The sequence below is a fragment of the Microtetraspora sp. NBRC 13810 genome (assembly GCF_030268685.1).
In the GTDB taxonomy this organism is placed as follows: domain Bacteria; phylum Actinomycetota; class Actinomycetes; order Streptosporangiales; family Streptosporangiaceae; genus BSRQ01.
The window spans coordinates 1-114,521 of sequence record NZ_BSRQ01000005.1; the positions used below are offsets into that span (position 1 = coordinate 1).

Sequence of the window (114,521 nt, forward strand, 5' to 3'; positions counted from 1 at the left end):
TTTGGCGGTGGCTCCGGCGGTCACGTACATCGTGTCGTGGACGGGGTGGTTCGTCTCGGCGCAGGGGTACGGGCGTAACTGGGCGCAGGCGACCTCGGCCGGTCCGGCCTTCTTCGTCTTCGACTCGCTGCGGTCGTGGGTGGGCTACCAGGTGTCCGTGCTGGGCTTCCACAGCGGCCTGTCCAGCCCGCACCGCTACCAGTCCGAGCCGTGGCAGTGGCCGCTGCTGCTGCGCCCGGTCGCGTTCCACTACGTGTCCCCGCCCGCCGGGTCCTGCGGGGCCGCCCAGTGCTCGGAGGCGATCCTCGGCGTCGGCACCCCGGTCATCTGGTTGGGCACGCTCGTCGCGTTCGTCGCGTTGATCGCCTGGTATGTCGCCACCCGGGACTGGCGGGCCGGCGCCGTGCTGCTGGCCTACGCCGCCGGCTGGGTGCCGTGGTTCTACTACGCCTTCGCCGACAACCGGACGATGTTCCTCTTCTACATGGCGCCGCTCGTGCCGTTCATGGTGCTGGCCATCGTGCTCGCCGCCGGGCTGCTCATCGGGCCGGCCGAGGAGGGCAGCACGCGCAGAACGCTGGGCGCGTCACTCGTCGGCGCCTTCACCCTGCTGGCACTGGTGAACTTCTGGTGGCTGCACCCGGTGATCAGCGCGGAGCCGGTGACGTACCTGCAATGGCGGGCTCGGATGCTCTTCGGGAGCTGGGTCTGAACCAGCGCGGCCGGCGCACGCCGTGCCGCAGGCTGATGCCCGCGGCCAGGCAGGCCAGCGGAACGGCGGGCAGCAGGTAGCGGTAGTCGAACTCGGCGGTCGCGGCCGGGGCCAGGATCAGCCCCACCGCGGCCAGCCACGGCAGCAGCACCGGCCCGCCCAGCTTCCGCCACCGGGCCACCACCCCCGCCAGGCCGATCAGCAGGATCACGCCGAGCGCGGTGCCCGGCAGGTGCACCACCCGCTGGTACGCCTGCATGAAACCGGCCCACGGCGCGACGATCTGGGTGGCCGCCGAGCCGTGCTCGTAGGTCTCCGCGTCGGTGTCGGCCCTGCCCTTGTACAGCGACCAGGTCGGCAGCGGCTTCTCCACACTGGGGAACTCATATTGCACGAACGTCTTCGGGTCCGGGAAGGTCGGGCGGTCCCAGCGGAAGGCGCGGAAGAAGTCGCGTGCCACCACGTACAGGTAGTCGCCCGGCTGGGACAGGATGGCCCGCTGGGCGAACTTGCTGGCGTTGGCGTTCATGTCCACGTTGAACTTGCTGCCGGGGCCGAAGACGTGGAACTTCTGCCCGGTGGAGTCCCACCACAGGAAACCCTGGCCGGAGGCGCCGCGCTGGTCCCTGGGCACGATGATGCACAGCAGCGCGAGCTCCAGCTCCTTGCGCTCGTCGATGCCCATCTTGTTGCAGTCGGCGAAAAGGGCGGTCCGCATGTACAGGATCGGGCCGTCACTGTTCGTCATCGCAAAATTACCGTAAGTACTTGCGAACCATCCCATGTACGCGAGCACCGGCACCGCGCAGGCCGCCACCAGCGCCGTGATCGGCCGCCAGCCGACCCGTTTGATCAGCATGAAGACCATGACCAGGGCGAGGATGGGCAGGCCGATGCTGCGGGTCAGCGCGGTCAGCGCCAGCAGCAGGCCGACCACCGCCGCCACCCGCCAGGACATCCTCCGATGCCACAGCACCATCGTCACGACGGCCACCACGAGCATCGTGAACATGGTGTCGGACATGATCAGGTGCTCAAGCTGGATCTGGTAGGCGTCGAAGAGCACCGGCACCGCGGCCAGCGTCGCGCCCCACCCCGGCAGCCCGAACCGCCGGTGCAGCAGGGCGTAGATCAGCACCGCCGTCGCGAGGCCCATGACGTGCTGGGTGAACACGACGAAGCCGAAACTGTGAAAGGGTTCCATCGCCAGCAGCCACCAGCCGTAGCCGTTGGGCCGGATCGGATGCGGGCGGAAGGGATGCAGTGCGACCGAGACGTACTCGTAGGAATCGTTGAACCACAGCGCGGACCGGTAACCGAGCATGGCGACGAGCCGCAGCACGCTGGCCAGCGCGAACGCCGCGGCGAACCAACGATGACGGCGAAGAAAGGCGATCAGACGCCTTTTCCTTCCCACCGCGGGTAGATCCAACCGCGGTCGCTCCGCAACGCTCACCATGAACTACAGGATGCCAGTCGTTTGGTCGTCTTGACCCTGGCACGACGCGCCGGAGGGCATGATGGTGAAATTGCACGTGCTGCGAGCGAGAGGTTGAGACGTGGAACTGACCGTGGTCATGCCCTGCCTGAACGAGGCGGAGACCGTGGAGACCTGCGTGCGCAAAGCGCTTGCCTGCATGCGGGAGCACGGGATCGAGGGCGAGGTGGTGATCGCCGACAACGGCAGCACCGACGGCTCCCAGCAACTCGCCCGTGACGCCGGGGCGCGGGTCGTGCACGTGGAGGCGAAGGGGTACGGCAACGCCCTCATGGGCGGCATCCGAGCCGCCCGCGGCCGCTACGTGATCATGGGCGACGCCGATGACTCGTACGACTTCACCGGGTTGCTGCCCTTCGTCGAGCAGATGCGCGACGGAGCGGACCTGGTGATGGGCAACCGTTTCAAGGGCGGCATCCAGCCGGGCGCCATGCCCCCGCTGCACCGTTACCTGGGCAACCCGGTGCTCTCCTTCATCGGCCGGCTGTTCTTCCCCTCCGCGATCGGCGACTTCCACTGCGGGCTGCGCGGCTTCCGGCGCGACTCGATCCTGCGGCTCGGCCTGCAGACCGGCGGCATGGAGTTCGCCAGCGAGATGGTGGTCAAGTCCACCCTCCAGGGCCTCGACGTGCGCGAGGTGCCCACCACGCTGGCTCCCGACGGCCGCTCCCGCCCGCCGCACCTGCGCTCCTGGCGGGACGGCTGGCGTCACCTGCGCTTCCTGTTGCTCTACAGCCCGCGCTGGCTGTTCTTCATCCCCGGCCTGGTCATGATGGCGCTCGGCCTGGTCGCCGGCACCGCGCTGACCTTCGGCCCGGTCGAGATCGGCGAGCTGGCCTTCGACGTCGACACCCTGGTCGGCGCGTCCGCCATGGTGGTGATCGGTTTCCAGGCGGTGCTCTTCGCGCTGTTCACCAAGGTCTACGCGGCGGAGGAGGGCTTCCTGCCGGAGGACCGGCGGATCAAGCGGCTCGTCGACGTGATCACCCTGGAACGCGGGCTCATCCTCGGCGGCGTGCTCGCCCTCGCCGGTCTCGCCGGCCTGGTCGCCTCGCTGGTCCACTGGCAGGTGCGCAGCTTCGGCGAGCTGAACCCGCGCGAGTCGCTGCGTCTCGTCGTGCCCGCCGCGACCGCGCTCATCATCAGCTTCCAGACCATCTTCGCCGCGCTGTTCATCAGCATCCTCGGCATCCGGCGCACCAAGGAGACCCCGACCGACATCGCCGCCTCGGCCGCGGAGGAGGCCGCGGAGGCGGTCACCAAGGCGCCCGACGCCAAGGTGCCCGACACCGTGCCCGACACCGTGCCCGACACCGTGCCCGACACCGTGCCCGACACGCTGCCGGACACCCTGCCGGACACCGTGACCGGCAGCGTCGCCGGCACTGTCGCGGCCGGCGACTGAGACGGGGTGTTCCGGTGATCCGGTACGAGACGGCGCGCGTGTCCCTTTAGGCTTGGAGACATGTCCCAGCACATCCTGACCGCCGTCGCCTGGCCGTACGCCAACGGGCCGCGCCACATCGGGCACGTCTCCGGGTTCGGCGTGCCCTCCGACATCTTCAGCCGGTACCAGCGGATGGCGGGCAACAAGGTGCTGATGGTCAGCGGCACCGACGAGCACGGCACGCCCATCCAGGTGCAGGCCGACAAGGAGGGCGTGACCGCCCGCGAGCTCGCCGACCGCTACAACCGGGTGATCGCCCAGGACCTCACCGCCCTCGGGCTGTCCTACGACCTGTTCACCCGGACCACCACCCGCAACCACTACGCCGTCGTCCAGGACATCTTCAAGGGTCTCTACGACAACGGCTACGTCTTCCCGAAGACCACGATGGGCGCCATCTCGCCGTCCACCGGGCGCACCCTGCCCGACCGGTACATCGAGGGCACCTGCCCCATCTGCGGGTACGACGGCGCGCGCGGCGACCAGTGTGACAACTGCGGCAACCAGCTCGACCCGATCGACCTGGTCAACCCCAAGTCGCGGATCAACGGCGAGACGCCGAAGTTCGTGGAGACCGAGCACTTCATGCTCGACCTGCCCGCCTTCTCCGAGGTGCTCGGCTCCTACCTGCAGAGCAAGCAGGGCGAGTGGCGGCCCAACGTGCTGAAGTTCTCGCTCAACCTGCTGGAGGACATCCAGCCCAGGGCGATCAGCCGCGACCTCGACTGGGGTGTGCCGATCCCGCTGGACGGCTGGCGGGACCGGCCGGACAAGAAGCTCTACGTCTGGTTCGACGCGGTCGTCGGCTACCTGTCGGCGTCGGTGGAGTGGGCCAGGCGGTCCGGCGACCCCGACGCCTGGCGCAACTGGTGGCAGAGTCCCGACGCCCGCGGTTACTACTTCATGGGCAAGGACAACATCGTCTTCCACGCGGAGATCTGGCCGGCCATGCTGCTCGGCTACAACGGCCGCGGCTCGCGTGACGGCGACCCCGGTCCCCTGGGCGCGCTCAACCTGCCCTCCGAGGTGGTCTCCAGCGAGTTCCTCACCATGGAGGGGCGCAAGTTCTCCTCCTCCCGCCAGGTGGTCATCTACGTCCGCGACTTCCTGTCCCGGTACGACGCCGACGCCCTGCGGTACTACATCGCGGTGGCCGGTCCGGAGTCCCAGGACACCGACTTCACCTGGTCGGAGTTCGTCAACCGGAACAACGGCGAGCTCGTCGCCGCCTGGGGCAACCTGGTCAACCGCTCGATCTCGATGGCGGCGAAGAACTTCGGGGAGATCCCGCATCCGGGAGACCTCACCGACGCCGACCGCGCCATGCTCGACCGCTCCAGGGCCGCGTTCGCGCCGGTCGGCGCCGAGCTGGCCCGCTCCCGCTTCAAGAACGCGGTGACCGAGGCGTTCGACGTCGTCCGCGAAGCCAACCGCTACCTCGCCGAGCAGGAGCCCTGGAAGCTCAAGGACGACCCCGAGCGGCAGAAGTCCATCCTGCACGTCGCCCTCCAGGTCGTCGACGACGCCAAGACCCTGCTCACGCCGTTCCTGCCGTCGTCGTCCAACAAGGTCTACTCCATGCTCGGCGGTGAGGGCGTCTGGTCCCCGATGCCGGAGATCCGCGAGGTCGACGAGGAGGGCGGCCCCTCCTACCCGATCATCACCGGCGACTACCGGGGCGTCGCCACCTGGGCCCACCGGCCCGTCCGGCCCGGCACGCCTCTCGCCCCGCCCACCCCGCTGTTCCGCAAGCTCGACCCCAAGGTCGTGGACGAGGAGCTCGCCCGCCTCGCCGACTGACCTCCGCCGCGCATCGAGGGCCCGCCTCTTCGGAGCCGGGCCCTCTGCCATGTGGTTCTCCGAAATCTCCCTATTATCCGTATATATGCGCTTTTGGGTGGCGGGAATTTGCGGGCGATCTCGAAGGTGTGAAAGGTGTTTCCAGGGCCGGATCCGGATGGTTCTGCAATCCGCCGTTGATTCGGGAATTATCGCGCGCTGCGACGATTAGGGGGCTTCGGGGGAAACGATCCGTCCGCCGGAAGGGAACAGCCATGTTCGACGTCTCCGAAACCATCAAGAAGTGGGAAGTCATCCACCGCAAGGGGCTCGACCTGAAGGTCGTGCGCTTCGGGAAGCCCGTCGCCAACTACGGAACCACGGGCGACCCCGGCGCGTGGCTGTTCCTGGAGGGCTTCACGGTCGTGCTGGGCGACCGGGACCACAGCGCGCACATCACGATCACGAAGAAGCCCCTGAAGGACACGGACGGCCTGAACTGGGAGTTCTGCCACTTCACTGTCGAGCGGGCGGGCAAGAACCACGTGTTCTACCAGGTGAAGGAGACCGGAGAGTTCCACCCGGTCGACATCCTGCTCGACAACCAGGGCAGGCAGCGCAAGGGCAAGGCGCACTACGACGGCGACCACATCAACGACGCCACGCTGGTCAACACGATCGAGCATGACATGAGGCAAATCTTCCTGTATTTCGCCTAGATAAGTGCGGGCACGCGGGTGACCGGAAGGTTTGCGGCGCCGGTCCCGGAATGGGGCGGAGGCCGTCCAGCGGGGGCTGCGTGCCGTACGACGGAACGGGCCGCCGCCGGGCAGGCGCCGGCGGCCCGCGTTCCGCCGGTGCCGGGAAAGGCCGCTCACCGCTGCTTGATCCACCGGCGGTCGTTCAACGCCTTCCAGGCCGTCTGCGCCGGAGCGCTCTCACCGCTTTTGATTTTGATGATCACATGGCGCAGATACCGGCGGGGGAACACCTTCCGGATGCCCGCCTTACGGCATCTCGAGATGTAGCTGTCGGCCACCGTTCGAAGGTTCTGGCTCATGGCGCACGACATGGGCACGTTCGGGTAGGGGGTGGCGGTCGGCGGGACGCCGGGTGACACGCCGGACGCCGCTGGCGGGGTGACGAAGGCGGTCTCGGAGACCCGGCCCTGCTGCCGGGAATGCTTCGGCCCTCGGCGGCAGGGGATCACCTCGTGGCGTCAACGGAAGTGCGGGGGAGGGGTGGGGCGGTAAGTTGGGTGGGTGAGCAAGATTGTTGTGGCGCCCGAGCCTCTGGGCGGCGAGGTGTTCGACAGCCACTGTCACCTGGACATCATGGTCGGCAACCGGCAGGCGTCCTCGGGGGACGCGGTGGCGCTGGCGGCGCAGGCGGTGTCGACGACCGTGGAGGGGATTCTCGCCGACGCCAGGGCGGTGGGGGTGACGAGGGTCGTGTCGATCGGCTACGACCTGCCGTCCTCGCGGTGGAACGCGGACGCCGCGGAGCAATATCGCGACGTCTACGCGGGGGTGGCGATCCATCCCAACGAGGCGCACGAGGCGACGCCCGAGGTGCTCGACGAGATCGAGGAGCTCGCCGGCGAGTCGCGGGTGCGGGCCGTGGGAGAGACCGGGCTCGACTACTACCGGGACTGGGCGACGAAGGAGGAGCAGCACGCCAGCTTCCGCGCGCACATCGAGATCGCGAAGCGGACCGGCAAGGCCCTGGTCATCCATGACCGGGACGCGCACGACGACGTGCTGCGGGTGCTGGCCGAGGCGGGTGCGCCGGAGGTCGTGGTCTTCCACAGCTTCTCCGGCGACTCGGAGATGGCCAAGAAGTGCGTCGACGCCGGATATTTCATGTCCTTCTCCGGCCCGGTCACCTACAAGAACGCCGGTTACCTCCGCGAGGCCGCCCAGGTGGCGCCGCCCGAGCTGATCCTGGTCGAGACCGACGCGCCCTACCTCCCGCCGGTGCCGTACCGGGGCAAGCCGAACGCCCCCTATCTCATCCCGCTCACCCTGCGCTGCCTCGCCGAGGTCAAGAACGTCTCGCCCGACGCGCTCGCCGCCCAGATCAACGCCAACGGGGAGACCGTCTTCGGCGCCTGGTGACGCCCCGGCGCGGATCAGCCGCCCAGTGACGCGCCGATGTCGGTGGGGAGGCCGGGGGAGGCGGGAGGCGGCATGGTGAAGGCCCCGCGCATGCGCCCCAGGAGAGCCAGCGCGCCGCCGCCGGGCGCGTCCGGGATGCCGGCCGCCAGACGGTTGCCGCTGAAGGCGACGGACCAGCCGAAATGGTCCCCGGGCCGGCTCTGGGGCGCGGTGAGCAGGGTGGCCTGGCCGGGGGCGTCCAGGGGGATCACCTGGACCGCGCCCCGGTCGTCGGGGCCGGCCAGCGGGATGCCGACGGCCAGCCGTACGCCGTCCTGGCCGGTGGCGGTGAGCGCCAGCGAGAAGCCGAACGCGTCACCGGGGCCGGACCCCCGGTGGAAGGTGGTGCCCTGCCGGAGGCCGGGACGGAGCAGGTGGACGAGGCCGGTGTCCCGCGTGCCGGCCGCGTCGGCGAGTGGCGCGCTCACCGCCAGCATGCCGTCCGCGTAGGCGAGGGCGTGGCCGAAGCGGTCGCCGGGAGCCTGGCGGGCTTCGGCGGGCCCGACCAGGTCCGGCATCCCCCAGCGCCTGCCGGTGTACCTTCCGCCGGCGTCCAGCGGGTCGTCCACGACGGTGAGCCCGCCGGTGTCCGCCATGCCCTGGCCCGCCTGCCGGCCGGCGCCGTCGTCGTTCTCGTACGGCGAGCCGACGGCCAGGTCCGCCGGCCCCCGCTCGCCGGAGAGCCGGCCCAGCGCCGCCGCCCAGCCGAACAGGTCGCCGGCCTCACTGCTGCCCGGCACGCCGTCGCTCTCCTGGGTGATCCGGACGAGGGCCGTCGTGCCGCCGCCGAACAGGTAGACCGCGCCCGCGTCGGGTACGTCGCCGTCGTCCTCGTAGGGGGCGCCGATCGCCACCGCCGTGCCGTTCTCCGAGTCCCGCGCCAGCGACCAGCCGAAGTGGGCGTCCTGCTGCGGTTCGGGCGCCACGAGCACGGTGCCGCGTTTCGTCCCGCCGTACAGGATGTGCACCGCGCCCGCGTCCCTGCGACCCGCCACGTCCGCGTACGGCACGCCGACGAGCAGGTCGGCGCAGGCGTCGGAGTCGACCCTGGCGAGCGCCACCGACCAGCCGAACCCGTCCCCGGCGGCCGGTTCGAGCGCGGCGAGCGCCGTGGCCCCCCGCCCGCTGACCACCTGGACGGCACCAGCCCCGGTCAGCCCGCGCACGTCCGCGAACGGGTCGCCGGCCACGACGTCGTCCACCCCGTCGCCGTCGAAGTCGGCCCGCGCCGTCGTCGTGGCGCAGTCGGCGGTCCGCGCCGGCTGGGCGGCGGCCGTGAGGGGGAGCAGGGCGGTGGCGAGGATCGCCAGGAGGGGTCGCATCAGGGGGTGCACCTCCGAGTTCGCGGCGCCGGCCGTGACGGTCCCTCCGCCCGGCGGCTCATGACAGGTTCACCTCGACGGCGGAGCCGTCCCCCGAGGTCCTGACCAGGAGCCTGGCCGGGACGCTCCCGGAGGGCAGGTCGAAGACGGAGACGCCGTCCACCCTGGCGCCCGGGGCGATCGTGGTGGGCACCGCTGTGGAGGCGGCGTGCGGCGGGGTGACGGTGCCGCCGGTGTCGACCAGGCTCAGCGCGTCCGGGCTGATCGCGGCCGCGGTGCCGGTGGGGTTGACCAGGGTCCACCTGACCGCGCAGAACTGCCCCTGGTCCGGCCGCCGTCCCCGGTACTCGGTGAGCCCGCATTCCGGCACCCGGGTGACGACCAACTGGGGGTCCGCCAGGTACGAGCCGAGGGCGACCCTGCGGTCCACGTCGCCGGCGCCCGGTGTCCCGGTGGGCGCGGGGGTCCCCGTGGTCGCCCCGTTGAGCGTGGTCAGCACCAGCCCGGCCACGACCAGCGCCAGCACGGCCGCCACCCCCGCCATCAGCCACCGCACCCCCTTGCCCGGCCCGCCCCCGCCCTCGCCCTCGCCGGATGCCGCGCTCCCGGCAGCGACGCCGCCCCGCCCGCGGCCCGCGCCCTGCCCGAGGCTGGGGGCCTGCCCGAGGGCGGGGGCCTGCCCGGGGCCCGCGCTGGACGGGGTGCCGAGGGTGGACACGGTGCCGAGGTCGGAGGGGGTGATCGGGGCGCCGGAGCCGGATCCCGGCATGGTGCCGGTCAGGCGTCCGCGGCCGGGGTCGGTCGGTGAGGTGCCGGGGGACTGGAACGGTGAGAACTGGGGTGGTGAGGACTGGGTCGGTGAGGACTGGGGGGATCGGGTCGGTGGGGGTGGGGTGCGGAGGGCGGAGGGGGCGAGGTTGGCGGGGGGCTGCCAGGACCGGGCCACGAGGTCGTCGGCGACGAGCGTGGGGGGATCGGCGGGCGGCGGGGTGAGGCCCGGTGGCGGGGTGGAGCCGGGGGGCGGGGTGGAGCCGGGGGGCGGGGTGGGGCGGTGGACGGCGCCGCCGACGAGGGCGAGCAGGAGGTCCTGGGCGGTGGGGCGCTGGTGGGGGTCCATCGCGGTGGCCTGTCGTACCAGGTCGTTGAGCGGGGCGGGGAGGGCGCCGAGGTCGGGGGTGCCGTTGAGCAGGCGGGTGGCGAGGGTGATCGCGTCGCCCCGGCCGTACGGGAGGCGGCCGGAACCGGCGTAGGCGACCAGGCAGCCCCACGCGAAGACGTCGGCGGCCGGGGTGATCGGCAGGCCGCGTACCTGCTCGGGCGCCCACCAGCCGGGACTGCCCAGCAGTTCGCCCGACATGGTGATCCCCTGGGTGCGGTCCAGGGCGCGGGCGATGCCGAAGTCGATCACCCGTGGCCCGGACAGCGACAGGATCACGTTGGCGGGCTTGAGGTCGCGGTGGACCAGCCCGGCCACGTGGATCGCGGCCAGCGCGGCGGCGACGCCGAGCGCGACGCCGTGCAGCGGGCCGGGCTCCAGCGCGCCGTGCTCGCCGATCTGCCGGGACAGCGGCGTGCCCGCGATGTACTCGGTGACCATGTACGGCCGGCCGTGCTCGTCGTCACCGTTGTCCAGCACCTGGGCCGTGCAGAAGGACGCCACCCGGCGGGCGTTGTCCACCTCGGCGTGGAACCGCGCGGCGAAGCCGTCCAGCAGAGAGAACTCCGGCCTGACCACCTTCACCGCGACCGGGCGGCCGGTCGGCGCCTGCGCGAGGTAGACCGTGCCCATGCCGCCCTCGCCGAGCCGGCCCGTCAGCCGGTAGGGGCCGATCGTCTCCGGGTCGGTGGGGCGAAGGCGGTCCGCGCCCGGCTGTTCGGTGCTCATGATCGCCCTCGCTCCCCGGGGGAGTGCCCGATTCGTACGTTCGCTCCCCGTAGGGCAACGTTAACCACAGCGGATCCTCTCGTGCAGGTCCCCGCGCCCGTGACCTTCGCCGGGTGCCCGATGCGGGACACTTGGCTGGATGACGTAGGGGGAACAATGGTGAGCCTGCTGGGGCCCGTCGAAATACGTAATTTGGCGGACAAGCTGGAACTTCGTCCGACGAAGAAGTTCGGCCAGAACTTCGTGATCGACGCCGGCACCGTGCGCCGCATCGTGCGGGTGGCCGACCTGACGCCGGACGACGTGGTCGTCGAGGTCGGCCCCGGCCTCGGTTCGCTCACCCTGGCCCTGCTGCCCGAGTCGGCCGGAGTGGTGGCCGTGGAGATCGATCCGGTGCTGGCGGCGCAGTTGCCGCACACCGTGACGGACCGGGCGCCGGAGCTGGCCGGGCGGCTCACCGTCGTGCACGCCGACGCGCTGCGGATCACCGCCGCCGACCTGCCCTCGGGGCCGCCGACCGCGCTGGTGGCCAACCTGCCCTACAACGTCGCCGTGCCCGTGGTGCTGCACCTGCTGGAGGTGCTGCCGTCGCTGCGCAAGGGCCTGGTGATGGTGCAGTCGGAGGTCGCCGACCGGCTGGCCGCCGCCCCCGGGTCGAAGATCTACGGCATCCCCTCGGTGAAGGCCGCGTGGTACGCCGACGTGCGCAGGGCCGGCCCGGTCGGCCGTACGGTGTTCTGGCCCGCGCCCAACGTGGACTCCGGCCTGGTCGCGCTGACCCGCAGGGAGCCGCCCCGGACGGCCGCCTCCAGGGAGCAGGTGTTCGCCGTGGTGGACGCGGCCTTCGCCCAGCGGCGCAAGACCCTCCGCGCGGCGCTGGCCTCCTGGGCGGGATCCCCGGCGCGGGCCGAGGAGGCGTTGCGCGGGGCGGGTGTGGACCCGGGGACGCGGGGTGAGCAGCTCACCGTGGAGGACTTCGCCCGCATCGCCGAACAGCGCGGTGTTGACAAGCCCGAAGTGTGAGTGATTCATTACTCCACATGCCGGGAACAACGACGGGACGGCTCTCGACCGCCGAGGAGCGCAGGAGCGCGGTGCTCGCCGCCGCCGTCCGCGCGTTCGCCGCCCGGGGCTACTACGGCACGACGACCGCCGACGTCGCCAAGGGCGCGGGCATCTCGCAGGCATACGTCTACCGCCTGTTCCCCGACAAGGAGGCGTTGTTCGTCGCCGTGGTCGAGCACTGCCTGCGGCTCATCCGCGAGCGGCTGGGCGAGGGCGTGGCGCGGGCGCGGAGCACCGAGCCGGGCGCGGTCCTCGCGGCCATGGCCGAGGGATACGCCCGGTTGGTCAACGATCGCGACGCGCTCATGGTCCTCATGCACGCGACCTGCGCGACGAGCGAGCCGCCGATCAGGGATGCCGTGCAGGGGCTGTACTCCCGGCTGGTGGAATACGTCCGCTCGGTGTCCGGCGCCTCGGAGGAGGACGTGCAGGCGTTCTTCGCCCGCGGGTTCCTGTGCAACGCGACGGTCGCGATCGGCGCCACCGAGGTGGACGCCCCGTGGGCGAGGACCCTCCTGGCCGGCATCCGGCACTACTGATCCCCCGGGCCGTGGCACCCGGCCTTCTCTTTCCGGCCCGAAGTGAGTGATTGACCACTTACGGGCGGCAGGCGCCGGGTCCGCGAACGGCGCGGACGTCGCGAGCGGTACGGACCTCGCGCACGGCGCGGACCTCGCGGGTGGTGCGGACCTCGCGGGTGGTGCGGACCTCGCGGGTGGTGCGGACCTCGCGGGTGGTGCGGAGTGATCGGCATCGAGGTCCCGGCACGGATCGCACCCATGCCGGGACTTTCGCGCCTGGCCGTCGTCAGGTCAGCGGGGGGTCAGCAGGCCCGCCCGGTCCTGGACGGCCTGGGTGGCGGCCTCCAGGGCCGGTCCGTCGGCGATCGTGGTGTTGCCCTCGTAGGTGACGCCCGCCGGCACGTCGTCGCTGCCCAGCGGGTCGGCGTCCCAGAAGTTGCCCCGGTAGACGACGTTCTCCAGCGGCGGGGTGACCCGCAGGACGGCGGTGTTGTCGGCGCGCATGACGACGTTCTCCTCGACCGTCACCCAGGCGGCGCCGTAGTCGGTGTAGAGGGCGAAGTTGTAGGGCGTGCGGGTGTCCTTGATGACGTTGCCGCGCACCAGTGCGCCGTCGCCGGGCCCCTCGCCCTGCGGGCCGGACAGATAGACGCCGCCGCCGTCGGCCAGCACCCCCATCGAGCCGGTGACGACGTTGTGCAGGATGCGGGTGCCGCGCCCGGGCCCGGCCACGATGCCGCAGTGGGGGACGTCGGTGACCTGGTTGCGGGCCACGGTGCAGTCCCGGGTGCTGCTGATCGCGATGCCGGGGGAGCCGGAGTAGTCCAGCCCGGCGTGCCGGACGCGGTTGTCCTCGACGAGTACGGCCCGGCCGCCGGTGACGGCGACGGCGGAGGCGGAGAGGGTGTCGAAGTCGCAGCCGCGCACGGTGAGGTCGGCGCCGCCGGTGAACCCGAGCCCGGTGGCGCCCAGCCGGGTGAAGCGGCAGTCCTCGAACCGCACGTCGACGCCGTCCTCGACCTGGACGCAGGCGGGGATCTCGACCGAGTCCCCGGGGACCGTCACCCACGCCTGCCCTTCGACCAGTGTGACCCGCTCGATCGGGCCGCCCGCGTAGAACCCGCTCCCGTGGTAGTGCAGGAACCCCTCCGCGCTGGGACGCAGCCAGGTGGCGTCGGCGAAGACCAGGCCCCTGAACGCGACCCCGGCGGCGCCGGCCACGCGCAGCAGCGTCTCCAGGACCGGCGCGACCACCTCGGTGCGCCCGGGGTCCTCGCCGGGCCGCGGCAGATAGCGCAGGACGTGCCGGCCGGGCCGCGAGCGGTCCAGCACGAAGGTGCCCGGCTCGGTGAGGAAGCTCACGTCGTTCTCCACCCGGGTGGGCAGGCCGGGGCCGCGCGTGGTGTGCCCCTCCCAGGCGTAGTGGTACAGGTCGCGGGCGCGGGCGAAGGCGGGCTGCGCCATGGTGACGGTCGTGACGCCGTCCTCCCCTTCGTGCGCGGCGGCCACCGGGCAGCGGGCCTCGGTCCAGGGGTAGACGCCCCGGTAGACGAACTCGACGTCGGCGGGACTGTGCCAGCCGAGCGTGACGTCCGTGACGTAACCCGTCTCGGTGCTGGTCATGCTGCCGGGCAGGGCGTCGACGGCGGCGCGCTCGGCCCTGCGGCCGTCCACGTAGAGCTGACGGGTGTCCAGGTCGCCGACGTCGGCCAGCCACACGCCGTCGCGCACCCGCCAGCCGGTGATCCGCCGCCCGCCGCTGACGACGACCTCCTCCCGCTCCGGGGTCCCGTGGCCGTGCGCCTGGTAGACGACGCCCCCGGTGACCACCTCCAGCGGTTCGGTCAGCATGTGCCGGCCCGCCCTGAGCCGGACGACCACCCCGCCGGTCGCCCCGCCGGTCGCCCCGCCGGTCGCCCCGCCGGTCGCCCCGCCGGTCGCCCCGCCGGTCGCCCCGCCGGTCGCCCCGCCGGTCGCCCCGCCGGTCGCCCCGCCGGTCGCATCGGCGGTCGCATCGGCGGCGGCCCGGGCGGCTCGGGCGAGGGTGGCGAACGGCTGCCGCTCGGTGCCCGGCCCGGCGTCGTCGCCCTCTGGATCGACGTAGAACGCTGTCATGGAGTGGCCCTCCTTCGTGTATATGGCGTACACAAGATATAACACCATAAACGAAAGGAGTGGAAATGGCCGGAGGGAGGGCGGACGATCCGGACCACGGAGTCGAGCTGCTGTGGCGGGCCCGTGAGGAGGAGCCGCGACAGGGCCTGAGCACGGGGCGGATCGTGCGCGCCGCCATCGAGCTGGCCGACGCCGAGGGCCTCGAAGGGCTGTCCATGCGCAAGATCGCCGAACGGCTCGGCTTCACCACGATGTCGCTCTACCGCCACGTCCCCGGCCGCGACCAACTCGTCGACCTCATGCTCGACGCCGTGTACGGCGAGCGCCCGCCACCCCCGGCATCGCCACCCCCAGCCGGGACGTGCGACGAGGGGGAGCCTCGCGGGCGCGACGGTGATCGCGGTGCCGGGGGTGTCGCCGGTGTGGGGGATGGCGGTGGTGGCGGGGGCTGGCGGGGGCGGCTGGAGGCTTGTGCGCGAGGCGGGTGGGAGATACGCAGGCGGCATCCGTGGGTGGCCGAGGTACGCGGCAGCAGGCACCTGCCCGGTCCGAACGGCGTCGCCGCCTACGCCTACATGCTGAGCACCCTCGACGGCACGGGCCTCACGCCCGCCCAGGTGATCGCCACGGTGAACCTCGTCGGCCGGTTCGTCGACGCGGAGGCGCTGACCCTGGTGGAGACCGCCCGGCTGGAGCGGCAGAGCGGTGTCAGCGAGCAGGAGTGGTGGGGCGCCCGCGACTCCCTCTACGAACGGCTCAGCGCCTACCCCACGATCACTGCCCTCTGGGAAGCCGGCGGCTTCGACCGGCCGGAGGACCCCTTCGAGTTCGGCCTGGCCCGCGTGCTCGACGGGATCGAAGCGCTCATCGAACAGCAGCGTGACGAAAGCCGTGACGAAAATGGTGCCGGAAAGGGCGATGACATGTGCCCGATGTGCGGCACCCCGGTGGAGCGACCCGCCTCGGGCCGCCCGCGCGTCTACTGCTCCCGAGCCTGCCGCCAACGCGCCTACCGCCAACGCTCCGACCCCTAACCACCCTCGACCTCTAACCGCCTTCGGCCCTTAACCGTCCTCGGCCCCTAACCGTCCTCGGACCTCTAATCGCCTTCGACCCTTGACCGCCCTCGGCCCTTGACCTCGGTGTTCGGCCGTCTCGGCACCCGGTCGTCTCGGTTCATGACCGGACCGGGGGCAGACGCGGAAATCGGGGTGCTTGGGGGTTATTTCGGGGGGTGGGGTGGTATGTCGGATTGCCTGTAAGTGGCTGGTTCATGGGGTATGACCTGGCGCATGTTGATCTCGATGCATATCCTGCCGACCATCCAGAGTCCTCCCCTGTCGTCCACGTCGGGAGATGGATGATGTCCGCGTTCGCGACCGGCGGCCTGGTCCTGAGCCTCGCGGTGGCGGGGGTGGCCGTCCAGGCGTACCAACCGGCCATGGCCGACGCGTGCTCCTGGGAAGGATGCGCAGCCGGGCCACGGCTCGGTGACCTCCGCCAGACGACGCGCCCCGGGGAGTACCGCCCCTTGCCCCTCTACCAGACCGTGCTGTGGCACACGCGGGAGGCGGCGCGCGAGGAGAGGGCGCGGGTGCGGCGGGCCGCCGTGGAGGGGCGGCGCAGGTTGCAGGGGCGGATCGCGCTCTGGGCCGCCTGGAACGCGATGGGCACGCCCTACTCCTGGGGCGGCGGCGACGCGGCGGGGCCGACCTTCGGCATCGAGCACGGCGCGGACACCTTCGGCTTCGACTGCTCGGGGCTCACCCTGTACGCCTGGGCGCAGGCCGGTATCAGGCTCGGCCATTACACCGGCACCCAGTTCCGTCAGGGCGACCGCGTCCCCGTGACCCGGCTGCGCCCCGGCGACCTGGTCTTCTTCGGCGAACCACGCGGCGTGCCGAACCACGTCGGGCTGAACGTGGGCCACGGCGTGATGATCCACGCGCCACAGACCGGCGACGTGGTCAGGGCCACCAGCTTCGCCGAGTCGCCCTACTACAGCAGCCGCTACCGAGGCGCCGTACGCCCCGCCGTACGTGCCGCCGCGCACGGCCGTCACGTCCGGCAGGCGGTGCGCCTCGCGACGCGTGCCCAGCACGCGATACGGATCGCCGTGCAGGGACAGCGCGCACCGCTCGCCTTCCACGGATGACCTGCGAACCTCCCCGGCGGAGCCGGCCGGGCGTCCGGGTCACGCCGACCGCGCCGGAACCGGCCCGGCGCGGTCGCCGTGTGCGGCACTCTCCGAGTCTGCCGCCCGAGGGGCTGCTGCGGCCAGAAACGAAAATCTCCAGCAGCGGATGTAGACATTCGTGGTCTCACGGGCTACTGTTTCTCACATCGCAAGGGACGGATCGACCGGGCAGCGCAGAAAGAATCCAGCATCACGACGAGCTGCCCGAGCATATGGACGAACCGAAGGTGAGGCAGAAGGTCGGACGTGACGGGGCCGGTGCAGTAGTAAGGGGTCCTGACCGTGGACGCGCTGCCGCAGTGAAGTGAGAGAAGTTCGAAGGTAAGAGAAGGGAGCGTTGAACGCCATCAGGATCGCCCGTCGCCGGCTGTCATTCGCCGCACGGGTACCGGAGTTCCACAGATAGGAAGGTGGTCTACGGTCACGCATTCGCGATCCCCGCATCATCGCCGCGCTGTACGGCGGATGCGGAACACGGTAGTCCGGCCAGATGGCCGGTAGATGGTGTTGAACCTCTTCGGGGCCCCGGCAACACAGTGCCGGGGCCCCCTGATGCGTGATGAAAGGCGTGCATGGATCCAACGCACACAAGCCCTGGTGCTGCCCAGCCCAGGCACGGCACGGCCGAGGACCGGTTCGACGATGACGACTACCCCGCCTACAGCATGGGCGCGGCCGCGGAGCTGCTTGGAGTCACCCCCGCGTTCCTGCGCGCGCTGGGCGCTGCCAAGCTGATCGAACCGCTACGCTCCGGCGGCGGACACCGCCGCTACTCCCGCTACCAGCTACGCCTGGCCGGGCGGGCCCGGGAACTCGTCGACCAGGGCACGCCGCTGGAAGCCGCCTGCCGCATCATCATCTTGGAAGACCAGCTCGCCGAGGCGCTGCGCATCAACAACTCACGCGGGCAACCGGCCGGCGATTAGCGCCGGCGCCCTCGTCACTTCGGCGCGCAGGCTCGATGCCCCCCGGATTCTCAGCGATCACCACCGGAACCCGGGAGACCGGGAAAACAATCAGGGCTCGCACCCGTGAAGGTGCGAGCCCCGATCAGTGGTGTCAGGCGTCAGGCGGCGACGATGTTCTCGGCCTGCGGGCCCTTCTGGCCCTGGGTGACGTCGAAGGCCACCTTCTGGCCCTCGTGCAGCTCACGGTAGCCGCCCTGAGACACGATGTTGGAGTAGTGAGCGAAGACGTCGGCGCCGCCGCCGTCCTGCTCGATGAAGCCGAAGCCCTTTTCCGCGTTGAACCACTTCACGGTGCCAGTAGCCATGTCAATCTCCTCTGGATAGGTGCAGAGCCGGAATTCGCACTTTACGAATACCGTGTCGCTGCGATAGGGCCCACCCGGGAAAGACCGGCAAACAAAAATGCACCTGAGGCTACGTTCCGTCAGGTGCACACAAGTTCTTATGGGTACCACAACTGCAACTACCTCTAACCTAGCACACGTGCAGACCTGGTACGCATGCCCCCGCCGCCCGCACGGGGATTCGGGTGATCGGCGGGGGCCCGGAGGGCGGGCGACGCTAGCATCGGACGCGGTGGCCGGGGTGGCACCGGTCGAGGTCCAGCGAGGGGATGTCGAGCGTTCCGATGAGCTCCGTAACCGTCCGCGTGCCGGCGAAGGTCAACCTGCATCTGGCCGTCGGCCCGCTCCGCGATGACGGCTTCCACGACTTGGTGAACGTCTTCCATGCCGTCTCCCTGTACGACGAGGTGACCGCGGTCGCGGCCGGCGGGATCTCGGTGCGGGTGGAGGGGGAGTCCGCCGACCTGGTCCCGCTGGACGGCGACAACCTCGCCGTCAGGGCCGCCCGCGCACTCGCCGCCCACGCGACAGCCGTACGGGCGCCGCACACCGAAGGACCGCACACCGAAGGACCGCACGCCGACGGGTCGCACGACGGTGGGGTGTCCGGGGTGGAGTTGACCATCCGGAAGGCGATCCCGGTGGCCGGGGGGATGGCGGGTGGGAGTGCCGACGCGGCGGCGGCGCTGGTGGCGTGCAACGAGTTGTGGGGGCTCGGGCTGTCCCGCGAGGAGCTGATGGAGATCGGCGCGGAGCTGGGCAGCGACGTGCCGTTCGCCGTGCTCGGCGGTACCGCGGTGGGCACCGGCCGGGGGGAGCGCCTGACGGAGGTCGAGGCGGCCGGGCGGTTCCACTGGGTGTTCGCGCTGGCCGACGGCGGGCTGTCCACGGCCACCGTCTACGGCGAGTGCGACCGGCTCCGCGCGGCGAGCGGGGAGCACACCGGCCCGCCGCAGGCCGGCGCGGCGCTGATGGACGCGCTGCGCAAGGGCGACGCCGCGGCGCTGGGCGCCGAACTGGCCAACGACCTGCAACCGGCCGCCCTCGCGCTCAAGCCGGCGCTCGCCGACACCCTCCGCCTGGGCCGCGAGCACGGCGCGCTGGGCGCCCTCGTCTCCGGCTCCGGGCCGACCTGCGCGTTCCTCACCGGGTCGGGGGCGGCGGCGGCCGAACTGGCCGGGGCGCTGCGCGCGGCCGGAGTGTGCCGGGAGGCCGTCACCGCGTACGGACCGGTGCCGGGCGCGACCGTCCTGGCGGGCGCGGGCAAAGGCGCGGCCCGATAGCCTTGGTCCTACGATGAACCTGGTCAATCTGGAGTCGGTGTCCCACGCCTACGGTCCCAAGCCGCTGCTGCACGAGGTCTCCCTCGGCATCGCGGCAGGTGACCGGATCGGCGTGGTCGGCCGCAACGGCGGCGGCAAGACCACGCTCATTTCGGTGATCGCCGGTGCCCTGAAACCCCACGGCGGGCGGGTGACGCACAACCGGGGGTTGCGCGTCGGCGTGCTCTCCCAGGGGGACGACCTCGATCCCGGGCGCTCGGTGGCGGAGGCGGTCCTCGGCGACCGCGCGGCCCACGAGTGGGCCGGTGACCAGGGCATCAGGGAGATCCTCGCCAGCCTGCTGGGCGACATCGACCTGTCGTCCAAGGCGGGCGCGCTGTCCGGTGGCGAGCGCCGCCGTACGGCGCTGGCCAGGCTGCTCATCGAGGAGCACGACCTGGTCATCCTGGACGAGCCGACCAACCACCTGGACATCGAGGCCATCGACTGGCTGGCCAGGCACCTGACGGCGCGCAGGTCGGCGCTGCTCGTGGTCACCCACGACCGGTGGTTCCTGGACGCGGTGTCCACCAGGACGTGGGAGGTCGTGGACGGCCGGGTCGAGCGCTACGAGGGCGGATACGCCGCCTACGTCCTGGCCAAGGCCGAGCGCGCCCGGATCGCCGCCGCGACCGAGGAGCGCAGGCAGAACCTCATGCGCAAGGAGATCGCCTGGCTGCGCAGGGGTCCGCCGGCCCGGACGAGCAAGCCGAAGTTCCGCGTCGAGGCCGCCCAGGCCCTGATCGCGGACGAGCCGCCGCCGCGGGACAACGTCGAGCTGGTCAAGTTCGCCTCGGCCCGGCTCGGCCGCACGGTGTACGACCTGGAGGACGTCACGCTGCACGCGGGCGGCCCCGGCCAGGGCCCGCAGGTGCTCGACCGGTGCACCTGGCAGTTCGGCCCCGGCGACCGGGTGGGCCTGATCGGGGTGAACGGCTCGGGCAAGTCCACGGTGCTGCGGCTGCTCGCGGGCACCGTCAGGCCCGACGCCGGCAAGATCGTCCAGGGCAAGACGGTACGGCTGGCCTACCTGTCCCAGGAGCTGGCCGAGCTGGACCCCGCCCGCCGGGTGCTGGAGACCGTCGAGGAGATCAGGAAGTTCATCAAGGTCGGCAAGCGCGAGTGGACCGCCTCCCAGCTGCTCGAACGGCTGGGCTTCCGGGGCGACGCGCAGTGGAAGGTGGTCGGCGAGCTGTCGGGCGGTGAGCGCCGGCGGCTGCAACTGCTCAGGCTGCTCATGGACGACCCCAACGTGCTGCTGCTCGACGAGCCGACCAACGACCTCGACATCGAGACGCTGAACGAGCTGGAGGACCTGCTCGACGGCTGGCCCGGCACCCTGATCGTGGTCAGCCACGACCGCTACTTCCTGGAGCGGGTCGCCGACCGCTCGGTCGCGCTGCTCGGCGACGGCCGGCTGTCCATGCTCCCCGGCGGCGTCGAGGAGTACCTCAGCCGCCGTGCCGCGGGCACCGCCCTGACCGCCAACGCCGCCTCCCGCCCGGCCGAGGCGGCCACGGCCCCCTCCCCGGCGACCGCGCCCGCCCCGGGCCTGTCCGCCAAGGAGGAGCGCGAGCTGCGCAAGGAGCTCACCCGGTACGAGCGCCGCCTCGACCGCCTGACCGGTCGCGAGGGCGAGCTGCACGCCGCGATGGCGGACGCGGCCAGCGACTACGAGAAGCTGGCCGCGCTGACCGCCGAGCTCAAGCAGGTCCAGGACGAGAAGGACACCGTCGAGTCCGAGTGGCTCACCCTCGCCGAACGCCTCGGAGACTGAGCCGCGGAGCGAGGACCGGCAACAGGCCCTCGCTCCGCTCGGAGGTCCCGGCGGCGACGACCGGACGACGAGACGATCAGCTGAAGGCGGCGGCGTGCTCGGCGGCCCACTGGGCGAAGGTGCGCGCCGGGCGGCCGGTGACGTCCTCGACGTTGGAGTTGACCTGGTTGGCCTCCTCGGGCACGTCGCCGAACACGGTCATCATGAAGTCGATCATCTCCTGCGGCTGTCCCTCGGCGGCCAGCTTCTCGCGGGCCTGCTGCTCGGTCAGCTCGACGAAGCCGATGTCCTTGCCGATCGCCTGGCCGATGACGCGCACTTTGTCGCGGATGGTGAGCCGCTCGGGACCGGTGAGGGGGTAGGTGCGGCCCTCGTGGCCGCCTCGGGCGAGGGCCGTGGCGGCCACGGCCGCGATGTCGGCTTCGTGCACGAGGGCGGTGGTGGCGTCGGCGAACGGCTCACGCACCACGCCCTCCGTCCTGACCACCTCGGCCCACTGCAACGCGTTGGCCATGAACTCCGTCGGCCGGACGAAGGTCCAGCCGAGCGTACTGGCCTGGACGGCCGGCTCCAGGGTGCTCTCGTCCCAGCCGCCGAGTACGGTGACCCTGCGCACGCCCGACGCGACGGCCAGGTCGACGATCTCCTTGCCGTTCGGCAGCAGGTCGTAGCCGTCACCGCCGAAATTTATGAGATGCGCCCCGGTGACGCCCTCCATGGCGGGCACCAGGCTCTCGGTCACGGTCAGGTCCCCGGCCATCACCTCCACCCCCTCGGGTAGCCCGGCTCTGGCCGGGTCCCGGGTCAGGGCGCGGACCCGCTCCCCGGCCCGCAGCAGCTCCGCGACCACATGGCGGCCTACCGTGCCGGTCGCACCGGTCACAAGAATCGTCATGAATGTCCTTCCTCGTCGGCGACTCCCGGCATGTTAGGTACGAAAGAGGTCAAGCACGGTCCTACATGGGCGCATGATCGCCTCGGGTGGTTCGTCTCCCGCGGCACCGGCGGTGCGATCAACGGCTGAGGCGTCGAGCGCCGCGGGACGTCGTCACCGTCGGCGGCTGATCCGGTCGGTCATGCGAACGGGCCCGGCGGCGGTCCAGAAGGTTTGGCGGTAGGCCTGGGGAGAGGTGCCCACATGGCGGGTGAAATGCCTTCTCAGCACTGCCCCGGATCCGAAGCCGACACGTTCGGCGATGACCTCGACGGGCAGGCCGGTCGTCTCCAGCAGTTCCTGAGCCCGCTCGACCCGGGCCCGCAGCAGCCACTGCAGGGGACTCGTCCCCACCTGCGCCTGGAACTGGCGGTTGAGGCTTCGCGTGCTGTAGCCGGCATGGTCGGCGATGTCCCGCAGGGTGAGCGGTGCGCCGAGGTTGCGTTGCAGCCATTCGAGGGTGGACTGCAGATCGCCACCCTGGTTCTCCGGGCCGGGGTGCTTGATGTACTGCGCCTGCCCACCGTGGCGCTGGGGCGGTGTGACGGTGTACCGGGCGATATCACGGGCGACGGCGGCTCCGTGGTCGGAGCGCACCAGGTGCAGGCACAGGTCGAGGCCGGCGGCGATACCCGCGGAGGTGAGCAGGTCACCGTTGTCGACATACAGCACGGAGGCGTCGACGGCGATCTCCGGATGCCTGCGCTGAAGCTCGCCGGCGTAGTTCCAGTGCGTGGTGGCTCTCAGCCCGTCCAGCAGTCCGGTCGCCGCCAGCACGAACGCCCCGGTGCAGATGGACGCGACGCGCGCGCCTCGCGCCGCCGCCTTCCGCAGCAGGCCCACCACCTCGGCGGGCGGAGGTTCGAGGCAGTTCGCATGGCCGGGGATGACGATCGTGGCGGCCTCGGCCAGCGACTCCAGGCCCCAGGGGGTGTCCAGACCGAAGCAGTCGGCCCCCCGCGCGGTGGTCCGCGCTCCCGGCACGGCGCACACGCGGACCTCGTACGGGCAGCGCCCGTCGGGTAGGCGCGCCCCCGCGAAGATCTGGCACGGCGCCGCCAGATCGAAGGCCACAACCTGATCCAGAGCCAGGACGGTCACCACGTGCATGGCTGGAATAGTACGCACCTTGTCATTCTCGCCACTGTCGGCGAACGCCGCGGATGACCAAGCTTAAGGGCGAAACGACTGGTCGGAGAGGGGTTGTTCCCGGTGCGCACGCAGATCGTGGTGTTCGACGGGGTCGAGGAACTGGACGCCCTCGCACCGCTTGAGGTGCTGGGCTGTGCCGCCGCGTCGGGCCACCAGGCCGAGACCGCCCTGGTGACGCTCCGCCCCGGCCGGGTCTTCGCCCGCTACGGGACCGACATGACCGTCGACCGGGTACTGACTCCGGCGGACGCCGACGTCGTGATCGTCCCCGGCGGGGGCTACGCCAACCATGCCCCGCAGGGCACCTGGGCGCAGGCACGGCAGGGCACCCTCCCGGCCGCGCTGCGGGACGCCGTACGCCCGGGTCTCACGCTCGCCTCGGTGTGCAGCGGGACGATGCTGCTCGCCGCCGCCGGACTCACCGACGGCCGTCCGTGCACCACCCATCACAGCGCGCGCGACGACCTCGTCGCCGCCGGCGGACAGTGGATCGACGCCAGAGTCGTCGACGACGGAGACCTGGTCACCTCCGGTGGCGTCACCTCCGGCCTCGACCTGGCGCTGTGGCTCCTCGAACGTCACCTCGGCCCCGAGGTCGCCTGCGACGTCGAGCGATTCCTGGAATACGAGCGCCGCGGCACCGTGTGGAGGCCGGGAGGGTGACAGCGGCGCCCAGCACCTGGCGGACGAGATCCGCCCGGCGTTGACGGTCGCCGGAACGGGTGATCGCGGCGGTGTCGGCTGCCACGGGGGCGCAAAGCCGAACATGCCTGTCCTGTTCCCTCGACCTTCGCATTTTCCCTGCGTAGCGCTCACGAGACGAAACAAGGTGATCGACGAATGATCAGAAAATCCCTGCGTACCTTCATCGGCAGAATCGTGATGGCGGCCGGCTTGCTCACGCCCCTCACAGTGCTCGGAACCCCGGCCGTCGCCAACGCCCAGCCGGTGACTCCGCCCAGCCAAGCCGTGTTGATCGCGAACAAGACGGCTCTCTGGGACAACTGCATCCTCGGGCGGACCCTCACGATCGACGCACCGGTCATCCAGTACCCCTGTAGGAGGTACGCCGACCAGCTCTGGACGTTCACCAGGCGTGGCACGGAACCGTCGAACGGCGAGGACTACTACCAGATTCAGAACGTCAACAACGGCCTGTGCCTGGCCGTGCGGACGGACAAGGACAACGCGGGCGCCCAGCAGGTGCGCTGCGGCAATTACTACGACCAGTCCTGGTTCGTCGACCTGGCCTGGGACGGCCTCAGCTACCAGCTGCGCAACCGCGGAAGCGACAAATGCCTTCTCGTGAGAGGCACGGCGCCTTACACCCAGTTGCAGCAGTACAAGTGCGGCACCTACACCGACCAGGTCTGGAGCTTCTTCACCTGGGCTTGACACGGTGGGCCAGGGCTCCGGCTTCCGCCCCGGGGCCCGGCCGATCGGGGACACTGGGGACACTGTTCGTCGACGGTGTGCGGGCGGCCCGTTCCGGTGCCGTGGGAAGAGGTGTGGTGAGGCGGTTCGTCGCCGGGGTGTGGCGGGGGATGCGGGGGTCGGTGCAGTGGCGGCTCCTGTGGTGGTGGAACGCGAAGTTCATGGTGGGCGTCTCCGGAGTGGTCCGGGACCCGGAGGGGCGGGTGCTGCTGCTCAGGCACCGGCTCTGGCCGGAGGGGCGCCAGTGGGGGCTGCCGACCGGGTACGCGAAGCGGTCGGAGACCTTCGAGGACACGGTGGCCCGGGAGGTGCGCGAGGAGACCGGCCTTGAGGTCAAGGTGGGGCGGCTGATCCGGCTGCAGAGCGGTTTCCGGCTGCGCATGGAGGTGGCCTACGAGGCCGAGTTCGTGCGGGGCGAGATCAGGATCGATCCGCTGGAGATCCTGGAGGCGCGCTGGGTGTCGCCGCACGACCTGCCCGACGGGGTCATGCCGGGACACCGGGTTCTGATCGAGGGCGGCTGAGGATCCCGTCGCCGGGTTGACCCCAACATTTGTTCAGGTTTCATGCTGTGTGCATGACGACCATGACCCCGGCACGCGCAGGGCGGCGGGAGTGGATCGGCCTCGCCGTGCTCGCGCTGCCCGCCCTGCTGGCCTCGCTGGAACTCACCGTGACGCACCTGGCGCTGCCGGCGATCAGCAGGGACCTCGGCGCCACCGGTGAGCAGACGCTGTGGATCGTGGACGTGTACGCGTTCCTGCTCGCCGGATCGCTGATCACGATGGGCGCGGTGGGGGACCGGATCGGGCGGCGCAGGCTGCTGCTGATCGGCGCCGCCGCGTACGGCGTGGGGTCGGCGGTGGCCGCGTACGCGCCCGACGCCGGGACGCTCATCGTGGTGCGGGCGCTGCTCGGCGTCGCGGGCTCGACGCTGATGCCGTCCGTGCTGTCGCTGACCGCCGCGATGTTCACCGATCCGCGGCAGCGGACGGTCGCCATCGGGGTGGTGATCTCCAGCGTGTCGGGCGGGACCGCGGTCGGGCCGCTGGTGGGCGGCTGGCTGTTAGAGCGGTTCTGGTGGGGGTCGGCGTTCCTGCTCGGTGTGCCGGTCATGCTGGTGCTGTTGGTGGCGGGGCCGCTGCTGCTGCCCGAGCGGCGGGAGGACCGGCCGGGCAGGCTGGACCCGGTCAGCGCGGTCCTGTCGCTGGCGGCGGTGCTCCCGATGGTCTACGGCCTCAAGCGGATCGCCTCCGACGGGCCCGGCTGGGCGGCGGCGCTGGCGGTGGCGGCCGGTCTGGCGCTCGCCGTGGTGTTCGCCCGCAGGCAACTCGGGCTGGCCGACCCGCTGATCGATCTGCGCGCCTTCGCCGTGCCCGCCTACAGCGTCGCGCTGGGCACGCTGGCCGTGGGGATCTTCGTGCTGTGGGGGGCGAACTACGCCATCGCCCAGTATCTCCAGCTCGTCCACGGCCTGTCGCCGTTCGCGGCGGGGTTGTGGACGGCGCCGTCGGCCGCCGGGGTCATCGCGGGTTCGACGCTGGCGCCCAGGATCGTCCGCCGGGTCCGTCCCGAGGCGGTCATCGGGACCGGGCTGGCGCTGTCGGCCGTGGGCTTCACGGTGTTGACCCAGGTGGGCGGTGCCGGGGGGCTCGGCTGGCTGGTGGCGGGGTCGGTGATCGTCTCCGCCGGGCTGGGGCCGATGATGGCGCTGGCCACCGACCTGGTCGTGGCGGCGGCCCCGCCGGGACGGGCGGGTTCGGCGGCCGCGCTCTCCTCGACGGCCCCCCAGCTCGGCGGCGCGCTGGGCATCGCGATCCTCGGCAGCGTCATCACCGCCGTCTACCGGGACCGGACGGCAGGCGTCGTACCCGTCGCCGAAGACGGCCTCGCCGGGGCGGTGGCGGCGGCCGGGCGGATCGGCGCCGAGGCGCTCGCCGTGGCCCGTGCGGCGTTCACCGCGGGCTTCCAGGTGACGGCGGCGGCGAGCGCGGTGCTGATGGTCGTGACCGCGGTCCTGGTCACGACGACCGCGAGGCGGTCCGGGCGCGGCAGGTGAGCCGGAGGCGGGCCCAGGAGTTGTTGCCGTAGCCCTTCGGGTTCCACAGCGGGCCGGGCGACTCCGGCTGGGCGGTGCCGGTGCAGTCCCAGGCGCGGGCGACCAGTTCCGCCTCTCCTTCGGGCAGTTCGACGGCGGCCCGCCACAGCCGCCACGTCCACGGCCCGTTCCCGGCGTCCAGTTCGGCCTGGATCCAGGTGGCCCCGCCATCCGTGGAGACGTCCACCCTGGCCACCGTGCGGTTGTCCCCGGCGAAGGCGTAGCCGCTGATCTCGGCGGGCCCCGGGGGCAACTGGTCGCCCGGGGCGGGGCGCAGGATGTCGCAGTTCAGGGACACCGGGCCGAGCGAGATGCCGTCGCCGGGGCCGGCCGCCGCCGGATCGGCCCCGGCGGGCAGGATGCGGTAGGCGGTGGCCTGGAAGTAGTTGCGGGACGGCTCGGCCTGCGCGGTGATCCGCTGGAGCCACTTGACGCTGCGCGCGCCGATCCAGCCGGGGACGACCACCCGCACCGGCCCTCCGTGCGCGGCGGGCAGCGGCTCCCCGTTCATCGCCCAGGCCAGCAGCACCTCCCCGGCGACGGCCTTGGCCACCGGGATGGATCCGCCGAAGGGCTGCGGCGGGACGGCGATCCTGGAGACGTCGGGCGCGGCGAAGGCGACGTGCGCGGCCTCGGGGCGCAGCGCGGCGGCGGCGAGCACGTCGGCCAGCCGCACGCCGGTCCACCGGGCGGTGGAGATCGCGCCGGGTCCCCACGGGTGCTCGCCCGGGATGCCGCGCACGTCGAGCAGTTCGGCGCGGCGGTTGCCGGCGCACTGCAACGTCGCCGCGATCTCCCGATGCGGGAAGCGCCCGCGCAGGTCGTCCAGCGTCAGCTCCGCCGGGCGGTCCACCAGACCGTCCACGGTCAGCCGCCAGCCGGACGTGTCCAGCTCCGGGATCGGCCCGTGGTTGCGGCCGTAGAAGGCGTCCAGCGGGGTGAGCGGCCGGTCCGCCAGGGCGCACCGCGGCGGTTCCGCGTTGTACGGCTCCGCCTCGTGCACCACCATGTCATCGCGTTTCCCCCAAAGCGTCATACATCGCGAGATACCCCACGGCTGACCTGGTGATACGCGGACCAGCCGGCGGCGGCGAGAAGGCTCGGCGGTATCCGATGCCGGAGCGGCCCGACGCCAGGTGATCGTCTGGCACCCCCTCGCGCGCGAGAACGCCCCCTGCCCCCGGCTCTTCACGTCCGCGACAGGATGAGCGGACGGCGTCAGAGGCCGAACATCGGGCGACACGCCGCCATGCCGTCAACCCTTACGGGGGCCGGTTCTGCAAGCACGGGCCGGATCATGACGACCGAGTCCACGCCGCGCAACTGAATTACCGCCGGGATCAGGATTGTCATCGGCATCTCAGTGCCTCGCCATCGGGGAGCCGACCGGGCCCGCAACGGGGTCCGCGCCGGAGGTCACTCCCGGTCGAACGGGGTGAGCAGGGTGCGCAGCAGCGCGGCGAGGGTGCCGCGGGACTCCTCGGACAGGGTGGACAGCAGGTCGTGCTCGCGGCGGAGCAGGTCGGCGAAGGCGGCGTCCACCCGGCCCCGGCCGGTGTCGGTGAGCGAGACGAGCACGCCGCGCCGGTCCTCCGGGTCGGGCCTGCGGCGGACCAGCCCGGCGGCGGCCAGCCGGTCGATCCGGTTGGTCATCGTGCCCGAGGTGACCAGGGTCGCCCGCAACAGCGCCCCCGGGCTCAGCTCGTACGGCTCGCCGGCCCGGCGCAGCGTGGTGAGCACGTCGAACTCCCACGGCTCCAGACCGTGCTCGGCGAACGCCGCCCGGCGGGCCCGGTCGAGATGACGGGCGAGACGGGACACCCGGCTGAGCACCTGGAGCGGCTCGACGTCGAGGTCGGGACGCTCCTGCCGCCACGACGCGACCAGCCGGTCGACCTCGTCGCCCCCGGCGGGCTCGCTCGCTCCGTTGTGGCGAGCCTCTGCTCCGCGTGCCGTCGTGTGGTCGGGCCGGCCGTCGTGCGCGTTCATGCGAGGAGTCTATCTCTCTTGACATCGAGATATTTGTGTCGGTATCACTTATCTTGATGTCAAGAGATATGTGGGACCCCGAGGTCTACGGCCGCTTCGCCGACGAGCGATCGAGGCCCTACTTCGACCTGGTCGCCCGGGTGCGCGCGGACCACCCCCAGTATGTCGTGGACGCCGGCTGCGGTGGCGGCGAGTTGACCGCCGCGCTGGCCCGCCGCTGGCCGGAGGCCGCCGTGCACGGGTTCGACTCCTCGCCCGCCATGATCGAGAAAGCCGCCGCGCTGGCCACGGACCGGCTGACCTTCGGGATCGGCGACGTGCGCGACCCGCTGCCCGCGCCCGGGGGCGGCATCGACGTGATCGTCTCCAACGCCGTGCTCCAGTGGGTCCCCGAGCACCGCGAACTGCTCCCCGGCTGGGTCTCCGCACTGGCGCCGGGCGGCTGGCTCGCCTTCCAGGTGCCCGGCAACTTCGACGCGCCCAGCCACGCCCTGATCCACGACCTGTGCCGGACGCCTCCCTGGCGTGACACCCTGGGCGACCTCGCCAGGGAGACCCCGGTCGACGACCCGGCCGGCTATCTGGACCTGCTCGCCGGGCTGGGCTGCCGGGTGGACGCCTGGGAGACGACTTATCTGCACCTCCTGCCGGGGGAGGACGCGGTGCTGCGGTGGGTCACCGGCACGGCCCTGCGCCCGATGCTCGATCGTCTCGGCGAAAAGGACGCCGCCGTTTTCCTCGCCGACTGCGCCAGAGCGCTGAGCAGGGCGTATCCCCGGAAGTCGTACGGAACGGCCTTCCCGTTCCGCCGGATCTTCGTGGTCGCGGAGAAACACGCACCCTGATTGTTCACCTTCCGGTGGCATCATGGCCATGAATACGCTACCGACTGGATGGGTGTTGATCGTCGTGGCGATTGAGATCGAGGACAAGTTCGACGTACCCGTTGACTACGAGATCCCTGACCTGACCGGAGTGCGCGGCGCCGCGGAGGTGGTGGGGCCCAGGAGCCACCAGCTCGTCGCGATCTATTTCGACACGGCAGACCTGCGCCTGGCCGCCCGCGGCATCACCCTGCGCCGCCGCCGCGGCGGCGCGGACGCGGGCTGGCACCTGAAACTGCCCAAGGCCAAGGGCGTGCGGCAGGAGATCACCCACCCCCTCACCAAGAGCGCCAAGATCGTCCCGCCCGACCTCGCGCAGCTCGTCCTGGCCTTCACCCGGGGCGCCGCGCTGGCGCCGATCGCCGAGCTGGACACCCGGCGCAGCGTGACCCTGCTCCGCGGCCCCGACGGCAGGACGCTGCTGGAGGTCGCCGACGACCGGGTCAAGGGCACGGTCTTCGGCGCTGAACCGCACGTGGAGCGCTGGCGTGAGGTGGAGGCCGAGCTGATCGCCGCGGACGACGACGCCCTGCTGCGCAAGGTCGGCAAGCGCCTGCGCAAGGCCGGCGCCGTACCCGCCGACTCGGCCAGCAAGCTGTCCCGGCTGCTCAACGGCGCCGCGCCCGCGCCGGTCCCCGCCCCCGCGCCCACCAGCCCGGGATCCGCCGGCGAGGTCGTCGTCGGCTACCTGCGCACGCAGGTCAACGCCCTGCTGGCGCAGGATCCCCGGGTACGGCGGGCCGAGGAGGACGCCGTGCACCAGATGCGGGTCGCCAGCCGCCGGCTGCGCAGCGCGCTGAAGGCGTTCAAGTCCGTCGTCCCGGACACCCGGCCGTTGCAGGACGAGCTGAAGTGGCTCGGCAACGAGCTGGGCGAGGTCCGCGACCTTGAGGTGATCAGGGCCAGGTTCGGCAAGCTGCTGGGCGGCCTGCCCGACGAGCTGGTCGTCGGCCCGGTGGCCCACCGGCTCGGCTCCGACCTGGAGGCCAAGGAGTCCCAGGCGTACGACCGGGTCAGGGTGTCGCTCGGCGGCGAGCGGTACTTCGGCCTGCTCAACAGCCTGGAGGCGCTCGTCGCGGCCCCGCCCCTCACCGAGCGGGCAGGCCGGCCGGCGGCCAAGACGCTGACCGCCGTCGCGGCGAAGCAGTGGCACCGGGTGACCGGCGCCTACGACACCGCCCAGGCGATCGAGGACCAGGACGAGCGCGACATCGCCATGCACGAGGTGCGCAAGGCGGCCAAACGCGCCCGGTACACCGCCGAGGCGCTGGGGATGACCGAGCTGGCCAGGCGGGCAGAGGACGTTCAGGAGACGCTCGGCGTCCACCAGGACGGCGTGATCGCGCAGGAGTTGCTGGAGCGCGAGGCGGAGACCGCCCGGCGGGCCGGGGAGGACGCGTTCACCTACGGCGTCCTGGTCGGCCTGGAACGCGCCGCGGCCGACCGCGCGTACGCCCGCTTCCCCAAGGTGTGGAAGAAGACGACGGCGGCCGTGCACGGCATCCTGGGCTGAGGTCAGATCGTGTAACGCTCCACGCTGTAGATCCGGCCGTCCGCGTGGTGCAGCACCGCGAGGGCGCCCTTCGGCAGTTGCGTGTCGCCCGCGGGACCGGCGTAACGCCGGCCGCACAGGTTGCCGATCAGCTCCGGCAGCACCTTGCCGTGGCTGCATATCGCGGCCGGCGCCCCGGCGTCGAGCACCCGGGTGACCAGGTCGAGCGACGCCTCGGGATCGTAGTCGGTCTCGGTGAGCAGGCGTTCCTCCCGGATCGCCGGCCCGGCCTGCTCCGCGTACGGCGCGAGCGTCCGCACGCAGCGCCTGCTGGGCGAGCTGATCAGCACGGCCGGGCGGTAGCCGATCAGCACCCGCGCCAGCTCGGCCGCCTGGAGCGCGCCCGTCGCGTCCAGCGGGCGCTCGTCGTCGTCGCCGGTCCACTCCTGGCGGCTGCCCGCCAGGCCGTGCCGTACGAAGATCAGCGGGGTGGTGGCGAGGGGCGCGGCGAGCAGGCCGCGCAGCAGGCCGGCGTCCCACTCGTAGGTGAGCCGGCGCCTGGCCTCGTCCACCGGCAGCCAGGTGACCTGGTCCACCTCGTCCGACACCTCGAACCCCGGCCCGGCCAGGGCGCGGGCGGCCCAGTAGTCGACCCGTTTGAGCCGGCCGCCCTTGAAGTAGTGGACCGGCGGGAGCGCCCGGCCGAGCAGCGCGGACATCCCGGTCTCCTCGACGACCTCGCGCAGCGCGCCGGCGATCACGTGCTCGCCGAGCTTCAGCTTGCCCTTGGGGAAGCTCCAGTCGTCGTAGCGCGGGCGATGGACCAGCGCCACCTCCGGATTCGTCTCGTCGCCGCGCCACAGCACGCAGCCCGCGGCGCGGATGAGATCGGTCGGCCGCACGTCCAGTTCAGTCATCGACGGTCCTCCACCGGCGGGTCCCGATCAGGTAGGTCTGCGGGTCGAGGAGGGGCTCGCCGTTCTCGTCCCGGTGGTGGCGGGTCCAGGTGCCGTCCGAGCCCAGCCACCACGTGCTGGTCGTCTCGGCCATCACCAGGTCGAGCAGGTCGCTCAGGTAGGCGCGGTGCTGCGGGCTGGTCACCCGGACCAGGGCCTCCACCCGGCGGTCCAGGTTGCGGCGCATCAGGTCGGCGCTGCCGATCCAGATCTCCGGCCGCCGCCCGCTGCCGAACTCGTAGAGCCGGGAGTGCTCCAGGAACCTGCCGAGGACGCTCCTGACCCTGATGTTCTCCGACAGGCCGGGGATGCCGGGCCGCAGCGCGCAGATGCCGCGCACCCACAGGTCCACCGGCACGCCGGCGCGCGAGGCGCGGTACAGCGCGTCGATGGTCGCCTCGTCCACCAGCGAGTTGGTCTTGATCCGGATCCGCGCGGTGCGCCCGGCCTGCTGGTGGGCGATCTCCCGTTCGATCCTGGCCACCAGGCCGCCGCGCATCGAGTGCGGTGCCACGAGGAGCCGCCGGTAGGCCGAGTGGTTGGAGTAGCCGGTCAGGTGGATGAACAGGTCGGTCACGTCCTCGCCGACGAGCGGGTCGGCGGTGAGCAGGCCGATGTCCTCGTACAGGCGGGCGGTCTTGGGGTTGTAGTTGCCGGTGCCGATGTGGCAGTAGCGGCGCAGCTCGCCGGACGCCTCCTGCCGGACGACCAGGGCCAGCTTGCAGTGGGTCTTCAGGCCGACGACGCCATAGACCACGTGGCAGCCGGCCCGCTCCAGCTTGCGCGCCCAGGAGATGTTGGCGTGCTCGTCGAACCGCGCCTTGATCTCCACCACGACGACGACCTGCTTGCCCGCCTCCGCCGCGTCGATCAGCGCGTCCACGATGGGCGACTCACCGCTGGTCCGGTACAGCGTCTGCTTGATCGCCAGCACGTTGGGGTCGGCGGCGGCGTCCTCGATGAAGCGCTGGACGCTGGTGGAGAAGGAGTCGTACGGGTGGTGCAGCAGCACGTCGCGCTCGCGCAGCACCGAGAACAGGTCGTCCTCGGCGTGCACGGCCTCGGCCGGCACGAACGGCCGGTAGCTGAGCTCCGACCTGTCCAGGTCGGCGATCGTGTGCAGGCCGGTGAGGTCCAGCGGCCCACGCAGCCGGGAGATCTCGTGCGGGGCCACGTCCAGCTCGGCGACGAGCAGGTCGAGCACCTCCGGGGTGATGCTCTCCTCGACCTCCAGCCGGACCGGGGGCCCGAACCGGCGCTTGAGCAGCTCCCGCTCCAGCGCCTGCATGAGGTTCTCCGTGACGTCCTCGTCGACGTCGAGGTCCTCGTTCCTGGTGACCCGGAAGACGTGGTGCTGGAGGATCTCCATGCCCTTGAAGAGCTGGCCGAGGTGCGCGGCGATGACGTCCTCCAGCGGGACGAACCGCGCCTTGGAGGCGGTCACGAACCGCGGTAGCTGGCTCGGCACCTTGACCCTGGCGAAGACGGTGTGACCGGTCGCCGGGTTTCGGACGATGACCGCGAGGTTCAGAGAGAGGCCCGAGATGTAGGGAAACGGGTGGGCCGGATCCACCGCGAGCGGCGTCAGCACCGGCCGGATCCGCTCCCGGAAGAGCTTGCGCATCTCGGTGCGCTCTTCTTTGCTGAGGTCGTCCCAGCGGACGATCTCGATGCCCTCGTCGGCGAGCCGGGGGCAGATCTCGTGGTGGAAGCAGGCGGTGTGCCGCTGGGCCAGCTCGTCGGCGAGCGTGCCGATCCTGACGAGTTCCTCGCCCGGCTTGAGCCCGCTCTTCGTGCGCAGCAGCAGGCCGGTGGCCATGCGCCGTTTGAGCCCGGCGACCCGCACCCGGAAGAACTCGTCCAGGTTGCTGGCGAAGATGGCCAGGAAGCGGACCCGCTCCAGGAGCGGGATGCTCGGATCCTCGGCCATCTCCAGGACCCGCTGGTTGAAGTGCAGCCAGCTCTCCTCGCGGTTGAGGAAGCGTTCCTGCGGAAGGGGGAGGTTGTCGTGTCCCTCTGGGGTCGGGTGCAGGGTTTCGGCGGACATATCTACTAGATTGCCCGATTGGATTGAACTGAACGTTAACTTGGTCGCAACGAGGACTTCTGGTTACTCGGGTTTGCCTATTTGCCCATGTTCGGCCAGCTTCGCCTGGGCCGCCGCCAGCCGCTCCTCGCGGGCCCGGAGCTTCTCCTCCTCCTTGCGGAGGCGCTCCTGCTCCTTCAGCTCGCGCTCGCGCGCCTTCTCCTGCTCCCGCTGGTTGCGCTGCCGGATCTTCTCCTGCTCCCGCTGGATCTTCTCCTGCTCCTTCAGCTCCCGTTCGAGGGCCTTCTCCTGCTCCTTCAGCTCGCGTTCACGCTCGCGCAGGTCCCGCTCGCTGGGCCGGGCCGGCGGCGCCGTACGGCTGCGCAGGGCGAGCCCGCGCGAGGCGGCGGTGAGCATCGGGTTGGGATCGAGCCTGGTCAGGCCGTGCCAGGCGAGGTTCACCAGGTGGGCGGCGACCTCCTCGCGCTTGGGGCGGCGCACGTCCAGCCACCACTGGCCGGTCAGGGCCACCATGCCCACCAGCATCTGCGCGTACATCGGGGCGAGCTTGGGGTCATAGCCCCGCTCGTTGAACTCGTCGGCCAGCACGTCCTCGACCTGACTGGCGATCTCGCTGATCAGGCTGGCGAAGGTGCCGGTGCCGGAGGCCGCGTGCGAGTCGCGGACCAGGATGCGGAAGCCCTCGCTGCTCTCCTCGATGTAGCGCAGCAGGGCCAGCGCGGCCCGCTCCAGCTTGATCAGGGCGTGCGAGGCGGACAGCGCCTCCGTGACCATCCCCAGGAGCTTCTGCATCTCCCGGTCCACGACCACCGCGTAGATGCCCTCCTTGCCGCCGAAGTGCTCATAGACCACCGGCTTGGAGACCAGGGCGCTCGCCGCGATCTCCTCGATCGACGTGCCGTCGAAGCCCTTCTCGGCGAAGAGCGCACGGCTGATCTCGATGAGCTGTTCTCGTCTCTCCTTGGCGGACATGCGTCTACGGGGCTGGGATTCGCTCACAGGTTTCATAATGCCCGCAGACGAAGGGGAAGCGGGAACACGGGCCGCCGCGAGGACGGCGGCCCGGCCGGGTGCGGACGCCTCGCCCGTCGCGGTCGCCGGGCGGGTGCCATCACCCGATACGTTTCGCCGCGAGGCGCTCGGGGGTGGGCCAGCGCACATCGGTCGCCCAGCCGAACCTCTCGAACCAGCGGATCGTCCCGGCGCTGAGATCGATCTGCCCCTTCAGCGCGCCGTGCCGGGCACAGGTCGGGTCGGAGTGGTGCAGGTTGTGCCAGGACTCCCCGAAGGACGGGATGGCCAGCCACCAGACGTTGCGCGACTTGTCCCGCGCCTCGAACGCCTCGTCGCCGAACACGTGGCAGATGGAGTTGATGGACCACGTCACGTGGTGCAGCAGGGCGAGCCGGACCATGCTGCCCCAGAAGAAGCCGGTCACCGCGCCCCACAGGGACCAGGACAGCAGGCCGCCGAGCACGGCGGGCAGGGCCAGCGAGGTGATCGCGAGCGCCGTGAAGGACCGGTGCAGCCTCAGTACGTCGGGATCCTTGACCAGGTCGGGGGCGTACTTCGCGCGGTTGGCCCTGGTGGGCTCGAACAGCCAGCCCATGTGGGCGTAGAGCAGACCCTTGGTCAGCGCGCGGAACCCGGTGCCGAACCGCCACGGCGAGTGCGGGTCGCCCTCCTTGTCGGAGAACTTGTGGTGCTTGCGATGGGTGGCGACCCAGTCCAGGACCGACATCTCCAGGGACAGGCTGCCCGCGATGCCGAGGGCGATCCGCAACGGCCGCTTGGCCTTGAAGGAGCCGTGGGTGAAATACCGGTGGAAGCCCACCGTCACGCCGAGCCCGGTCACCGTGTACATGACGACGGTGATCACGATGTCGGTCCAGCCCAGGCCCCAGCCCCAGGCGAACGGGACGGCGGCCAGCACGGCCAGCAGCGGGACCCCGACGAAGAATCCGAAGAGGATCATCTCGGCCCGGGACTTCGGCTGCGGCTCGAAGTCGGGTTTCGGCGGAGGAGGGGAGTCACGGTCGATGACTACGGTCATGGCTACCTCTCGCAGCACGATTGGGAAGGTATGTCCTCCCTACGTCACCGTAACCTACGCGGCCGTAGGTAAGGAAGCCCTAAGACGACGGTCCCGGAAACATGGCCTTTACGTGACCCGCTGTTGGTCGTGCCGGGCCGGAGAGCGACTTCGGCGGTGGTGGTTCAGAGGGGAGCGGAGGAGGTGGTCGGCTCGCTATCCTGGGAGCCGGACCGCCGGGGGCCGGGAATCCGGGAGCAACCCTCGTAGGTTCGGCCATCCCGGGTCGTCTAGGGGCAAGACTACAGATTTTGGTTCTGTCAACGGAGGTTCGAATCCTCCCCCGGGAGCCCTGACCAGGCCATACGCTCTTAGTGAGCCGTTGACCCATGGGGCTGGATCGCTCCCTGAGGCGTGCGGGTATCCTCACGGTGTCGGACGAGTTGCGGTGCGGTGCCCTCTGGGTAGCCGTATGTCGACCTGATCCGTCTTCGTGGAAGTCGCGACGCCGAGGGAGCCTCAGTCCGTGAGTGTGCCGCGCCCGGCCGCCGTCGTCGTCCTCGCCGCAGGCGAGGGCACGCGGATGAAGTCGAGAACACCCAAAGTCCTCCACGAGCTGTGCGGTCGCGCACTCGTCGACCACATGCTGGCCGCCGCCCGCGGCCTCGACCCCGAGCGGCTGATCGTCGTCATCGGGCACGACCGGGAGCGGGTGGGCGGGCATCTCACCGCCACCGGCTCCGACGTCCAGCCGGTGGTGCAGGCCGAGCAGCGGGGGACCGGGCACGCGGTCCGCACCGTGATCGAAGAGGTCGGCACCATCAAGGGCACCGTCCTCGTCACCTACGGCGACACACCGCTGCTGCGCACCGACACCCTGGCCAGACTCCTCGAAACGCACGCCGAGGAGGGCAACGCGGTCACCGTGCTCACCGCCGAGGTGCCCGACCCGACCGGGTACGGGCGCATCATCAGGGACGGCGGCGGAGCCGTGCTCGCGATCGTCGAACAGAAGGACGCCAGCCCGGAACAGCGGGCGATCAAGGAGATGAACTCCGGCGTCTACGCCTTCGACGGAGCCCTGCTCTCCGACGCCGTCACACGGATCTCCACGGCCAACGCCCAGGGCGAGGAATACCTCACCGACGTGCTCGCCATCCTGCGCGAGGACGGGCACCGGGTGGGCGCCCACGTGGCGGACGACCACGTCGAGGTGGAGGGGGTCAACGACCGCGTCCAGCTCGCCGCCGCCGGGCGGGTCCTCAACCGCAGGATCCTGGAGCGCCACATGCGCGACGGGGTCACCGTGATCGACCCGGAGACCACCTGGGTCGACGTGGACGTCATCCTGTCACCCGACGTCGTCATCCGTCCCGGCACCCAGCTGCACGGCCGTACCGTCGTGGCGGCCGGGGCGGAGATCGGCCCCGCGACCACGCTGACCGACACCGAGGTCGGCGAGGACGCGACGGTGAACAACACCGTCGCCGTCGGCGCGCTGATCGGCCCTCAGGCGGCCGTCGGCCCCTACACCTACCTGCGGCCCGGCACCGTGCTCGCCCGCAAGGCCAAGGCGGGGGCGCATGTCGAGATGAAGAACGCCCGGATCGGCGAGGGGGCCAAGGTGCCCCACCTGACCTACGTCGGGGACGCCACCATCGGGGCCGGCGCCAACATCGGCGCCTCCACGATCTTCGTCAACTACGACGGGGTCGAGAAGAATCACACCACGGTCGGTGACCACGCCTTCGTCGGCTGCGACACGATGCTCGTCGCGCCGGTGACGATCGGCGACGGCGCCTACACGGCCGCGGGTTCCACGATCACCAATGACGTGCCGCCGGGGGCCATCGGAGTGGCCAGGGAGCGGCAGCGCAACATTGAGGGGTGGGTCGCGCGCAAGCGCGCGGGCACCAGGTCTGCCGAGGCGGCGCGCAGAGCGCTCGCCGACGAGGCCGCAGAGCAACAGGAGAACGGCACGTGAGCGAGCGAGCGACACGCAGCGAAAAGATCGGTTACCTCCTCGGTGAGGTGGCAAAGTGAGTGGTATGAAGACCACAGGCGAGAAGAACCTGATGTTCTTCTCCGGACGGGCGTATCCCGAGCTCGCTGAAGAAGTGGCCGACGCCCTCGGCATCGAGCCCACCCCGACCAAGCTGCTGGATTTCGCCAACGGCGAGATCTACGCCAGGTATCTGGAGTCCGTTCGCGGCTGCGACGCTTTCGTGATCCAGAGCCACACCGCTCCGATCAACAAATGGATCATGGAGCACCTCATCATGGTGGACGCGCTGAAGCGGGCCTCCGCCAAGCGGATCACCGTGGTCATGCCGTTCTTCGGCTACGCGCGGCAGGACAAGAAGGGCCGCGGTCGCGAGCCGATCACCGCGCGCCTCATGGCCGACCTGTTCAGGACGGCGGGAGCCGACCGGCTGATGTCGGTGGACCTGCACACCTCGCAGATCCAGGGCTTCTTCGACGGCCCGGTGGACCACCTGTTCGCGATGCCGGTGCTCGCCGAGTACCTCGGCGACAAGCTCGACCCGGCCAGCACGACCATCGTCTCGCCGGACACCGGCCGGGTGCGCCTGGCCGAGCGCTGGGCCGACCACCTGGGCACCCCGGTCGCCTTCATCCACAAGCGGCGTGACCTCGACATGGCCAACCAGGTCAGGGTGCACGAGGTCGTCGGCCGGGTGCAGGGCCGTACCTGCGTGCTCATCGACGACATGATCGACACCGCGGGCACCATCTGCAAGGCGGCCGACGCGCTCTACGAGCAGGGCGCCACCAACGTCCTGGTGGCCGCCACCCACGCGGTCTTCTCCTCGCCGGCCGTGGACCGGATGAAGAACTCGAAGATCTCCGAGGTGGTCGTCACCAACTCGCTGCCGCTGAGCGAGGACAAGCGGTTCGACAAGCTGACCGTGCTGTCCATCGCCCCGCTGATCGCGCGGGCGATCAACGAGGTGTTCAGCGACGGTTCGGTGACCAGCCTCTTCGAGGGCGACAGCTGACGGTCCGCCGACCCTGTAAACTACGCAGGTTGCGTTCGTAACGCCTTCCGCTAGGGCGGGTGAGGGGGAGCGCACCATCCGGCGTCATCATCGATCACCCTAGGAGTTCAGCCGTGTCCGAAGTACGCCTCACCGCCGAAGTGCGCACCGAGTTCGGCAAGGGCGCCGCGCGGAAGATCCGCCGTGGCGACAAGGTCCCCGCGATCCTCTACGGCCACGGCACCGAGACCAAGCACCTCACGCTGCCCGGCCACGAGCTCATGATCGCCCTGCGTACGCCCAACGTGCTGATCCGCGTCGAGGGCGAGGGCGTCAACGAGCTCGCCCTGCCCAAGGGCGTGCAGCGTGACCCGATCAAGGGCTTCATCGAGCACATCGACCTGCTGCTGGTCAAGCGGGGCGAGAAGGTCACGGTCGAGATCCCGGTCACCACGGTGGGCGACGTCGTCCCCGACGGCCTGCTCGACCAGCAGCTGGTCTCCATCTCCGTGCTGACCGAGGCCACCCACATCCCCGAGGGCGTCGAGGTCGACGTCACGGGCCTGGAGATCGGCACCCAGGTCACCGCCGCCGACCTCAAGCTGCCCCGCGGCACCGAGCTCGCCGCCGACGCGGAGGTCCTGGTCCTGCACATCACGGCCAAGCCGACCGAGGCCGCGGCCGAGGGTGAGGCCGCCGAGGGCGAGGCCGCCGCGACGGCCGAGTCCGCGGAGACCGAGTCCGCCGAGTAGTCTCACCGGCACAAGCATCTCCGAGCGGGGCGGTCGGCGGCGCCGGCCGCCCCGGTCGTGTGACCGGGGCCGCCGGGCCCCGTCGTGAGCACCTGAACGGGAGGTCGTCCGTGGACCGATGGCTGGTGGCCGGGCTGGGCAATCCGGGGCCGGAATACGCCGGCAACCGGCACAACGTCGGTTTCATGGTGCTGGACGAGCTGGCCGCGCGGGCCGGCGGCCGGTTCAAGGCGCACAAGGCGCGGGCCGAGGTCCTCGAAGGCCGCCTCGCCGGCGCCCCCGCCGTCCTGGCCAAGCCGCTCACCTTCATGAACCTCTCGGGCGGGCCGTGCAAGGCGCTGGCCGACTTCTACAAGGTGGACCCGGCCCGGGTCATCGTCGTGCACGACGAGCTCGACATCCCGTACGGCGCGCTGCGCGCCAAGCTCGGCGGCGGCGACAACGGGCACAACGGGCTGCGCTCCATCTCCAAGTCCATCGGCACCCGCGACTACCTGCGGGTGCGCTTCGGCATCGGGCGCCCGCCGGGCCGGATGGACGCCGCGACCTTCGTGCTGCGCGACTTCGTCACCGCCGAGAAGAAGGACCTCCCCTTCCTGGTGGACCGGGCGGCCGACGTCGTCGAGTCACTGATCGGCCAGGGGCTCGAAACGACTCAGAACGCCTTCCACGCCGCCGACCTCAACGTCGCCCGCCCCCCTCGCTGACCCGGCCTCCTCCGCCGTACGGGCCTGTGCGGGCCCGTCGCCGTGCCAGGCCATCAGGTTCTGGAAGAGCTCGGCCTGCTCCTTGGCGTCGTCGAGGGCGTGGTGGGTGTGCGGGCGCTGCGCGGTGAGGTGCCGCGGCATCTGCCGCTTGGTCGACCACGCGATGGGCACCCCGGCTTTGGCGGCATAAAGCGTCTTTATATCAATGCACCGGGAATGCCCGAAAGGTGAGGCGCCGGTGAAGCGCATGAAATACCAGTAAATCCACATCCAGTCGAATGACAGCGGATAAGCGGCCAGCACCGGCTGCGTCTTACCGCACACCTTCTTTATCCACCGGGCCGCCTGCCCCATCGCCAGCGCCGCGTCCGTGCCCTCCCGCACCAGCAGATCCCGGTCCAGGCCGCTCACCGCCATCGCCTCGGGCACGAAGTCGTCGCTGATCGGCCGCAACTCCACGTAGAACGTGCTGCTGTCGGGATCGACCGGCTCGAAGGTCCGGCCCTGCATGCGCCCGGCCACCGTCATTCCCAGACTAACCATGGAAAAAGGCCCCGGAATCGGGCCATCCGCTTCAACGTCCACAGAGATATACGTTTCAGCCTTCAAAGCGCCGGGCTCCGTTCTCCTCGTTATCATTCCATGACTGTTGTTTGGCCAACGGCCACCTGGAGGGGCGCGTGTTCGGCCTTGAGACTTCGACGGGCCCGTGGAAGGCGACCTCGGCCGGCCCCGCGCCGGCACCCGTGGACAGATCACGCATGCCACGGTGGGTGCGACAGTACCGCGAGCGCGCCCTGCTCACCGACGGCGCCTGCGCGCTCCTCGCCGGGGCGCTCGCGGTGGCGGTCCGGTTCGGCGAGGTCACGCCCTACGTCACGCCCTACGTGGTGGCCAGCGCGCTGCTGCCGGTGGTCTGGGTCTGCGCCGTCGCCCTCAACCGGGCCTACGAGCCCCGGCTGCTGGGAACCGGTCCGGAGGAGCTGCGTCGGATCGTCCGCTGCGGCCTGCTGCTCACCGCCGGCCTCGCCGTCTGCGCGTACGCGACCAAGACCGATGTGGCCAGGGGCTACGTCGTCCTCGCGCTGCCGCTGATGACCGTGCTCACCCTCTTCTCCCGGCACCTGCTGCGCCGCGGGCTGTCCCGGCGCAGGCGCGGAGGCGAGTGCATGCGCAGGGTCGTCGCGGTCGGTCACGCCGAGGGCGTCGCCGAGCTGGTGCGCATGCTCAGGCGCGAGCGCCACCACGGCATGGAGATCGTGGCCGCCTGCCTGCCCGGCGAGGAGCCGGGCGACGTCGAGGGCGTCCCGGTGCTCGGCGGGTTCACCGACGCGGCGCTCGTCGTCAACCAGGTGGGCGCCGACACCGTCGCCGTGCTGGCCTGCCCGGAGATGGACGGCACCGCCCTCGGGCGGCTGGCCTGGCGGCTGGAGAAGACCCGCACCGAGCTGGTCGTGGCGCCCGCGCTGATGGAGGTCGCCGGGCCGCGGATCATGATCCGCCCGGCCGCCGGGCTGCCGCTGCTGCACGTCGAGCACCCCGAGCTGGCCGGCCTCCGCCCCCTGGTGAAGAACGTCTTCGACCGGGTGGTCGCCGCCACGCTGCTGATCGCGCTGGCGCCGCTGCTGACCGGGCTGGCGGTCGCCGTCCGGCTGACCAGCCCCGGGCCCGCGTTCTTCCGGCAGACCCGGGTGGGGCGCGACGGGCGCGAGTTCACCATCTACAAACTGCGCAGCATGCGGGCCGACGCCGAGCGGCGCAGGATCACCCTGGTCAGCGACGCGAGCGGCCTGCTGTTCAAGGTCCGCCAGGACCCGAGGGTGACCCCGCTCGGCGCCTGGCTGCGCCGGTACTCCGTCGACGAGCTGCCCCAGCTGTTCAACGTGCTGCTCGGCCACATGTCGCTGGTCGGGCCCAGACCGCCGCTGCCCGGGGAGGTCGCCTGCTACGGCGACGACGTCCGCCGCAGGCTGCTGGTCCGGCCGGGCCTCACCGGGCTGTGGCAGGTAAGCGGAAGGTCCGATCTTTCCTGGGAGGAATCGGTACGGTTGGACCTGCGTTACGTTGAGAACTGGTCGCTCATGTTGGATTTGCAGATTCTGTGGCGGACATGGTCGGCCGTCGCCCGTGGAGCTGGAGCATATTGATGACCATTAGGGACGACCACACGGTCGCGGCGGATCTGGCGACCCAGGCGGGTGAGCGGTTGCTGGAGCTCCGGGAGCGTGCGGGTTTCGCCGACGCCCGCGCGTTGCGTGACGGGGGCGACAAGGCCGCCCACCGGTTCCTCACCGAGTCCCTGAGCCGGCTGCGCCCCTCGGACAGCGTGCTCTCGGAGGAGGCGACCAGCCAGGAGCGGCTCGACCCGCGCCGCCTGACCGCCGACCGGGTCTGGATCATCGACCCCCTCGACGGCACCCGCGAGTTCGCCGAGGAGGGCCGCGCCGACTGGGCGGTGCACGTGGCGCTGTGGGAGCGCGGCGAGCTGACCGCCGGCGCGGTGGCGCTGCCCGCCCAGGGCCGCACGCTGTCCACCGGCGAGCCGCCCAAGCTGCCCGCGTCGCCCGAGGGACGGATCAGGATCGCGGTCAGCCGCACCCGCCCGCCCGAGTTCGTGCGCGAACTCGCCGAGCGGATCGGCGGCGAGCTGGTGCCGATCGGCTCGGCCGGCGCAAAGATCTCCGCGGTGCTGACCGGCGAGGTCGAGGCATACGTGCACGCGGGCGGGCAGTATGAGTGGGATTCGGCGGCTCCGGTGGCGGTGGCGCAGGCCGCGGGGGCGCACGCCGGCCGAATCGACGGCTCGCCGCTGGCCTACAACCAGGCTGACCCCTCACTGCCGGATATCCTTGTCTGCCTACCGGAACTGGCGCCGATGTTGCTCGCCGGAATCCGCGACCTGCATCGCTGAGAGTCACCCCGGAAGGAATTCGATGCTCCAGGCCGACTACACCACGTCGCAACTCGACGTCCTCGAAGCCGAGGCGATCCACATCATGCGTGAGGTCGCCGCCGAGTTCGAGCGTCCCTGCCTGCTCTTCTCCGGCGGCAAAGACTCGATCGTGATGTTGCGCATCGCGCAGAAGGCCTTCTGGCCGGCGCCGATCCCGTTCCCGCTCATGCACGTGGACACGGGGCACAACTTCTCCGAGGTGATCGACTTCCGCGACCGGCGGGTGGCGGAGCTGGGCGCCAGGCTGGTGGTGGCCAGCGTCCAGGACTCCATCGACGCCGGCCGCGTGGTGGAGGAGACCGGGCGGCGCGCCTCGCGCAACCGGCTCCAGACCACCACCCTGCTCGACGCGATCGAGGAGCACGAGTTCGACGCGGTCTTCGGCGGCGCCCGGCGCGACGAGGAGAAGGCGCGGGCCAAGGAGCGCGTGTTCTCCTTCCGCGACGACTTCGGCCAGTGGGACCCGAAGAACCAGCGCCCCGAGCTGTGGAACCTCTACAACGCCAAGATCCGCAAGGGTGAGCACATCCGGGTCTTCCCGCTGTCCAACTGGACCGAGCTGGACATCTGGGACTACATCCGCCGCGAGGAGATCGAGATCCCGTCGATCTACTACGCGCACAAGCGCGCGGTGTTCGAGCGCGACGGCATGCTGCTGGCCGACGAGGACGTGGTGAACCGCGGCGACGACGAGCCGGTCTTCGAGGCCGTCGTGCGCTATCGCACGGTCGGCGACATGACCTGCACCGGGGCCGTGCAGTCCGCGGCGGCCACCGTCGAGGAGATCATCGCCGAGATCGCCGCCACCCGGATCACCGAGCGTGGCGCCACCCGCGCCGACGACCGCACGTCCGAGGCCGCAATGGAAGACCGCAAGCGGGAAGGTTACTTCTAAGCACATGGACATCCTGCGTTTCGCCACGGCGGGATCGGTGGACGACGGAAAGTCCACCCTGATCGGGCGGCTGCTCTTCGACTCCAAAGCGATCTTCGAGGATCAGCTGGAGGCCGTGGAGCGTACCAGCCGGGACCGTGGCACGGAGTACACCGACCTGTCGCTGCTGACCGACGGCCTGCGGGCCGAGCGCGAGCAGGGCATCACGATCGACGTGGCCTACCGCTACTTCGCCACGCCCAAGCGCAAGTTCATCATCGCCGACACCCCGGGGCACATCCAGTACACCCGGAACATGGTGACCGGCGCCTCGACCGCCGACCTGGCGATCATCCTGATCGACGCGCGCAAGGGCGTGCTGGAGCAGTCGCGCCGGCACGCCTTCCTGACCACGCTGCTGCGGGTGCCGCACCTGGTGCTGGCGGTCAACAAGATGGACCTCGTCGACTACTCCGAGGAGCGGTTCAACGAGATCCACGAGGAGTTCACCGCGTTCGCCTCCAAGCTCAACGCGCCCGACCTCACCTTCATCCCGATCTCGGCGCTGAACGGCGACAACGTCGTCACCCGGTCCGAGAACATGTCGTGGTACGACGGCACCTCCCTGCTGCACCACCTGGAGAACGTGCACATCGCCTCCGACCGCAACCTGGTCGACGTGCGCTTCCCCGTGCAATATGTGATCCGCCCGCAGCGGGCCACCGACCACGCCTTCCACGACTACCGCGGCTACGCGGGCCAGGTCGCGGGCGGCGTGCTCAAGCCCGGTGACGAGGTCGTGCACCTGCCGAGCGGCCTCAGCACCAAGATCGCGTCGATCGACACCTTCGACGGCCCGGTCGCCGAGGCGTACCCGCCCATGTCGGTCACCCTCCGCCTGGAGGACGACATCGACATCTCGCGGGGCGACATGATCTGCCGCCCGAACAACCAGCCGGCCGCCGCGCAGGAGCTGGAGGCGATGATCTGCTGGATGGCCGACGGGGTGAAGCTCGCGCCGCGCTCGAAGCTGATGATCAAGCACACCACCCGTACGGCCCGCGCCCTCGTGCGCGACCTGCACTACCGGCTCGACGTGAACACGCTGCACCGCGACGAGTCCGCCCAGTCGCTCGGCCTGAACGAGATCGGCCGCGTCTCGCTGCGCATCACCCAGCCGCTCTTCGTCGACGACTACGCCCGGAACCGGCTGACCGGCGGCTTCATCCTCGTGGACGAGGCCACCAACGGCACCGTCGGCGCCGGCATGATCGTCGAGGCCCGCGGCTGAGTCCTCCTTTCTGAGCGATCCCTTGGTCGTCGCGTGAACGTACGATTACTCTATGTGTTAGAGTGGGCACGGTACGTATCCGCCCGTTAGGGGTTCGTTCGCGTGATGACGAGTGCACCCACCCAGGTGATCTACCTGGGTGGGATCGGGCGTAGTGGCAGCACCCTGCTGGAGCGCCTGCTTGGCGAAGTTCCGGGCGTCGTCCCGCTGGGCGAGGTCGTGCATCTCTGGTCGCGGGGCGCGGGCGACGGGGAGCCGTGCGGGTGCGGTGTCCGCTTCCCCGAGTGCCCCTTCTGGCGGGAGGTGGGCGACCGCGCGTTCGGCGGCTGGTCGCGCCAGCTCACCGACCGGGTCATCACGCTGCGCCACCGCGTCGACCGCACCCGCCGCATCCCACCCCGCCGCTCGGCCGACCTGCTGGAGTACGGCGCGGCCTACCAGCGGCTCTACGCCGCGGCGGGCGACGTGGCGCAGTGTCCCATCGTGATCGACTCCAGCAAGCACGCCTCCCTGGCGTTCTGCCTGGTCGCCGCCGGGATGGAGATCCTGGTGGTGCAGGTGGTGCGCGACCCCCGGGGAGTGGCGCACTCCTGGCGCAAGCACGTCGTCCGGCCGGAGACCGGCACCCCGATGACCCGCTGGGGGCCAGCCCGCACCTCCCTGCACTGGGCCGCGCAGAATCTCGCGCTGGAGTTCCTCGCCGCCCGGGGCGTCCGGGTGATCAGGGTCCGTTACGAAGACCTCCTCGACTCCCCGCGCCGGACCCTGGCCCGCCTGCTCATCAGGCTGCACCTCGCGCCCCGGCTGGAGTTCGTCACCGGTCACCAGGCCCGGCTCGGCGTGGCGCACACGTCGTCGGGTAACCCCATGCGCTTCATGGCCGGCACCGTCGACCTCACCCTCGACGAAAGCTGGCGGGCCGCGATGCCCCGCGGCGACCGCTGGCTGGTCACCGCCCTCACCTGGCCCCTCCTGCTCCGCTACGGCTACCGCCTCCGCTCCCGCCCCCCCACCTGCGGCACCCGCGAGGCGGTCGCATGACCACGACCCCTGGCACGTCTGGAGAGTTGTCCGGGGTGCCTGGCGTGCCCGGGGAGCTGTCCGCCGTGTCGCGTGTGCCTGGCGAGATGTCCGCGGCCCCCAGCCCGGGGATGATCAACGGGGCGGTGGGTGCGGGTGCCGGTGTGACCGTCGGGGTCGTCGTGCCCACCTGTGGCCGCCGTCCGACGCTGCTGCGCGCCGCCCTCGCCTCCGTCCTCGGGCAGGACTGGCCGGGTCCCCTCGACGTGGTCGTCGTCGTGGACGGCGGCACCCACCTGGCCGCGGCACATGCCGAGGCGGTGGGCGAGAGGCAGGTCGAGCCGCGGGGCGAAGCCGAGGCTTTGCGCCGGGGCGGGGCGCGGGGTGCGGCTGGCGTCTGGGGCCCTGTTGGGATGTGGGGCGAGACCGCGGGCGGGAGCCTGCGTGAGACCGCGGGTGGGAGCCGGGGTGAAGCTGCGGGTGGGAGTTTGGGTGAGGGGGTGGGGCGGGTTGCGGAGCAGGTGGCGGATGTGGTGGCGGGCGGGTGTCCGCCTGGGCGTGGTGCTGTGCGGGTGGTGGCCAACCGGTTCCGGCCCGGTCTGCCCGGGGCCCGCAATACCGGCATCGCCGCCCTGACCACCGACTTCGTCGCGTTCTGCGACGACGACGACGCCTGGCTGCCCGGCAAGCTCACCGCCCAGCTGGCCGCGCTCTCCGCACGGCCCGGCGCGGAGTTCGCGAGCTGCGCCATCACCGTCGAGTACCGGTCGCGCAGCGTCACCCGGCTGGCCGGCAAAGACGTGATCACGTCCACCGACCTGTCCCGGTCGCGCATGGTGATGGTGCACTCCTCCACCTTCCTGTTCCGGCGGGGCGCCCTGTGGGCCGACGAGACCGCCCCCAACGGCCAGAACGAGGACTGGGACCTCGCGCTCCGCGCCGCCAAGCGCCATCCGATCGCGCACGTCGATCGGCCCCTGGTGCGGGTGCGCTGGGGCGCCTCCGATTACGTCACCCGCTGGGGTGACCGGATAGCCGGGCTTGAGTGGATGCTTGCCCGGCACACAGAGCTGGCCGTAGATCCTCGCGGCGCGGCGAGGATCTACGGTCAGCTCGCGTTTCACCACGCGGCGCTCGGCCGTCGGCGCGAGGCGGTCCGGTGGGCCGCCCGCGCCTGCGCCGCGCGCCCGGCCGAACCGCGCGCCCCGCTGGCCCTCGCCGTGGCCGCCGGCCTCCTCTCCGCCCAGGGCGTCCTCAGCCTCCTGCACACCCGCGGCCACGGCATCTGATGCCCGCGACCAGGTCTCCGGCCCGGCGGGTCACACTGGGCGGGGTGCCGATCGACCCGGTCACCGAGGCCGAGGTGGTCGAACGGGTCGTCGAAGCGCTTCGCCGCGGCGACGGCGGGCACATCGTCACTCCCAATGTCGACATCTGCCGTCTTGCCGCCAGGGACGACGCGGTCCGCCGGATCGTCACCGGGGCCGAGATCGTCGTCGCCGACGGGATGCCGCTGGTGTGGGCGTCGAAGCTGAGCGGTACGCCGGTGCCCGGGCGGGTCACCGGAGCCGATCTGATCTGGTCGCTGTCGGCCGCGGCGGCACGGCACGGGCACCCGGTGTACCTGGTGGGCGGGCCGCCGGGCGTTCCGGAGCGGGCCGCCCGGGTGCTGGCGGACCGGTTCCCCGGGTTGCGCGTGCTGGGGGCGGTGGCGCCGCCGTACGGGTTCGAGGGGTGTGCGGGGGAGGTGGCGCGGATCCGGGCGGAGCTGGTGGCGGCGGGGCCGCGGGTGGTGTTCGTCGGGCTCGGGTTCCCCCGGCAGGACCGGTTGATCACCATGCTGCGGGCGGAGCTGCCGGACGCGTGGTTCCTCGGCTGCGGCGCGGCGCTCGGCTTCGCGGCCGGGGCGGTGCGCCGGGCACCGCGGTGGATGCGGCGGGCGGGTCTGGAGTGGCTGTTCCGCCTCTGCTGCGAGCCCGTCCGCCTCGCCCGCCGTTACCTCGTCGACGACCTGCCCTTCGCCGGCCTGCTGCTGGCCCGTTGCCTGCTGCGCCGGGTGGTACGCGGCCGAGGGTGAGCCGGCCCACCGTCCGACTACACGCGACATGTATACATCGTGTGTATAGTCTCTAAGCGTGTCAATCGGACAAACCTTCCTGGGTCTCCTTGAGGCCGGCCCCCGTCACGGATACGACCTGAAACGGGCTTACGACGACCGGTTCGGGCACAGCCGCCCCCTGCCCTACGGACAGGTCTACGCCACGCTGTCCCGGCTGCTGAAGGACGGCATGGTCGAGCTCGACGGCATCGAGCCGGGCGGCGGGCCGGAGCGCAAGCGGTACGCGGTCACCGCCGCCGGGGTCACCGACGTGGAGCGGTGGCTGGCGACGGCGGAGAAGCCCGAGCCGTACCTGCAGAACACGCTCTACACCAAGGTGGTCCTCGCGCTGCTGACCGGGCGGCCCGCGGCCGACCTGCTCGACGTGCAGCGCGCCGAGCACCTGCGTCTCGTTCGCGAGCTGACCCGGCGCAAGCTGACCGGCGACCTCGCCGAGCAGCTCATCTGCGACCACGCGCTGTTCCACCTCGAAGCCGACCTGCGCTGGCTGGAGCTGACCGCCGCCAGGCTCGACGAACTCGCCCGGCGGATGCGGTCGTGACGGGCCCGCCGTTGCTGGTCGGCGAGGACCTGCGCAAGTCCTTCGGGCCCACCCCGGCGCTGGACGGCGCCTCGCTGGACGTGGTGGGCGGCGAGGTCGTCGCGATCATGGGTCCCTCCGGGTCGGGGAAGTCGACCCTGTTGCACTGCCTCGCCGGGATCGTCCGGCCGGACTCCGGCCGGGTGCTCTACGAGGGGCACGACATGTCGGCCATGTCGGACAGTGCGCGCAGTGCTCTGCGGCGTACCAGGTTCGGATTCGTGTTCCAGTTCGGCCGGCTCGTGCCGGAGCTCACCTGCCTGGAGAACGTCGCCCTGCCGTTGCGCATGGAACGGGTCCGCCGCGGGGAGGCGGAGCGCCGGGCCGCCGAGTGGCTGGACCGGCTGGAGGTGGCCGGCCTGGCGGGCAAGCGGCCGGGGGAGATCTCCGGCGGACAGGGGCAGCGGGTGGCGGTGGCCCGTGCCCTGGTCACCGGTCCGCGGGTGGTCTTCGCCGACGAGCCGACCGGCGCCCTCGACTCGCTCAACGGCGAGCGGGTGATGCGGCTGCTGACCCTCACGGCGCGGGAGACCGGCGCCGCCGTGGTGCTGGTGACCCACGAGGCCAGGGTCGCGGGCTACTCCGACCGCGAAGTCGTGGTGCGCGACGGCCGCACCCGTGACCTCCAGCGGTCCCGATGAGGGGCCGCCTGAGCGATATGGCGCTGGGCGCCCGGCTGGCGTTCGCCGGCGGCCGGGACGGCTGGACCCGGACGCTCTTCACCGCCCTCGGCGTGGGCATCGGCGTGGCCATGCTGCTGCTCGCGGCCGCGGTGCCCGGCGCGCTCCAGGCCAGGGACGACCGGGGCGCGGCCCGCAGCGACCTCCGGTACGGCGACCCGGTCCCGCAAGGGGATGACACCGTGCTGGTGGCGGCCTTCTACACGTCCTTCCGCAGCACGCCCGTGTACGGGCGGATCGTCCGTCCGGAGGGTCCCCGGGCGCCGGTCCCGCCGGGTGTCGGGAAGCTGCCCGGGCCCGGCGAGGTGGTCGTCTCCCCGGCGCTGGAGGACCTGCTCGGCTCGCCCGACGGACGGCTGTTCGCCCCCCGGCTGGGCGGCGCGCGGGTCATCGGCACGATCGCGGACGAGGGGCTGAACGGTCCCGGCGAGCTCGCGTTCTACCTCGGCAGCGACACGCTGCCCGCCGACCGGGCGACCCGTCTCGCCGCGTTCGGCGTCGAGGACCTCAGCCGTGAGCCGCTCGGGCCGGTGCTCACCCTCTTCGTTGTGATCATCTTCGTCGTGCTCCTGCTGCCCGTCGCGGTCTTCCTCGGCGCGGCCGTACGCTTCGGCGGCGAGCGGCGGGACCGGCGGCTGGCCGCGCTGCGGCTGGTGGGCGCGGACCGGGGGATGATCCGGTGGATCGCGACCGGTGAGGCGATGGTCGGCGCGCTGCTCGGGCTCGCCGTCGGCGCCGTGCTGTTCCTCGCCGGGCGCGAGCTGGTGCCGCTGGTGGCCCTGTGGGACATCAGCGTCTACGCCTCGGACGTGCGTCCCGGCGTTCCGCTCGTCGTCGTGATCGCGCTGGCGGTGCCGGTGCTCTCCGCCGTGGTCAGCCTCGTCACGTTGCGCGGGGTCTCCGTCGAACCGCTCGGGGTGACCCGGCGGGCCACCCCGGTCCGCCGCCGGCTCTGGTGGCGTCTCGTGCTGCCCGTCCTCGGCCTGGCGGCGCTGTGGCCGGTGGTGGCCGGGCGCGACACGGGAGCGGGCTCGCTCGCCGGGTTGCAGGTCGCCGCGGGGGCCGTCCTGCTGCTCGTCGGCGCGGTCGCGCTGCTGCCGTGGGTGATCGATCTGTTCGTGCGCCGGCTGCGTGGCGGCCCGGTCGGCTGGCAGCTCGCCACCCGCAGGCTGCAACTGGACAGCGGTACCTCGGCCCGTCTCGTCAGCGGGATCGCGGTCGCCGTGGCCGGCGCCATCGGCCTGCAGATGATGTTCGCCGGGGTGGCGGCCGAGTCCACCACGCCCACCGGGCAGGATGTGACCAGGGCGCAGGCGATGGTGACCGTGCGCGGCGCGTCCGCCGACTCGAACGTGGCGGCCCGGCTGCGCGCCACGCCGGGCGTGACCGGCGTCAGCGGGACGTTCGAGGTCAGCGCCCTCGTGCCCGCTCCCTCTGCGGACCAGGCGCCGACGTACACGTTCCTGCGGATCGGCGAGTGCGCCTCGCTGGCCGAGTTCGCCCGCCTCGGCCGCTGCGCCGACGGTGACGTGTTCCTCGCGCACCTCGCCGACCGGGACCGGGACCGGGATCGGGCGGAGCGTGCCGCCTTCCGTCCCGGCGCCCGGCTGACCCTGGGCGAACACGGCCCGCGCTGGAAGCTGCCCGCCGCCGCCCGGACGGTCGAGGCACGCCCGGACGCCGCCGGCCAGCTCCTGGACGCCGTCCTGGTCACCCCCCGAGCCCTCGCCGGCGTCGAACTGCCCCGGCTGACCGCCCGCACGTTCGTCCGGCTCGACCACGGCCCGGACACGCTGGACCGGGTGCGCAACACGGTGGCGGCGATCGACCCGCAGGGCACGGTCGACATCCTGTCGGCCACCGTCGAGTCGAACAGGTTCACCGCCATCCGGCGCGGCCTGTACGCCGGGGTCGTGGTGACGTTGCTGCTGATCGGCGCCAGCATGCTGGTCGGCATCCTGGAGCAGCTCAGGGAACGCCGCGGCCTGCTGGCGGCACTGGCCGCGGTCGGCACCCGGCGCAGCTCGCTGACCTGGTCGGTCCTGTGGCAGGCGGCGATACCGGTGCTGATCGGCCTGGCCCTCGCCACGATCTTCGGGCTGTGCCTGGGGGGCGCGCTGCTGCGGATGGTCGCGCTGCCGATCTCCGTCGACTGGCAGGTGGTCGGCCTGTCGAACGGGCTCGGCGCGGCCGTGGTGCTGCTGATGACCCTGCTCAGCCTGCCGGCCCTGTGGCGGCTCACCCGGCCGGACGGGCTGCGCACCGAGTAGCCGTCAGCTCATGGACAGCGCGCGGACCCGGCGCGCGTCTTCCGGCGGCAGGTCGGGAGGGGTGAGGGCGACGCGGGAGTCCATGGGGCGGAAGGCGGTGTGGGACAGGCCGGTCCAGGCGAAGCCGCCCGGCGCGGCGGGCGGCGGGCCGCCGGTGCAGGCCAGGCCGATCCGCCGCTCGGCGCGGGCCGACCAGGGCAGACCGGCCCAGGTGTACAGATGCCGGAAGGCGGCCAGCGGGGCGGTGGCGAGATCCTCGTAGCGGACCACCAGGACGCCCGGATGGCGGTCCGCCAGCCGGGCGGTGATCGCGCTGGTCAGCCGCCACAACGCCGCCACCTTGGCCAGCCGGTCCTGCGAGCCGACCAGCGCCCTGGTCTCCGCCACCTCGGGATGGTCGCGCAGCAGCAGCGGTTGTTCCAGCAGCTCGTGGAAGTAGACCGTCCAGCCGAGCCGTTGCCAGCTCGCCGCCAGCGACACCGGGTCACGCACCAGGACGACCACCCGGCAGCCGAGCCGCTCCGCGAACCACCCGGCCGACAGCACCGCGAACGGGTCGTCGAGCAGCGCCCGCCGCCCCCGCAGCCGTCCGGCCGTGAACGCCGCGCCGTACCGGGCGAGCCGGGCCAGGTCGTACGGCGAGCGGTTGCGGCGCAGCTCGGCGAGGAAGCGGTAGCGCAGGGCGACGGTGTCGGCGAAGGCGGGCAGCCAGGCGGCTTCGTTGTCCCGGCAGATGTACTGGAAGCGGTGGGTGACGGTGGCGTTGAGCACGCCGGGGGAGCGGCCGGGCGGGTGCTGCGGGTTGAGCGGCTCGTTGACGTAGACCAGGTCGCCGCCGGCCGCGAGCATCTTGCCCGCCCAGCTCGTGCCGCTGCGCGGCAGGCCGGTGACGAGGACGGGACGGCGCGGGTTCACAGGGTTCTCCCGGGGGTGCGGAGGGCGGTGAGGGTGTGCCGGCCGAAGGGGCGCAGGCCGTACGCGCGGTGCAGCAGGAGGAGCGGGACGAGGTTCTTCACCAGCACGCCGGCCGACCAGCCGAGGGCCGCGCCGAGCGCGCCGTACCCGGGGATCAGCGCCAGGTCCAGTGTGACGGTGACCGCGACGGCGGCGGCGATGTGCGCCAGGCTCGCCGTGGTGTGCCCGGCGGCGGTCAGCACGACGTCCACCATGCCGCACGCCGAGGCGGCCAGCATCGTCGCGGACAGCACGACCGCCACCCCCGTCCCCCCGGCGTAGCCGTCCCCGAAGATCGGCAGCACCCACGGCGCGAACACCGCGTACCCCACCCAGATCGGCCAGGTCGCCAGCACCAGCCACACCGTGGTGACCTGGTACAGCTCGCGGGCGCGGCGCAGGTCGCCGGCCGCCAGCGCGCGGACCAGCCGGGGTTGCGCGGCCTGCGCCAGCCCCTGCCCGGCGAGCTGCCCGACCACCTTGAACCGGGTGGCGGCGGTGTAGAAGGCGGCCTCCACCGGCCCGGCGAGCACGGCGACCAGCACCACGTCCAGCCGCTGGAAGACCGCCTGGATCGCCCCCGCCACCGCCCGGGGCGCGGTGTGCCGCCACAGGTCAAGCGCGGTCCCCGGCATGTACGGCCGGCGCGGTGTCCGCCGCCGCAGGCACACCCATCCCAGCACCAGCACCGGCAGGTACGGCAGCGCCCAGCCGAGCGTGGGCGGGATCGCGACGGCGACGGCCCCGGCGACCAGGGCGAGCTGGGACAGCGGGAGGAACAGGCCGGTGAGGCAGACCGTCGGGCCTATCACCCCGAAGCCCCGGGTGGCCGCCACCAGCACCTCGGCGCACACGACGACGGGCAGGGCGGCGCCGAGCGGCCGGACCCATTCGGCGGGGACGCCGGTGGCGGCGGCGATCTCGTCGTGGTGCAGGTGCGCGATGACCGCCCCGGCCACGGACAGGACGAGCACGGGCAGCAGCGCTGCCCTGATATATCCGGACATGCCGTGGTGGTCGAACGGGCGGGACCTGGCGATGAAGTAGACCAGCCCGTTCCCGGCGTCCAGCCGCAGAATCCCGGCCGCCATCAGGCACAACGCCGTGGCCGTGAAGAACGCGCCCGCCTGGTGCGCAGGCAGCGACCGGGTGACGACCAGCACCAGCAGGAACTGCGCCAGCGCCCCGACCCCGGCGCCGAGCATCCCGGCCGCGCCCGCCCCGGCGAGCCCGCGCGAGCGGGCGCCGCGCGGGGACAGGCCGGTCACCGGCGCCACGACGGCTCCTCGCCCAGCCAGGGCCGCAACCGGGAGTCCCACGGCTCGAAGTGGTCGCGCAGGGCGCGGCGCAGCGAGACGGTCATCGGCGCCGGTCGCGGCCGGGCGTTGTGCCGCTCGAACACCGGATCGGCGACGTGCGGCAGCCCGAGGAACTCCAGCACCCGGTCATAGACCGCGTCGGGATCGGCGAAGAACCGGTGGCTGTCCAGCACGAGCAGCCGCTGCCGCCCCACCTGCGCCTCCAGCTTGCCGATCTGCTCGGCGTAACGGCCCCGGGCGAGGTAGGCGTGGTGCCGGTGGGCGTGGCTCTGCGAGTGGGGCTCGGCGCACAGCGCGTCGGCCTCCCCGGCGAGGCGGCGGCGTTCCAGTTGCAGCGCGTGCTCGAAGGAGCTCTCCTGCTCGAAGCCCCTGGCCAGCTCGTGCAGGTAAGCCGAGTAGGCCCGCTCGACCGGGTCGCGGACCAGTACGATCAGCTTGACCCCCGGCAGGTCCCAGGCGATCCTGGCCCCCGCCAGCGGGTGGAAGAGGTAGTAAGGCGAGGACTCGAAGGCCAGCGGCCGATGACCGAACCTGCGGTGCAGCCGGGCGGCGGTGGCCCGCAGCGGGAAGTGCGCCCGGTACCACGGCAGCCCCCGGCGGTAGGCCACGTCGAAGAAGTGCACGCCCTTGCGCAGCACCGGCTTGAGCACCAGCGGATGCTGGGCCAGCGCCCGGTAGAGCGAGGTCGTCCCGCACCGCTGCGCGCCCACGATCAGGAACGACGGCAGGATCCGGCTGCCCGAGGTGAGCCGGCCGGTGGTGAGCGAGACGGCGTGCGCCGAGCGCTTCAGGTGGGAGGTCACAGCACGCTCTCCTGGTGGTCGATGAGCGGGGTGAGCCAGCGGGCGGGCGGGCCCAGCGGCTCGTGCCCGTCGGCGGCGTGCCGGTCGGCCAGGGTGATCAGGTACCGGATGACGGTCAGCTTGGCCTGCGCCGCCGACAGGCCGTACGGGGCGAGGGTCTCGGTGGCCGAGGCCAGGCAGGAGCGGGCGGCGAGCGGTGGCCGCATCCGGCTCAGCGCCCGGGACAGGGACAGGTGCGCGGCGTCGAAGCCGAGCGGCACCCCGGACGCGAAGCGCTCCCAGTCCCACACCAGCAGCCGCCCGTCCGGCGCCCGCGCGATGTTCCACGGCGCGAAGTCCCCGTGCCAGGCGGACGGCGTGTCCGCGTCCAGGGCGGCGATCTCCGCCACGGCCGCATGGATCAGCTGTGCCGGGATCGGGCGGCGGCGGCGCGGCACCGGCAGCGGGGAGACGACGAGCACGTCCAGGCCGCGCCACTCGCCGTGGTGCAGCAGGACCGGCGGGCACACCGTCTTGAGCGGCGCGTCGGCGAGCAGGCGCAGCGCCGCGGCCTCGTTCCGCACCAGGGCGCGCGCCCGCGCCGAGTCGCCCACCTTGACGTACGCGGCGAGCCCGTCCGGCCCGTGCACCTCCAGCACCGGCTTGCGGTTGGCCCGCCGGGCGGGACGGATGTGCAGCACGACGCGCACCGGCATGCCGAGCACCTCGCCGAGATGGCCGATGATCGACTCCGCACCCGACGGCACGGGCACGGCCGGGCCGAACGGCCGGTGCCACCACGTGCGCGGCACCAGCCGCCGGGGCAACCGGGGATGCGGCAGCACCGAGTAGGCGGAAGGCTCCCCGGCGCCGGGGAAGAGCAGCCGGATCGTCCGCTCCAGGTAGCGCAGCCGGATCTGGGCGTCGTTCACGAAGACCCCCTCCACAACAGGGCGAACGAGATCAGGTACAGGCTGAGCGGGGTGACGAGGCCGTCGTAGACGAACATGTAGGACAGCACGAGGATCATGACGAGCACGCCCGCCATGCCGACCGGGGTGCGGTCGCGCCAGTAGCGGCGGATCGCGTTGAGGAAGAACGCCACGTAGAGCGCGGCGCCGACGAATCCCTGCGTGATCATCAGGTGCCAGAGCTGGCCGTCGCTGCCCAGGGGCGGGTGGCCGCACTCCCGGCACCAGTCGGTCTTCCCGGTGGTGATCGAGCGGTGGTTGCCCAGCGCGTTGCGGGTGTTGCCGTAACCGATCACCGGGGAGTGGGCGGCGGCCGACACGGTGGCGGTGATCGTGAAGGCGCGGATGTCGTTGCTGTGCGGGCTGTCCAGCCGTTTGGCGATGATCGTGTGCAGGGGGGTGGCCACGAAGACCAGGGCCAGCCCGGCGGCGGCCGTGCAGATGGCGAGCCTGGCCCGCGGGCCGAGGCGGACCAGCGCGTAGAGCGCGGCCAGGCCGAGACCGGCCCACAGGCCGCGGTTGAGCGAGTAGACCACCGGCACCATGGCCACCGCGATGATCACGACGGCGGCGACCCGGCGGCGGGCGTCGCCGTGCACCCACCAGCCGACCACGAACCACACCAGCAGCACCGACAGGTTGCTGCCCCACGCGTTCGCCCATTCGAAGGGGGCCTCCGGCCGGGGCAGGGCGTAACCGAGCACCTTCTGCGTCTGGGCCGCGGTGGGATGGATGAGGTTCTGCACGAAGGAGTTGCCGGCGATCCAGTCGGGCAGGACGAGCTCCACCGGCGAGGTGAACTCCAGCTTCGGGGCGAACACGCCGACCAGCCCGCCCACCACGGTGGTGACGAAGAGCACGCCGAGCATCCTGATCAGCGCGAGCTGGGGTAACTCGTGCTCACCGAGGTTCCCCAGGTAGAGGACGACGACGAGCAGCGCCACGTAGAGCGCGAGCCGCATCGCGAAGCCGAGCACCCTGCCCTGGCCGAACTCGCCGTACGTGCCGGGCGGCATCTCGGCCAGCATCAGCCCGCTGATCAGGAAACCGGCGAGCAGCAGCAGCCACAGCCCGAACCCCGGCGGCACCTTCAACGGCCGGCGCCGCCACAGGATCACCGTCATCGGAACCGCCACCACGATCACGGACAGCCCGCCGAAGCCGAGCGCCCACCAGACCGGGTACCCCACCAGCAGCGCGGCGATCGGCCACGCGACCGGCCGGACGCCTCTCACCCGTCCTGTGCCCGTCGGTCGGCGGCGCCACGCTCGACGTACACCACCCGGTCGGTGGGCGTGCGGTCGGCGACCCGGAGGTCCACGGTGGCGACATCCGGCCTGCCCACAGGCTCGGACCTGCCGGGTGGCGCCCCGCGCAGGTCGGCCCTGCCGGTACCGAGGTCGGCGGTGGTGAGGTCGGCGGCCCTGCGGTCCCGCCGGTCCGGGGTCCCGCGCTCGGGGGTCCCGCGCTCGGGTCGCCTCTGCTCCGGGTGCCAGGGCTCAGGATGTCCGGGCTCGGGATGCCGGGTTTCGGGATGCCGGGGCTCGGGCTGGTAGGCGGAGCGCAGCGGGGTCGTCTCGTCCCTGGGGCCGGCCACCGGCGCGGCGGACCTGGGCACGGCGGGCCAGCCGGGGCCGTCGGAGGAGGCGACCAGCCGGCCGAGCTCCGTGTCGACCGGCGCGCTCCCGCGTACGGCGGGCCGGGCGGGCGGCAGGAGGTCGGGCACCGGCTCCGTCCGTCGTGCCGAACGGCGGCGGCGGGTGACGACGGCGCCGACCACCCGGGTGCCGTGCCGGGACAGGCTGCGCGCGGCGGCCGTCACCTCACGCGCCGAACCGGGCGTGCCGACCACCAGCAGGGCGCTGTCGGCGCGGGCGAGATCGCGCAGGTCCTCCCCGGTGAGGAGGGTGACCGGGGCGAGGGCGGCGTCCAGCACGGCGGCGAGCTGCCGCAGGTCGCCGGTCGCCCCGACCGGGCGGAGCAGCAGGTGGTCGCCGGGCCGGGCGGCGAGGAGCGCGGCCGTCAGCTCGTGCAGCGCGCCGAGCGGGGTGCCGGACCGCGAGCCCTTCCGGCGGGCGGGGTCGTAGGGCGCGCCCAGCCGGTCGAAGGCCAGCTCGGCGTGCACCGGGATCCTGGTGAGCCGCTCGACGTCGGCGGCGGACCGCAGCCGGGTGTCGAGCCGGTCCCGGGCGAACGCGGCGCCGGCGCCGGCGACCAGTCCGGCCATCAGCCCGCTGCCGAGGTAGAGGGGGAAGCTGGGGGCGCTGGGCCGCTTCGGCGGCCTGGCCTCGCTGATCACCGAGCCCGGGTCGATGGCCACGGTGCGCAGCGAGTCGTAGCGGGCGGTCAGGTTGTACGCCTGGCGGCTCAGCACGGTCTGCCGCTGGTAGGCGATCGTGTGCTCGGCGGTGCCCCGCTCCAGGGCGGTCACCGTGGTGGCGACCTCGCCGAGGTCGGTGTTGACCTGCTTGAGCTTCGCGGCGAGCGTCTTGAGCTGGGCGTTGACCGCCTCGGTGGCGGCCTCGGCGCGGTGCCCGAGGTACGCCTGGGCGAAGGCGGCGGCCCTGGTGGCGGCCAGGCCGGGCGTGGGCGCGGCGGCGGAGATCGACAGGATCGACGAGTTGGGCGGCACGCTCACCTCCAGCGGGACCGGGTCGGCCGAGCCGAGGATGGTGGCGGCCTTGGTGGCCACGACGGCGGACTGGGCGATCTGTGCCTCGGTGTCGAGGTTGAGCGCTTCGCGCTGCCGGTTGCCGGTCGGCATGACCTGGTCCTGGAGCCCGGTCGGGGAGACCAGCACCTGGGTGGTGGCGGTGTAGGCCGGCGGGGTCAGCCGCAGCAGCCCGGCGCTGCCGGCGAACCCGGCGGCGACGCAGAAGAGGAAGATCAGCCACCGCCGCCTGAGCAACGAGGTGTAGGCGCTCAGCTCCCCGCCGGGATGGCCGGGGTCGGCCGGTGACAGGCTCATCGAAGGGTTTCCTCCCGGCCGGGGCGCGACGACCGTGGGCGTCCTCGGGCTCTGTGGGTGCTTTCAGGGCTCACTCACTATAGGGCGGAGGTCTATTCTCCAGGCAGAATTCGGAAGATTCTCGGCCGATCGCTTTACCTAACTGGGCGCCATGACTCGATTTATTGCGAAATATCCATTGACTTGCTCTGGCCTGCGGGAACACCCACCCGTGAAGTCGGTCACGAGATGCCCTCGACCGATGGCAGGCTTGGGGTAGGGGGAGTTGGAAAAGAGCGAGAGAACGATTTTCGAGGGGAGTTGGGGGACTTTTGCCTCGTCTAACCTATAGAGCGGTGGATATCCGGAGAATCGCCGGCCGGCGGCCGGTCGCCGTTCAGGACCGGGGCACGCGCCCGGGGGCCGGGGCCGTCCGGCGGTGGTCGTGGCCGGCGGTGTCGGCGTCGGTGGCGCTGCTCACCGGGGCGGCCGGCTGCGGAGCGGGCGAGGTGACGCCACCCGCCCCGCCGGCCCAGCAGCAGCGGTCCGCCGACCGGGTGAACGGCCTGCTCGGGCTGGCGCCGTCCCGGCAGTGCCAGGTCACCGCGAAACTGATCCCGTCCTGCGGGGCGTGGTGGGGGATCGCGCCCGAGGTGTTCACGGAGACGCCGCCGCACCTGGCCCTGAAGAGCGCCGAGCGGCGGATGGACCGCAGGGCCGACATCATGCACGTCTACCACCGGGGCAAGGAGCTGTTCCCCACCGCCGCGGAGCGCGCGCTCACCCGGGACATGCGCCGCCCGCGGATGCTGCTGGTCAACTGGAAGCCGTCCTTCGAGCACACCTGGGCGCAGATCGCCACGGGCGCGGTGGACCGGCGCATCGACCGGCTGGCCCGGCACGTCAAGAAGACCTATCCCGAGCGGTTCTTCCTCACCGTGCACCACGAGCCGGAGGACGACGTGCGCACCGGCGCCGACTCGGGGATGACCGCGGAGGACTACGCGGCGATGTACCGGCACGTCGTCATGCGCCTGCGGGAGAAGGGCGTGACCAACGTCGTCACGGTCATGACCTACATGGGCGCGCCCAACTGGGCGTCCAAGCCGTGGTTCGAGACGCTCTACCCCGGCGACGACGTGGTGGACTGGGTGGCCCTCGACCCGTACGCCGACCGCAGGGTCACCGACTTCGACAGCCTGATCAACAAGACCCGTCCCGACTTCCCCAACTGGCCGGGCTTCTACCGCTGGATGCAGTGGCGGTTCCCGGGCAAGCCGATCATGCTCGCCGAGTGGGGGGTGTTCGAGCGGCCGGACGACCGGGGGTACAAGGAGCGCTTCTACCGGTCGGCGCGGGCCAGGATCCCGCACTATCCGCAGATCAAGGCGGTGGTCTACTTCGACTCGCCGCACGCGCCCAGGGGGGACACGAGGTTCGACACCACGAGCGGCGCCGGGCGCGCCTTCACCGAGCTAGCCGGCGACCGCTACTTCCGCTCCACCCCGGTAGGCCGCCGGGTCGCGGGCCCGGACGAGCGCCAGAGCGAGCCGGGTGTCGCGGGAACCGAGCCTGGTGTGGCCGGTACCGGCGAGCCCGCCGCCCCCCGGGTCGGCCGGGGGCCGCGGTGAGCCCCGGTCCCGGCGCGGTCAGCGCACCCAGCCGCCGCCGGTGAGGAGGCCGAGGACCGTGCTCACCGCGCGCTCGACCGGCATGCCGGTGGTGTCGATCGTCAGGTCGGCGTCGTCGGGCTCCTCGTAGGGGTCGCTGATCCCGGTGAACTCCGGGATCAGGCCGGCCCGCGCCTTGGCGTACAGCCCCTTGCGGTCGCGCCGCTCGCACTCTTCGAGCGGCGTGGCCACGTGGACGAGCAGGAAGTCGGCGCCGACCGCCTCGGCCATCTCGCGGACCTCGGCCCGGGTGGCGGCGTACGGCGCGATGGGCGCGCACAGGGCCAGGCCGCCGTGCCGCGCGACCTCGGCCGCGACGAAGCCGATCCGCCGGATGTTCAGGTCGCGGTCGGCCTTGGAGAAGGTCAGCCCGGCCGACAGCAGCCGGCGCACCACGTCGCCGTCGAGATACGTCACGGTACGGCTGCCGCGCTCCAGCAGCGCGTCGTGCAGGCCCCTGGCGATGGTGGACTTGCCGGAGCCGGACAGGCCGGTGAAGAAGACCACCAGGCCGCGCCGGTGCGGCGGGCCGGGGATGGTGACCGGCTCGGGTCCCGCGAGGTGCTCGGCCGCGCCGTACGCCTCGGCGACGTGTTCGCGCAGCTCCAGGTCGATGGCCGGCTCGCGGGGCGCGAGCGGCACGGCGGCGACGAGCGTGCCCTCGGGCAGCCGGTCGCGGGCGGCGAGCGCCGCGCGGACCACGGCGGGACCGCCCTCGCCGAAGGCCAGGGGCAGCAGCAGGATCGACGCGTCCAGCTCGGCGGCGGTCGCGGTGATCTCGCCGAGGTCGTCGAGCGGGCCGCGCATGGTGACCGCGAGCACCTCCCTGTCGCCCAGCTCCTTGCGGATCTCGGCCGGAGTGCGGCGCAGCCGCGCGAAGGGGCCGTGCTCGGGCGCGCTGAGCGCCTCCACGGGGCCGGCCACCTGGCCGTGCGCGCGCTCGGTGACGGTGAGGACGGCGAGCGCCGCCCCCTCGGGGTCGCGCAGCGTCACCCGGTCCCCGGGCGCGGCGGGATGATCGTCCGGCAGGTCGAGCGTGACCGGCGCGGGCCACGGCGTGCCGTCGGCCATCCGGCCGTAGTCGGTCACGCTGTGCACGTCTGCGGCTGTCATGAAGCCGGTGAGCGGCTGGAACGCGCCGGACAACAGAAGCTCCAGATCGGCGAGCTCGCGGGCGTCGGGGGTCCACTCGGAATTGCTGGCCGTCATCGCTTCGCGTCCCTGGTACGTGGCTGCTGCTGTCGTGGCTCAGATTAGCCGGGCGAAGTGGTTCTGTGGTTTGCGGATCACCAGGGTCACCTCGTCGTGCGCGGCCGTACGGCGGCCGCCCGACAGCCGGTCGACCAGCGCGCATATCGACCGGGCCACCCCGCCCCACGGGCCGTAGAGCGCGGGACCGCTGTTGCCGCGCAGGTCGTCGGTGATCCGCAACCCGCGCACCAGGCAGAAGGAGTGCAGGCTCTCCCGCGAGGTGACCGGCTCGTAGACCGCGGGCAGCGGCCCCACGGTGCTCTGCGGCACGAACCTGCGCCACACCGCGCGGCGCAGCCAGCCGGGCAGCAGCCGGTCGCAGAACCCGTAGGCCGAGGTGCGGTCGCGCATCCGGATCAGCAGCAGCCCGCCCGGCCGCAAACCGGCCAGGATGCGGTCGAGCACCAGCTCGGCGTACTGGATGCGCTCCACCAGGAAGTCGATGTAGACGACGTCGAAGGAGCGCGGCGGCAGCGGCACAGAACGCAGGTCGCCGAGCGCCCACGTGTCGAGGTCGTCCCGCTCGGGGACGATCGCCCGCAGCTCCGGCAGGTCTTCGTCGATCCCGGTGATCCGCGCCTCCATCCGCTCCACCCGCAACGGGTCGGGCCTGCCGCACCCGGCGATCAGGATGTCGAGCCGCCTGCCGAGCTGCTCGGTCCATTGCTCCCTGATGCGCCTGATGAACAGGTCGTCGTGTGCCACGACCGATCTCACGTCAGACATGTGACTCACAGTAATCAATCGGGTGCGCTCAGCCAGGTATTTCCGGTCGTTCGGACGAACCGGGAACCCGCCGACGGGCCGCGCGCCGTACCGGGGTGCGGCCAAGTAACCTTGTGGGGTAACCCCCGCGACCACCACATCTCAGGCCGGGGGTGCTCGTGTTGCCGTCGTGGGGCTGTGGGCGAATCACAATGATGCTTTCCGGAGTGCTTGACCTTGTCGCGGGCGAGCGGGAGTTCGCCGACGTCCTTGCCGATGTCCGCGGGGGCGACGTCTCCGACGTCTCTCTCATCGCCCCGCCGGCGTTGCGTCCCTTCGCGGTGGCCGCGCTGTCGCGGGAGGGCGCGGCACAGGGGGCGCGCACCGTGCTCGCGGTGACCGCGACCGGCAGGGAGGCGGAGGACCTCGCGGCGGCTCTCACCAGCCTGCTGCCCGAGACCACCGTGGCGGTGTTCCCCGCCTGGGAGACGCTGCCGCACGAGCGGCTGTCGCCGCGCAGCGACACCGTGGGCCAGCGGCTCGCCGTGCTGAGGAGGCTCGCCCACCCGGTGGAGGGCGACTCCTCCGCCGGCCCGCTCCAGGTCGTGGTGGCCCCGGTCAGGGCGCTGCTCCAGCCGATCGTCGCGGGCCTCGGCCACCTGGTCCCGGTACGGCTGCGCGCCGGCGACGACGCCGAGCTCGAGTCGGTGGTGGAGCGGCTGGTGGAGAACGGCTACCACCGGGTCGACATGGTGGAGAAGCGCGGCGAGGTGGCCGTGCGCGGCGGGCTGCTCGACGTCTTCCCGCCCACCGAGGAGCACCCGCTGCGGCTGGAGTTCTGGGGCGACACGGTCGAGGAGGTCCGCTGGTTCAAGGTCGCCGACCAGCGCTCGCTGGAGGTGGCCGAGGGCGGCCTGTTCGCCGCGCCGTGCCGGGAGCTGCTGCTCACCGGGGAGGTGCGGGAGCGGGCCAGGGAGCTGGCCGAGCGGCACCCGGCGCTGGCCGAGATCCTCGACCAGCTCGCCGAGGGCGTGCCGGTGGAGGGCATGGAGGCGTTCGCGCCGGTGCTGGCCGGCGAGATGGACCTGCTGATCGACCATCTGCCGCTGCGTTCGGCCGTCTTCGTCTGCGACCCCGAGCGGATCAGGGGCCGCGCGGACGAGCTGGTCCGCACCAGCCAGGAGTTCCTGGAGGCGTCGTGGATCAACGCGGCCTCCGGCGGCGAGGCGCCGATCGACCTCGGCGCGGCGGCCTTCCGCGACCTGGCCGAGGTGCGCGACCACGCGCGCCGGCTGGGCATGCCGTGGTGGTCGCTGGCGCCGTTCGAGGACACCGCGGAGGGGGCCGGCGTCGCGCTGCCCGCCCGGGAGTCCGAGACCTACCGGGGTGACACGCAGCGGGCGCTCGGCGACATCAAGGGCTGGCTCGGCGAGGGCCGCGCGGTGGTGCTGCTCAGCGAGGGGCACGGCCCGGCCGAGCGGATGGTCGAGCTGCTCAAGGGGGTGGACGTGCCGGCCAGGCTGGAGCCGGGCCTGCCCGTCCCGCCGGAGCCGGGCGTCGTGCACGTGACCACGGCCCGGATCGAGCACGGCTTCGTCACCGCCTCCCTCGCCGTGCTCACCCACCTGGACCTCGTGGGCCAGAAGGCGTCCACCAAGGACATGCGGCGGCTGCCCTCGCGCCGGCGGAACATGGTGGACCCGCTCCAGCTCAAGCTCGGCGACCACGTGGTGCACGAGCAGCACGGCGTGGGCCGCTACGTGGAGATGGTGCAGCGCACCGTGCAGGGCGCCACCCGCGAATACCTGGTGATCGAGTACGCCAAGGGCGACCGGCTCTACGTGCCCACCGACCAGCTCGACGAGGTCACCCGATACGTCGGCGGCGAGGCGCCCACGCTCAACCGGATGGGCGGCGCCGACTGGTCCAAGGCGAAGTCCCGGGCCAAGAAGGCGGTCAAGGAGATCGCCGGGGAGCTGATCAGGCTCTACAGCGCCCGGATGGCCTCGCCCGGCCACGCCTTCGGGGTGGACACCCCCTGGCAGCGCGAGATGGAGGACGCCTTCCCCTACGCCGAGACGGGCGACCAGTTGGAGGCGATCGACGAGGTCAAGCGGGACATGGAGCGCCCGCTGCCGATGGACCGGCTGATCTGCGGCGACGTGGGCTACGGCAAGACCGAGATCGCGGTGCGCGCGGCGTTCAAGGCGGTGCAGGACGGCAAGCAGGTGGCGGTCCTGGTGCCGACCACGCTGCTGGTGCAGCAGCACCTGTCCACGTTCGCCGAGCGTTTCTCCAGCTTTCCCGTCGTGGTCAGGCCGATGTCGCGGTTCCAGACCGACGGCGAGGTGAAGGAGACGATGAAGGGCCTCACCGAGGGCGCGGTGGACGTCGTCATCGGCACCCACCGGCTGCTCAGCCCGGAGGTCAGGTTCAAGCAGCTCGGCCTGATCATCGTGGACGAGGAGCAGCGCTTCGGCGTCGAGCACAAAGAGGCGATGAAGCACCTGCGTACCCAGGTGGACGTGCTGGCGATGTCCGCCACGCCGATCCCGCGCACGCTGGAGATGGGTCTCACCGGCATCAGGGAGATGTCCACCATCCTCACCCCGCCCGAGGAGCGTCACCCCATCCTCACCTTCGTCGGCCCCTACGACGAGAAGCAGATCGCGGCGGCGGTGCGGCGCGAGCTGATGCGCGACGGCCAGGTGTTCTTCGTGCACAACCGGGTGGCCAGCATCAACAAGACCGCGCTGCGGCTGCGTGAGCTGGTGCCCGAGGCCAAGATCGCGGTGGCGCACGGCCAGATGAACGAGAACCAGCTCGAAAAGATCATGGTGGACTTCTGGGAGCGCAACTTCGACGTGCTCGTCTGCACCACGATCGTCGAGTCCGGCCTCGACGTGCCCAACGCCAACACGCTCATCGTGGACCGGGCGGACAACTACGGCCTGTCCCAGCTCCACCAGCTCCGCGGCCGGGTCGGCCGGGGCCGCGAGCGCGGCTACGCCTACTTCCTCTACCCGCCGGAGAAGCCGCTCACCGAGACCGCCCACGAGCGTCTCGCCACCATCGCCCAGCACACCGAGATGGGCGCGGGCATGTACGTGGCGATGAAGGACCTGGAGATCCGCGGCGCGGGCAACATCCTCGGGGCCGAGCAGTCGGGCCACATCGCCGGCGTCGGGTTCGACCTCTACGTGCGGATGATGGCGGAAGCCGTACAGGAGCAGAAGGCCAAGCTGTCCGGGGAGCCGGCGGAGGAGGCGGAGCGGTCCGACGTCAAGGTCGAGCTGCCGATCAACGCGCACATCCCGCACGACTACGTCACCTCCGAGCGGCTGCGGCTGGAGGCGTACAAGCGGATCGCCGCGGTCGGCTCCGACGACGACATCGCCGCCGTCCGCGACGAGCTCACCGACCGGTACGGCAGGCCGCCCGAGCAGGTGGAGAACCTGCTGGAGGTCGCCCGCTTCCGGGTCCGCGCCCGCCAGGCGGGGCTCACCGACGTGACCCTCCAGGGGCAGCACATCAAGTTCGCCCCGGCGCGGCTGAAGGACTCCCAGCAGGTCAGGCTCCAGCGGCTCTACCCCAAGGCGTTGCACAAGCAGGCGGTGGACACCCTGCTCGTGCCGGTGCCGAAGACGAAACCGCTGGGCGGCCGGCCACTGCGCGATCTCGATCTGCTGAAATGGTGCGGCGAACTGGTCCAGGCGATGTTCCTGGAAACGGCCACAGCGGGCAGCGCGGTAAAGTAAGCGCGGTTTGTCGGAAGGGATCCCCACGTTGAAGACACCAAAGCGTCTCGCCCTCGCCCTGATGGTCGCCGGCTTCGCGCTGACCGCCTGCTCCTCGGCGCAGCCCGGCACCGCGGCGATCGTCGGCAGTGACCGTATCACCGCGAGCAGGCTCGATGCGGATGTTCGCGAGGCCCAGGCGGCGCTGGCGAAGGACCCGTCCGCCCAGCAGCAGCAGAGTTCGCTCTCCCTGCCGCAGATGGCGTTGCTCCAGCTCGTCGAGGTGAGCCGCTACGACCAGCTCGCCCGCAAGGACGGCGTGGCGGTCACCAACGGCGAGGTCGACGGCTTCATCAGCGCCCAGGGCGGCCTGCCCCAGGTGCAGCGCACCCTGCTCGGCCAGGGTGTCGCGCCGTCGATGACCCGGGACTACATCCGGGCGTTCCTCACCGCGCAGAAGCTCCTCGCCAAGCACGGCGGCGGCACCGACGAGGCCGCCCTCCAGCGGGGTCAGGAGCAGCTGGTCAAGGACCTCCAGGCGATCCCGGTCAGCTACAGCCCGCGCTACGGCAAGTTCGACCCGCAGACGGGCGTCTTCATCGACAGCGACCGGTTCGGCAAGACCGCGGGCCCGGCCGGCGGCGCCGCCGGCGACCCGGCGGCCCCGCCGATCCAGTAACGCCTCCCCGGCCGCCCCGCACCGGGGCGGCCGTCAGGCCCGCTGTTCCCAGGACCGGACGAGGGCGGCGTAGGCGCGGGCGGCCGCCCGCAGCTCGGCCTCGGGGTCGAGGCCGTCGGCGCGGGCCTGCCGCACCAGCTCGAACAGCCGGCGGCCCAGCGCGGAGGCGGCGTCCTCGGGAAGGCCGGCCGGGGCGCCGATGCGGTCGGCGCGGCGCTGGAGGGCGGCGGCCAGGGTGAGCGCGGGCTGGCCGAGGGGAACCCCGTCCAGTGCCGACTCGCGGCCCTTCTCGGCCCGCTCGGCCGCCTTGATGGCCTCCCAGTTGGCGTTGACCTCGTCCGCGCCCTCCACGGTGACCTCGCCGAAGACGTGCGGATGCCGGCGGACGAGCTTGGCCACGATGCCCTCGGCCACGTCGTCGATGTCGAAGCCGTCCGCGCGCTCCTTCGCCACCCTGGCGTGGAAGGCCACCTGGAGCAGCACGTCGCCCAGCTCCTCGCGCAGCGCCGGATAGTCGCCGTCCTCGACAGTCTCCACCACCTCGTAAGCCTCTTCCAGGAGGTACGGCACCAGCGACTCGTGGGTCTGCTTGGCGTCCCACGGGCACTGGACGCGCAGCCGGTCCATCACGGCGACGAGATCCAGCACCCGGGCGCCGGGCAGGTCGTAGGACCCGGGCACCATCTCGATCAGCGGCGGCTCGTCGGCGGCCAGCGCGGCGCGGCCGACGGCCCGCATGAGGTCCTCGTCGCCCTCCTGCGCGGCCAGCCAGACGATCTCGGCGCCGGCCGCCTCCCGCACCAGGCGCGCGGGGTCGGGCGCGACCACCTCGACCTCGATCCCCGCCTCGGCGAGGTAGGGGAGCTGGGGGTGGTCCGGCGTCCCAGTGAGCACGCGGCCGGACCGCAGGACCTGCCACGCGCGGTGCCCGAGCAGGCCGGGCGCGACCCTGGGCGAGGTGGTGAGGAGGATCAGCGGCATGGCTAGAAGGCTACGGCCTGCCCGGGGGCGACCGCCTCACCGGCGCCTTGCCCCTGACGATGGATCGGGCGGGGCATCGGTAGGCTTCTGTCGCAAACCGACTTCCCGAATTTAGGAGCGCTCCGTGGCTTCCATCGAGGCCGTTACCGCACGTGAGATCCTCGACTCCCGGGGCAACCCCACCGTCGAGGTCGAGGTTCTGCTCGACGACTACAGCACCGGCCGCGCGGCGGTCCCCAGCGGTGCCTCCACCGGTCAGTTCGAGGCCGTGGAGCTGCGCGACGGCGACGGCCGTTACGGCGGCAAGGGCGTGGAGAAGGCCGTCCTGTGCGTCACCGACGAGATCGCGGAGGAGATCATCGGGTTCGACGCCGAGGAGCAGCGGCTGATCGACCAGACGATGATCGACCTGGACGGCACCCCGAACAAGGGCAAGCTCGGCGCCAACGCGATCCTCGGCGTCTCGCTGGCGGTCGCCAAGGCCGCGGCCGACAGCGCCGACCTGCCGCTGTACCGTTACGTCGGCGGGGCCAACGCGCACGTCCTGCCGGTCCCGATGATGAACATCCTGAACGGCGGCGCGCACGCCGACACCAACGTCGACATCCAGGAGTTCATGATCGCGCCGATCGGCGCCGAGACGTTCTCCGAGGCCGTGCGGATGGGCACGGAGACCTACCACGCGCTGAAGAGCGTGCTGAAGGGCAAGGGTTACGCCACCGGCCTGGGCGACGAGGGCGGTTTCGCGCCCAACCTGCCCTCCAACCGCGACGCGCTGGACCTCATCCTGGTCGCCATCGAGAAGGCCGGTTACACGCCGGGCGAGGACATCGCGCTCGCGCTCGACGTCGCCGCCACCGAGTTCCACAAGGACGGCGTCTACACGATCGACGGCAAGGGCCTCGGCACCGACGAGCTGATCGCCTTCTACGAGGACCTCGTCACCTCCTACCCGCTGGTCTCCATCGAGGACCCGCTGGACGAGGAGGACTGGGCGGGCTGGACCGCCATCACCTCCTCGCTCGGCTCCAGGGTCCAGCTCGTCGGCGACGACCTGTTCGTCACCAACCCCGAGCGGCTGGCCCGCGGCATCGCCGAGGGCGCGGCCAACGCGCTGCTGGTCAAGGTCAACCAGATCGGCACGCTGTCGGAGACCCTCGACGCCGTGGACCTCGCCCACCGCAGCGGCTACCGCTGCATGATGAGCCACCGCTCCGGTGAGACCGAGGACACCACGATCGCCGACCTGGCCGTGGCCACCAACTGCGGCCAGATCAAGACCGGCGCCCCGGCCCGCTCCGACCGGGTCGCCAAGTACAACCAGCTTCTCCGCATCGAGGAACTCCTCGACGATGCCGCCCGTTACGCGGGTCGCGCGGCTTTCCCGCGCTTCCAGCGCTAACTTGTTGTACGGCTTGCCCCGTTTCGCAGCCCCTTCCGGGCCGCGGAGCGGGGCGTGAGCCTTACCGGGTGGACGGGAGGGCCTGATGACCAGACGGCCGCAGCTGACCGGGCGGGCGGCGGTGCTCGCGCTGGTGGTGTGCGCGATCGCGATGAGCCTGGCCTATCCCGTGCGCGAGTTCGTCGCGCAGCGGCGGCAGATCGCCGAGCTGCGCCAGGAGCAGGAGCGCGAGCTCGCCGCGCTGTCCAGGCTGGAGGAGCGGCGCAAGCAGCTCCAGGATCCCGACTACACCCGGCAGCAGGCCAGGGAGCGGCTGTTCTACTGCGGGCCGGGTGAGAAGTGCTTCGTGGTGATGGACGGCTCTCCCGACCAGGCTCCGGCCAGGCCGGGAGAGCCCGCGGCCGAGCAGCAGACGCAGGCGCGCCCGCCGTGGTACCAGAGCCTGTGGGAGTCGGTCGAGGCCGCCGACGGCGCCGGTGGCGGGTAGCCTGACCGGAAGTGCCGTGTTCGAGGGTCTTCAAGGGGGCACCCGGTGGCGGATCGGGATGACGTGGGTCTGGACGACGGGGCGGCGGTGGAGCGGCAGCTCGGCCGGTTGCCCAGAGGCTCGTGGTCGGTCGCCCATCGGTGCCCGTGCGGCCTGCCCGACGTGGTGGAGACCGCGCCCAGGCTGCCCGACGGCTCGCCGTTCCCCACGCTCTACTATCTGACCTGCCCGAAGGCCGCGTCGGCGATCGGCACGCTGGAGTCGTCCGGGCTGATGCGCGAGATGCAGGCGCGGCTGGCCGGCGATCCGGACCTGGCGGCCCGTTACCGCGCCGCGCACGACGACTATCTCGCCCGGCGGGACAAGGCGGCCGCCGCGGCCGGGGTCGCGCCGCTGCCGCAGGGGATGCAGACCGCGGGCGGCATGCCGGAGCGGGTCAAGTGCCTGCACGCGCTGGTGGCGCACGAGCTGGCCGCGCCGGGGGTCAACCCGTTCGGGCGGGAGGCGATCGACGCGCTGCCCGAGTGGTGGGCCGACGGGCCGTGCGTGCGGGACGAGCCGGAGGGGGAGACCCGATGACCCGCGTCGCCGCGATCGACTGCGGGACCAACTCGGTCCGTCTCCTCATCGCCGACGTGCCCGCGGGCGGCGCGGCGGGCGGCGGCGCCCTGGCGGATGTCGAGCGGGTGATGGAGATCGTGCGGCTCGGCGAGGGCGTCGACCGTACGGGGCGGCTCGCCGCCGAGGCGCTGGAGCGCACGTTCGCCGCCATGCGCGGGTACGCGAAGCTCATCGCGCAGCACGGCGCCGAGCGCACCCGGGTCGTCGCCACCAGCGCCACCCGTGACGCCGCCAACCGGGACGTCTTCGTGGCCGGCGTCCGGGAGATCTTCGGCGTCGAGCCGGAGGTGATCACCGGCGCGGAGGAGGCGGAGCTGTCCTTCATCGGCGCCACCCGGGGGCTGACCGGCCATCCGGAGCCCTACCTGGTGGTGGACATCGGGGGCGGTTCGACGGAGTTCGTGGTCGGCTCGTCGGGTTCGCTCGCCGGGGCGCTCTCGGTGGACATCGGGTGCGTCCGGCTGAGCGAGCGGCATCTACGGCAGGCGGGCGACCCGCCGGCCGCGGCGGCGGTCGAGGCGGTGGCCGCGGACGTGGAGGCGGCGCTGTCCCGGGTCGAGGCGGCCGTCCCGGTGGCACGGGCGCGGACCCTGGTGGGGCTGGCGGGCTCGGTGACGACGGTCGCCGGCATCGCGCTCGGCCTGCCGTCCTACGACCCGGAGCGGATCCACCACGCGCGGATCGACGCGGCGCGGGTGCACGAGGTGTCGGCGCGGCTGCTGGCGATGACGCACGACGAGCGCGCGGCGCTGGGCGTGATGCACCCCGGCCGGGTGGACGTCATCGGAGCGGGGGCGCTCATTCTCGACCGCATCGTGCGGCGGTTCGCATTCACCGAGGTGATAGTCAGCGAACATGACATTCTCGATGGCATAGCTTGGTCTATCACAACAAATTAACCATATTGCGACCATCTTAATCTTCCGTCCGTATTGAGGGATCTATCCGTTCATGGTTAGGTAAAGGGGCTTTATCGAGACTTTGCCGTGGGGCCCGGCACAGCTCGTGTCGGGGCGGCAACCGTCTCCAAGCGCACCCTTTCGTTTACTGGAACGGAGCACGCCCTCAATGATGTCCAGGGGATCGATCCGTCGGCTGACCGCGCTCGGCGCGGGATTAGCCGTAGCGGCGACCACCATCACCGGACTGCTCGCCGCCCCCGCAGCGGCTGCGAGCACCAGCAAGGCAGCACCCAAGGTGTCGGCGACCACTCCGGCCGCCTCGACCAAGAACTACGAGGGGAAATGCCCGGCGACGGTCACCTTCTCCTCCAAGGTGAAGGTCAGCCTCAAGGGCGGTAAGGCGCAGGTCGCCTACCGGTGGCTGCACGGTGATGGTTCGAAGAGCAAGGTGAAGTCCTTCACCGTCAAGGGGAAGGGCACCAAGACCGTCACGGTGAAGGAGAGCGCCACCTTCAAGAGTGACGTCAAGGGCTGGCAGGCCCTGCAGATCCTCTCTCCGCGCAAGGTGACGACGAAGAAGGCCGCTTTCTCGGTGGACTGCCGTTCCACCGAGATCATCGTTCCGCCGCGGCCGGTTTACGTGCAGGCCAAGGCCCACGTGAGCCCGTCCGACTACGTCGGGGAGTGCACGCCGTCCACCAAGATCCGCGCGTTCGGGTCGATCAGCGTGAGCAAGCCGACCACGGTGCGCTACCGCTGGGTCCGCAACGGGGACGTGGTGGACTACGGCAAGACCAGGGTCTACAAGGACAAGCGCGTCTACTACTCCTTCACCGCGCGTGACACGCAGCGGGGCTGGGTGCAGTTGCAGGTCCTGAGCCCGCGGCACGACAGCTCCGACCGTGAGTACTACAAGGTCTGGTGCAAGAAGCCGGAGCCGGACGCCAAGGCGTTCGCCAAGGTGGACGGTCCGTCCGACTACGCCGGTTCCTGCCCCGTCGATCGCACCTTCACCGGTGTCATCGGTGTGACCCGCGGTGACACCACGGTCAAGTACCGCTGGGCCGGCCCGGGTTACCGCGGTTCGGTGCAGTCGGAGTACTTCTCCAAGCACGGCTCCCGGTACGAGACCGTCTCGCTGCCCGTGGGCTTCAAGGAGAGCGGCACCGAGCGGCGCTGGATCGAGATCCTCAGCCCGAACGGCACCACCTCCAACTCCGAGACCGCCAAGGTCGAGTGCAAGAAGCCCGAGCCGGTGAAGGTGGCGATCACCAACCTGGCCGCCGCGGCGGACAACAGCACCTGCAAGGACGGCAAGTCCCCGGCGATCAAGGGGTCCGCGGGCATCGTCGTGTCCGCGCCGACCAAGGTGGTCTACCAGTGGCGGGCCGGTGACAGCGTCGTCGACACCGATGTGATCACGCCGGACTCGGCGGGCACCACGACCATCAACGTCGATGTCGCCGCCGTGAGCGGGGAGACCAACGAGGGCACGCTGTCCCTCTGGATCCTCGGCCCCGGTGGCAACAAGGCCTCGGTCGGCTACGACTACACCTGCCCGAAGGCGTAGTCAGCACGAAAGCACACCGGCGCGGTACCCCTTCCAGGGGTGCCGCGCCTTTTCGGGTTCGGCGCCGGTTTTCGTGCCGGTTCTCCGTGCGGGCGCCGGGGCTGGGACGATCGGGGGATGAGCTTCGTACCTCCCGGCACCGGCTGGCCCGGCGATCCCGCCTCGGCGGAGACGCCCGTCGCGCGCGACCCCGCGGAGGTGCGCGAGCTGGCCGGGGCCTGTTCCGGCGTGGCCGAGCTGGTCGCGCGGGAGTCGGTGTGCCGGGCGTGCCCCCGGCTGGTGGCCTGGCGGGAGGAGGTCGCTCAGGTGCGGCGGCGCGCCTTCGCCGAGGAGACCTACTGGGGGCGGCCCGTCCCCGGCTGGGGCGAGGAGAAGCCGCGCGTGCTGATCCTCGGGCTCGCGCCCGCCGCGCACGGCGGCAACCGCACGGGCCGGATCTTCACCGGGGACCGCAGCGGCGACTGGCTGTTCGCCTCGCTGCACCGCACCGGGTTCGCGGCCCTGCCGACGAGCGTCCACGCCGGCGACGGCCAGCGGCTGATCGGCGCCCGGGTGGTCGCCGCGGTGCGGTGCGCCCCGCCGGCCAACAAGCCCACCCCGCAGGAGCGCGCGGCCTGCTTTCCGTGGCTGAGCCGGGAGATCGCGCTGGTGGCGGACTCCGTCCGGGTGATCGTCGCGCTCGGCGGCTTCGCCTGGCAGGCGGCCTGGCCGGCGTTGAGGGAGGCGGGTTACGAGCTGCCGCCCCGGCGCCCGCCGTTCGGCCACGGCGTGCAGGTCCCGCTTTCGTACGGCGGAGCCGGTGTGCACCTGCTCGGCTGCTACCACCCGAGCCAGCAGAACACCTTCACCGGCCGGGTCACCGAGGCGATGCTGGACGAGATCTTCACCCGGGCGGCTGTTTCGTCGCGATGATGTGACCAAGGTCGCATGACTTCGATTGGCGGATGTGCTATGCGCTCGCATAGGCTTGTGAATGCATTCACAAGCACCACCACGAGAGATGGGCACTGATGTGAACGCGAAGTCGAAGCACATCCTGATCGTCGGCGGCGGTTACGTCGGCCTGTACACCGCGCTCCGCCTCCAGCGCCGGCTGGCCCGGCAGCTCAAGGACGGCAGTGTACGGATCACGATCGTGGACCCCCAGTCCTACATGACCTACCAGCCCTTCCTGCCCGAGGCCGCGGCGGGCAACCTCTCCCCCCGGCACGTCGTGGCGCCGCTGCGCCGGGTGCTGCCCAAGGTGCGCGTGCTCAACGGAAAGATCAGCAAGGTCAACCACGAGGCCAGGACGGCTGTCTTCGAGCCGGGCGAGGGGTCGGCCCGCGAGCTGGACTACGACATCATCGTGATGGCCGCGGGGTCCATCTCGCGCACCCTGCCCATTCCGGGGCTCAGCGACATCGGCATCGGGTTCAAGACCATCGGCGAGGCCATCGGGATGCGCAACCGGGTGCTGCGCCAGCTCGACGTCGCGGAGTCCACCGACGACCCGCGGGTGCGCCGCAGGGCCCTCACGTTCGTCGTGGTGGGCGCGGGCTTCGCCGGTGTCGAGGCGCTGGCCGAGCTGGAGGACATGTCCCGCGACTCCACCCGTTACTACCGCAACATCACGCCCGCCGACCTGCGCTGGGTGCTGGTGGAGGCGACCGACCGGGTGCTGCCCGAGGTCGGCCCCGAGATGGGCAGGTGGACGCTGGAGCAGCTCAGGGAGCGCGGCATCGACGTCCGGCTGAACACGCGGCTGAACTCCTGCGAGGGCGGTCACGTGGTGCTCTCCGACGGCGAGGAGTTCGAGGCCGAGACCCTGGTGTGGACGGCGGGCGTCAAGCCGAGCCAGATCGTCAACTCCACCGACCTCCCCGTGGACGAGCGCGGCCGGGTCAAGACGACCACGCAGCTGACCGTCGCCGGCGTGCAGGACGCCTTCGCCGCGGGCGACATCGCGGGCGTCCCCGACGTCACCAACCCGGGTCAGTACTGCGCCCCCAACGCCCAGCACGCCGTACGGCAGGCCAAGGTGCTCGCCGACAACATCGTCCGGCGGCTGGCCGGCGAGCCGTTGGCGGACTACCGGCACAAGTACGCGGGCTCGGTCGCGGGCCTCGGCCTGCACCAGGGCGTGGCCAACGTGTACGGCGTCAAGCTGCGCGGCTTCCCCGCGTGGTTCATGCACCGCACCTACCACCTGTCCAGGGTGCCGACCCTGAACCGCAAGGTCCGGGTGACGGTGGACTGGACCCTCGCGCTGTTCTTCAAGCGGGAGACCGTCTCCCTCGGCGAGATCCACCGCCCGCGGGACGAGTTTCGGGCGGCGATGGCCACCACCCGGAAGAGCTGAGCCCCCCTCACATCAGGCCCGTGGGACACGTCCCGCGGGCCTCTCGCATACCCTTGTACGACGGACATCCTGCCTGTACGGCGTGCGGACCTGCACCGGCGAGCCCCATCGTCGTGCACACCGATGCCTGCCCGGGCCCGGGGCGCCCGCGATCCTGCGACCACTTCCGGACGGTGCGATATTCCTCGACTGACCCAGCCATTACCGGGCCGTCCACCCTCACGGCGCCGAGAATCGCCACTTCGTCATGAACTGTGACGCCTGATGCGAACTTGTGCTCCTCTTAAGAGTGGTCCATTACGTATGATTGCGGCGCCCCCGTAGCCCAATGGCAGAGGCAAACCCCTTAAAAGGGTTCGAGTGCGGGTTCGAGTCCCGCCGGGGGCACCTCTGTCGTGCACGCTAGAATGGCCCGCCACCTGTGCTTTTCCAGGAGCGGGCCGCGTGCTGTCCGTCGGCTTCCCGCGCAGGACCGGAACGGTCCAACCGATTAGGACGTTTACGACATAAAATGATGTCATCCGGTTATCCAATTGTTAGCTTTTTGCTTTCCCGACAGCATTCCGGTGCGCCCGGCGTGCCAACGCGTGACGGGGGCGCCTTCCCGGCGGGCGCCCCTGTCCGGCCGGGCGAAGCCCGCACGCCCTCCGGCGCCGGTCAGGCCGCACGGAGCCCTTTCCCGGGTTAATTGCGCGGGTCGAAACCCCTGGGCCGGGCAAGACTCGTGCCGAAGAAGTAAGGGGAAAGGGGAACTGTCGCGGGTGCTCGCTCGTTGAGAGGTTCGCCGCGAGTGGTTCGCGTCTTCACGACGCGGGCCGCGGATGTCACTCTGGCGGTGAGTGACGTGCGGAGTGGGCCTTACAGAGCCGGTTCTTCCGGCGATGTGAGGGGAACAAACCGCTGGTAGACCTACAGGCAGATAAATAACGGCACGATACGGACTTGTGACCGGGGATCCAATACCCTGGTCCGCAAAGGCCGCAGCGTGGAGGCAGCGATGGAGAGCAAGAACCCGGTTTTCCGGCAGTCCCGGCAGCATGCCTGGGGCGGCCCTACGCCGAGCCCCGGCCAACTTCATGACATGTACAACGCCCCATCGTATGCTCCGCCGGCCCACCGGCCGATGACGATCGACGACGTCGTCGTCCGCGGGTTCATGACGCTGGGCACGCTCGTCGTGTCGGGCGCGGCGGCGTGGGTGCTGGACGTCCCGATGATCGTGGCGGTGGTCAGCGCCCTCATAGGCGTCGTCCTCGCCCTGATCGCGTCCTTCCGGCAGAGCACCAACCCGGTGCTGATCCTCGGTTATGCGCTGTTCTACGGCGTCTTCGTGGGGGCGTTCAGCCACCTCATGGAGAGCGTGTACAACGGCATCGTGCTCCAGGCGGTGCTCGGCACGGCCCTCGCCTTCGGCGGTGTGCTGGCCGTCCACTCGCTGAAGATCATTCGGGTGACGCCGAAGCTCTACCGGTACGTCGGAGCCGCGGCCATCGCCGCGCTCGGCCTGATGCTGACCAACTTCATCGTCGGCTTCTTCGTCCCGGGCGGCATCGGGATCCGCGCCGACAACCCGATCGGCTGGATCTTCAGCATCGCGATGATCCTGCTCGGCTGCTTCTTCCTGCTCCTCGACTTCGACTCGATCGAGGAGGCCGCCCGCGCCGGCGTGCCGGAGAAGTTCGCCTGGCAGGCCGCCTTCGGGCTCACCCTGAGCCTGGTCTGGATCTACCTTGAGGTGCTGCGCTTCATCAGCTACTTCTCGGGCGACGACTGAGCCGGCGGCGACTGAGCCGGTAAAGGAAGGCCCCGCTTCGGCGGGGCCTTCCGCATGTCCGGCGGTTTTCGGGGTACAGCCTCGGGGCAACGGTCCGCGACCAATGATCTACCAGTTGTAACAGAAGACTGGCGGCATCTGGTCTTGCCATTTACGCGGGCGTGTTGCAGTGTCGAGCAAAGGAGCTCATCCGTGGAGGTGCCCATGTCGTTGAACCACTCACCGGAGACGCACAGCAAGCTCATCGCGAGAGTCCCGACCATAACGGGACGCGAACTCCCAGAGTGGTTCCAAGCCATCGACAACGGCCCGTCTTTCCTCCGTTGTACCGAGCGTGCCAACTGGCTCGCCGAGGAGCACGGGCTCACCCACGGCTATGCCACCGCGATCGTGCACGAGCACGAGCGGCGTCGCCGTCCCCGCCTGTAGTCGACACCGTGATCGCCCGCGCACCGGCCGGTCGCGCGGGCGGTCGCATGTCCCGGGCATGATGGACCCATGGAACTGGAAACGGCACGTGAGTTCGTCCGCGCCAACCACCGCGCCATCCTGCTGACCCGGCACGCCGACGGGCGGCCACAGATGTCGCCGATCACGATCGGCGTCGACACGGAGGGGTTCCTGGTCGTCAGCACCCGGGAGACGGCCGCCAAGACGCGCAACATCAGGCGCGATCCGAAGGTCTCGGTCTGCGTGTTCACCGACGGGTTCTTCGGCGACTGGATCCAGGTGGACGGCGTCGCCGAGGTGGTCTCCCTGCCGGACGCGATGGAGCCGCTGGTCGACTACTACCGGGCCATCTCCGGCGAGCACCCCGACTGGGACGACTACCGCGCCGCCATGGAGCGGGACCGCCGGGTCATCGTGCGGATCGCCCTCACCTCCGCCGGTCCCGACGTGCACGGCTGAGCCTCGGTCCCGTACGGCCGGTCGCCCCGGCCGTACGGGAGCGGGGACTAGCTGAGGCGCTCCAGCACCAGGGCCATGCCCTGGCCGCCGCCGACGCACATGGTCTCCAGGCCGATCGACTTGTCGTGGAACTGGAGGCTGTTGATCAGGGTGGAGGTGATCCGGGCGCCGGTCATGCCGAACGGGTGGCCGACCGCGATCGCGCCGCCGTTGACGTTGAGCCGGTCCAGGTCGATGCCGAGCTCCTGGTAGGACGGGATCACCTGGGCGGCGAACGCCTCGTTGATCTCCACCAGGTCCACGTCGTCGATCGACATGCCCGCCCGGCCGAGCGCCTGCCGTGACGCGCCCACCGGGCCGAGGCCCATGATCTCGGGGGACAGGCCGGTCACGCCGGTCGAGACGATCCGGGCCAGCGGGGTGAGGCCCAGCTCGGCCGCCTTGGTGTCACTCATGATCACGACCGCGGCGGCGCCGTCGTTCAGCGGGCAGCAGTTGCCGGCCGTCACGGTGCCGTCCGGGCGGAAGACCGGCTTCAGGCCGGACACCCCTTCGTAGGTGGTGCCGGGGCGCGGGCCGTCGTCCTTGCTGACCACGGTGCCGTCGGGCAGGGTCACCGGGGTGATGTCCCTCTCCCAGAACCCGTTGGCCAGCGACTTCTCCGCGAGGTTCTGCGAGCGCACGCCGAACTCGTCCTGCTCCTGACGGGAGACGCCCCTCAGCCGCGCGACGTTCTCAGCGGTCTGGCCCATCGCGATGTAGACGTCGGGCACCTCGCCGTCCTCGCGCGGGTCGTGCCACACCGGTCCGCCGCCCTCGGCCGCCTTGGTCCCGCGGGTCCGGGCCTCGGCGAAGAAGTCGTTGTGGGTGCCGGGCAGCGAGTCCGAGCTGCCCTTGGCGAACCGGGACACGCACTCGACGCCGGCCGACACGTAGACGTCACCCTCGCCGGCCTTGATCGCGTGGAAGGCCATCCGGGTCGTCTGCAGCGACGACGAGCAGTAACGGGTCACCGTCGTACCGGGGACCTGGTCAAGGCCGAGCAGGACGGTGACCACCCGGGCCATGTTGAATCCCTGCTCGCCGCCGGGAAGCCCGCAGCCGAGCATCAGGTCGTTGATCTCCTGCGGGTCCAGCTCGGGCACCTTGGCCAGGGCCGCCCTGACCATCTGGGCGGTCAGGTCGTCGGGACGGATGTCCTTGAGCGACCCCTTGAAGGCGCGGCCGATCGGCGAGCGTGCGGTGGCGACGATGACTGCCTCTGGCATGTGGCTCTCCTGGGTTCATAACAGCGCTCCTGAAGCGGAGGTTATCGCGCGGCAGTCGGCCGGCCATGAACCGGGGGGCACAAAAACAGAACTTTGTACTGTAATCGACAGACGGGTGAGATCTGCCCCGGTCGCGTCAGCCGTACATGCCGGGGACGGTGGTCGTGCCGTCCTTGACCGCGTGCAGGGCGCCCCGGTCGTCTCGCCACAGGCGCCAGCCGTCCTGGCCGCCGGTGTACCAGGTGGGGGGTGCGCCGGTGGTGCCGGCGACCCGCTTTCCGGTGGCGAGGTCGTACTCGCAGACCGCGGCGACCGAGTAGAAGCCGGTCGGCTGGCCCTTGATGCCCAGCGGCTTGGGGTCGGTGACGCAGAACGACCAGCCGCGCTGCTCCTTGGCCGGCACCGCCTTGCCGCTGGTCAGGTTGTAGACCGTGCCCGGCTGGTCGTGCTTGAGGAAGCCGATCCGGTCCATCCGCTGCGGGAAGGCGAGCCACCAGCCGGATCCGGGCACCTCGGCGGCGCCGATCTGGCCGAGCACCCGCCCGGTCTCCGCGTCGAGCCTGGCGAAGCCGCCGTACTGCCCCTGGCCGTCCACCGGGCGGACCACCGGCGCGTGGCCGGGGCTGCCGCTGGGATAGACGCGGACCACGGAGGGCCGCATCCAGTTGACCGTGCCGTCGGCGATCTTCATGGAGAAGACGCCGAAGGTGGAGGTCTTCTTGCTTCCGGGGCTGGTGTACGGCGCGACGTAGCCGACGAGGTTGTCGCCGACGGCGCCGAAGGACCAGCCGCCGGACAGGTCCACGCCCGGCCCGAGGGCCTGCGCGACCGGCTGCCGCCACAGCCGCTTGCCGGTCTTCGCCTCGTACGCCTCGACCACCGGGTGCTCGGCCAGGCGCATCAGCACCACCCGGGTGTCGTCGGCCCACTCCACCTCGGCGATGCCGGACAGCCGCCACAGCGTCCTGCCGGTGGCGGGATCCAGCACCACCATCCGGGCCGAGGACAGCGCCGTGTGCTCGGACAGGCACAGGTAAGGCCCGCAGCGCTGCGGGCCGAAGGTCGAGTGCACCGGTCTGGTCCAGGTCTGTCTGCCGGTACGGGCGTCGCGGGCGACCAGGGTGGCCCGCCACCTGCCCTTCTTGACCGGATCGGCCTTGACCGGATCGACGGAGGCCACGACGCCGCGCCCCGCGCCGGTGGGCACGGCGGCGGGCGGTGAGACGCCCATCCCGGGCAGCCGGCCGGCCAGGGTGGCGGGGGCGCCCCACAGCTTCTCGCCGGAGACGAGGTCCACGGCGACGGTCTCCAGGGAGCCGCCCGCCGTGAGGGAGGTCGTCGCGGCGACACCCGCCGCGACGGTGGTGCGGCTGACCGCGTTGACCCGGTCGTTGGTCCAGGTGGGGTGCACTTCCGTGGCGGCGTCGCTGCCTGAGCAACCGGGCACGCAGAGCACGCCGACCAGCGTCACAGCCGTCTTCCTGTTAGGCCGGATCACGGGCATTTCACTCCAATGTGGACTAAGAGTGACGACCGTGAAGCGGAGGGTGGCCGGGATCAGGCGTCGCGAGGCATCGTCCCCAGACGCCGGTGGAACAGCGAGGCCCATCGTCCGTAGGGCCCGACCGCCCGGCCGGCGACACGGGTCTCGGCGACCTCGGTGCCAGGCTCCTCCGCGGCCAGGGCCGCCGCGAGGTAAATCGATTGCGATCCTTCGCCATGCCGAGGCTCGGGCTCGGGCCAAAGTCCCAACGCGGCGCATACAGACGGTAGCACCGCGTAAGCAGCCTGTTGGTAACCTCGGGCAGATGGGTGATATCTGTCGGGTCGAAACATCTCGGTGGGGTTTGTCGCGAATACCGGACCCAGTAGGTCGGCGAAGGCCACGGTGCGCCCGCCGGCCTCGACCACCGCGATCGTCTGCGCGGCGGCCAGCTCCCGGGACCACCGCCGGGTGATCCACCGTAGCGGCTGCGCGATCGGCCGCACCGTGCCGAGATCCGGGCAGGTCCCCACCACCACCTGCGTCCCGGCCTCCCGCAGCCGCCGGACCGCGTTCTGCAGGTGCCGCACGGCGTCCGCCGGCCTGGCCCGGGTGGTGACGTCGTTCGCGCCGATGAAGATGACCGCGACATCCGGGGCGGGACCACCCAGCACCTGGTCCACCTGGGCGGCCAGCTCGGCCGACGCCGCGCCGGACCGGCCCGCCACGGTGAGCAGCACGGGCCGCTCGGCGATCGAGGCGAGCCCGCCGGCCAGCATCACGCCCGGCGTGTGCGCGGGGTCGTCCATGCCGAGCCCCACCGAGGTCGAGTCGCCGAGCATGACCAGCCTGAGCGGCTCGCCCGCGGGCTCCGAGGCCGAGTAGACCCCGTCGGAGGGCGGGCCCTCCGTGCCGTGCGGGTTGCCCACCATGCGGCGGGCGACCAGGGCTTCGGCCAGCAGCAGCCCGTAGGCCAGGCCGCCGATCGCGGTCAGCCCGCCGCCGCCGACCGCCGCCGCGGTCGCGATCTTCCGTGCCGCATGCGCCACACCGGGTGTCCAGATCACCTGCGCGTCCCCCTCGTCACCTCGCGGCGGTAGCGTTTGTCGTGAAAACCGGCCGAGCTTCCCTTAACCTTTCGGGACCGCGGCCCTATTGAAGCTGACAAAGCTTAAGTAAATAAGGTGGTATCGAATCGCCGTGCGCGTACACGACTCGTTGATCGAACTTATGGGGAACACCCCTCTGGTACGACTCCACCGGGTGACCGGCGGGGCGTCCGCCCAGCTCCTGGCCAAGGTGGAGTACTTCAACCCCGGCGGCTCGGTAAAGGACCGGATCGCCGTGAGAATGATCGAGGCCGCGGAGCGGTCGGGCGCGCTCAAGCCCGGCGGCACGATCGTCGAGCCCACCTCCGGAAACACCGGGGTGGGCCTGGCCATCGTGGCGCAGAAAAAAGGATATCGCTGCCTGTTCGTCGTCCCCGACAAGGTCGCGCAGGACAAGATCGCGGTGCTGCGCGCCTACGGTGCGGAGGTGGTCGTCTGCCCCACCGCCGTCTCCCCGGACCATCCCGACTCCTACTACTCCGTCTCTGATCGGCTTGCCCGTGAGACGCCCAACGCCTGGAAGCCCGACCAGTATTCCAATCCGGACAATCCGGCCAGTCACTACCATTCCACCGGTCCGGAGATCTGGGAACAGACCGAGGGGCGGATCACCCACTTCGTGGCCGGGATCGGCACCGGCGGGACGATCAGTGGCACCGGGCGCTACCTCAAGGAGGTCTCCGGCGGCCGCGTGAAGATCATCGGGGCCGACCCCGAGGGCTCGGTCTACTCCGGCGGCAGCGGCCGGCCGTACCTGGTGGAGGGCGTCGGCGAGGACATCTGGCCGGAGACCTACGACACCACGGTCTGCGACGAGATCATCGCCGTCTCCGACAAGGACTCCTTCGGCATGACCCGGCGGCTCGCCCGCGAGGAGGCCCTGCTGGTGGGCGGCTCCTGCGGCATGGCCGTGGTCGCGGCGGTCAAGGTCGCCGCGCAGGCCGGGCCGGACGACGTCGTCGTGGTGCTGCTGCCGGACGGGGGCCGGGGCTACCTGTCGAAGATCTTCAACGACGACTGGATGGCCGACTACGGCTTCCTCACCTCGCCGGGCGACGAGAGCCTGGTCCGCGAGGTGCTCAACCGCAAGTCCACCGGGATGCCGCAGTTCGTGCACACCCACCCGCACGAGTCGGTCGCCACGGCGATCTCGATCATGCGGGAGTACGGCGTCTCGCAGCTCCCGGTGATGAAGGAGGAGCCTCCGGTCATGGCCGCCGAGGTGATCGGCTCGATCGTGGAGCGCGACCTGCTCGACGCGCTCTACCGCGGGCGGGTCGGTCTGGAGGACCCGCTGGCCGCGCACATGTCCCACCCGCTGCCCATGATCGGCGCGGGCGAGCCGGTGTCCGGCGCGGTCGAGGCGCTGGAGAAGGCCGACGCCGCCGTCGTCCTCGACGACGGCAAGCCCGTCGGCCTCATCACCCGCCAGGACCTCCTCGCCTTCCTCGCCAACCACTGATCCGACACCCTCCCCGCCGCGGACCCGGCGGGGAGCCCTCCCACCCCGCCGCGGCCCTGGGGGGGAGCCCTCCCACCCCGCCGCGGCCCTGGCCGAGGCGCGTCTCCGTCTCCGTCCCCGGTGGCGGCTTCCGCCGCGCGGGGCGGGGTCAGCTCGGGAAGTCGGCGAGGACCTGCCAGCAGCCGTCCGGGGTGGGGCCCGCGACGAGCTGGCCGCCGAGGGCCTCCACCCGTTCGGCCATGCCCACCAGCCCGAACCCGCCGCCCAGGCGGGCGAGGCGGGCGTCGGAGGCGGAGCCGTGGTTGCGGATCCTCAGCACCACCCTGTCCCGCACCACCCGCAGGTCCACCTGCACCCAGCCGGCGTCCGGCGCGTGCCGGCGGACGTTGGTCAGCGACTCCTGGAGCACGCGGTGCAGGGTGGTCACCACCTCCGGCGGCAGGGTGTCCTCGCCGATGCCCTGCCCGATCTCGAACGTCACCCGGGGAGTGCCCGAGGCGCCGAACCGCTCGGCGAGGACCCGGAGATCGACGAGCCGGGTGCCGGGCGCGCGGGTCGCGTCCTCCTGCGCGCGCAGGACGCTGACCAGGCGGCGCATCGAGGTCAGCGCGTCGGCGCCGGCGGTGGCGATCGCGTCGAGGGCGGGCACCACCGCCGCGGGTTTCTGTTCGGCGACCGTGCGCGCCGCCTGCGCCTGCACGACGATGCCGGTGATGTGGTGGGCGACGAGGTCGTGCAGCTCCCTGGCCAGCTCCAGGCGCTCCGCCCGCCGTACGGCGTGCACGGCCTCGCGGCGGCGTTCGAGCTGGAAGCGCAGGTAGGCGCCGACGCCCGCCGCCACCGCCCAGGCGACCAGCACCAGGAACCCCAGCATGAGGCCCGGCGTGGGACCGGGACCCGAGCGCCCGGTGGACCCCGCCACCAGCACGATCATCGACGCGCCGGCCAGCAGCGCGGCCTTGCTGACCGGCTCGACCCAGCGCAGCACGCTGATCGTGAGCACCAGGATGCAGCCGGTCTCGGCGAATCCCGGCGGGGTCTGCACGTGGGTGACCGCGATCGTGATCGACACCGCCAGCGACAGCCCGAGCAGCACCAGGAACCCCGGCACCCGGTAGGACCGCCGCGTCATCAGCGCCACCATCCCGGCCGCGCCGAGCAGCGGGACCGTGGCGTTCAGGGCCGGCGTCTCCGACTGCAGGGCGGAGCCGAACGCCAGCAGGACGTCCAGCAGGAGCAGCAGCGACAGCCAGCCGATCAACGCGATCTCGCTGAGCCGGCGCACCCAGCTCACGACCCTGTGCATGTCCGCCACATCCCGAGCCTAGGCCGCCGGGCCCGCCCGCCGGATCCACCGAAAGGCCGACTCCGCCGCCAGGATGCCCCGCTCACGTCGCCACGATGCCCCGCTCACGTCGCCACGATGCCCCGCTCACGTCGCCACGATGCCCCGCTCACGTCGCCACGATGCCCCGCTCACGTCGCCACGATGCTGCGGGAGCACCGCCACGATGCCGCGAGACCGCCGTCCGGGCGCCGGGGGCGGCGGTGACCGGGAGCGTTCGTGCGGGCAGGGGAGGGTACGGTGACTGGATATGAGCAATGGTTTCGAGACTCTCGCCATTCACGCAGGTCAGCAGCCTGACCCCGTGACCGGCGCGGTCGTTCCGCCGATCTACGCCACTTCCACCTACAAGCAGGACGGGGTGGGCGGCCTCCGGTCGGGATATGAGTACAGCCGGTCGGGCAACCCGACCAGGACGGCGTTGGAGGAATGCCTGGCCGCGATCGAGGGCGGCACGAGGGGTCTCGCGTTCGCCTCGGGGCTCGCGGCCGAGGACGCGCTGCTCCGCGCCGTGTGCGCGCCCGGTGACCACGTGCTGATCCCCGGAGACGCGTACGGCGGGACCTACCGGTTGTTCGCCCGGGTGTTCTCCCGCTGGGGCCTGGCCTATGACCCGGTGCCGCTGAACGACATCGACGCGGTGCGGGCGGCCATCCGGCCGGAGACCAAGGTCATCTGGGTGGAGACGCCGACCAACCCGCTCCTCGGCATCGCCGACATCGCGGCTCTGGCCTCCGTCGCGCACGAGGCGGGCGCGCTGCTGGTGGTGGACAACACCTTCGCCTCGCCGTACCTTCAGCAGCCGCTGGGACTCGGGGCGGACATCGTGGTGCACTCCACCACGAAGTACGTCGGTGGGCACTCGGACGTGGTCGGCGGCGCGCTGATCGTCAGGGACAGCGGGCTCGGCGAGGACCTCGCCTACCACCAGAACGCGATGGGCGCGGTCGCCGGGCCGTTCGACGCCTGGCTGACGCTGCGCGGCGTCAAGACGCTCGGCGTGCGGATGGACCGGCACTGCGACAACGCCGAGCGGGTGGTCGAGCTGCTGACCGCGCACCCGAAGGTCACCAAGGTGCTCTACCCCGGTCTGCCCGACCACCCCGGGCACGAGGTGGCCGCCAAGCAGATGAAGCGGTTCGGCGGCATGGTGTCCTTCCAGGTGGCCGGGGGCGAGGAGGAGGCCGTCGCCATCTGCGACCGGACCGAGATCTTCACCCTGGGCGAGTCGCTCGGCGGAGTCGAGTCGCTCATCGAGCACCCCGGCCGGATGACCCACGCCTCGGTGGCCGGCTCGGCCCTGGAGGTCCCCGGCGACCTGGTCCGGCTGTCGGTCGGCATCGAATCGGTGGACGACCTGCTCGCCGACCTCACCCGGGCCCTCGGCTGAGCCGTACTCCGCCGCCGCGCGGGCCGGTGGGCCGCCGCCCCGGCTGAGGTCAGTTGAACCAGACCATCAGCACCAGGATCACCAGCCAGATCAGGGCCACCACCCCGGCCAGCGCGGCGATCCGCCCGGTCTGCACCTTCGCGTCGTCGTCCGCGGTCTCCGTGGAGAGCACCCGGACGGCGGTGCGCAGGTCGCGTTCGATGAGCACGAGCAGCACGATCGCGACGACGAAGAGCGTCATCGACACGGTCAGGTACGGCTTGCCCAGATCGGACCCGCCGAGCCCGAGACCGACGATGAGCACGCCCAGCGCGCCGAGCCCGTAGATCCGCGTGCTTCTCTGCAGGAACCGCAGGAGGCCGACCTCCTTGGCCCGGATCGCCCGCGGCGCGGCCATGGTGACCGCCGTGAGCGGGCCCAGCGTGAAGATCGCGAAACCGATGTGCAGCACGAGCAGCAGGGTCGTCATGCGGGAGAGGCTATCCGGTCACCTCTCCCCTGGGTGATCTCCCGCCACCCCCTGTTTCCGGAACGTCACGGTTCCGTGGGCGGTTAATGACACGATGTCCGAGACATCCGGGTCAGGTGGCCGGTATGGCGTCTGGGGCGAGCCGCTGGTGTGGGGTGTCTGGGGGGTGGGGGGCGTCGGGGGTGCGGCGCTGGGATGTCGGTGTCGGACCGCTGGCGTGGTGTCGGCCATCTCGGACACCCCCCACCGGTCCACCCAGACACCACACCGGCCATCCGCCCCTCGGCGTCGGATCCACCCCGCTGGCGGTCCAGCTCGGTGTCTCAAACACCACTTCCGTTCATCCGCCCCTCGGCAACGGCTCCACCACGCTGGCATCCGCCTCTGCGACTCAGGCACCGCTTACGGCCATCCGATCCCCGGCATCGGATCCAGCACGCTGGCAGTCCGCCTCGGCGACTCGGACACAACTCCGCCAGTCCGTCCCTGACGGCGTCTCAGGAGACACACCAGCGGCCCGATCCATGCGCCCCAGACACCAACCCCGGCGACCCGAACGACTGCACCTGGCAGCCCGACCCCCACGCCCCAGTTGGCTGCCGGGGTGGTCTCTGAGGTGTCCGGGTCAGGCCGGCGGCAGGGGTTCCAGGGGGTGGGCGTTGTGCAGGGGATCGGTTGGGGTGATCTTGGCGGTGGGTGTGCGGGGCTTTCTGGTACGGGAGAGCGAGCCCAGGCACATTTCGTAGGACAGGCACGTGATCGAGATCGCCGCGAGGATGACGATCAAGGCGATCATCCGGTTCCCTCCTTTCGCGGCGTGTGACCGGCCGGAGAATGTTCCCCCTGTTGAGATGCGTCACCATCGGGATTTGTTCGCGGTCGGCGGTCGTGGATCCGCGGATTCGCGCCGGAGCACAGGTCGCCGGTGAGTAGGATCACTCACGGGTTCGCTCACCGGTATTGAGCGTTTGGAAACACGATCATGGGCGGGTTTTGCCCGCCGTGGCACTAGCACTAGGGGGTGCCGATCCCTTGACGGTCAAGCACGTCGAGCCGTTCACCGACGAGTGGCGGCAGCAGCCGGGCTCCTACCTCAGGCAGGTGGTCGAGGCCCTGGGCGGCGAGGTCGACGACTGGTGGGAAGGGCCGTGCGACCCCCGCCGAGCCACCGTCCGCCTGACCGACGGCACCTTCCTCATCTGGGACGAGGAGAGCGGCTGGCGCCACGGCACCGCCACCGACGAAGCCCACACGAGCTCTGACACGCACACGACCGCTCCCATGCACGCGGCTGCTTCCGCGCACACGGCCGCTTCTGCGCAGATGGGCTCTCCCGTGCACGCGGCTGCTTCCGCGCAGGCGGCTGCTTCCGCGCGGCCGATCGCTTCCGCGCAGACGGTCGCCCCCGCGCTGACCGGCGTACGCTACCTCGGCGGAGGCGTCCTGCCCCGCCCCGACCGGGTCCCCGCCGCCCTGGCCGACGCCCGCGCCGGAGTCGGCAACAGCACCGCCTGGCGCCCCTGCTACCGCTCCCACCGCCGCTGCCACGACGGCTTCGACCTCGCCTTGGCCGCCTACACCCCACACACCTACGCCACCTCCTGATCCCCTCACCCCCACCCGCCCCGGTGACCACGCCACCTCACCCCGCTGCCCAAAGGTGATCCCTCCTGGGCACCGCTCGAAGACGCCGGGTCCCGCCGTCCCACCTCTCGCCGTCGCGGCGCCAAGGAGGGATCAGGGATCGTCTTTGGGCGGCGGGTCGGAGGTTGTACGGGTGGTCGGGTAGCCGGGGCCCGAACAACTTGGTGTGGTGCCGCTCAATGGCGTCGGGTGTTGCCGTTTACCTCTCGTCGTTGATTCGGTTGCTTGATTGCACGTGCGGCATCCAACCTGCTGCCTGCAGGTGATCCTTAGCCCTCCTGGGCGCCGCAACGGTGAGACGTGGGGCGGTGGGACCCGGCGCCCCTGAACGGTGCCGCGCCGAGAGGTCAGGGAGGGGGCTTCCGCTGGGGTGGCCGGGGGAGGCGGTTTGTGGGGGTGGCGTGGGGGGGGACGGCCCTGTGGTGGAGGGCCGTCCCGGGGGAGGGGTCAGCGGGCTCGGCGGGCGCGTAGGAAGTCGCTGACGACGTACTCGCCGAGGCGGTCGGCGCTTGGTGAGAAGACCCGGCCGCCGTTGCGGCGTGCCACCTCGTCCACGAAGTCCTTGAGGCGCTCGTCGGCCGCCAGCATGAAGATGTTGAGAGTGGCCCGGCGCCGGGTCATCTTGTCCACCTCGGCCAGCGTGAGCTCCAGTGTCTCCGCGGAGGGCGGCCACTCGAAGGCCGACCTGCCGTTGCGCAGCAGGTGCGCGGTCGGCTCACCGTCGGTGACCACCAGGACGACCGGCTCGAAGTCCGGATGGCGGTCGAGGTGGCGGCCGGCGATGAGGAGCGCGTGGTGCAGGTTGGTGCCCTGCACCATGTCCCAGTCGAGCCCGGCCAGCTCGTCGGGCGCGAGCACGCGGGCGTAGTTGGAGAAGCCCACGATCTGCACGGCGTCCTGCGGGAACTTCGAGGCCACCAGCGCCTGGAGGGCCAGCGCCGTCTGCTTGGCCGCCGCCCAGGTGCCGCGCAGGGCCATCGAGTAGGACAGGTCGACAAGCAGGCAGACGGCCGCCGCCGTACGCCGCTCGGTCTCGGCCACCTCGAAGTCGTCCACCGACAGCCGGACGCCGCCGCCGTCGCGACCGGTGCCCCGGCGCACGCCGTTGACCACGGTGCGCACCACGTCGAGAGGCTGCTCGTCACCGAACCGCCACGGACGGGACGAACCGGTCAGCTCGCCCGCCGCGCCCGCGTCACGCTGGTCGTGGTCGCCGCGACGGCCGGAGTCGAGGCTGGCGAAGACCCTGCGCAGCGCCGTCTCGCCCAGCCGGCGGACCGCCTTGGGGGTGAGCTCCAGCTTGCCGCGCTGGCGCCGCAGGTAACCCTGCTGCTCCAGCTCGCGCTCGATCTGCTTCAGCGCCTCCATGTCGTCGACCGCTGACCGGCCGAGGGCCCGCCGGATCGCCGCCTCGTCCACGTCGTCGAGCCGCGCGCCCGGGTAGTCCTGGCGGAGGGCGGCTTCGAGCTGGGTCAGGTCGGAGAGCTCCTCCAGGGCGGTGACGGCGTCGCCCATCCCCATCGGGTTCTCTCCGGAGAGCCGCTCCGGGGTGTTCCACGCCAGATCGGGACGGCGGGCGTAGAGCGACTCGCCGAGCCGGCGCATCTGCTCGGACAGGCCGGCCTGCTCCAGCGTCTGGTCGATCAGCCCGGCCAGCTCGGCGCGCTGCTCCGGGGTCAGCGAGGCGAGCATCCGCTGGGTGGCGGCGGCCCGGCGGGCGAGGATGTCGACCAGCTCTTCCAGGTTGCGCGGCTGCTCGGGGAACATGTCCCCGTACTCGCCCATGAACCTGTCGAAATCCTCCTGGGTGTGCTCGCCCCGGGCGTCACGGTCGAGCATGTCGTTGAGCGCGGTCATCATCTCCCGCACCCGCTCCATCGCCGCCGGGTCGGGGTTGGCGAGAGCCTCGCGCATCCCCCGGAACTGGCTGTCCAGCACCTCCCGGCGGAGCAGGTCGCGCAGCTCCTCGTAGGTCTGCCGCGCGGCCTGCGAGCGCCACTGGTAGTCGCTCAGCGACCGGATCGCGCTCGCCGTGTCGTCCGGCAGCGTGTCCAGCTCGGCCTCGCGCATCCGCGCCTCGTCGGAGGGGTCGGGGAACAGCTCCGCCCGCTCCTGGCCGATCGCCTTGTCCAGCAGCGCGCGGGCCCGCTCAAGCGTGCCGTCGAGCCGGCCCCGCTCGCGCAGCTCGCGCCGCCGCCGCCGGATCTCCTTCAGCAGGTCGTCGAGCCCGCGCCGGTCCGGCGCCCCGGGCAGGCCGCGCCTGAGCAGGTCGCGCAGGGCGCTCATGGGCGTCGATCCGGACAGGATCGCGTCGCCCATCTCGTCCAGCGCGGCCCGCACGTCGTACGGCGGCGCCAGCGGATCCGGGCCGTCGTGATACTCGCCGTAGCGGTAACCGCTCATGAAGCCTCCTGCCCCATGCCCAACCTGCCGGACACCGTGACGATGACCGTGGCGTCGCCCTTGGTATCGACCGTGGCATCGACCCTGGCGACGGCAGCCACGGTGTCACGGAAGCCGAAGGTGTGTCGCGTCACGTCCGGTAGACCGAGTTGCCCTCGACGTCGTCCTTGGACAGGCGGCGCATGAGATAAAGCCCTTCCAGCGCGAACTCCAGCGCCGCCGCCGCGTGACCGGGGGACTCCTCGCCCGCTCCCATGCCCAGGTTGGACATGATCTTGGACAGCCCGGTGACCGGGCCGATCCGGTGCAGCAGCTCGGCGGCCGGGATCATCTCGCCCGACTCCACCTGCACGCCCTCGTCGAACTTGTCGAGCAGCACGGAGAGATCCATCCCGCCGAGGGTGTGCCGGAACGTCTCGGCGACGGCCCTGCGCAGCAGGTGGGACAGGATCTCGATCTCCCTGCCCTCCTCGCTGACCTCGAACTCGACCTTGCCGCGCAGCGTGTGCACGGACGAGGGCAGGTCGCACACCCGGGTGACGGCCCGCTCCTCGCCGGTCAGCGCCGCCCGCCGTACGGCGGAGGCGGCGGCGGTCTCGGCGGCGGCGATGGAGAACCGGGCCGAGACGCCCGAGCGGGAGTCGACTGCGGTGGACTCGCGGACCAGCCGGGTGAACCGGGAGATCACCTCGACGAGGTGGTCGGGCAGGTCGGCCCCCAGCTCGGACCAGCCGAGCTCGGCCTCCTGCCTGATCAGCCGGAGCTCGGTGTCGAGGTCACGCGGGTAGTGCGTGCGGACCTCGGCGCCGAAGCGGTCCTTGAGCGGGGTGATGATGCGCCCGCGGTTGGTGTAGTCCTCGGGGTTGGCGCTGGCGATGAGCAGGATGTCCAGGGGGAGACGCAGGTTGTAGCCGCGGACCTGGATGTCGCGCTCCTCCAGCACGTTGAGCAGCGAGACCTGGATGCGCTCGGCGAGGTCGGGCAGCTCGTTGACGGAGAAGACGCCGCGGTTGCTACGCGGGACCAGGCCGTAGTGGACGGTCTCCGGGTCGCCCAGCGTGCGGCCTTCGGCGATCTTGATGGGGTCGACGTCGCCGATGAGGTCGCCGACCGAGGTGTCGGGGGTGGCGAGCTTCTCGCCGTAACGCTCGTCCCGGTGCTTCCAGGCGATCGGCAGCTCGTCGCCCGTGCTCTCGGCGAGCCGGCGGCAGCGGACGCAGGCCGGCGCATAGGGATGGTCATTGATCTCGCAGCCGGCGACGACCGGGGTCCACTCGTCGAGCAGGCCGGTCACGGTACGGATCAACCGGGTTTTACCTTGTCCGCGCTCGCCCAGCAGGACCAGGTCGTGACCGGCCAGCAGGGCGCGCTCCAGATGCGGCAGCACGGTGTCGTCGAAGCCGACGATCCCGGGGAACCTCGTCTCGCCGGCACGCAGCCGGGCCAGCAGGTTCTCACGGATCTCAGCCTTCACCGTGCGGTGGATATGACCGCTCTGGCGCAACTCACGCAGAGTGTGGAGCTCTGGGATTTGATGCACGGGTTCGAGACTACGTCCCCAGGCGGTAATCCGGCAGCCCGATTGGCCCACAGTCCGTCTCGTCCGCAAACGACGGATCCTGACGATTGCGTGACGATTGGCGTGCGTGTATGCCCGCACAGTGGGGAGAATCGGGCCAAGGGGACAGCCCATATCGGTGGGTAGGGGTACCCAGGTTAGGGTGGGACGGCTCAATGGGAGGCGAGACGCGTGGCACTCTTGACTAGTCGCTTCGCCGACGGCCTCGCCGTGGGATCGGATCTGTCCGCCGCCGCCGAGACCGCGGTCGGACAGGCGCTCGCCGGGTTGAGCGGCCCGGCCGACCTGGTGTGTTTCTTCATCTGCGGCGAGGACCCCGACGACGTGGTCAGGGCCGGCCAGCGCGCCATGACCCTGGCCCCCGGAGCCCATGTGATCGGCTGCAGTGCCACCGGCGTGATCGGCGACGCCCGCGGGGTGGAGCTCAGCTCCTCCGTCAGCGCCTGGGCCGCCACGCTGGGCAGCGCCCGGGTGACGCCCTTCGCGCTGGAGACGCTGCGCGCGGAGGACAAGTTTGTCGTCGTGGGGCTGCCGGAGCGGAGCCATGACGACCAGGTGGCGATCCTGCTGGCGGATCCCTACTCGTTTCCCACCGACGCCTTCGTCGAGCGGTCCGGCGAGGTGCTCGGCGACCTGCCGCTGATCGGCGGCCTGGCCAACGGCCTGCAGGGACGCGGGTCGGTGCGACTCTTCGCCGACGGCGAGGTCTACACCGAGGGCGCGATCGGCGTCATCCTCAGCGGCCCGATCGAGGTGAGCACCGTGGTCAGCCAGGGCTGCCGGCCCATCGGCCCCACCATGGTGGTCACCCGCGCCGAGGAGAACCTGCTGCTCGAACTCGCCGGACAGCCCGCGCTGGCCCGGCTGGAGGACATCGTCAGCGACCTGGAGGAGGACGACCGCGAGCTCGTCGCCTCCGGCCTGCAGATCGGGCTGGCGATGGACGAATACGCGGAGCGGCACGAGCGGGGCGACTTCCTGATCAGGGGGGTGCTCGGCATCGACCCGGACCGGGAGGCCGTGGCGGTCGGCGACGTGATCGACATCGGGCGGACCGTGCGGTTCCAGGTGCGGGACGCGGAGACCGCCGACGAGGACCTCTACGAGCTGCTCGACGCCCACCGCGAGGAGTTCGGCAGGGTGGACGGGGCGCTGCTCTTCGCCTGCAACGGGCGCGGATCGGCGATGTTCGGCACGGCCGACCACGACGCGCTCGCGCTGCGCGACACCCTCGGCCCGATCGGGGTCGCCGGGTTCTTCGCGGCCGGTGAGGTGGGCCCGGTCGGCGGGCAGAACCACGTGCACGGCTTCACCGCCTCCATCCTCGTCTTCTCCACCCGCGGGACCGGCTCCTACGATCGGTGACCGTGAACGATCAGAAGCCGGTGCTCGCGATCGACATCGGCGGCACCAAGTTCGCCGCCGGACTCGTGGATCGTACGGGCGGGCTGACCGCCGCCGTGCGGGTGCCGACCCCGCCTGGAGGTAACGCGGAAGCCCTGTGGAAAACCCTGTCCGACCTGCTCGACGAGGTGGCCGGCGACAACGGTCCGGCCGGGGTGGGGGTCGGCTGCGGCGGTCCGATGGCCTGGCCGGAGGGCGTGGTCTCGCCGCTCAACATGCCAGGCTGGCACGGCTTCCCGCTGCGCGAGCGGCTCGCCGAGCGGTATCCGGGGGTGCCGGTGCGCATTCACAACGACGCCGTCTGCGTGGCCGTCGCCGAGCACTGGCAGGGCGCCGGGCGGAGCGGCGGCGACACCCGCGACGACAGCATCCGCGGTGGCAACACCGGCGGCGGCAACACCGGCGGCGGCAACACGGGCGGCGACAGCCGCGGCGCCGACAACATGATCGGGATGGTCGTGTCGACCGGTGTGGGCGGCGGGCTCATCCTCAACGGCAGGCTGATCGACGGCGGCACCGGCAACGCCGGGCACATCGGGCACATCATCGTCGAACCGGACGGCCCGGAGTGCGGCTGCGGCGGGCGCGGCTGCCTGGAGGCGGTCGCCCGCGGCCCGGCCCTCGCAGCCTGGGCCGTCTCCCAGGGCTGGCAGCCGAGCGCGACGCCGTACGCGGGGACCACGGGGACCGTGGGGACGGCCGGGATGGAAGGGGCCGCGGGGGCGGCGGGGTATGAGGAGGCCGGGCAGGCGACCGGGCGGCGGCTGGCGGCGGACGCGGCGGCGGGGGACGCGGTCGCGCTGGCGGCGATGCGCCGGGCGGGCCGGGCGCTGGGCCTGGCGATCGCCTCCGCCACCCACCTGTGCGACATCGACCTGGTCACCATCGGCGGCGGCCTCTCCCAGGCGGGCCGGCTGCTCTTCGACCCGCTGGAGGAGACCCTGCGCGCGCACGCCCGGATGGGCTTCGCCCGCCGGGTCCGGGTGGTTCCCGCCGCGCTCGGCCAGGACGCCGGGCTCATCGGCGCCGCCGCCCTCCTGCTGGTCGGCCACCGCTACTGGTCCCCAACGACCAATTAAATGCCGAAAAAAGAGATTTATCACCGTTTGGGTGTGTGTGTCGTCGCAGGGGGCAAGGGTGAGATCGCTCGGCGATGACCGCCGGGGGCCATCGTCGTACGGGCACGGAGTTGGGGGACGACGATGTCGCATGCCAGACGACCGACCAGGGTGAGCAGGGGCTTCGCGGAACAGGACGACGGCAGTTACACGACGGCCGCGCGGGGTCTCGGGATCCTCCACGAGCCGCTGCTGAACAAGGGGACCGCGTTCTCCAAGGAGGAGCGGGCCGACCTCGACCTCGACGGGCTCATCCCGCCCGCCGTCGAGACGATCGAGGAGCAGGTGCGCCGGGTCTACGCGCAGTACCGGGCGCAGCCGTCCGACCTGCTGAGGAACGTCTACCTGGAAGGGCTCCGCGACCGCAACGAGGTCCTGTACTACCGGCTGCTCAGCGATCACCTCCGGGAGATGCTGCCGATCGTCTACGACCCGGTCGTCGCCCAGGCGATCAAGGCGTACAGCCAGGAGTACCGGCGCCCGCGCGGCGTCTACCTGTCCATCGACGACCCCGGCGGGATCGAGAAGGCGTTCGAGGACCTCGGGATGGGTCCTGAGGACGTCGATCTGCTGGTGGCCTCCGACGCCGAGGAGATCCTGGGCATCGGCGACTGGGGCGTCGGCGGGGGAGCCGGCATCGCGGCGGGCAAGCTGGCCGTCTACACGGCGGCGGCCGGCATCGACCCGGCCCGGGTCATCCCGGTCGCGCTGGACGTCGGCACGGACAACGAGGCGCTGCGCAACGACCCCGCCTACGTGGGCAACCCGCACGAACGCATCCGCGGCCGGCGCTACGACGAGTTCATCGACGCCTACGTCCGGGCGGCCACCCGGATGTTCCCGATGGCCATGCTGCACTGGGAGGACTTCGGCCCGTCCAACGCCCGCCGCATCCTGGAGCGGTACACCGACGAGATCCCCACCTTCAACGACGACATGCAGGGCACCGGCGCGATCGTGCTGGCCGCCATGCTGAGCGCGGTCAAGGTGTCCGGGCGGGCGATGCGCGACCAGCGGATCGTGATCTTCGGCGCGGGCACGGCGGGCTGCGGCATCGCCGACCAGCTCCGCGACGCCATGGCCAGGGACGGCCTGGACCGCGACACCGCGACCCGGCGGGTCTGGGCGGTCGACAAGCAGGGCCTGCTGACCGATGACATGTCCGATCTGCGGGACTTCCAGATGCCCTACGCCCGCCCCGCCGCCGAGGTGACCGGCTGGCACAGGGACGAGCGCGGCCGCATCCGGTTGGAGGAGGTCGTCCGGCAGGTCAAACCGACCATGCTGCTGGGCACCTCCACCGTGCACGGCGCCTTCACCGAGGACGTCGTCCGGCAGATGGCCTACGACGGGAGCCGGCCCATCATCTTCCCGATCTCCAACCCGACCGAGCGGATCGAGGCCGTGCCGGGCGACCTGCTGCGCTGGACCGACGGCCGCGCCCTGATCGCCACCGGCATCCCGATCGAGCCGATCACCTACAAGGGCGTCACCTACACCATCGGCCAGGCCAACAACGCCCTGCTGTATCCGGGGCTGGGCCTCGGCGTGGTGGTCTCCAGGGCGCGGCGGGTGAGCGCGGGGATGCTCCAGGCCGCCGCGGAGGCGGTCGCCGGGCTGGTGAACGCCTCGCTGCCGGGCGCGTCGCTGCTGCCGCAGGTGGACAACCTGCGCGAGGTCTCGGCGGCCGTCGCGGTCGCCGTCGCCGAACGGGCCGCCGTCGAGGGCCTGGCCCGCACCGAGATGCGCGACACCGTACGGCAGGTGCACGAGGCCATGTGGCAACCGGACTACCACCTGATCAGGGCCGTGGAGGAGTGATGGCGGGCAACGCGCGGGGACCGCAGGTCAGGGACATCCCCATCGGGCTGGACGCGCACGGCACCAGGACGGAGAGCGACTCGCTCGGCGAGATCGAGGTGCCCGCGGACCACTACTGGGGCGCGCAGACCCAGCGGTCGCTGATCCACTTCGACATCGGCGACGACCGCATGCCCAAGGCCGTCTACCACGCTTACGGGTACGTCAAGAAGGCCGCGGCGGCCGTCAACGCCGAGGCCGGCCGACTGCCGCGGTGGAAGGCGGACCTGATCTGCCGGGTCGCCGACGAGGTGATCGCCGGTGAGCTGGACGCGGAGTTCCCGCTCTACGTCTGGCAGACCGGGTCGGGCACCCAGTCGAACATGAACGTCAACGAGGTGATCTCCAACCGGGCGATCCAGCTCGTCGGCGGACGGCTCGGCGGCAAGGACCCGATCCACCCCAACGACCACGTCAACATGGGGCAGTCGTCCAACGACACCTTCGTCACGGCCATGCACCTGGCCGCGGTGCACGCGATCGACAAGATGCTGATGCCCGCGGCGGCGCACCTGTGCGACTCGGCCAACCGCAACAGCCGCCGGTGGGCGCACGTCGTCAAGATCGGCCGCACCCACCTGGAGGACGCCACCCCGCTCACGGTCGGCCAGGAGTGGTCGGGGTACGTGGCCCAGCTCCAGGACGCCATCGAGTACCTGACGATCACCCGGGCCGGCCTGTACAAGCTGGCCGTCGGGGGCACGGCGGTCGGCACCGGCCTGAACGCGCCGCCCGGTTTCGCGGACGAGGTCGCCGAGCGGCTGGCCCAGCTCACCGGTCACCCGTTCATCAGCGCGTCGAACAAGTTCGCCGCCCAGGCGTCGTGCGACGCGCTGGTCCGGGTGTCCGCGGCGCTGCGGGCGCTCGCGGTGTCGTTGTTCAAGTTCGCCAACGACATGCGCTGGCTGGGGTCGGGGCCGCGGACCGGCATCCACGAGCTGCTGCTGCCGTCCAACGAGCCGGGCTCGTCGATCATGCCGGGCAAGGTGAACCCGACCCAGGCGGAGGCGATGCTGATGGTCGCCATCCAGGTGGTCGGGAACGACACCGCCGTCTCGATGGCGGGCGCCGAGGGCAACTTCGAGCTGAACGCCTTCCGGCCGGTCATCATCAGCAACGTGCTGCACTCGATCCACATCTTGTCCGACATGATGGATCATTTCCGCACTTACCTGGTGGAAGGCGTACGGCTCGACAAGGCCACCCTGAAGGAGAACATCGACCGCTCGATCATGATGGTGACCGCGCTGAGCCCGGTGATCGGCTACGACCGGGCGGCGGCGATCGCGCACCGCGCGCTGGACGAGGGGCTGACCCTCAGGGAGGCCGCGCTCAAGTCCGGGGTGAGCGAGTCGCTGTTCGACCAGGTGGTCGATCCCGAGCGTCTCACCAGGCCGGGCGCGGCCGACTCGCGCTGAGGAGCGGCCGACCGCGTCCCGTCCGGACGGGAGTGGGAGACTTGGCGCATGTCTCAGCCTCAGGTGACGTACGAGGACGTCGTGGCCGCCCGCGAGGTCCTGTCCGGCGTCACGGTGCAGACCCCGGTGCTGCACTCCCGGCTGCTGTCCGAGCTCATCGGCGGCCAGGTCTTCCTCAAGTGTGAGAACCTCCAGCGCGCCGGATCGTTCAAGGTCCGCGGCGCCTACGTGCGGATCGCGGGGCTGACCGAGGAGGAGCGGGCCAGGGGCGTCGTGGCGGCCAGCGCGGGCAACCACGCGCAGGGGGTCGCGCTCGGGGCCGGGCTCGTCGGGGCCAAGTCCACGGTCTACATGCCGGAGGGCGCACCCCTGCCCAAGGTGGCCGCGACCAGGGCGTACGGCGCGGACGTGATCTTCGCCGGGCAGACCGTGGACGTCGCGCTCACCGCGGCCAGGGAGCACGCCGAGCAGACCGGCGCGGTCTTCATCCACCCCTTCGACCACCCGCACGTGATCGCCGGGCAGGGCACGATAGGGCTGGAGATCCTGGAACAGCTCCCCGACGTCGGCACGATCGTGATGGCCATCGGCGGCGGCGGGCTGGCCGCCGGGATCGCGCTCGCGGTGAAGTCGTCGCGGCCGGGGGTGCGGATCGTGGGCGTGCAGGCCGAGCGGGCCGCCGCCTACCCCGCCTCGCTCGCGGCCGGGCACCCGGTCATGGTCGAGCCCGCCTCCACGATGGCCGACGGGATCGCGGTCGGCAGGCCGGGCGAGCTGCCGTTCGACCTGATCCACTACCTGGTGGACAGCGTGGTGACGGTCACCGAGGAGGAGATCTCCCAGGCGCTCGTGATGATCCTGGAACGGTCGAAGCTCGTGGTGGAGCCGGCCGGGGTGGCCGGGGTCGCCGCGCTGCTCGCCCATCCGCACGCCTTCGAGCCGCCGGTGGTCGCGGTGCTGTCCGGCGGCAACATCGACCCGCTGCTGCTGTCCAAGGTGCTCAGGCACGGCCTCGCCGCCGCGGGGCGCTACCTCGCCTTCCGGGTACGGCTGGCGGACCGGCCCGGCGCCCTGGCGACCCTGCTCGGCAGGCTGGCCGAGCTGGGCGCCAACGTGCTGGAAGTGGTGCACGAGCGGGTCGGCTCCCGGCTGCACTTCGACGAGGCCGAGGTGCTCTTCCAGGTGGAGACCAAGGGACCGGCGCACTGTGACGAGGTGCTGGGCGCGCTGCGCCGCGACGGTTACAAACTCATCTTCGGCTGAACACCGTTCGGTTGCGTGCGCGGCGGCGGCCGGGCGCCTGCTGCTACAGTTCGATCTTCCCTGAGTACCGTGCGGGAAGCCGTGCAGCGCCCGCCGTACTACCGGGTCCCCTGAGATAGTCACAGCACCGGAGTCCGCCATGCGCCCACGCGTACCCACGACGATCGCGGCCATGGCCGCCACCGCCGCCCTGCTCGCCCCCACCGCCGCCACCGCCGCCACGACCGGTTCCGGCGCGGCGTTCGCGCCGGGGTCCTCCGGGCTCGGGGACCCCTACTTCCCGCTGGCCGGCAACGGCGGATACGACGCCGTGCACTATGACCTCGACCTGGACTACACCCCCTCCTCGCGCAAGGTGGTCGCCACCTCGACCATGCGGGCCACGGCCACCCGTGGCCTGTCCAGGTTCAACCTGGACTTCCAGGGGCCGAAGGTCACCAAGGTGCTGGTCGACGGGCGCAAGGCGAAGTTCCGGCGGGACGGGCAGGAGCTGGTGATCACCCCGGCCCGGCCGATCCCGGACGGCCAGGACTTCAGGGTCGCCGTCTCCTACGCGGGCCCGCTCGCCCCGATCAAGGACGCCGCCCTCGGCGTCTACGGCTGGGTGCCGACCGCCGACGGTGCCGTCGTGCTCTCCCAGCCGGACGGGGCCCGCTCGTTCTTCCCGGTCAACGACCACCCCAGTGACAAGGCGTCCTACCGGGTCAGGCTCACCGTGCCGGCCGGCCTCACCGGCCTGGCCAGCGGCGAGCCGGTCGGCGAGGTCAGCACCGCCAAGGGCCGCAGCACCTCGGTGTGGGAGTCCAGGGAGCCGATGGCGAGTTACCTGCTCACCGTCGCGATCGGGAAGTTCCGGGTGAAGAGCGGCTACAACACCGGCGTCCTCAACATCACCGCGGTGGATCCCAAGCTGAGCAGGAGCGAAGGTCTCCTGTACGACACCACGGAGAAGGTCACGAACTGGGCGAGCGACAAGTTCGGCACGTACCCGTTCTCCTCCACCGGCGGCATCCTGGATGACGCCAAAGTGGAGTACGCGCTGGAGACCCAGACCAGGCCGGTGTACGACAGCAAGTATCCCGAGGACGGGCTCGTCGTGCACGAGCTGGCCCACCAGTGGTTCGGCAACAGCGTCTCGCCGGCCTCCTGGAAGGAGATCTGGCTCAACGAGGGCTTCGCCACCTACGCCGAGTGGATGTGGGCGGAGGAGCACGGCGGCGACACCGCGCAGCAGGCGTTCGACCGGTACTATGCCCGGCCGGCCGGCCACGCGATGTGGAAGAAGCCGCTGCCCGGCGACCCGGGCCGGGCCGGCATGTTCGCCGGCTCGGTGTACACCCGGGGCGCGATGACCCTGCACGCGCTGCGGCTGACCATCGGCGACGAGGCGTTCTCCGAGCTGCTCGCCGCCTGGGCCACGAAGTACCGGCACCGCGACGCGACCACGGCCGACCTGGTCGCCCTGGCCGAGGAGATCTCCGGCAGGCAGCTGGACGACCTCTTCACCGCCTGGCTCTACACGGCGGGCAAGCCCGACCGGCCGTGACGCTCACCACGACTCCGGACGCCTGGGCTGGTACAGCCAGGCGTCGAAGAGCCCGTCGAGCTGCTTGCCGGAGATCTTCTCGGCGAGCGTGACGAACTCGTCCGTCGTGACGTTGCCGTACTTGTGCTGGTCGGCCCACGTGCGCAGGAGCCGGAAGAAGGCTTCGTCGCCGATCCGCTGGCGCAGGGCCTGCAACGTCATGGCGCCACGGGTGTAGACGGAGTTGTTGAACAGGTCGTCGGCCCGCGCCTTGCCCGGGGGGTATTTCCACATCGGGTCGCTCTTGGCGGCATAGTGCCGCTTGAAGATGCTGTCGACGGTGCCCCTGCCGGTGTGCTCGCTCCACAGCCACTCGGCGTAGGTCGCGAAGCCCTCGTTGAGCCACAGGTCCTTCCACCGGGAGATGCTCAGGCTGTCGCCGAACCACTGGTGGGCCAGCTCGTGGGCGATGATGTCCTGGTCGGGGTCGAAGCCGCCGTAGATGGGCTTCGTCTGGTTCTCCAGCGCGTAGCCCGCGGCGTAGTCGTCGACGACGCCGCCGGTGGAGGAGAACGGGTAGGGGCCGAAGACCGTGCTCCAGTAGTCGGTGATCTCACCGGAGAGCCGGTAGACCCGGTCCAGCGAGGCGCGATATTTCGGGTCCACCGCCGCGAAGTTGGGGATGCCGGACGCGGTCTTGCCCTCGCGCAGGTCGAACTTGCCCAGCGTCATCGTGGCGAGGTAGGTCACCATCGGGTGTTTCTCGCGCCAGGTCCAGGTGGTCTTGCCGTCGGCGGTCTGCGGCTTGGCGGTCATCTCGCCGTTGGCCAGCGCGGTCACGCCCTGCGGGACGGTGATGGAGAAGTCGAAGCTCGCCTTGTCGGCGGGGTGGTCGTTGGCCGGGAACCACGTCTTCGCGCCGTTGGGCTCACAGGTCACGAAGGCGCCGTCGGCGGTCGGGATGAACCCGTACAGCCCGAGGTTGCCGGAGTCGCGCATCGGCTTGGGCTCCCCGCCGTAGCGCACCTCGACCTGGAACGGCGCCTTGTCCTTGATCAGCGTCTCCGGCGAGACGGTCAGCTCGGTGCCGCTGCGCGAGAACCGGGCCGGCGTGCCGTCGACCTTCACCGTGTCGACCTTCAGGCCGGACAGGTCGAGGTTGAACCGGGACAGCCCCTGGGAGGCGGTCGCGTCGATGAGGGCCACGCCGTTGAGATGCTTGGCGGCCGGGTCGTAGGCGAGTTTCAGCCCGTAGTGGCGCACGTCGTAGCCGCCGTTGCCGTCGTGCGGGAAGTCGGGGTCGCCGATGCCGGCCGCGCCGGCCGTGCTCGTGTTCGGCGCGTGGGAGGCGACGGTCCCGCCCGGGGCGCCGCCCGCGGGCGGGACCACCCCGCCTCCCGTGGTCGCCGCACAGGCGAGCGTGCTGGCGAGTGTGACGGACACCGCGAGTGTGAGCCGGCCGATACCCATGAGCCGTGAGTCCCCCTTCTTGGGCCCGGGGCATGGGTGTGCCGAGCCGCAGACGAGCCGTTGACTCGCAAGACTACGCGAGGTGTCCGACCTGGTCAGGCAACTTCGAAAAGCGTTTTCATGCCCTTTCCGGGTGCCTGGGAGGGTTCGTCAGAGGTTGCCGCGCCGCTCCTGTTCGCGCTCGATCGCCTCGAAGAGCGCCTTGAAATTGCCCTTTCCGAAGCCGAGCGAGCCGTGCCGTTCGATCAGCTCGAAGAAGACGGTCGGCCGGTCCTGAACGGGTTTGGTAAAGATTTGCAGCAGGTAACCGTCGTCGTCCCGGTCGACCAGGACGCCCCGCCGCCGCAGCTCCCCGACCGGGACCCGCACTTTGCCGATGCGGGCGCGCAGATCGGGGTCGTCGTAGTAACTGGCGGGCGTGTCCAGGAACCGCACGCCCGCGGCCCGCATGTGGTCCACCGCCGTCAGAATGTCGCCGGTGGCCAGCGCGATGTGCTGCACGCCCGGCCCGCCGTAGTAGTCGAGGTACTCGTCGATCTGTGACTTCCTCCTGCCGGGGGCGGGCTCGTTGAGCGGGAATTTGATCTTCCTGGTGCCGTCGGCGACCACCTTCGACATGAGCGCCGAGTAGTCGGTGGCGATGTCGTCGCCGACGAACTCCGCCATGTTGGTGAAGCCCATCGCCCGCCGGTAGAACTCCACCCATTCGTCCATCCGGCCCAGTTCGACGTTGCCGACGCAGTGGTCCACGGCCTGGAAGAGCCGCTTCCCCGGGGCCACGAGAGGATCGGCGGCCACGAATCCGGGCAGGTAAGGACCGTGGTAGCCGTCCCGGCAGACCAGCGTGTGCCTGGTCTCGCCGTACGCCGCGATGGCCGCGAGCACGACCCTGCCGTGCTCGTCCTCCAGTTTGTACGGCTCCGCCAGCCCGCGGGCCCCGCCGGCCAGCGCGAACCCGTAGGCCGCCGCGACGTCGGGCACCTCGATGGCGAGGTCGATCACCCCGTCGCCGTGCGCGGCCACGTGCCGGGCCAGGCCGGTGCCCGCCCGGACCGGGCCGCGCAGCTCGAACCGGGCCGAGCCGGAGGTGAGTACGTAGGAGACTTCGTCGGGACTGCCGTTCTCCGGTCCCCGGTAGGCGACGAGTCGCATGCCGAGCGCCGTCGAATAGAAGTGCGCGGCCTGCCGGGCGTTGCCGACGGCGAAAACCACGGCGTCCATTCCACGCACGGGGAAAAGATCAGCCATACCCTCTACCCTCGAGTCGGTTCTCCGTTTTGTGCAACAGTGTCCGGGAAGTCTGGACAATTCGGACAGTGGGCTTTCGGAAAATTGGTGATATCTGTACAACTCGGCGATCGGCCGGCTCACAGAGGTCGCGCGAATCCGATCATCTTCGCGGTTCGCGGTCTCGCCGATGATCGAATTCGACACGCCGCCGTCATATCGGGTGCCGCCGCTCGTCGCGGATGCCGCACGACACGCGGGGAGATGGACGTACCATCCAAGTGGAGGTCCCGAGCACCGTTATCGATCGTTTACCCTTAACGTCCGCCTAGTCGTTCGGGGATCGGCTGCGGAAAATGCGATCGGGGGGTTGCACGTGGGAAACGGCGCGGATAAAGGTGTGCCGGGGCGGCAGGCCCTGCGAATACTGCCCAGACGGCGATTCCTCCGCCGTCTGCTGATCGCCGTCGGAATCGCGATCATTTCCTTGATCGCCGTTTTCGGCGTCGCCTGGGCGATGACCCCCATCCCCGACGCCTCCCAGACGGCTGTCGCCCAGGGCTCCGTGATCTTCTACCGCGACGGCAAGACCGTGCTGGCCCGCCAGGGCGAGAACCGGAAGAACGTCAAGCTCGCGGAGGTCCCCAAGTACGTCAGGGACGCCGTGATCGCCGCCGAGAACCGCACCTTCTACCAGGACGAGGGCGTCTCGCTGCGCGGCACCGCGCGCGCGGTCTGGTCCACCGTGAGCGGCCAGCAGCTGCAGGGCGGCTCCACCATCACCCAGCAGATGGTGCGCAACTACTACAGCGGCCTCAGCCAGGAGCGGTCGATCACCCGCAAGATCAAAGAGATCATCGTCGCCCTCAAGGTCGACCGGTCCCGCTCCAAGGACTGGGTGCTGGAGCAATACCTCAACACGATCTACTTCGGGCGCGGCGCGTCCGGCATCCAGGCCGCCAGCCAGGCCTACTTCGGGGTGGACGTGGGGAAGCTCACCGTGGCGCAGGGGGCCTACCTCGCGGCCGTGATCCAGCAGCCCTCCCGGTTCGCCGAGCCCTCCGGGGCCAACCTCAAGGCCGCCACCGAGCGGTGGAAGAGCGTGATCAACGCCATGCGCCAGACCGGCGCCCTCACCGCCGCGCAGGCCGCCGAGCAGCGCTTCCCCAAGCTCAACAAGGCAGTGAGCACCCTCATCCCCAAGGGCCAGGAGCACTACATCGTCGACCAGGTGGAGGCCGAGCTCAACCGGCGCGGCTACAGCGACGAGGACATCAACCAGGACGGCCTGAAGGTCACCACCACCTTCGACAAGAAGCTGATGACCGCCGCCGAGAAGGCCGTCAACTCGGTGCTGCCCGACGACACGCCCAAGGAGGTGCGCACCGGCCTGGCCGCCGTCGACCCGGCGACCGGCGAGGTGATCGCCTTCTACGGGGGCCGGTTCAAGTCCTCGCAGTACGACAACGCGTTCTCCGCCAAGGTGCAGGCCGGTTCGACGTTCAAGCCCTACACGCTGGCCGCCGCGCTCCAGGCCGGCCTGCCGCTGTCCACCCGGGTCAACGGCAACTCCCCGATGACCGTCGCGTCCGCCTCCACCCCCATCCCGAACGAGGGCGGCACCTCCTACGGCATGATCAACCTGGTCACCGCGACCCAGAACTCCGTGAACACCGCGTTCGTGGACCTCGGCCAGAAGGTCGGCCTGGACAACGTCGCCAAGCTGGCCGAGGCGGCCGGCATCCCCAAGGCGCAGATCGACCCGCACCGGAGCGCGGCCACCTTCCCGCTCGGCGTCGCCTCGGTGAGCGCGGTGCAGCAGGCGTCCGGCTTCGGCACCTTCGCGGCCAACGGCGTCCACCACGAGGCGCACGTCATCCGCTCGGTCACCGACGCCTCGGGCCGGACCACCGAGATCAGGGCCAGGACCGACCAGGCGTTCAGCGAGCAGACCGCCGCCGACGCCACCTACGCGATGACCCAGGTGGTCAAGGCCGGGACGGGCACGTCGGCGCGGCTCTACGACCGCCCGGTGGCCGGCAAGACCGGCACCAGCGACGAGTCCGCCGCCGTCTGGTTCGCCGGCTTCACGCCGCAGCTCGCCACCGCGGTCAACATGTTCCGCGACGACAACAAGACCGTCTCCGTCCCCGGCTACGGCGACCTGTACGGCGGCACCCTCCCGGCCCGGATCTGGCAGGCGTTCATGACCGAGGCCATGCGCGGCAAGCCGGTCAAGGAGTTCCCCGAGCCGTCCGAGTACGGCTACGGCCCCTACTGGAACCCGTACGACTCCTGGCGGGACGAGCGCGACGAGGAGCCGGTCGCCCCCGACGAGCGCCCGACCGAGAGCGGCGAGCCGGCCGAGCCGGACCCGCAGCCGACCGGCACGGAGGAGCAGCCCCCCGAGGAGGAGTCCCAGCCGCCCTTCGACGACCCGGGCTTCGAACAGCAGGAGCAGGCCCCCGACGACGGCGGCGGCCCCGTCGAGCAGGCGCCCGACCAGCCGCCGGCCGAGGACCAGCCGCCGACCGACCTGCGCCCGCCGGCGGGCTGACCCCGGGAGTCCTTCCGGGGCTCCCCGCGAGCCGCGGCCGAGGTTATGGTGGCGGATCTCGGAGGGGTGGATCGTCGACGGCGAGGGAGGGGCCGGGGATGCGGGTTCAGGTCAACGGGATCGGGCTGGAGGCGCAGGTCAGCGGTGAGGGGCCGGCGGTGGTGCTGGTGCACGGGTTCCCGGACACGCACGCGCTGTGGCGGGCGCAGGTCGCGGCGCTGAACGCGGCGGGATACCGGACCGTCACCTTCGATCTGCGCGGGTTCGGCGCCTCGGACCGGCCGGCGGCCGTCGAGGACTACGGGATGGCCCAGCACATCGGAGATCTCGCGGGCGTACTCGACCACTTCGGGGTGACCCGCGCGCACGTCGTGGGACACGACTGGGGGGCCGCGATCGCGGTGGCCTTCGCCGCCTTCCTGCCGGACCGGGTGCACAGCCTCACGCTGCTGTCCGTCGGTCATCCGGCCGCCTTCGCGCACGGCGGCATGGCGCAGCGGGAGAAGTCGTGGTACATGCTGGCCTTCCAGTTCCCCGGGCTCGCCGAGCGCTGGCTGGCGCAGGACGACTTCCGGGCGGTGCGGGAGTGGGCGGCCCACCCGGAGGAGGACGAGGTCATCGCCAGGCTGAGAGACCCGGAGGCGCTGACCTCGGCCCTCGCGGTCTACCGGGCCGTCCTGCCGCCCGAGGCGCTGCTGCTGCCCTCTCCCGCCATGCCCCGGCTCCAGGTGCCCACGATGGGCGTGTGGAGCAGCGGCGACCGCTTCCTCACCGAGGCGCAGATGACCGCCACCGGGGAGTACGTGGACGCGCCGTGGCGTTACGAGCGCGTCGAGAAGGCCGGGCACTGGATGCAGTTGGAGGCCCCCGAGGAGGTCAACGCCCTGCTGCTGGACTTCCTCGGGGACGACGCCGCCTGACCGGGACCCCGGGGCCTCGGAGGCCGGGCGAGGTCAGGCGCCGAGCTGGGACCTCAGCCCGGCGACCGTGGTGACCGGGGCCCGGCAGGTGAAGTGGTGGCAGACGTACGCGGCGGGGGCGCCGTCCACCAGCGCCCGGTGTTCGAGGAGCGGCACGGCGGGCGCGTCCGAGGGGATGCCGCGGGCGATGACCAGGCCGGGGTTGGCGGACATCAGCGCGGCCCGGTGCAGGGCGTCCGCCGCCTCGTCGCCCTCCGGACCGACGACGGCCACCTCGACCGGCCCGGCGATCGCCGCCTCGGCCACGGCGAGCCCCCACCCGGCGAACCGCGCATGCTGCCCGGCCAGCACCGACACCGTGCCGAGCGCGGCCAGGGCGGCGTCCCGGTGCCGGGCGGAGCCGGTGAGCGCGCCGTAGGAGAGCAGGGCCCCGGCGGCGGCGAACTGCCCGGACGGGGTGGCGTTGTCCGTGGGGTCCTGGGGACGCTGGAAGAGCCGCTCGGCGTCGTCGGCCGTGTCGTAGAAGCCGCCGGAGCCGTCGCCGAAGCGGGTGAGGACGACGTCGAGCAGCGCGCCGGCGCGCCGGAACCAGCGCTCCTCGCCGGTCACCGCGTACAGCGCGAGCAGGCCCTCGGCCACGTCGGCGTAGTCCTCCAGCACGCCCGCGTTGGGCCCGGCGCGGCCGTCGCGCGAGGTGCGCAGCAGCCGGTCGCCGCTGACGTGCACCTCCTCCAGCAATCCGGCCGCCGCGCGGGCCGCCTCGACGAGGTCGGGCCGGCCGAACAGCGCGCCCGTCTCGGCGAGGGCGGCGACGGCCAGGCCGTTCCAGGCGGCGACGATCTTGTCGTCCCGGCCCGGCCGTACCCGCTGCTCGCGGGCGGCGGCCAGTGCGGACCGCACGCGTTCGAAGCCCTCGGGCGGGTCGGCGGGCAGCACGAGCACCGACGAGCCGTGCTCGAAGGTGCCCGCGTCGGTCACCCCGTAGACCGACGCGGCCAGCGCGCCGTCCTCCTCGCCGAGCACGGCGCGCAGCTGGCCGGGCGTCCACGCGTAGAACTTGCCCTCCACGCCCTCGCTGTCCGCGTCCAGCGCGGAGGCGAAACCGCCCTCGGGGGTGCGCATCTCGCGCAGCAGCCAGTCGGCGGTCTCCAGCGCGACACGCCGGGCGAGCACCGAGCCGGTGGCCCGCCACCAGTGCGTGTAGACCCGCAGCAGCAGCGCGTTGTCGTAGAGCATCTTCTCGAAGTGCGGCACCACCCAGCCGGCGTCCACGCTGTAGCGGGCGAAGCCGCCGCCGAGCTGGTCGTAGATGCCGCCGCGGGCCATCGCCTCCAGGGTGCTCTCGGCCATCTCCAGGGCGTCGGCCCCGGCCGGCGCGCCGGACGCCGCGTGCCTCAGCAGGAACTCCAGCACCATCGACGGCGGGAACTTCGGCGCGCCGCCGAAACCGCCGCGCGCGGCGTCGAAGCTCCCGGCCAGGCCGCGTACGGCCTGCGCGGTCGTGGCCGCCTCCGGCACCGGCCCGCCGGGCAGCGCCGACCGCTCGGTCAGCGCGTCCACCACCTTGGCCCCCTGCGCGGCCAGCGCGTCCCGGTCCTCGCTCCACGCCTTGGCCACAGCCGTCAGCAGCCGCTGGAACTGCGCCCGCGGGAAGTAGGTGCCCGCGTAGAAAGGGTCGCCGTCCGGCGTGGTGAAGACGGTCATCGGCCAGCCGCCCTGGCCGGTCATCGCCTGGGTCGCCCCCATGTAGACCGCGTCCACGTCGGGACGCTCCTCACGGTCCACCTTGACGTTGACGAAGTGCGCGTTCATCAACCCGGCGGTGGCGTCGTCCTCGAAGGACTCGTGGGCCATCACGTGACACCAGTGGCAGGCCGAGTAGCCCACGGAGACGAGGAGGGGCACGTCACGGCGTCTGGCCTCGGCGAAGGCCGCTTCGCCCCATTCGTACCAGTGGACGGGGTTGCCGGCGTGCTGGAGCAGATACGGCGAGGTCGCACTCGCGAGGCGGTTGGCCATGAGTCCATCCTCCCGCACCGGCTCCCGGGGGCGTAGGCTCAGGTCGCGTGGATCTGGACTTCGTCTGCACCTATGCCGGCCGGCCCGCCAAGGCGCTGACCCGCAGGGACGTCGCGCGGGCGCTGCTCGCGGTGCCCTCGGGGGTCGCCCTGGTCGCGCTTCCCGAGCTGCGCCGGGCGTTCCTGGCCGCGGGCAACCCCCTGTCGGCGACCTTCTGGGACTCCGCGAAGCAGAAGCTCGGCGCCATCGAGTCGGGCGCCGCCACCGTGGGCGAGGTGCAACGCTGGCTGGAGGCCACCGGCACCGAGCCGATCCTGCTGACCCGCACCTACTTCGTGTGGCCCGACGAGGACGAGCGCGGCCCGGTGGCCGAGGAGATGTACGACCTGCTGGTGGCGTACCTGGAGGGCCGGGTGGCGGCCGGGGAGATCAGCCCGGACGCGCTGGCGGCCGAGGACGAGCAGGCCCGCCGGGCGTACGAGGAGCTTCAGGAGCGCTGGCTCAACGAGCCGCTGCCGGACGGCAGGGTGCCGATGTTCGCGGTCACCGACGAGCAGGACGAGAAGCTCTTCGCCGCCTGGGACGAGGAGGAGGCGTTCGCGCTGAGCGAGCTGCGCCGGGTGATGGGCGAGCTGCCCGAGCCGCCGCGGCCGGAGGCCGAGCTGCGCGCCGCCGCCGTACGGCTGCGCGGGCTGCTGGCCTCGTCCGGTTATCCGGGCAACATCCTGCGGGCCTGCGCGGGCCTGGACGACGAGGAGCCGCCCGCCGACGACGCCGAGCTGTGGCTGGCGGTCGTCGCCGGGGTGGCCGGGCCGATCTCGGACCTGCCGGAGGACGACGACACGGTCGAGGAGTTCACCGACCTGGAGGGCGACCTCAGCCCGGAGGACACGATCCTCGCCGCGCTGTGCGCCATCCACCACGCCGACTGGCTGGCCGCCGTGGCGGCGCTGGCCAGGCGCGGGCCGGGCGTGCTGGCCTCGGCGGAGCGGATCGCCCGGCTGATCGCGGAGTCCGAGGACATCGCCGGCGAGCCGGGCGATCCGGACGACGTGGAGGCGACCGAGACGCTTTTCATGCCGGTCGTCCCGCTGTGGCGGGAGCTGGGCGTCGTGGACAAGGCCGAGGTGCTGACGCCGCTGGGCTGGTGGGGGTTGCCGAAGGCGCTGGAGCGCGCCTGGACCCCGTCGGAGTGAGACCCGGTGCGGGCGGGCACGGCGGTGCCCGCCACGCGCCGCGGCGGCGGCTCGCTCAGCCGGTCTTCTCGACGGCCTCGCGGTAGTCCTCGGCCACCAGGTCCTGATATTCCGGGTGGCGTTGGATGTATCTCACGAAGAAGGGGCAGATCGGCCCGACGGCGAGGCCCGCGGCACGGGCGCCGTCGAGGGCTCCGGAGGCCAGCCGGCCGCCCAGGCCACGGCCTTCGAAGCTTGAGTCGATCTCGGTGTGGGTGAAGATGATCTTTCCGGGTCGTAGCCGGTACGCCGCGAACCCGGCGGGCTTCCCGTCCACGGTGATCTCGTAGCGGGACGCCTCCGGGTTGTCGGCGACCACGATCTCCTCACTCATGCTGATCCCTTCAGTGAGCGCCGTTGGGCTTGGGTGTGCCGTTCACCTTGCCGTTGGACTCCTGCTCGTTCTCGTGCGGGAGATCGATCTTGGAGATCTGCTTGTTCATCGACTTGACGAGCAGGTACAGAGCGATGCCGAGCCCGGCGACGACGACAAAGCCCAGCAGGCCCGGGCTCACATCGCCGGCGGCGGCGAGAATAGTCACCCGTCCAGTCTGCCATCCGCGCCCCCCGCCCCGCCGGGCGGGAGGCGCGGGCGCGCCTCCCCGCCGGGCGGCCGGGTCAGTTGCGGACCGGGGCGACGTCCTCGGCGTGGATGCCGGTGAACAGGTCGTCCTCGGGCAGCTCGGTGTCCACCAGGGAGCGGGCCAGGTGGTAGTCCTCCGTCGGCCAGACCTCCGCCTGGAGCTCGGTCGGGCAGACGAACCAGAAGCCGTCGGGGTCGATCTGGGTGGCGTGCGCGAGCAGCGCGCGGTCCCGGACGTCGAAGTAGTCGCTGCACGGCACCTTGGTGGTGACCGGCCACTTCTGCGGCCGGTCCTCCCAGCGGGAGATCCAGTCGGCGTACGGCGAGCCGAGGCCGCGGCTGGTCATCGCCTCGTGCAGCGCCTCGAAGCGCTCCTTGCCGAAGCCCATCTGGTAGTAGAGCTTGAGCGGCTGCCAGGGCTCGCCGGTGCCGGGGTAGCGGTCCGGGTCGCCGGCCGCCTCGAACGCCTCGACCGACACCCGGTTGGTCATGATGTGGTCCGGGTGCGGGTAGCCGCCGTCGTCGTCGTAGGTGAGGATCACGTGCGGCCGGAACTCGCGCACCGCGGCGACGAGCGGCGCGGAGGCGACATCCAGGGGCTGCACCGCGAAGCAGCCCTCGGGCAGCGGCTCCTCCTCGTTCTCCGGCAGGCCGGAGTCGACGAAGCCCATGAAGCGCTGGGACACGCCGAGGATCTCGCGGGCGCTCTCCATCTCCTGGCGGCGCACCTCGGTCAGGTTGGCGAGGACCTCGGGCCGGTCCATCTTGGGGTTGAGGACGGAGCCGCGCTCACCGCCGGTGAGCGTGCAGACCAGCACCTCGACGCCTTCGGCGACGTAACGCGCCATCGTCGCCGCGCCCTTGCTGGACTCGTCGTCAGGATGCGCGTGGACGGCCATCAGCCGCAGCGGTGCACTCACGGTGCCGATGTCTCCTCGGGGATCGGTCAGATCGCTAGACGGAACACTGGTCAAGACAGGTTAGTTTCTCCTGGGGCGGACGCGACGGGCGACACCCCTACGGGGGACAATTGTCTCGGATAACGCTCAGGGAGTGCAGGGAGATTCCGCATGGCCACCAGTGAGGCCGGGAAGGGCCAGTCGTTCACGCCCGTCCTGGGCACCCCCGACGACCTCCCGGAGGTGCCCGACCGCCCCCAGCGGCAGGGCCGGCTCGTCGTCCACATCGTGATCGGGGTGCTGGTGGCGATCGCCGCGGGCGGGTGGGGCTACGTGATGTACGCCGCGACCGGCGACAGCGGCGGGGTGAGCAGTCAGGTGATCAGTTTCGACGCGAGCAGGGCAGACTCGGCGGAGATAACCTACGAGATACATAAACCTTCCGATCAGGGAGCACTTTGCCGTCTGCGCGCGCTGGATACGGATCACGCCGAGGTCGGCAGCCGCGAGGTCACTATTCCCGCAGGTGAGGCATATGTGGTGCGCACCGAGCGAGTAAGCACCACCGCCAAGGCCACTGCGGTTCACGTCCAGTACTGCTATCTCGTATAGTGAGACATTTGGGGAAGCGTTCGAGCCGTTAACTTGTTAGCCTTTCGAAATTCGAACGTGCCCGATGCATCACTGAGAGCAAACCCCTTACGAGGAAGCAAGGAGAACCCGTGGCCGACTCCCACACCGAGAGCGTCACCTGGCTCACCCAGGAGGCGTACGACCGCCTGAAGGCGGAGCTGGAGTACCTTTCGGGCCCGGGGCGTACCGACATCGCGAAGAAGATCGAGGCCGCCCGCGAAGAAGGTGACCTGCGCGAGAACGGTGGCTACCACGCGGCGAAAGAGGAGCAGGGCAAGATGGAGGGGCGCATCCTCCAGCTTCGCCAGCTGCTGGACAACGCCCGGGTGGGTGAGGCGCCGCGCACCGAAGGCGTGGTCGGCCCCGGCATGACGGTCACCATCCGCTTCCAGGGAGACGACGAGGAGGTCACCTTCCTGCTCGCCTCCCGCGAGGAGAGCGGTGCCCCGATCGACGTCTACTCGCCCAAGTCCCCGCTCGGCGCCGCGATCAACGGCAAGAAGATCGGCGACAAGGCGACGTACACCATGCCCAACGGCCGGTCCAACACGGTGGAGATCCTCGAGGCCGTGCCGTACATCGGCAACTGACAGCATCCGCATCCGCCGGGGCCGGGTCCGGGCTCCGGCGGTTCTTCATGCCCGCGCCGGTTGGCCGAATCCGGTGCGTACGGATCACCCCGTTTTACCAGTAAGACGTGCGCCGGAGCGGGAAGTGCGGCATCCTCTTTAGGCACGCATCGGGGAGTTAAGGGCAGGAAGGGGTGGGATCGTGCTCGATGAGCGAGCGCGGGCCCAGGATCCCCGGCAACAGCCCTACTACGCCTACTACGCGCAGCTCCAGCCGCCGCCCGTGGACGGGCACCGCACCCGCCGCAGGCAGCGCAGGATCCGGCTGCTGCGCCGCGCGGTCCCGGTGATCGCGGGGGTGCTCGTGGCGGTCGTCACCGCCGACCTGATGGTGCTGAACGAGCTGTCGAGGCGGGGGAGCGCCGCGGCCGGGCCGCCGGCCGAGGTGGCGCCGCAGCGGATGAGCGGCGGTTACGTCGCGGCGACCGAGCCGGTGCCGAGCGCGTCGCCGCAGGTCGCCGAGCTGGGCAAGCTGCGCGCGCCGCACCTTTTCGCGGTCGCCCGCCAGCCGCTGACCAACGAGACGCTGGTCAAGGTCGGCAAGGTGGCCGGGATCAAGGCGGTGGAGATCGCCGACGCCGCCGAGGTGACGATCGACGGCAAGCAGGTGCAGACGCTCGGCGTGGATCCCTCGACCTTCCGCGCCTACACCCCGAAGCCCACCGCGCGTTCCGACGGGCTGTGGCGGAACGTCGCGTCCGGCGACATGGTGGTGTCCTTCGTGCTGGGCAACGACGGCGGGCTGGCGCTCGGCCGTACGGTCCCGGCCGGCGGGGGCACGCTCCGGGTGGGCGGCTACGCGACGATGGGCATGGGCTCGATCGACGCGGTGGTGTCCCGGCAGACCGGCCGGTCGCTCGGCATGCCGCAGAACAACGCGCTGGTGATCAGCGCCCCCGGCACCGATTCGGCCAAGGTGAGGGCCGCGCTGCTGAAGGCGTTGCCGAAGGGCTCCCAGGTGGCGACGATCAACCCGGTGCTCGTGGCGCCGAGGGGCGGGACCGGCCAGAACCAGAGCCAGAGCCAGAGCCAGGGCCAGAGCACGCAGGGGCGGCAGAACCAGGCCCCGCCGCCGCAGCAGCAACAGCAGAACTGGCCCACCGGGTCGCTGATGTCGGTGCCGCAGGTGGAGGCGATGCTGAGGGCCGCCGCCTCCAAGATCGGCCGGCCTTACGTGTGGGGGGCCGAGGGGCCGGACAGCTTCGACTGCTCGGGGCTGGTGCAGTGGGCGTTCGCCCA

The 114,521-nt window shown here is 71.4% G+C and carries 100 protein-coding genes and 2 tRNA genes (1 of these 102 running past the window's edge); 62 read left to right on the forward strand and 40 right to left on the reverse strand.

Features of this window, described 5'->3' with window-relative positions:
• Window positions 1-712 (forward strand): dolichyl-phosphate-mannose--protein mannosyltransferase (locus tag QSK26_RS11785; protein WP_502888696.1); only part of this gene is annotated, 712 nt, incomplete at its 5' end.
• Here the strand turns inward: QSK26_RS11785 and QSK26_RS11790 are convergent.
• Complete coding sequence (locus tag QSK26_RS11790) at window positions 648-2,129, reverse strand: hypothetical protein (protein WP_285775103.1); 1,482 nt, start codon at window positions 2,127-2,129, stop codon at window positions 648-650. The genes QSK26_RS11785 and QSK26_RS11790 overlap by 65 nt on opposite strands.
• 142 nt (window positions 2,130-2,271) lie before the next feature.
• Here QSK26_RS11790 and QSK26_RS11795 point away from each other — a divergent pair, with 142 nt between their 5' ends.
• The 3 genes from QSK26_RS11795 (at window position 2,272) to QSK26_RS11805 (ending at window position 6,155) form a co-directional block, all read left to right on the forward strand.
• Complete coding sequence (locus QSK26_RS11795) at window positions 2,272-3,615, forward strand: glycosyltransferase family 2 protein (protein ID WP_285775104.1); 1,344 nt, start codon at window positions 2,272-2,274, stop codon at window positions 3,613-3,615.
• Between the two features lie 60 nt (window positions 3,616-3,675).
• Window positions 3,676-5,457 (forward strand): methionine--tRNA ligase, encoded by a 1,782-nt coding sequence (metG, locus tag QSK26_RS11800; protein WP_285775105.1) that lies wholly within the window; start codon window positions 3,676-3,678, stop codon window positions 5,455-5,457.
• A 254-nt stretch (window positions 5,458-5,711) separates the two neighbouring features.
• Window positions 5,712-6,155, forward strand: a complete 444-nt coding sequence (locus QSK26_RS11805; protein WP_285775106.1) for a hypothetical protein — start codon at window positions 5,712-5,714, stop codon at window positions 6,153-6,155.
• 155 nt (window positions 6,156-6,310) lie between these two features.
• On the opposite strand, the gene QSK26_RS11810 is transcribed toward QSK26_RS11805, so the two are convergent.
• Window positions 6,311-6,475 carry a hypothetical protein gene (locus QSK26_RS11810; RefSeq protein ID WP_285775107.1) on the reverse strand — a complete coding sequence of 55 codons (165 nt, stop codon included), beginning with the start codon at window positions 6,473-6,475 and terminating at the stop codon, window positions 6,311-6,313.
• Between the two features lie 223 nt (window positions 6,476-6,698).
• On the opposite strand from QSK26_RS11810, the gene QSK26_RS11815 reads away from it, so the two are divergent.
• Window positions 6,699-7,553, forward strand: a complete 855-nt coding sequence (locus QSK26_RS11815; protein WP_285775108.1) for a TatD family hydrolase — start codon at window positions 6,699-6,701, stop codon at window positions 7,551-7,553.
• Between the two features lie 14 nt (window positions 7,554-7,567).
• On the opposite strand, the gene QSK26_RS11820 is transcribed toward QSK26_RS11815, so the two are convergent.
• Together QSK26_RS11820 and QSK26_RS11825 are read right to left on the reverse strand one after the other, a co-directional pair.
• Complete coding sequence (locus tag QSK26_RS11820; protein ID WP_285775109.1) at window positions 7,568-8,914, reverse strand: hypothetical protein; 1,347 nt, start codon at window positions 8,912-8,914, stop codon at window positions 7,568-7,570.
• A 58-nt stretch (window positions 8,915-8,972) separates the two neighbouring features.
• Window positions 8,973-10,799, reverse strand: a complete 1,827-nt coding sequence (locus tag QSK26_RS11825) for a serine/threonine-protein kinase (RefSeq protein ID WP_285775110.1) — start codon at window positions 10,797-10,799, stop codon at window positions 8,973-8,975.
• Window positions 10,800-10,955: 156 nt separating this feature from the next.
• Between QSK26_RS11825 and rsmA the strand changes: the two genes are divergently transcribed.
• Both rsmA and QSK26_RS11835 read left to right on the forward strand, forming a co-directional pair.
• Window positions 10,956-11,822 carry a 16S rRNA (adenine(1518)-N(6)/adenine(1519)-N(6))-dimethyltransferase RsmA gene (rsmA, locus tag QSK26_RS11830; RefSeq protein ID WP_285775111.1) on the forward strand — a complete coding sequence of 289 codons (867 nt, stop codon included), beginning with the start codon at window positions 10,956-10,958 and terminating at the stop codon, window positions 11,820-11,822.
• A 17-nt stretch (window positions 11,823-11,839) separates the two neighbouring features.
• Complete coding sequence (locus QSK26_RS11835) at window positions 11,840-12,403, forward strand: TetR/AcrR family transcriptional regulator (RefSeq protein WP_285775112.1); 564 nt, start codon at window positions 11,840-11,842, stop codon at window positions 12,401-12,403.
• Between the two features lie 58 nt (window positions 12,404-12,461).
• Here QSK26_RS11835 and QSK26_RS11840 read toward each other — a convergent pair whose 3' ends face one another.
• Complete coding sequence (locus QSK26_RS11840) at window positions 12,462-12,632, reverse strand: hypothetical protein (protein WP_285775113.1); 171 nt, start codon at window positions 12,630-12,632, stop codon at window positions 12,462-12,464.
• Window positions 12,633-12,676: 44 nt separating this feature from the next.
• Window positions 12,677-14,500: a right-handed parallel beta-helix repeat-containing protein gene (locus QSK26_RS11845; RefSeq protein WP_285775114.1), complete on the reverse strand. Its 1,824-nt coding sequence runs from the start codon at window positions 14,498-14,500 to the stop codon at window positions 12,677-12,679.
• Between the two features lie 65 nt (window positions 14,501-14,565).
• Here QSK26_RS11845 and QSK26_RS11850 point away from each other — a divergent pair, with 65 nt between their 5' ends.
• The 3 genes from QSK26_RS11850 to QSK26_RS11860 all read left to right on the forward strand — a co-directional run bounded on the left by QSK26_RS11850 (window position 14,566) and on the right by QSK26_RS11860 (window position 17,623).
• The gene (locus QSK26_RS11850) at window positions 14,566-15,534 is read left to right on the forward strand and encodes a TetR/AcrR family transcriptional regulator (protein ID WP_285775115.1); all 969 of its coding nucleotides are present in this window, start codon (window positions 14,566-14,568) and stop codon (window positions 15,532-15,534) included.
• Window positions 15,535-15,860: 326 nt separating this feature from the next.
• Window positions 15,861-16,655: an NlpC/P60 family protein gene (locus QSK26_RS11855; RefSeq protein ID WP_285775116.1), complete on the forward strand. Its 795-nt coding sequence runs from the start codon at window positions 15,861-15,863 to the stop codon at window positions 16,653-16,655.
• Window positions 16,656-17,269: 614 nt separating this feature from the next.
• Entirely contained in the window at window positions 17,270-17,623 is a 354-nt protein-coding gene (locus tag QSK26_RS11860; protein ID WP_285775117.1) for a helix-turn-helix domain-containing protein, read from the forward strand.
• A 140-nt stretch (window positions 17,624-17,763) separates the two neighbouring features.
• Here the strand turns inward: QSK26_RS11860 and QSK26_RS11865 are convergent, their stop codons facing one another.
• Entirely contained in the window at window positions 17,764-17,970 is a 207-nt protein-coding gene (locus QSK26_RS11865; protein WP_285775118.1) for a cold-shock protein, read from the reverse strand.
• A gap of 323 nt (window positions 17,971-18,293) precedes the next feature.
• Between QSK26_RS11865 and QSK26_RS11870 the strand changes: the two genes are divergently transcribed.
• Together QSK26_RS11870 and QSK26_RS11875 are read left to right on the forward strand one after the other, a co-directional pair.
• Window positions 18,294-19,292, forward strand: coding sequence for a 4-(cytidine 5'-diphospho)-2-C-methyl-D-erythritol kinase (locus QSK26_RS11870; RefSeq protein ID WP_285775119.1), 999 nt, complete (start codon window positions 18,294-18,296; stop codon window positions 19,290-19,292).
• Between the two features lie 13 nt (window positions 19,293-19,305).
• Window positions 19,306-21,108, forward strand: a complete 1,803-nt coding sequence (locus tag QSK26_RS11875; RefSeq protein WP_285775120.1) for an ABC-F family ATP-binding cassette domain-containing protein — start codon at window positions 19,306-19,308, stop codon at window positions 21,106-21,108.
• Window positions 21,109-21,184: 76 nt separating this feature from the next.
• Here QSK26_RS11875 and QSK26_RS11880 read toward each other — a convergent pair whose 3' ends face one another.
• The gene (locus tag QSK26_RS11880; protein ID WP_285775121.1) at window positions 21,185-22,003 is read right to left on the reverse strand and encodes an NmrA family NAD(P)-binding protein; all 819 of its coding nucleotides are present in this window, start codon (window positions 22,001-22,003) and stop codon (window positions 21,185-21,187) included.
• Between the two features lie 153 nt (window positions 22,004-22,156).
• A complete protein-coding gene (locus QSK26_RS11885) occupies window positions 22,157-23,152 on the reverse strand; it encodes a GlxA family transcriptional regulator (protein ID WP_285775122.1) in 996 nt (331 codons plus the stop codon).
• A gap of 102 nt (window positions 23,153-23,254) precedes the next feature.
• On the opposite strand from QSK26_RS11885, the gene QSK26_RS11890 reads away from it, so the two are divergent.
• The 4 genes from QSK26_RS11890 (at window position 23,255) to QSK26_RS11905 (ending at window position 26,687) form a co-directional block, all read left to right on the forward strand.
• Window positions 23,255-23,857 carry a DJ-1/PfpI family protein gene (locus tag QSK26_RS11890; RefSeq protein ID WP_285775123.1) on the forward strand — a complete coding sequence of 201 codons (603 nt, stop codon included), beginning with the start codon at window positions 23,255-23,257 and terminating at the stop codon, window positions 23,855-23,857.
• A gap of 177 nt (window positions 23,858-24,034) precedes the next feature.
• Window positions 24,035-24,589: an RICIN domain-containing protein gene (locus QSK26_RS11895; RefSeq protein ID WP_285775124.1), complete on the forward strand. Its 555-nt coding sequence runs from the start codon at window positions 24,035-24,037 to the stop codon at window positions 24,587-24,589.
• A gap of 116 nt (window positions 24,590-24,705) precedes the next feature.
• Window positions 24,706-25,152, forward strand: a complete 447-nt coding sequence (locus tag QSK26_RS11900) for an NUDIX domain-containing protein (protein ID WP_285775125.1) — start codon at window positions 24,706-24,708, stop codon at window positions 25,150-25,152.
• 53 nt (window positions 25,153-25,205) lie between these two features.
• On the forward strand, window positions 25,206-26,687 hold the full coding sequence (locus tag QSK26_RS11905; protein WP_285775126.1) for an MFS transporter: 1,482 nt from the start codon (window positions 25,206-25,208) through the stop codon (window positions 26,685-26,687).
• Here QSK26_RS11905 and QSK26_RS11910 read toward each other — a convergent pair.
• Window positions 26,650-27,762, reverse strand: coding sequence for a sulfite oxidase (locus tag QSK26_RS11910; RefSeq protein ID WP_285775127.1), 1,113 nt, complete (start codon window positions 27,760-27,762; stop codon window positions 26,650-26,652). The two genes, QSK26_RS11905 and QSK26_RS11910, sit on opposite strands and share 38 nt — an antisense overlap.
• Window positions 27,763-28,142: 380 nt before the next feature.
• Window positions 28,143-28,715, reverse strand: coding sequence for a MarR family winged helix-turn-helix transcriptional regulator (locus QSK26_RS11915; protein ID WP_285775128.1), 573 nt, complete (start codon window positions 28,713-28,715; stop codon window positions 28,143-28,145).
• Between the two features lie 56 nt (window positions 28,716-28,771).
• On the opposite strand from QSK26_RS11915, the gene QSK26_RS11920 reads away from it, so the two are divergent.
• Together QSK26_RS11920 and QSK26_RS11925 are read left to right on the forward strand one after the other, a co-directional pair.
• The gene (locus tag QSK26_RS11920) at window positions 28,772-29,560 is read left to right on the forward strand and encodes a trans-aconitate 2-methyltransferase (RefSeq protein ID WP_285775129.1); all 789 of its coding nucleotides are present in this window, start codon (window positions 28,772-28,774) and stop codon (window positions 29,558-29,560) included.
• A 64-nt stretch (window positions 29,561-29,624) separates the two neighbouring features.
• Window positions 29,625-31,112 (forward strand): CYTH and CHAD domain-containing protein, encoded by a 1,488-nt coding sequence (locus QSK26_RS11925; RefSeq protein ID WP_285775130.1) that lies wholly within the window; start codon window positions 29,625-29,627, stop codon window positions 31,110-31,112.
• 2 nt (window positions 31,113-31,114) lie between these two features.
• On the opposite strand, the gene QSK26_RS11930 is transcribed toward QSK26_RS11925, so the two are convergent.
• From QSK26_RS11930 to QSK26_RS11945, 4 genes are all read right to left on the reverse strand, one after another.
• Window positions 31,115-32,008 (reverse strand): NUDIX hydrolase, encoded by an 894-nt coding sequence (locus QSK26_RS11930; protein WP_285775131.1) that lies wholly within the window; start codon window positions 32,006-32,008, stop codon window positions 31,115-31,117.
• Window positions 32,001-34,094 (reverse strand): RNA degradosome polyphosphate kinase, encoded by a 2,094-nt coding sequence (locus QSK26_RS11935; protein WP_285775132.1) that lies wholly within the window; start codon window positions 34,092-34,094, stop codon window positions 32,001-32,003. The genes QSK26_RS11930 and QSK26_RS11935 overlap by 8 nt, the downstream gene beginning before the upstream one ends.
• 63 nt (window positions 34,095-34,157) lie before the next feature.
• Window positions 34,158-35,066 carry a TetR/AcrR family transcriptional regulator gene (locus QSK26_RS11940; RefSeq protein WP_285775133.1) on the reverse strand — a complete coding sequence of 303 codons (909 nt, stop codon included), beginning with the start codon at window positions 35,064-35,066 and terminating at the stop codon, window positions 34,158-34,160.
• Between the two features lie 139 nt (window positions 35,067-35,205).
• Window positions 35,206-36,147 carry an acyl-CoA desaturase gene (locus tag QSK26_RS11945; RefSeq protein WP_285775134.1) on the reverse strand — a complete coding sequence of 314 codons (942 nt, stop codon included), beginning with the start codon at window positions 36,145-36,147 and terminating at the stop codon, window positions 35,206-35,208.
• A gap of 258 nt (window positions 36,148-36,405) precedes the next feature.
• On the opposite strand from QSK26_RS11945, the gene QSK26_RS11950 reads away from it, so the two are divergent.
• From QSK26_RS11950 to pth, 5 genes are all read left to right on the forward strand, one after another.
• A tRNA-Gln gene (locus QSK26_RS11950) sits at window positions 36,406-36,476 on the forward strand.
• Between the two features lie 176 nt (window positions 36,477-36,652).
• Window positions 36,653-38,110: a bifunctional UDP-N-acetylglucosamine diphosphorylase/glucosamine-1-phosphate N-acetyltransferase GlmU gene (gene glmU, locus QSK26_RS11955; protein WP_285775135.1), complete on the forward strand. Its 1,458-nt coding sequence runs from the start codon at window positions 36,653-36,655 to the stop codon at window positions 38,108-38,110.
• A gap of 55 nt (window positions 38,111-38,165) precedes the next feature.
• The gene (locus QSK26_RS11960) at window positions 38,166-39,143 is read left to right on the forward strand and encodes a ribose-phosphate diphosphokinase (protein ID WP_285775136.1); all 978 of its coding nucleotides are present in this window, start codon (window positions 38,166-38,168) and stop codon (window positions 39,141-39,143) included.
• Window positions 39,144-39,256: 113 nt separating this feature from the next.
• The gene (locus tag QSK26_RS11965; protein WP_285775137.1) at window positions 39,257-39,874 is read left to right on the forward strand and encodes a 50S ribosomal protein L25/general stress protein Ctc; all 618 of its coding nucleotides are present in this window, start codon (window positions 39,257-39,259) and stop codon (window positions 39,872-39,874) included.
• 110 nt (window positions 39,875-39,984) lie between these two features.
• Window positions 39,985-40,581: an aminoacyl-tRNA hydrolase gene (pth, locus tag QSK26_RS11970; RefSeq protein ID WP_285775138.1), complete on the forward strand. Its 597-nt coding sequence runs from the start codon at window positions 39,985-39,987 to the stop codon at window positions 40,579-40,581.
• Here the strand turns inward: pth and QSK26_RS11975 are convergent.
• Window positions 40,501-41,190 (reverse strand): 3'-5' exonuclease family protein, encoded by a 690-nt coding sequence (locus tag QSK26_RS11975; RefSeq protein WP_285775139.1) that lies wholly within the window; start codon window positions 41,188-41,190, stop codon window positions 40,501-40,503. The two genes, pth and QSK26_RS11975, sit on opposite strands and share 81 nt — an antisense overlap.
• Window positions 41,191-41,342: 152 nt before the next feature.
• On the opposite strand from QSK26_RS11975, the gene QSK26_RS11980 reads away from it, so the two are divergent.
• The 10 genes from QSK26_RS11980 to QSK26_RS12025 all read left to right on the forward strand — a co-directional run bounded on the left by QSK26_RS11980 (window position 41,343) and on the right by QSK26_RS12025 (window position 52,368).
• A complete protein-coding gene (locus QSK26_RS11980; RefSeq protein ID WP_285775140.1) occupies window positions 41,343-42,728 on the forward strand; it encodes a sugar transferase in 1,386 nt (461 codons plus the stop codon).
• Window positions 42,728-43,492: a 3'(2'),5'-bisphosphate nucleotidase CysQ gene (locus QSK26_RS11985; protein ID WP_285775141.1), complete on the forward strand. Its 765-nt coding sequence runs from the start codon at window positions 42,728-42,730 to the stop codon at window positions 43,490-43,492. The genes QSK26_RS11980 and QSK26_RS11985 overlap by 1 nt, the downstream gene beginning before the upstream one ends.
• A 22-nt stretch (window positions 43,493-43,514) precedes the next feature.
• Complete coding sequence (gene cysD, locus QSK26_RS11990; protein ID WP_285775142.1) at window positions 43,515-44,429, forward strand: sulfate adenylyltransferase subunit CysD; 915 nt, start codon at window positions 43,515-43,517, stop codon at window positions 44,427-44,429.
• Window positions 44,430-44,433: 4 nt separating this feature from the next.
• Window positions 44,434-45,699: a sulfate adenylyltransferase subunit CysN gene (gene cysN / locus QSK26_RS11995; RefSeq protein WP_285775143.1), complete on the forward strand. Its 1,266-nt coding sequence runs from the start codon at window positions 44,434-44,436 to the stop codon at window positions 45,697-45,699.
• A 105-nt stretch (window positions 45,700-45,804) separates the two neighbouring features.
• Window positions 45,805-46,740: a sulfotransferase family protein gene (locus QSK26_RS12000; RefSeq protein ID WP_285775144.1), complete on the forward strand. Its 936-nt coding sequence runs from the start codon at window positions 45,805-45,807 to the stop codon at window positions 46,738-46,740.
• Window positions 46,737-48,008, forward strand: coding sequence for a glycosyltransferase family 2 protein (locus QSK26_RS12005; RefSeq protein WP_285775145.1), 1,272 nt, complete (start codon window positions 46,737-46,739; stop codon window positions 48,006-48,008). The genes QSK26_RS12000 and QSK26_RS12005 overlap by 4 nt, the downstream gene beginning before the upstream one ends.
• 44 nt (window positions 48,009-48,052) lie before the next feature.
• Window positions 48,053-48,796: a WecB/TagA/CpsF family glycosyltransferase gene (locus tag QSK26_RS12010; RefSeq protein ID WP_285775146.1), complete on the forward strand. Its 744-nt coding sequence runs from the start codon at window positions 48,053-48,055 to the stop codon at window positions 48,794-48,796.
• 58 nt (window positions 48,797-48,854) lie between these two features.
• The gene (locus QSK26_RS12015; protein WP_285775147.1) at window positions 48,855-49,379 is read left to right on the forward strand and encodes a PadR family transcriptional regulator; all 525 of its coding nucleotides are present in this window, start codon (window positions 48,855-48,857) and stop codon (window positions 49,377-49,379) included.
• On the forward strand, window positions 49,376-50,059 hold the full coding sequence (locus tag QSK26_RS12020; protein ID WP_285775148.1) for an ABC transporter ATP-binding protein: 684 nt from the start codon (window positions 49,376-49,378) through the stop codon (window positions 50,057-50,059). The genes QSK26_RS12015 and QSK26_RS12020 overlap by 4 nt, the downstream gene beginning before the upstream one ends.
• A complete protein-coding gene (locus tag QSK26_RS12025; RefSeq protein ID WP_285775149.1) occupies window positions 50,056-52,368 on the forward strand; it encodes an FtsX-like permease family protein in 2,313 nt (770 codons plus the stop codon). The genes QSK26_RS12020 and QSK26_RS12025 overlap by 4 nt, the downstream gene beginning before the upstream one ends.
• Window positions 52,369-52,371: 3 nt before the next feature.
• Here QSK26_RS12025 and QSK26_RS12030 read toward each other — a convergent pair whose 3' ends face one another.
• From QSK26_RS12030 to QSK26_RS12055, 6 genes are read right to left on the reverse strand one after another with little or no spacing between them, the layout of a single operon-like run.
• Window positions 52,372-53,283: a sulfotransferase gene (locus QSK26_RS12030; protein ID WP_285775150.1), complete on the reverse strand. Its 912-nt coding sequence runs from the start codon at window positions 53,281-53,283 to the stop codon at window positions 52,372-52,374.
• On the reverse strand, window positions 53,280-54,599 hold the full coding sequence (locus tag QSK26_RS12035; RefSeq protein WP_285775151.1) for a lipopolysaccharide biosynthesis protein: 1,320 nt from the start codon (window positions 54,597-54,599) through the stop codon (window positions 53,280-53,282). Before QSK26_RS12035 ends, QSK26_RS12030 begins: the two co-directional genes overlap by 4 nt.
• Window positions 54,587-55,444, reverse strand: a complete 858-nt coding sequence (locus tag QSK26_RS12040; protein ID WP_285775152.1) for a sulfotransferase family protein — start codon at window positions 55,442-55,444, stop codon at window positions 54,587-54,589. Before QSK26_RS12040 ends, QSK26_RS12035 begins: the two co-directional genes overlap by 13 nt.
• Entirely contained in the window at window positions 55,441-56,355 is a 915-nt protein-coding gene (locus QSK26_RS12045; protein WP_285775153.1) for a hypothetical protein, read from the reverse strand. Before QSK26_RS12045 ends, QSK26_RS12040 begins: the two co-directional genes overlap by 4 nt.
• Entirely contained in the window at window positions 56,352-57,629 is a 1,278-nt protein-coding gene (locus QSK26_RS12050) for a hypothetical protein (protein ID WP_285775154.1), read from the reverse strand. The genes QSK26_RS12045 and QSK26_RS12050 overlap by 4 nt, the downstream gene beginning before the upstream one ends.
• Window positions 57,626-59,362: a Wzz/FepE/Etk N-terminal domain-containing protein gene (locus QSK26_RS12055; RefSeq protein WP_285775155.1), complete on the reverse strand. Its 1,737-nt coding sequence runs from the start codon at window positions 59,360-59,362 to the stop codon at window positions 57,626-57,628. Before QSK26_RS12055 ends, QSK26_RS12050 begins: the two co-directional genes overlap by 4 nt.
• Window positions 59,363-59,697: 335 nt before the next feature.
• Between QSK26_RS12055 and QSK26_RS12060 the strand changes: the two genes are divergently transcribed.
• Complete coding sequence (locus QSK26_RS12060) at window positions 59,698-60,972, forward strand: glycoside hydrolase family 26 protein (protein WP_285775156.1); 1,275 nt, start codon at window positions 59,698-59,700, stop codon at window positions 60,970-60,972.
• An 18-nt stretch (window positions 60,973-60,990) separates the two neighbouring features.
• Here the strand turns inward: QSK26_RS12060 and cysC are convergent, their stop codons facing one another.
• Complete coding sequence (cysC, locus tag QSK26_RS12065) at window positions 60,991-62,220, reverse strand: adenylyl-sulfate kinase (RefSeq protein ID WP_285775157.1); 1,230 nt, start codon at window positions 62,218-62,220, stop codon at window positions 60,991-60,993.
• Between the two features lie 39 nt (window positions 62,221-62,259).
• Window positions 62,260-62,988, reverse strand: coding sequence for a class I SAM-dependent methyltransferase (locus tag QSK26_RS12070; RefSeq protein WP_285775158.1), 729 nt, complete (start codon window positions 62,986-62,988; stop codon window positions 62,260-62,262).
• A gap of 191 nt (window positions 62,989-63,179) precedes the next feature.
• On the opposite strand from QSK26_RS12070, the gene mfd reads away from it, so the two are divergent.
• Together mfd and QSK26_RS12080 are read left to right on the forward strand one after the other, a co-directional pair.
• The gene (mfd, locus tag QSK26_RS12075; RefSeq protein WP_285775159.1) at window positions 63,180-66,725 is read left to right on the forward strand and encodes a transcription-repair coupling factor; all 3,546 of its coding nucleotides are present in this window, start codon (window positions 63,180-63,182) and stop codon (window positions 66,723-66,725) included.
• Window positions 66,726-66,753: 28 nt separating this feature from the next.
• Complete coding sequence (locus QSK26_RS12080; protein ID WP_285775160.1) at window positions 66,754-67,383, forward strand: SurA N-terminal domain-containing protein; 630 nt, start codon at window positions 66,754-66,756, stop codon at window positions 67,381-67,383.
• Window positions 67,384-67,416: 33 nt separating this feature from the next.
• Here the strand turns inward: QSK26_RS12080 and QSK26_RS12085 are convergent, their stop codons facing one another.
• Window positions 67,417-68,364 (reverse strand): nucleoside triphosphate pyrophosphohydrolase, encoded by a 948-nt coding sequence (locus tag QSK26_RS12085; protein ID WP_285775161.1) that lies wholly within the window; start codon window positions 68,362-68,364, stop codon window positions 67,417-67,419.
• 124 nt (window positions 68,365-68,488) lie between these two features.
• Between QSK26_RS12085 and eno the strand changes: the two genes are divergently transcribed.
• From eno to QSK26_RS12140, 11 genes are all read left to right on the forward strand, one after another.
• The gene (eno, locus tag QSK26_RS12090) at window positions 68,489-69,766 is read left to right on the forward strand and encodes a phosphopyruvate hydratase (protein WP_285775162.1); all 1,278 of its coding nucleotides are present in this window, start codon (window positions 68,489-68,491) and stop codon (window positions 69,764-69,766) included.
• Between the two features lie 85 nt (window positions 69,767-69,851).
• A complete protein-coding gene (locus QSK26_RS12095; RefSeq protein ID WP_285775163.1) occupies window positions 69,852-70,253 on the forward strand; it encodes an FtsB family cell division protein in 402 nt (133 codons plus the stop codon).
• Between the two features lie 45 nt (window positions 70,254-70,298).
• On the forward strand, window positions 70,299-70,832 hold the full coding sequence (locus QSK26_RS12100; RefSeq protein ID WP_285775164.1) for a DUF501 domain-containing protein: 534 nt from the start codon (window positions 70,299-70,301) through the stop codon (window positions 70,830-70,832).
• Complete coding sequence (locus QSK26_RS12105) at window positions 70,829-71,773, forward strand: Ppx/GppA phosphatase family protein (protein ID WP_285775165.1); 945 nt, start codon at window positions 70,829-70,831, stop codon at window positions 71,771-71,773. Before QSK26_RS12100 ends, QSK26_RS12105 begins: the two co-directional genes overlap by 4 nt.
• Window positions 71,774-71,942: 169 nt before the next feature.
• Window positions 71,943-73,346, forward strand: a complete 1,404-nt coding sequence (locus QSK26_RS12110; protein WP_285775166.1) for a hypothetical protein — start codon at window positions 71,943-71,945, stop codon at window positions 73,344-73,346.
• Window positions 73,347-73,463: 117 nt separating this feature from the next.
• Window positions 73,464-74,258 carry a uracil-DNA glycosylase gene (locus QSK26_RS12115; protein WP_285775167.1) on the forward strand — a complete coding sequence of 265 codons (795 nt, stop codon included), beginning with the start codon at window positions 73,464-73,466 and terminating at the stop codon, window positions 74,256-74,258.
• Between the two features lie 88 nt (window positions 74,259-74,346).
• Window positions 74,347-75,687 carry an NAD(P)/FAD-dependent oxidoreductase gene (locus QSK26_RS12120; protein ID WP_285775168.1) on the forward strand — a complete coding sequence of 447 codons (1,341 nt, stop codon included), beginning with the start codon at window positions 74,347-74,349 and terminating at the stop codon, window positions 75,685-75,687.
• A gap of 314 nt (window positions 75,688-76,001) precedes the next feature.
• A tRNA-Leu gene (locus QSK26_RS12125) sits at window positions 76,002-76,074 on the forward strand.
• A gap of 610 nt (window positions 76,075-76,684) precedes the next feature.
• Window positions 76,685-77,461, forward strand: coding sequence for a Bax inhibitor-1/YccA family protein (locus QSK26_RS12130; protein WP_285775169.1), 777 nt, complete (start codon window positions 76,685-76,687; stop codon window positions 77,459-77,461).
• A 204-nt stretch (window positions 77,462-77,665) separates the two neighbouring features.
• The gene (locus tag QSK26_RS12135) at window positions 77,666-77,890 is read left to right on the forward strand and encodes a DUF4287 domain-containing protein (protein WP_285775170.1); all 225 of its coding nucleotides are present in this window, start codon (window positions 77,666-77,668) and stop codon (window positions 77,888-77,890) included.
• A 69-nt stretch (window positions 77,891-77,959) separates the two neighbouring features.
• A complete protein-coding gene (locus tag QSK26_RS12140) occupies window positions 77,960-78,370 on the forward strand; it encodes a PPOX class F420-dependent oxidoreductase (protein ID WP_285775171.1) in 411 nt (136 codons plus the stop codon).
• Window positions 78,371-78,417: 47 nt separating this feature from the next.
• Here the strand turns inward: QSK26_RS12140 and QSK26_RS12145 are convergent, their stop codons facing one another.
• The 3 genes from QSK26_RS12145 to QSK26_RS12155 all read right to left on the reverse strand — a co-directional run bounded on the left by QSK26_RS12145 (window position 78,418) and on the right by QSK26_RS12155 (window position 82,188).
• Window positions 78,418-79,638: an acetyl-CoA C-acetyltransferase gene (locus QSK26_RS12145; RefSeq protein ID WP_285775172.1), complete on the reverse strand. Its 1,221-nt coding sequence runs from the start codon at window positions 79,636-79,638 to the stop codon at window positions 78,418-78,420.
• A 136-nt stretch (window positions 79,639-79,774) separates the two neighbouring features.
• A complete protein-coding gene (locus QSK26_RS12150) occupies window positions 79,775-81,109 on the reverse strand; it encodes an outer membrane protein assembly factor BamB family protein (RefSeq protein ID WP_285775173.1) in 1,335 nt (444 codons plus the stop codon).
• An 86-nt stretch (window positions 81,110-81,195) separates the two neighbouring features.
• A complete protein-coding gene (locus QSK26_RS12155; protein ID WP_285775174.1) occupies window positions 81,196-82,188 on the reverse strand; it encodes an SGNH/GDSL hydrolase family protein in 993 nt (330 codons plus the stop codon).
• 133 nt (window positions 82,189-82,321) lie between these two features.
• On the opposite strand from QSK26_RS12155, the gene QSK26_RS12160 reads away from it, so the two are divergent.
• On the forward strand, window positions 82,322-83,692 hold the full coding sequence (locus tag QSK26_RS12160) for a cystathionine beta-synthase (RefSeq protein ID WP_285775175.1): 1,371 nt from the start codon (window positions 82,322-82,324) through the stop codon (window positions 83,690-83,692).
• A gap of 148 nt (window positions 83,693-83,840) precedes the next feature.
• On the opposite strand, the gene QSK26_RS12165 is transcribed toward QSK26_RS12160, so the two are convergent.
• Window positions 83,841-84,998 carry a sensor histidine kinase gene (locus tag QSK26_RS12165; RefSeq protein ID WP_285775484.1) on the reverse strand — a complete coding sequence of 386 codons (1,158 nt, stop codon included), beginning with the start codon at window positions 84,996-84,998 and terminating at the stop codon, window positions 83,841-83,843.
• Window positions 84,999-85,287: 289 nt separating this feature from the next.
• Between QSK26_RS12165 and QSK26_RS12170 the strand changes: the two genes are divergently transcribed.
• Window positions 85,288-86,427, forward strand: coding sequence for a cystathionine gamma-synthase (locus QSK26_RS12170; protein WP_285775176.1), 1,140 nt, complete (start codon window positions 85,288-85,290; stop codon window positions 86,425-86,427).
• Between the two features lie 49 nt (window positions 86,428-86,476).
• Here QSK26_RS12170 and QSK26_RS12175 read toward each other — a convergent pair whose 3' ends face one another.
• Together QSK26_RS12175 and QSK26_RS12180 are read right to left on the reverse strand one after the other, a co-directional pair.
• Entirely contained in the window at window positions 86,477-86,896 is a 420-nt protein-coding gene (locus QSK26_RS12175; protein ID WP_285775177.1) for a hypothetical protein, read from the reverse strand.
• Window positions 86,897-87,521: 625 nt separating this feature from the next.
• Window positions 87,522-87,692 (reverse strand): hypothetical protein, encoded by a 171-nt coding sequence (locus QSK26_RS12180; RefSeq protein WP_285775178.1) that lies wholly within the window; start codon window positions 87,690-87,692, stop codon window positions 87,522-87,524.
• Window positions 87,693-87,928: 236 nt separating this feature from the next.
• Here QSK26_RS12180 and QSK26_RS12185 point away from each other — a divergent pair, with 236 nt between their 5' ends.
• Window positions 87,929-88,501, forward strand: coding sequence for a DUF6292 family protein (locus QSK26_RS12185; RefSeq protein WP_285775179.1), 573 nt, complete (start codon window positions 87,929-87,931; stop codon window positions 88,499-88,501).
• A gap of 486 nt (window positions 88,502-88,987) precedes the next feature.
• Here QSK26_RS12185 and QSK26_RS12190 read toward each other — a convergent pair whose 3' ends face one another.
• The 3 genes from QSK26_RS12190 to QSK26_RS12200 are packed head-to-tail and all read right to left on the reverse strand — an operon-like array spanning window position 88,988 to window position 92,483.
• Window positions 88,988-90,943 (reverse strand): vWA domain-containing protein, encoded by a 1,956-nt coding sequence (locus QSK26_RS12190; protein ID WP_285775180.1) that lies wholly within the window; start codon window positions 90,941-90,943, stop codon window positions 88,988-88,990.
• On the reverse strand, window positions 90,940-91,077 hold the full coding sequence (locus QSK26_RS12195; RefSeq protein ID WP_285775181.1) for a hypothetical protein: 138 nt from the start codon (window positions 91,075-91,077) through the stop codon (window positions 90,940-90,942). Before QSK26_RS12195 ends, QSK26_RS12190 begins: the two co-directional genes overlap by 4 nt.
• Window positions 91,074-92,483: a sigma 54-interacting transcriptional regulator gene (locus QSK26_RS12200; protein ID WP_285775182.1), complete on the reverse strand. Its 1,410-nt coding sequence runs from the start codon at window positions 92,481-92,483 to the stop codon at window positions 91,074-91,076. The genes QSK26_RS12195 and QSK26_RS12200 overlap by 4 nt, the downstream gene beginning before the upstream one ends.
• Before the next feature lie 210 nt (window positions 92,484-92,693).
• On the opposite strand from QSK26_RS12200, the gene QSK26_RS12205 reads away from it, so the two are divergent.
• The 6 genes from QSK26_RS12205 (at window position 92,694) to QSK26_RS12230 (ending at window position 101,131) form a co-directional block, all read left to right on the forward strand.
• Window positions 92,694-93,887, forward strand: coding sequence for an FIST signal transduction protein (locus QSK26_RS12205; protein ID WP_285775183.1), 1,194 nt, complete (start codon window positions 92,694-92,696; stop codon window positions 93,885-93,887).
• 2 nt (window positions 93,888-93,889) lie between these two features.
• Window positions 93,890-95,005 (forward strand): ROK family protein, encoded by a 1,116-nt coding sequence (locus QSK26_RS12210; RefSeq protein WP_285775184.1) that lies wholly within the window; start codon window positions 93,890-93,892, stop codon window positions 95,003-95,005.
• 150 nt (window positions 95,006-95,155) lie between these two features.
• A complete protein-coding gene (locus QSK26_RS12215; protein ID WP_285775185.1) occupies window positions 95,156-96,865 on the forward strand; it encodes an NAD-dependent malic enzyme in 1,710 nt (569 codons plus the stop codon).
• Window positions 96,865-98,322 carry a class II fumarate hydratase gene (gene fumC, locus QSK26_RS12220; RefSeq protein WP_285775186.1) on the forward strand — a complete coding sequence of 486 codons (1,458 nt, stop codon included), beginning with the start codon at window positions 96,865-96,867 and terminating at the stop codon, window positions 98,320-98,322. The genes QSK26_RS12215 and fumC overlap by 1 nt, the downstream gene beginning before the upstream one ends.
• A gap of 48 nt (window positions 98,323-98,370) precedes the next feature.
• On the forward strand, window positions 98,371-99,585 hold the full coding sequence (gene ilvA, locus QSK26_RS12225) for a threonine ammonia-lyase (RefSeq protein WP_285775187.1): 1,215 nt from the start codon (window positions 98,371-98,373) through the stop codon (window positions 99,583-99,585).
• A gap of 139 nt (window positions 99,586-99,724) precedes the next feature.
• Window positions 99,725-101,131, forward strand: a complete 1,407-nt coding sequence (locus QSK26_RS12230; RefSeq protein ID WP_285775188.1) for a M1 family metallopeptidase — start codon at window positions 99,725-99,727, stop codon at window positions 101,129-101,131.
• Window positions 101,132-101,134: 3 nt separating this feature from the next.
• Here QSK26_RS12230 and QSK26_RS12235 read toward each other — a convergent pair whose 3' ends face one another.
• The gene (locus QSK26_RS12235; RefSeq protein WP_285775189.1) at window positions 101,135-102,553 is read right to left on the reverse strand and encodes a M1 family metallopeptidase; all 1,419 of its coding nucleotides are present in this window, start codon (window positions 102,551-102,553) and stop codon (window positions 101,135-101,137) included.
• 177 nt (window positions 102,554-102,730) lie between these two features.
• Entirely contained in the window at window positions 102,731-103,801 is a 1,071-nt protein-coding gene (gene hppD, locus QSK26_RS12240) for a 4-hydroxyphenylpyruvate dioxygenase (protein ID WP_285775190.1), read from the reverse strand.
• Between the two features lie 493 nt (window positions 103,802-104,294).
• Between hppD and QSK26_RS12245 the strand changes: the two genes are divergently transcribed.
• Together QSK26_RS12245 and QSK26_RS12250 are read left to right on the forward strand one after the other, a co-directional pair.
• Complete coding sequence (locus tag QSK26_RS12245; protein WP_285775191.1) at window positions 104,295-106,364, forward strand: transglycosylase domain-containing protein; 2,070 nt, start codon at window positions 104,295-104,297, stop codon at window positions 106,362-106,364.
• Between the two features lie 98 nt (window positions 106,365-106,462).
• Window positions 106,463-107,284, forward strand: coding sequence for an alpha/beta fold hydrolase (locus QSK26_RS12250; RefSeq protein WP_285775192.1), 822 nt, complete (start codon window positions 106,463-106,465; stop codon window positions 107,282-107,284).
• A 33-nt stretch (window positions 107,285-107,317) separates the two neighbouring features.
• On the opposite strand, the gene QSK26_RS12255 is transcribed toward QSK26_RS12250, so the two are convergent.
• A complete protein-coding gene (locus QSK26_RS12255; protein ID WP_285775193.1) occupies window positions 107,318-109,303 on the reverse strand; it encodes a thioredoxin domain-containing protein in 1,986 nt (661 codons plus the stop codon).
• Between the two features lie 47 nt (window positions 109,304-109,350).
• On the opposite strand from QSK26_RS12255, the gene QSK26_RS12260 reads away from it, so the two are divergent.
• Window positions 109,351-110,499 (forward strand): hypothetical protein, encoded by a 1,149-nt coding sequence (locus QSK26_RS12260; RefSeq protein WP_285775194.1) that lies wholly within the window; start codon window positions 109,351-109,353, stop codon window positions 110,497-110,499.
• 55 nt (window positions 110,500-110,554) lie between these two features.
• On the opposite strand, the gene QSK26_RS12265 is transcribed toward QSK26_RS12260, so the two are convergent.
• From QSK26_RS12265 to mca, 3 genes are all read right to left on the reverse strand, one after another.
• Complete coding sequence (locus tag QSK26_RS12265; RefSeq protein ID WP_285775195.1) at window positions 110,555-110,872, reverse strand: GNAT family N-acetyltransferase; 318 nt, start codon at window positions 110,870-110,872, stop codon at window positions 110,555-110,557.
• 10 nt (window positions 110,873-110,882) lie between these two features.
• The gene (locus QSK26_RS12270; RefSeq protein ID WP_285775196.1) at window positions 110,883-111,080 is read right to left on the reverse strand and encodes a hypothetical protein; all 198 of its coding nucleotides are present in this window, start codon (window positions 111,078-111,080) and stop codon (window positions 110,883-110,885) included.
• 76 nt (window positions 111,081-111,156) lie between these two features.
• Window positions 111,157-112,041 carry a mycothiol conjugate amidase Mca gene (gene mca / locus QSK26_RS12275; RefSeq protein WP_285775197.1) on the reverse strand — a complete coding sequence of 295 codons (885 nt, stop codon included), beginning with the start codon at window positions 112,039-112,041 and terminating at the stop codon, window positions 111,157-111,159.
• A 150-nt stretch (window positions 112,042-112,191) separates the two neighbouring features.
• On the opposite strand from mca, the gene QSK26_RS12280 reads away from it, so the two are divergent.
• From QSK26_RS12280 to QSK26_RS12290, 3 genes are all read left to right on the forward strand, one after another.
• Window positions 112,192-112,632, forward strand: a complete 441-nt coding sequence (locus QSK26_RS12280) for a DUF4307 domain-containing protein (RefSeq protein WP_285775198.1) — start codon at window positions 112,192-112,194, stop codon at window positions 112,630-112,632.
• A 110-nt stretch (window positions 112,633-112,742) separates the two neighbouring features.
• Window positions 112,743-113,243, forward strand: a complete 501-nt coding sequence (gene greA / locus QSK26_RS12285; protein WP_285775199.1) for a transcription elongation factor GreA — start codon at window positions 112,743-112,745, stop codon at window positions 113,241-113,243.
• A 181-nt stretch (window positions 113,244-113,424) separates the two neighbouring features.
• On the forward strand, window positions 113,425-114,521 hold the 5' portion of the coding sequence (locus tag QSK26_RS12290; RefSeq protein WP_285775200.1) for a C40 family peptidase. 271 nt of this gene lie beyond the right edge of the window; 1,097 of the gene's 1,368 nt are visible here — the first part of the coding sequence; it begins with the start codon at window positions 113,425-113,427; its stop codon lies beyond the right edge, outside the window.

What these genes read in the sequence shown, in the direction of transcription:
- metG (WP_285775105.1), top strand. Translation starts at nt 3,676, where the DNA reads ATGTCCCAGCACATCCTGACCGCCGTCGCCTGGCCGTACGCCAACGGG.
- QSK26_RS11805 (WP_285775106.1), top strand. Translation starts at nt 5,712, where the DNA reads ATGTTCGACGTCTCCGAAACCATCAAGAAGTGGGAAGTCATCCACCGC.
- QSK26_RS11820 (WP_285775109.1), bottom strand. Translation starts at nt 8,914, where the DNA reads ATGCGACCCCTCCTGGCGATCCTCGCCACCGCCCTGCTCCCCCTCACG.
- QSK26_RS11825 (WP_285775110.1), bottom strand. Translation starts at nt 10,799, where the DNA reads ATGAGCACCGAACAGCCGGGCGCGGACCGCCTTCGCCCCACCGACCCG.
- rsmA (WP_285775111.1), top strand. Translation starts at nt 10,956, where the DNA reads ATGGTGAGCCTGCTGGGGCCCGTCGAAATACGTAATTTGGCGGACAAG.
- QSK26_RS11835 (WP_285775112.1), top strand. Translation starts at nt 11,840, where the DNA reads ATGCCGGGAACAACGACGGGACGGCTCTCGACCGCCGAGGAGCGCAGG.
- QSK26_RS11845 (WP_285775114.1), bottom strand. Translation starts at nt 14,500, where the DNA reads ATGACAGCGTTCTACGTCGATCCAGAGGGCGACGACGCCGGGCCGGGC.
- QSK26_RS11850 (WP_285775115.1), top strand. Translation starts at nt 14,566, where the DNA reads ATGGCCGGAGGGAGGGCGGACGATCCGGACCACGGAGTCGAGCTGCTG.
- QSK26_RS11855 (WP_285775116.1), top strand. Translation starts at nt 15,861, where the DNA reads ATGATGTCCGCGTTCGCGACCGGCGGCCTGGTCCTGAGCCTCGCGGTG.
- QSK26_RS11860 (WP_285775117.1), top strand. Translation starts at nt 17,270, where the DNA reads ATGGATCCAACGCACACAAGCCCTGGTGCTGCCCAGCCCAGGCACGGC.
- QSK26_RS11865 (WP_285775118.1), bottom strand. Translation starts at nt 17,970, where the DNA reads ATGGCTACTGGCACCGTGAAGTGGTTCAACGCGGAAAAGGGCTTCGGC.
- QSK26_RS11870 (WP_285775119.1), top strand. Translation starts at nt 18,294, where the DNA reads ATGAGCTCCGTAACCGTCCGCGTGCCGGCGAAGGTCAACCTGCATCTG.
- QSK26_RS11875 (WP_285775120.1), top strand. Translation starts at nt 19,306, where the DNA reads ATGAACCTGGTCAATCTGGAGTCGGTGTCCCACGCCTACGGTCCCAAG.
- QSK26_RS11880 (WP_285775121.1), bottom strand. Translation starts at nt 22,003, where the DNA reads ATGACGATTCTTGTGACCGGTGCGACCGGCACGGTAGGCCGCCATGTG.
- QSK26_RS11885 (WP_285775122.1), bottom strand. Translation starts at nt 23,152, where the DNA reads ATGCACGTGGTGACCGTCCTGGCTCTGGATCAGGTTGTGGCCTTCGAT.
- QSK26_RS11895 (WP_285775124.1), top strand. Translation starts at nt 24,035, where the DNA reads ATGATCAGAAAATCCCTGCGTACCTTCATCGGCAGAATCGTGATGGCG.
- QSK26_RS11905 (WP_285775126.1), top strand. Translation starts at nt 25,206, where the DNA reads ATGACGACCATGACCCCGGCACGCGCAGGGCGGCGGGAGTGGATCGGC.
- QSK26_RS11910 (WP_285775127.1), bottom strand. Translation starts at nt 27,762, where the DNA reads ATGACGCTTTGGGGGAAACGCGATGACATGGTGGTGCACGAGGCGGAG.
- QSK26_RS11915 (WP_285775128.1), bottom strand. Translation starts at nt 28,715, where the DNA reads ATGAACGCGCACGACGGCCGGCCCGACCACACGACGGCACGCGGAGCA.
- QSK26_RS11920 (WP_285775129.1), top strand. Translation starts at nt 28,772, where the DNA reads ATGTCAAGAGATATGTGGGACCCCGAGGTCTACGGCCGCTTCGCCGAC.
- QSK26_RS11930 (WP_285775131.1), bottom strand. Translation starts at nt 32,008, where the DNA reads ATGACTGAACTGGACGTGCGGCCGACCGATCTCATCCGCGCCGCGGGC.
- QSK26_RS11935 (WP_285775132.1), bottom strand. Translation starts at nt 34,094, where the DNA reads ATGTCCGCCGAAACCCTGCACCCGACCCCAGAGGGACACGACAACCTC.
- QSK26_RS11940 (WP_285775133.1), bottom strand. Translation starts at nt 35,066, where the DNA reads ATGTCCGCCAAGGAGAGACGAGAACAGCTCATCGAGATCAGCCGTGCG.
- QSK26_RS11945 (WP_285775134.1), bottom strand. Translation starts at nt 36,147, where the DNA reads ATGACCGTAGTCATCGACCGTGACTCCCCTCCTCCGCCGAAACCCGAC.
- QSK26_RS11980 (WP_285775140.1), top strand. Translation starts at nt 41,343, where the DNA reads ATGCCACGGTGGGTGCGACAGTACCGCGAGCGCGCCCTGCTCACCGAC.
- QSK26_RS11985 (WP_285775141.1), top strand. Translation starts at nt 42,728, where the DNA reads ATGACCATTAGGGACGACCACACGGTCGCGGCGGATCTGGCGACCCAG.
- cysD (WP_285775142.1), top strand. Translation starts at nt 43,515, where the DNA reads ATGCTCCAGGCCGACTACACCACGTCGCAACTCGACGTCCTCGAAGCC.
- cysN (WP_285775143.1), top strand. Translation starts at nt 44,434, where the DNA reads ATGGACATCCTGCGTTTCGCCACGGCGGGATCGGTGGACGACGGAAAG.
- QSK26_RS12000 (WP_285775144.1), top strand. Translation starts at nt 45,805, where the DNA reads ATGACGAGTGCACCCACCCAGGTGATCTACCTGGGTGGGATCGGGCGT.
- QSK26_RS12005 (WP_285775145.1), top strand. Translation starts at nt 46,737, where the DNA reads ATGACCACGACCCCTGGCACGTCTGGAGAGTTGTCCGGGGTGCCTGGC.
- QSK26_RS12025 (WP_285775149.1), top strand. Translation starts at nt 50,056, where the DNA reads ATGAGGGGCCGCCTGAGCGATATGGCGCTGGGCGCCCGGCTGGCGTTC.
- QSK26_RS12055 (WP_285775155.1), bottom strand. Translation starts at nt 59,362, where the DNA reads ATGAGCCTGTCACCGGCCGACCCCGGCCATCCCGGCGGGGAGCTGAGC.
- cysC (WP_285775157.1), bottom strand. Translation starts at nt 62,220, where the DNA reads ATGACGGCCAGCAATTCCGAGTGGACCCCCGACGCCCGCGAGCTCGCC.
- QSK26_RS12070 (WP_285775158.1), bottom strand. Translation starts at nt 62,988, where the DNA reads ATGTCTGACGTGAGATCGGTCGTGGCACACGACGACCTGTTCATCAGG.
- mfd (WP_285775159.1), top strand. Translation starts at nt 63,180, where the DNA reads ATGATGCTTTCCGGAGTGCTTGACCTTGTCGCGGGCGAGCGGGAGTTC.
- QSK26_RS12085 (WP_285775161.1), bottom strand. Translation starts at nt 68,364, where the DNA reads ATGCCGCTGATCCTCCTCACCACCTCGCCCAGGGTCGCGCCCGGCCTG.
- QSK26_RS12095 (WP_285775163.1), top strand. Translation starts at nt 69,852, where the DNA reads ATGACCAGACGGCCGCAGCTGACCGGGCGGGCGGCGGTGCTCGCGCTG.
- QSK26_RS12105 (WP_285775165.1), top strand. Translation starts at nt 70,829, where the DNA reads ATGACCCGCGTCGCCGCGATCGACTGCGGGACCAACTCGGTCCGTCTC.
- QSK26_RS12110 (WP_285775166.1), top strand. Translation starts at nt 71,943, where the DNA reads ATGATGTCCAGGGGATCGATCCGTCGGCTGACCGCGCTCGGCGCGGGA.
- QSK26_RS12115 (WP_285775167.1), top strand. Translation starts at nt 73,464, where the DNA reads ATGAGCTTCGTACCTCCCGGCACCGGCTGGCCCGGCGATCCCGCCTCG.
- QSK26_RS12120 (WP_285775168.1), top strand. Translation starts at nt 74,347, where the DNA reads ATGGGCACTGATGTGAACGCGAAGTCGAAGCACATCCTGATCGTCGGC.
- QSK26_RS12130 (WP_285775169.1), top strand. Translation starts at nt 76,685, where the DNA reads ATGGAGAGCAAGAACCCGGTTTTCCGGCAGTCCCGGCAGCATGCCTGG.
- QSK26_RS12135 (WP_285775170.1), top strand. Translation starts at nt 77,666, where the DNA reads ATGTCGTTGAACCACTCACCGGAGACGCACAGCAAGCTCATCGCGAGA.
- QSK26_RS12140 (WP_285775171.1), top strand. Translation starts at nt 77,960, where the DNA reads ATGGAACTGGAAACGGCACGTGAGTTCGTCCGCGCCAACCACCGCGCC.
- QSK26_RS12145 (WP_285775172.1), bottom strand. Translation starts at nt 79,638, where the DNA reads ATGCCAGAGGCAGTCATCGTCGCCACCGCACGCTCGCCGATCGGCCGC.
- QSK26_RS12165 (WP_285775484.1), bottom strand. Translation starts at nt 84,998, where the DNA reads ATGCACAGGGTCGTGAGCTGGGTGCGCCGGCTCAGCGAGATCGCGTTG.
- QSK26_RS12170 (WP_285775176.1), top strand. Translation starts at nt 85,288, where the DNA reads ATGAGCAATGGTTTCGAGACTCTCGCCATTCACGCAGGTCAGCAGCCT.
- QSK26_RS12175 (WP_285775177.1), bottom strand. Translation starts at nt 86,896, where the DNA reads ATGACGACCCTGCTGCTCGTGCTGCACATCGGTTTCGCGATCTTCACG.
- QSK26_RS12180 (WP_285775178.1), bottom strand. Translation starts at nt 87,692, where the DNA reads ATGATCGCCTTGATCGTCATCCTCGCGGCGATCTCGATCACGTGCCTG.
- QSK26_RS12190 (WP_285775180.1), bottom strand. Translation starts at nt 90,943, where the DNA reads ATGAGCGGTTACCGCTACGGCGAGTATCACGACGGCCCGGATCCGCTG.
- fumC (WP_285775186.1), top strand. Translation starts at nt 96,865, where the DNA reads ATGGCGGGCAACGCGCGGGGACCGCAGGTCAGGGACATCCCCATCGGG.
- ilvA (WP_285775187.1), top strand. Translation starts at nt 98,371, where the DNA reads ATGTCTCAGCCTCAGGTGACGTACGAGGACGTCGTGGCCGCCCGCGAG.
- QSK26_RS12230 (WP_285775188.1), top strand. Translation starts at nt 99,725, where the DNA reads ATGCGCCCACGCGTACCCACGACGATCGCGGCCATGGCCGCCACCGCC.
- hppD (WP_285775190.1), bottom strand. Translation starts at nt 103,801, where the DNA reads ATGGACGCCGTGGTTTTCGCCGTCGGCAACGCCCGGCAGGCCGCGCAC.
- QSK26_RS12250 (WP_285775192.1), top strand. Translation starts at nt 106,463, where the DNA reads ATGCGGGTTCAGGTCAACGGGATCGGGCTGGAGGCGCAGGTCAGCGGT.
- QSK26_RS12255 (WP_285775193.1), bottom strand. Translation starts at nt 109,303, where the DNA reads ATGGCCAACCGCCTCGCGAGTGCGACCTCGCCGTATCTGCTCCAGCAC.
- QSK26_RS12265 (WP_285775195.1), bottom strand. Translation starts at nt 110,872, where the DNA reads ATGAGTGAGGAGATCGTGGTCGCCGACAACCCGGAGGCGTCCCGCTAC.
- QSK26_RS12280 (WP_285775198.1), top strand. Translation starts at nt 112,192, where the DNA reads ATGGCCACCAGTGAGGCCGGGAAGGGCCAGTCGTTCACGCCCGTCCTG.